We start from the raw sequence: 81,860 nt of genomic DNA on the forward strand, positions 1-81,860 counted from the left end.
TGGCATATTCATCAAGGCGAATCTTTTGCCAATTTTCTCCCGATTGATTCAGCCAGATTTTCCGATTTTTGGCGACGGCTCCTAGATACTTCAGTCGGCGAGATTCGAGTCCCTTTAAAAAATTTGTGTTGTTACCATAGCCGGCATCCATGAGGACGATTCCCGGTCGATACCCTCTCTTTAAACTCCGGTCAATTAATTCTAAGGCGATTTCGGGTTTCTTTTTGAAAGAGGGATCTTTCTTGCCTGAGGGTAAGGAACTGGCTGGCTGATAGATTTCTACATCCAGAGGCAAATTTTTTTTGCCATCATAGAGATGGGTCGTTACCGCCACGATTCCGTTGTCGAGCTTGCCGATTTCTCCGATGTACTGTCTTCCCACACCTGCGGTGAAGTTGCCGCTTTTTCGATGTCCTGTATCATCGAGCAGCAAGGCAAATCCCCGACCCACTCGGGTTTGATGGCAGGAGTCCACCACCTTTAAACGACGTTCGTTAATACGCTTCTCCTCCCAAGGGGATTCCGTTATAAAATGATGTAAGCGGTTGTAAACCACTCCCACCGAGTCGTTTGCCATCTGAGTTATGTTTTTTCGCTGGCTTTCCCCGAGTAATCCTCCCAAATAGTGTCTAAACCCCTTTTTTTGTGCTTGGGTTTTGAAGTCGGGGTCGAAACGCTTGCACCACTTCTCAAAGCAGGGTGGCATAGCGGCTGGGGTGGTCTCTCTCATGGGGACACTCTCCACCTTAAATCCTTGTCAGTCAAGGGTTTTGCTTTTATTTTACCTTTTTTACCGTTTAAGTCCCGTTAGAAGAACTTATCCCTCCCGACAGGCGGTATTCTCGCCGAACCGCCAGAACTTTGGCTGGACCGGTGCGTAGCACTATCGAGTACAGAAGCTTGTATCCGATGAATTTACATTTTTACAGATTCAGGCGCGATCGCCCCGAACGCGCGATCGTTCGATGAGTTTCGTCGCAATTTCCACTTTCGCGTTGAGAATCGGTTCCGACAGCGCAGAATCGCTCGCACTGTGGAGAATATCCATCGCCATTCCCACGTCGTTAATCCGTTCCAAGGCTTCTGAATAGCGAGTGGCTTGCTGGTTCGTCATGCGGTAAATCACCATAAACGTCGCGCCGATAAAATTGGTCACGATTCCAGCGATGACGCCGACAAAACCGATGGACTGGCGATCGATCGCGTTCGAGGACGGTGCTTCGTGTTCTAGCTGCGATGCGATCGTCGATACCGCCGCCGTTCCCTCCTCTCTAGACGGCGTGTCGATGGAGGGAGCGAACGTCGAAGCCGAACTAGAAACCGAGGGTGCGTTAGAACTTTGGAGTAACCCAATCCCCAAGGATACGATGATAATTGCAAAGCTCAAAACCATCACAGAAACGCTAATTCTAAAAATAATTTGGCTTTCTGAAAAATTACGCTGGTAGTATTTCTCTAAATTCGCATTAGCAATATTCCAACTGTAATTTTTGACCTTCGCTTGAGCGGCTTCAAAGCGTTCTTCTGCCTGTTTCAATCGTTCGGCTTGTTCGGTCGTCCATCGATCGATGAGAAGATACGCCCCAGCTACGATCAGATCGGCAGTCGCAACGACCAAACAGACAAAAAACCAGGTTTCCCAACGAATTAAATTATCGTCGATCGCTCGAATTCGAGTTTTGCGATCGCTGACACTGGTTTCAACGAGGCTGTAAGCTGTATTTTCGTGAACGTATGTAATATATTCCGGTGTGTTTTTTCGTGCGAGTTCTTCGCGAAAGTTCGGGCTATTTTTTTGCGTCGGATCGACATCTAGAAACAAGATCAAAATATGATGGTTCTCTTGTTTTTTAAATTCTGTCGTAAACGGACGAAACGTATTGTTCAATAAATCTTGACGTTGCAGCTTATGTCGCTCGATCCGTTCGGTGAGTTCGCGATATCTCGTTTCCCCAGGATTGCGGATTTTATCGCGTTCGGCTTGTGCGTCGCGAAGTTGTCGTTCGATCGCGTCCCAATCCTTACGAATCTGTCGCAGCGATAACAGCATTTCTTCAAGTTCTAAGCGATCGGAGAGGTCGGTGCGTTGGTTGGATTGATACCAATGCATCGATTGACAAGCCGCTAACCCTATCCCCGTCGCCAGCAGGACGATCGCCCAAATCGCCCAAAACCAATTTTTTGAAGATTTTTCAGATTTCTCAACCACGACGTTCGATCGCCTAACACGACTCAACTCAAGCGATACTGCGGCGTTTTCGCGCTTCTTTATACGACGTTCCCACGTTTTGCAAGCCCGCTTCGATCATCTGGCGTTCTAGTAGTGCAAAAAAGCGATGGCGATCGCCCCCTCGCACCACAGCTTGATTGTGAGCCTCCGCTAACGTAACCGGGTAGCCGTATCCTTTATATACCTGTCCTAACATCAAACTCAGTGCTGAGTCGAAGAGATCCCGATCGCCAGCAACCCAAGCGGGAACGTCGATACGGGCGATTTCCGTCCCCACGTGAACGTAACAAAAATAAACAGTCTGACGGTCTCCGTACAGGTTCAAAATCGGATTCGAGGACTTCCACAAACAGCCCCGTTCCCCCGGTTGGAGTCGCGTCGCCCAAAAGACCGTATCCCGCAATGGTTCGGCTACCTGACACGGCGATCGCTTCAACACCACTTCTCCTTCTTCCGGGGCTACGTAAGGACAGTGTGTCGAACAGTTGGGTTCGTCGTAAGGACAGGCTTGAAACCGCAAAAAGTGCAACGCTTCGCTACTGCGGGAGGCGCTGAGATACCCCAGCAGCGGAACCCCAGCCAACTGAAGGCGATTCCAAGCCTCTAAAATCGGTGGAAGAATGCGATCGATCGCTTCGTTGGGTAAACTGTCCAAAAACCAGTAAATCAGCGAACCGTCGACCATCGCCAACATGGGCGGTTTGCGCTGTTGGAGGCGCACGCTGACGGCTAACTCCGCCAGTTCCGTGGCTTCGGCGACCGTACGGCGATATCCCATCCACTCTTCCGTGCGAATTCCCCACTGGCGGGAAACGTAGAGATCTTCGGGACGATAGAACACTTCGGGAATGCTATCGAGGAGAGGTTGGCGGTTTTGACCGTAATGTAACGCCACCCGTCCGATGTTGAGGAGGTAGCAATAGGCGATTTCGTGTTGGTTGGGGGCGATTTGCGAACCGTCGGTGGCGATGACGGTGTGGGCTTTCGGCGGTGCTTTTAGTAAAACACGGGTATCGAGAGGTTCGACGGGAGTGGCGGCGGAAAACCAAATGCGATCGCTCCATCGTGTTTGGGCTTCGACGAGGGCGTCTTGATGCTGACAGGCTTGTAAGAACAAAGTCTCAGCCCGTTCCATACGTTTTCGCGCGGCGGTGGCTTCCTCCTGCAAGTGTTCGATCGTTCCCGCTAACAGTTGACTGACTTTGTTGAGATCTAGCACGACGAACTCTCCCTGTGACCTTCGGTGCGGGAAGTCGCCCCAACGGATACGCCCTCTCGATCGTGGGGAATTTCCCTGTGCTGCTTAGCTTAGCGCAGGGGAGTTACGATCGTGTATCGCGTTGCTCTTTCCGGTCGTCTTATTGGAGACATCTGCACGAGCGATCGCCGATAAAATTGCAGAGTACGGTCTGCAAGGCGAGTTCATCTCTTCGCGGCGTGACTGGCACCCCCTTCCGTATCCTGCAATCGATCGCCCGTTTCCGTCACGCAACGTCTCAAAATACCTGAAAAGCGTTCCTGCAATCGTGATGAAATCAGCTCTGACGTGCGATCGCTCCGACGGCTGAATTGATGGAATCCAGGGAGAGGGTGGCTCGAGCGGCAAGAGCAACCGTAGCCGCCTTCCCTGGAAGCAGGATTGACCCAACAAGTCCGTATTTTAACGGAAGTCAGACGCAAACGATTGTATTTTTTGTTACATTTTGTTGTTTTTTATTGAGAAAATACGGAAAATTTATGGAAACTCGATCGCCGATCTACGTATCACTCTGAAAGAGTCAGCACTCGCTGGAGTCGTATAAGTTGAAGGAAAACGCGATCGCTGCCGCGAAGCGGAGATTTGACTTGCTGACGGTTCTCGATCGCGAAATTCCCAATTCGGCGAGCTTCAAAAAACGGACAAACTTTCGTCAAAACTTGTAAATTTCCAAAAAACTTTACGGCTGGATTTCTGGGGTTTTAAGTTGTGCGAATACATCGATTAAGCGATCGAGGTGATGACGTTCGTGAGTCGCCATTAGCGTAATTCTCAAGCGACTGGTGGGAACGGTGGGAGGACGCACCGCCGAAACGAATATTCCGGCTTGGCGAAAGATGTTTCCGAGTGCGAGGACGGTGGCGGCGTCTTTGACGCGAACGCAGACGATCGGCGAATTCGACGGGAGCAGTTGGAAGTCAGGAGGAAGGATTTCCGTCAAACGACGTTTGAGATAACTGACGTTGTCCCACAACTTCGCCCGTCGTTGTGGTTCCGTTTGCACGATTTCGATCGCTTTTAACGCTGCTGCGGTATCCGCCGGAGACAGTCCCGTCGTGTAAATCCAAGTGGGGGCGCGATTGCGGAGAAACTCCACGAGACTCGACGATCCGGCCACGTACCCACCGAGGCTTCCCAAGGCTTTACTGAGGGTTCCCATTTGAATTAAGGGGCGATCGCGACAGCCGAAAGACTCGACACAACCCGACCCGCGATCTCCAAATACTCCGGTTCCGTGGGCTTCGTCCACCATCACCATACACTCGAAGCGATCGCCGAGATCGAGCAGTTCGGCAAGTTGACAAATATCGCCGTCCATGCTAAAGACGCTATCCGTCAGGAGCAGACCACGGCGATAGCGCGATCGATGCTGTTGTAACTGAGCCGTTAAAGCGTCGAGGTCGTTGTGGGGGTAGTCGAAGACCGTCGCCCCAGAGAGAATCGCCCCATTTTTGAGACTCGAATGGTTGTAGGCGTCGGCGAAAATGACATCGCGGCGATCGACTAAAGCCGCGATCGTTCCTAAATTGGCTAAATAGCCCGAACTGAACGCAACCGCATCTTCGGTTTGTTTGAACTTGGCGATCGCCCGTTCGAGTTGGCGATGTAACGGTCGGTGTCCGCTGAGTAACCGCGATCCGCTACTTCCGGTTCCGTAGGTTTTCGTGGCTTCGACAGCGGCGGCGACTAGGCGATCGTCTCCAGCCAATCCCAGATAATCGTTACTCGCAAAATTGACGAAACGTCGCCCCTCGAATTGGATTTCCGCCCCCGGTCGTCCGTCAATTTCGACGGAGCTTCGATACCAGTTCGCTTTACGTATCGCTTTGAGAGAGTTGTCGATCCAACGATAAACCACGGGTTAATTGAGAGGGGAAGAGAGGGAGAGGGGGAGAGGGGGAGAGAGGGAGAGGGGGAGAGAGGGAGAGAGGGAGAGAGGGAGAGAGGGAGAGAGGGAGAGGGGGAGAGAGGGAGAAACTATTAACTGTTCCCTGTTCCCTGTTCCCTGTTCCCTGTCTTCACTGGTGACTGGTGACTGGTGACTGGTGACTGGTGACTGGTGACTGGTGACTGAAACACTGTTCACTGTTCACTGTTCACTGTTCTCACCCCATCATCTATTTCTGAAACTCGAGAAATCCAGGCGGCCAAACTCTCGGAGGCGGTACAGCGTCCGGTTCCGTAACAGGCTCGTTTTCGCCAGGCCAAGACGGGAAGATGACCGACAAAGGTGTCGAGGGAATTGTCTAAGTCTTCGTAACGCTTCCAGTTTCCAGACATTCGCCAACCGACGCGATCGCAAAATTCACTGTAGTTTTCGCCGCTTTCTGCCCAAATCTGTCCCTGGACGATCGCCCCGAAACGACCTTCGCTGTACGCGTACCACAAATTGTCGATCGTGTCAATATCGGTTTGAGGAAACGCGGCGATATCTTCGAGACGCAACCAACCTTCGAGGTCTCGTTGGGCGATCGCGAGAACGATCTCCCACGTCCAGAGGTCGGCTTCTTTCCAGCGGTGACGTTCTAAGAGGGCGGCGAGCGGTCGATAATCGACCCCGACATCCGAAGCCAGAGATATTCCGTCGTCGCCAGGAGTGAGCCAGTCTTCGAGACGAGACAGGGTGCGATCGATCTTGGGGAAATCGACATCGGCGACAGTTTGAATCAGCCAATCGAGTTGCTGGGCGAGATGCGATCGCTCTTGTCCGGCGAGGTCGAGTCGCGTTTCGAGGGGCGATCGCTGTCGTTCCCACATGGCTTTCGCCCATGCTAAATGAGTTGGCTGACGTCGCAAGGCTTCGAGGGAGGTGGGGGTTACGTCCCACCCGCAGACATCGCAGCACGCGACACCCTCTTCGTAAGGCGTTTGACAGATGGGACAGACCAACGACATAGAAACTTACCGTCTGAGGCGATCGCTCGACGGTTAAAACTCGTCGTCTTCGTAACTGTCTACCATGCTCGTATCGCGGTCTTGCTTCGAGCCGAGGAGTTCTAGGCGATCGACGCGAATTACAGGCTTCGAGCGATCGGCCCCCGTATTGCGATCTTGCCAGCGATCGAATTTCAGCGATCCTTTCACGCCGATGAGACTGCCTTTGCGGACGTAGTTGATGGCGACTTCTGCCGTTTTACCCCATAACTCCAAATTAAACCAATCGGGTTTGTCGCTGTTGCGGCTTCTGCGATCGACCGCGAGGGGAAAATTACAGACGACACTTCCCGACTCGAAATAACGAGAATCGGGATCGGCTCCGACGCGACCCACCAGCGTTACGACATTGAGACTCATAAGATTTAAATTTCGCGTGAGTTGAACGATACGTCAACTTCGATTATGACCCATTCGATCGCCGTCTGGCAAAGCTTTTGTAAATCGAACGGCGATCGAGAGATTTGACCGAGACACTAGACGGATCGAACAAAACGATATAGAATCCACCTCGGTAATCGTAAACTATTGCGATCGAATCGTAAACTAGAGCGTATTCGAGCTGGGAGGACGTAGGCGCGCGTGGGAATTTTAAGTCGCTTTTCACTCTCTAGAGACATGGGAATCGACCTGGGGACGGCAAACACCCTGGTCTATGTCTCTGGTAAAGGAATTGTCCTTCAAGAGCCGTCGGTCGTGGCGATCGACCAAGACGACAAACTCCCCTTAGCTGTGGGAGAGGAGGCCAAACAGATGCTCGGGCGCACGCCCGGCAACGTCGTCGCCCTGCGTCCGTTACGCGACGGTGTCATTGCCGATTTTGACACCGCCGAACTGATGCTCAAACACTTCATCAAACAAGTCCACGAAGGCCGTACCGGACTGGTCGCCCCTCGCATCGTCATCGGAATTCCGAGCGGTGTGACCGGCGTAGAACGTCGTGCCGTCATGGACGCAGCTATCCAAGCCGGAGCGAGGGACGTGCGCCTGATCGACGAACCCATCGCGGCAGCGATCGGTGCCGGATTGCCCGTGGCCGAGCCGACGGGGAACATGATCGTCGATATCGGCGGTGGAACCACTGAAGTCGCCGTTCTCAGCTTGCAAGGGATCGTATTGAGCGAGTCCGTGCGCGTTGCCGGAGACGAACTGAGCGACTCGATCGTGCAGTACATGAAAAAAGTTCACAACCTCGTCATCGGAGAACGGACGGCTGAAGAAATCAAAATTCAAGTGGGATCGGCCTATCCCACCGACGAAGACGATGTCGTGATGGACGTGCGAGGCTTGCACCTGCTATCCGGTTTACCGCGTACCGTCACCATCAAAGGCCCCGAAATTCGCGAAAGTATGTCCGAGCCGCTGTCGGTGATCGTCGAAGCCGTCAAACGAACCCTCGAACGGACGCCGCCAGAACTGGCCGCCGACATTATCGATCGCGGCATTATGCTCGCCGGAGGCGGTGCCTTGCTTAAAGGACTCGACACCCTCATCGGTCACGAAACGGGAATCGTCACCCACGTTGCAGCAGACCCCTTAAGCTGTGTGGTTCTGGGAACCGGACGAGTACTAGAAAACTTCAAGCAGCTCGAGCGGGTCTTCCGAGGTCGCTCTCGCACCATGTAAGAGAGTAGGAGAAATAACCTTTGTTCGTCTTGCGTCGTTGGTGGGAACGATACGGTACGTTGGCACTTGTCGCGGCGGCGTCCCTGGGCGTGGCGGTGGCCTTCAAACACACAGATGGCGCCGTGGTTTTCGAGCTGTACCAACGCATCTCTCGCCCCTTTCAAGCCGATCCCGATCGGCAACACGAACTGGTCAACGCCAGAATTCGGGAATTGCAGCAGCGGTTGGCCGAAGTGGAGCAAGAAAACCAGCGTCTCCAAGACCTGCTCGATTACAAACCCCAAAGTACGGGAGAGCCGATTTTCGCCCCCGTTGTCGGACGCAGTGCCGATCGCTGGTGGCAACACGCCTTGTTAGGTCGAGGTCGCCAAGACGGAATCGAAATCGACCACGTCGTGATGGCGTCGGGGGGGTTAGTCGGCCGAGTTATTAGCGTCACCGACAGTTCCAGTCGTATCCTGCTGGTTAGCGATGCCAGCTCTCGCGTGGGGGTGACGGTGACGCGATCGCGGGCGATGGGCGTCCTGCGAGGGAAAGGCTCGAACACTGCCGTCTTGGAGTTTTTCGAGAAATTGCCCGACGTGCGCGAAGGCGACGCGATCGCCACATCGACCTACAGTCAGCGGTTTCCCTCAAAAGTGCCAGTCGGAACCGTCGTGTCTGTCAATCTCAACGCCAGTCCTGCCCCTCAAGCAGAAATCGAACTGTCAGCCCCCTTAGCGGCACTCGAATGGGTCGTGGTCTATCCCGAACCGTCGAAGCCTCTTCCAGAAGGCACTGCCGAGCCGATCGAAGACGACGTTGAAGAAGTCGAACTCGTCGATTGAGAGATGGGTGTGAGACACTGTTGAGAGAGAGACTGTCGTAATGCAACACTGCGTTTCCTCCTAAATGGCAAACACGCGATCGATTCTGGGTTGGCACGCCTTCTCGCGCAGAGCATTAAACTGGGCGGTTACGATCGCCTCGGTAGTGTTGTGTCTGTTGTTGCTCCCGACGCGGTTTCCCGGAATGGAACTGTTTGGCATCGCCCCCAACTGGTTGTTGATTTGGGTCGTCGCTTGGAGCATCAAGCGATCGATGTGGGAAGGGGCTGTAGCTGGCGTCGTATTGGGGTTGTTGCAAGACGGCATGACGGCGGACGTACCGACACGGGCGATAAGTTTGGCCGTAGTGGGAATGCTCACCGCTCGGTTACAAAAACAGCGTTACATTCAAGAAGATTTTATTTCTGTGGCGTTGATCGTCTTCGGAATGTCGGTTTTATCCGATACGATAACTGCCGTTCAATTTAGTTGGTACAGCCTGCGACGGCCCGACAATTCAGTATTTTTTACCATCGAAGAAATTTGGGATTACTATCAGCAAGTTGCCCTTGCCTCGGCAGTATTGAGTAGTTTGTGGGGACCCGTTTTATATTATCCCCTCAACCATTGGTGGGAACGGCAACGAGAGCGATCTTGAGAAAAGGTAAGACAGACGAGGGAAAAAAAGAGCAAGAGACGAGAACCGGACGACGGGAAGTCTTCTCAGTTTCGATCGCGTTAAGATCGAGGCGATCGCCCCTCACGCCTCGGAGAAATTGAGTATGGTTTCCCCAACTGAACCTCAAACCAAAACACCAACAAAACCTATCATCTACCCCGACAGCGACGGCAAACCCATGGCCGACAATACCCTTCAATTTCGCTGGATCGTCACCATCAAAGAAAATCTCGAACTGATTTTCGCCGACAATCCCGAGGTTTTCGTCGCCGGAGATTTACTCTGGTATCCCGTAGAAGGAAACAACAAATTGCGCGTCGCTCCCGATGTCATGGTGGCGTTCGGACGCCCCAAAGGAGAGCGAGGCTCTTACAAACAATGGTGTGAAAACGACATTGCGCCGCAAGTGGTGTTTGAAATTCTTTCCCCCGGAAACACCCTCAAAGAGATGACGCGCAAAGAACATTTTTACGATAATTTCGGCGTTGAAGAGTATTACATTTACGATCCTGATAAAAACGAATTCATGGGTTTAATTCGGGGGGAATCTCGCCTGGAAATCATCGAAGACCTTGACGGATGGACGAGTCCGCGTTTGGGAATTCGTTTCGAGTTGGGTGAAGACGAGTTAACCTTGTATCGTCCTGACGGCTCCGAGTTTGAGAGTTTGCAGCAAATTCAGGCGCGTTTGAATGCAGTGCAAGCCGAACGAGATGCGGTGCAAGCGAAAGCCGATCGCCTTGCCGAAAAATTGCGAGAGTTAGGGGTCGATCCCGACGAACTGTAGGAGCGATCGCCGTTGCCCACAAAACCCGACTCGTCAAATTTTCCCCTTTTCACAAGACCGTTGCCCGATACTTCGATAAAATTTGGCTGGTTCGCCATTTAGAGAAAAAATCGTTATGGATGTACGGGCAGCAGTGGCATGGGAGGCGGGAAAGCCTCTGAGCATCGAAACCGTTCAACTCGAAGGGCCCAAAGCCGGAGAGGTGATGGTGGAAATCAAAGCAACCGGCGTCTGTCACACGGACGCCTACACCCTCTCGGGAGCCGATCCCGAAGGCTTGTTTCCCGCCATTCTCGGCCACGAAGGGGCGGGGGTTGTGGTAGAAGTGGGGCCGGAGGTGAAAAGCCTGAAACCGGGCGATCGCGTCATTCCCCTCTACACCCCAGAATGTCGTGAGTGTAAGTTCTGTCTCAGCGGCAAAACCAACCTCTGCCAAGCTATTCGCAGCACCCAAGGCAAGGGCGTAATGCCCGACGGAACCAGCCGTTTTTCCCTAAACGGCAAAAAAATCCATCACTACATGGGAACCTCTACCTTCGCCAATTTCACCGTGTTACCGGAAATCGCCGTGGCGAAAATTCGCGACGATGCGCCGTTCGAGAAAGCCTGTTTGATTGGCTGCGGCGTCACCACTGGCGTCGGGGCTGTCATCAACACCGCCAAAGTCGAACCGGGTTCCAACGTGGTGGTTTTCGGACTCGGCGGAATCGGCTTGAACGTGATTCAAGGGGCGCGAATGGTGGGCGCCGACAAGATTATCGGCGTCGATCTCAACCCGGACAAACGTGTCCTCGCCGAACAATTTGGCATGACGCATTTCGTCAATCCCAAGGAAGTTGACGACGTGGTGGCGCATATTATCGAACTCACTGACGGCGGTGCCGATTACAGCTTCGAGTGCATCGGAAACGTCAACGTGATGCGTCAGGCGTTGGAATGCTGTCACAAAGGCTGGGGCGAATCGATTATTATCGGCGTCGCGGGTGCGGGACAGGAAATCAGTACCCGTCCGTTCCAGTTGGTGACGGGGCGCGTTTGGCGAGGGACGGCGTTCGGTGGGGCAAAAGGCCGCCGCGACGTGCCGAAAATCGTCGATTGGTACATGGACGGGAAAATCGATATCGATAGTCTGGTGACGAACGTAGTCCCCCTCGAACGGATTAACGAGGCGTTCGATTTGATGCACGAGGGGAAAGCGATTCGGACGGTGGTTACGTTCCCGTAGGTTTGCTTCGTTGCGTTACGGCGGAAGCGATCTCGCTCGATCCGAAACCATTTCGCCACCGTAACGCACCCTTGTATGTTGGCAGCGTACATTGTCGGTGCGTGACGAGTTCTCGGTTTCACGATTTACACCCGATTTTTCAAGTCACGCACCCTACCGAAAACCCGATTTTTTAACCTTATGTCCTTAACGCTCAGAAGCCAAAGTCGTTGTTTTGACGGAACGACGCAGTTTTACAGCCATCTTTCTGCAACTTGTAACGCCGAAATGCGCTTTTCGGTGTATCTACCGCCGCAAGCAGACACCGAACGGGTTCCGGTTCTCTACTGGCTGTCGGGACTCACCTGTACGGAGGAAAATTTTATTACCAAAGCGGGAGCGCAACGGTATGCGGCGGAATACGGCTTGATGTTAGTCGCACCGGATACCAGTCCTCGGAATTTGGGGCTACCGGGTGAGGATGAAGATTGGGATTTCGGTTCTGGGGCGGGGTTCTACGTGGATGCAACTCAGAAACCCTGGAGCCGACACTATCGGATGTACAGCTACGTCACCGAGGAACTCCCGGCGTTGGTGGCGGAATCGTTTCCGGTGGATACTTCCCGTCAGAGTGTGTTCGGCCATTCGATGGGCGGTCACGGGGCGCTCGTCTGTGCGCTTCGCAATCCCTCGCGATATCAGTCGGTGTCGGCGTTTGCGCCTATTGCAGCCCCGACGCGCTGTCCTTGGGGCGAAAAGGCATTTCGCGGCTATCTGGGCGAAAATCGGCAGGATTGGAAGCTGTACGATGCCAGCGAGTTGGTGGGATCGTCTGGTTGGAACCGTCCGATTTTAATCGACCAAGGAGAGGCGGATTCGTTTTTGAGTCAGGGTCAGTTGTTACCGGAAGTGTTCGAGGACGTCTGTAAAGCTGCGGGGGTCGAGGTGCAGTTGCGCCGTCAGGCGGGATACGACCACAGTTATTATTTCATGGCGACGTTTATGGAAGACCACGTGCGCTATCACGCCGCCGCGTTGGGACGATGAGGCGTAGGGTGCGTGACTTGAAAAAATCGGGTGTCGATCGTGAGACCGAACGATCTCTCACGCACTGCTAATGTACACCGCCCACATACCGACTCATCATCCCCTCATCCCTGTTTTGCGGGAATGGCTTGCATTACCATCGAAGGCAGACCTTCTCGATCGCCGTTTCCCGAACTGACGAAAATCTCATGCTGAAATACGCTTACTTTCCCGGTTGTGTCGCTCAAGGGGCTTGTCGCGAACTGTACGACTCTACGGCGGCGTTAACCCAAGCCCTCAATATCGAATTGGTGGAACTCAAACGGGCGGCTTGTTGCGGTTCCGGTACGTTTAAGGAGGAGTCGCAACTGCTCGAAGATGCAGTCAACGCCCGGAATATCGCCTTGGCGGAGGAGTTGAATTTGCCGCTGTTGACTCATTGCAGTACCTGCCAAGGGGTCATCGGACGAGTCGACGATCGCCTCAAAGACGCGCAAACCAACGACCCTCACTATCTCGAGAACGTCAACGACATCCTCGCCAAAGAACATTGTTCCCCTTACCGAGGCGCAACGGAAGTCAAACATCTGTTGTGGGCGTTGGTGGCGGATTTCGGCTTGGAAAAGCTGCAAGAGCGGGTAACGCGGAAGCTCAGTGGGTTGAAATGTGCGGCGTTTTACGGCTGTTACCTGCTGCGGGCGCAAACGCAACTGGCTTACGACGATCCTTACAATCCACGATCGCTCGAAAACGTCTTTCAAGTGCTGGGGGCGACGCCAGTAGAATACCCTGGACGCACTCAATGCTGTGGCTGGCCCCTCTCGAGTTATGCGACTCAACAAGCCTTTGAGATGGCGGGAACCCATTTACAGGCGGCGATCGATGCGGGGGCAGATTGCATGGTGACGCCCTGTCCCCTCTGTCATCTGAATCTCGACTCGCGACAACCGGACGTGGAAGGGGCGATCGGGCGTACCCTAGGATTGCCCGTGTTGCACCTGCCGCAACTGGTGGCGTTAGCATTGGGGATTCCGCCGAAACAACTGGGACTCGATCGCCATTGCATCTCAACTCGTCCCGTTTTAGATAAGCTCGGTTTATAGCTCAGTTCAGCGATTCTCAACCGACTTCCGAAATGTCAACTTTGTTAAAGTTTTGCAGCATTTTGTCAGAGGAGTCGGGACGACAAGCTACACTAAGCCTTAATCCGTGTCGGTATTGGGCGTTTTCGTCCGCCGCACTTCTGCAATATCAAAACCATTCGTTGAGAATCCATTTGGAGTTTTCGATCGATGTCTCATACGGTAAAAATCTATGACACCTGCATCGGATGCACCCAGTGCGTCCGGGCTTGTCCCCTAGACGTGCTGGAAATGGTGCCTTGGGACGGTTGCAAAGCCGGACAAATTGCATCCTCTCCTCGCACGGAAGACTGCATCGGCTGCAAACGTTGCGAAACGGCTTGCCCGACAGACTTCTTGAGCGTCCGCGTGTACCTCGGTGCCGAGACGACTCGCAGTATGGGGCTGGCATACTAACGATCTGAATATTTCTCTAAATTGAAGATCGACTGAGAAAGGGAGGTGGAAACACGTCCCTTTTTCAGCAAATAGCGATCGGTGTTGTCCGTCAAATCCACGTCCGACCTCACACTCGTCCCAACCGCATCACAGCAGTTTGAAACAGGATGGGTCACGGTAGAATCGACCCGAACCCCGAGATTAGAGAAGCAATTTTACAAAAGCTTTACCGAAGCCGATCGATTCCTTATTGTTTCTTTACCCAAACGCCTCCCACGCCTCCTAGGTTGGAAGAAGGCGGCAGTCGCACGACTCGAGCTGACTCTGCTATCGCCATCGCGACGCCGCCTCGATACTTTTCAACCTCACGAAAGGTTATGTCTCAACTCGTTTCTTTTTTGATTCAGCCACTCGATCGCTGGCTCGCATCCCTCGATGTAGAAAACCCAGGCATTGCGCGGGCGATCGTGCGGTTGATTCCAGCTCGATGTCCCTTCGAGCGAGATGTCGTGTGGTTCGGGCGATCGCTGTTCCGTATTCCCCCTCTGTGCAAGCTCAACCCCCTCTACGATCGCTTTGTGGAACTGCGGTTTCGCGCCCTTTGCTACCTCGTCGATACCGTCGGTGACTACGAACTGAGTAACAGTTAACTCGAGGAGGTGACAGCGTTAGAAAACAGCACGTCTTCGAGCTGTTTCACGGTTTTTTCGAGATCGTCGTTGACGACTCTTACGTCGAACTCCTCCGAGGCGGCGATCTCTTTTTTCGCGCGTTCTAACCGACGTTCGATGGCCGCTACGTCGTCCTGATTTCGACCTCGCAAGCGATTTTCCAATTCCTCAAACGACGGCGGTAAAACAAAAATCAATAGGGCGTCTGGAAAATGACGGCGAATCTGTCGCGCCCCTTCTAACTCGATTTCCAAAATTACCCATTTCCCCTGGGCGATTTGACGTTCGACAGACGCCCGAGGCGTTCCGTAGTAATTTCCGGCGAACTCTGCCCATTCGAGGAGTTCGCCGTTTTCAATACTGGCGACGAAGCGATCGCGACTGAGAAATTCGTAATCTCGTCCGTCGATCTCGCCAGGGCGGGGATCTCGCGTCGTCGCCGAAATCGATATATAAAGTTCTGGGTGGCGTTGGCGCAGTAACTGCAACAGCGTCCCTTTACCGACACCACTCGGCCCTGTCAGTACAATTAACCTTCCGTTTTGCACGATCGTTTGTCTTCAACTAGCACAACGGAGAGAGCGATCGCCACTGCAACCGATCTCCCCTTTGAATAACCCATACGCCATGCCGTTACGCTTGTCCATCTTTGTGGAACACAAATCGATTCGCCACCGTTTCCGGTTGAATCGCCGACAGGATGACATGGCTCGAATCAGTTACGATAACCGCTCGGGTTCGCCGACCGTACGTTGCATCGATTAACTGACCTCGTTCGCGGGCATCCGTAATGATACGCTTAATAGGAGCGGACTCCGGACTGACGATGGCGACAACGCGGTTAGCTGAAACAATGTTTCCAAAACCGATGTTGATAAGCTGAATGTCCATGATGAATCCTTGACTGACTGGTGTGAGGAACTGAGTGAAAAGACGATCTACCTCTCAATGTTAGATAGAATCCAAAATTTTGGCTGACTCTGGGCAAATTTCTGGAAAATCGCACGACTCGGCTGCCCCGAACCAAAGTCGCCAACGGAGTCCCTGTCGAGATTTCAGCAAATTCTTTCCCGTGCAACCCGTCGATTTCACCACTGTTGTCGCCATTTGTGCCGATTTGCGTTCCCGTTGGCTTCCCGCTCGTTTAGAGCAGGTGTACCAACGCGATCGCACCCGTATCGCCCTCGCACTTCGCACCCTGGAACGGCGAGGCTGGTTGCGGCTGTGTTGGCATCCGCAAGCGGCACATCTCTCTATGGCCTCGCCTCCTCCAAAAGATCCCGATACGTTTACCTTTAGCGACCAACTGCGCCACCAACTGAAAGGGTTGGCACTCGTGGCGATCGAACCGCTGGCCCCCTGGGAACGGGCTTTAGACTTTCAGTTCGCCCGTCGCCCCGGCGATCCAGTCTGCTGGCATCTCTACGTGGAGATTATGGGCAAGTATAGCAACGTCGTGCTGGCCAATGCCGACAACCTCGTTGTGACTGCCGCCCATCAAGTCACTGCCAAACAGTCGAGCGTTCGCCCCATCCTCACCGGACAGCCTTACGAACCGCCTCCAGCCCTCACCAGTGCCGTTCCCAGCTTAGAAGAACCGTTCGATCGCTGGAGAGAGCGAATTTCCCTAGTTCCCAACTCGCTTCGCCGTAACCTCCTCAAAACCTATCGCGGCCTCAGTTCTGCCCTCGTCCGCACCCTCGCCGCCACTGCCAATCTCGACGCCGAGCGCAACACCGATCGCTTCAGCGACGACGACTGGCACAATTTATATGAGGTTTGGCAAAAGTGGCTGATTTGCTTGGAAAAAGAGCAATTCCAACCGGGTTGGACGGAAAACGGCTATACGGTGTTGGGATGGGACGCGATCGAACCCGTCGAAGATATCCAAGTTCTCGTCGATACCTACTACAGCGATCGCCTCAACCGACAAAGTTTCCAACAACTGCACCACCAACTCACGCAAAAGGTCAGCAACGCCCTGGCGAAGCTCCAAGTCAAACGCCAAACCTTTCTCGATAAGTTACAGCAATCTGGCAACGCCGACCTGTTTCGCCAACAGGCGGATTTACTCATGGCGCACCTGTACGAGTGGAAACCGGGAATGAAGGCGATCTTCCTGGCGGACTTCGAGACTGGGGAACCTGTAAAACTGACCCTCGATCCCGAAAAAAATGCCGTACAGAACGCTCAATCGCTCTACAAGCGTCATCAAAAGCTCCGCAGGGCAAAAGAAGCCGTTAAGCCGTTACTCGCCGAAACAGAGTCAGAAATCCACTATCTGCAACAAGTCGATTCCGCCCTCTCGCAACTCGACGACTACCGCCACCCCGGAGATTTAATCGCTCTCGAAGAGATTCGCGACGAACTCGTCGAACAGAACTATCTTTCACTTCCCCAACATCGCAGTCGCAACACCGACGGAGAAGACAACTTCTACCACTACCGCACACCCAACGGTTTTGAAGTTCTCGTCGGACGCAACAACCGCCAAAACGACTTACTCTCGTTTCGCATTGCGGGGGATTACGATCTCTGGTTTCACACCCAAGAAATCCCCGGAAGTCACGTTTTACTTCGTCTCGATCCCGGCGCAGTTCCCGACGAAACAGATTTGCAGTTTACCGCCAACCTCGCCGCCTATTACAGTCGCGCCAGAGAAAGCGACGCCGCACCCGTTATCTACGCCGAACCGAAGTTTGTTTATAAGCCCAAAGGTGCGAAACCGGGAATGGCGATTTACAAACACGAAACGGTGATTTGGGGAAATCCCGGCGAAGTTGAGGAGATGAGTTGATGAGTTGATGAGTTGAGGGGATGGGGAGAGCGGAATCAGGTTCAGTAGAATTGGTACAAGGCGCGATCGCGAGAAGAACTCATGGCGACATCCTCCTCAGTCACGACTCGACACTACAGTCTTGCTGAATATCGCGAACTCGAGGCGATCGCCGAACGACGCCACGAATATCGAGATGGGGAAATCGTCGAAATGCCGGGAGGTTCCGTTAATCACAGCCGTCTCGTCGGTTCTCTTTACCGCATCTTTGAAGAGAGGCTCGAATCGACCCAGTACGAACCGTTTAACAGCGATTTGCGGCTTTGGATTCCCGCTGTCAATCGCGGCACTTATCCCGATTTGATGGTGGTCGATCGCGAACCCCTCCTCAACGACGATCGGACTGACGAAATTCTCAATCCCCGACTCATCGCCGAAGTGCTGTCTCCCTCCACCGCCGATCGCGATCGCGGCTCGAAATTTACCACTTATCGAACCATTCCCAGTTTTCGCGAATACCTACTCGTCAGCCAAAACGAACCTCTCATCGAACACTACTGGCAAACGGACGATCGCCGTTGGCATCTCGAAGACATACGGGGACTCGATACGGCGATCGAACTGCAACACCTCCCCCTCAGCATTTCTCTTCAACAGCTTTACCGTCGCGTTAGCTTCCCGTAAAGAACGAACGTGAGAAAACGAGGATCGCGTTGTCCCATCACACCGCCAAAAACTGCTGAATTACGTCCCGACTCAACTCGCTAGTCTCTCCCGAGGCGACGATTCCCCCTTTTTGCATGGCGGGTGTCAACGTTAGGTGGCACTTACCGCTGAGCTGCTCGTTCGTTCAGTTTTTCCGACATGGGATTTTGATAGAATTGTGATTGCGGTTGAGCCTTCTGCGAGGGATGATGCGGTCACTTCAACAACTGACAGAAGAAATACTCTCCTTACCGAGTGCATCGAGAGCGCTTCTTGCAGACAAGTTAATCGAAAGTTTGGAGTCCGACACTGACCCAACGATTCAAGCCGCTTGGGTAACTGAAGCCAAACGCCGGAGAGATGACGTGCGAAATGGGTCTGTTCGACCCATTTCAGGCGAAGATGCCCTAGAGCAAGTCAGACGATCGATCGAGCCATGAGGTATGTATTCCATCCTGAAGCGCTCAATGAATACGCTGAGGCAGCTCAATACTACACAGAGCAGCGAGTTGAAGTGGCTCAAGCATTCATCAACGCGATTGAGGATACAGTCGATCGGATTAGGGAATCTCCAACCCACTATGCCGCGATCGAGGAAGATGTTCGGCGGTGCATGGCGCGTAGATTTCCCTATGGTGTTCTCTACACAATTGAGCCGGACTACATCCTAATTTTGGCAGTCATGCATTGCAGTCGTGAGCCTGGGTATTGGAAAAGTCGCAAGTAAACGAGGATCGCGTTGTCCCATCACACCGCCAAAAACTGCTCGATCGCGTCCCGACTCAACTCACTGGTGTCTCCCGAGGCGACGATTCCCCCTTTCTGCATCGCGTAATAGCGATCGGCTTGGCGAATAAAATGTAAAGGTTTCTCAATAACTAGAAGGTAGGCACGCACTTCTGGCGCTCCTAAGTCTCTGGGTAGTATTTGTTGAGAAAAAGGATCGAGTTTTGGATATACTGGGTGCAAGGTTGCACGGTTTGGCGGCTGAGGTGCCGGAAGCGAGCGGTCTGGAACGGGCGATCGAGGAGTTTGGATAGTTGCGGTGTTTCCATCGCTCCAGCTACGGTAAAAGTCCCCAATATGGAGTTTTATCCGGCAACTGCGGTCTAACATCCATAATACTGGAGTTAGACCGCAAGTGCTTGACAACGCGCTGCCAAGGGGAGTTATCATATACTGGCGGTCTAATATATATTAGAACTTACGCACTTCAGTGCCGAACGCCCTAAATGTAGGGGTCGGTGGGTACTGTCCAACCTACATAAGGTGTAAATGCGTAAGCCGAGATATAGTTAGGCTGCTTCAACTCTTGGTGCGGATAGTGCATTAAAGTTGCTGGAAGCGGACTTGAGTTTTCTATTGCCTACAGGCAGATTACACAGTAGGCTTTACCGGATTGCTAGAATTGACTATGAATCCTGAGCGCTCAAGAGGACTTGCTAACTGTAAGGAAATATGAAGAGAAGATTTGTAGATCCCTTTTTCCCCAACCGACCTGTTGACGATCCATTAAGATTTGCAGGAAGACGGGAGCAAGTTGAAGAGGTTATTGATGCCTTATTTCAAATTCTAAATAGCAACCCAAAGCATTCCATAATTACTGGAGATCGAGGTATAGGTAAGAGTTCCCTATTGCTCCAAACAAAACTTCTTGCGAGTGGGGATAATCGTTTAGCTGAGAGACTCAAATTAGATCTAGGTGTAGAAAGCTATAAGTTTGCCACTGTTTGGCATGATTGTGACAAAGAACAAAACGTTCAAGGGCTAATTAATGGACTAACAAAAGAATTTGAATCTAAACTACATGGTTTTTTGGGCAACTTCAACTTCAAGTTGAATGTTTTAAAAACTCTTGAAGTTTCCAATAAAGATAGTAGCCTTGAGTGTATTTCTGAAATCGTGAATGCTTTCGTTGGTGATATAAAAAAGGCGCACGATCGTCTGAGCGAGAAAGGATATAACGGCATAATATTTTTTATTGATGAATTAGATCGCGTAGATCCCAGTTCAGGGGTCGCATCATTCTTCAAGTTAGCAAGTGAGCGAATGGCTAGGGAAAATTATAAAAATGTAGCGTTTATTGCCGCAGGTATTTCAGGAGCAATTCAGAAATTAGGGGTCTTCGGAGTTTGTGGTTATAAATGTATAGCATGATACAAAAAATCGAAGATTCGAGAGCCAAAACCCTTGAAATCTCGTGAAGTTAGTTTTTCTGTCACCCTAAACTCCGAAGAGCCAAATTAGAGGAAGAACACGCATCTGTTCTTCGCACATTTCGTGATATTCCAATTCCAAAATGGGAAGCCTCAGAAGGTGAGGAAATTTTAAAGGGCGGATTCCAAAAAGTTGGAGCCACTTATGATGAACAAGTTTGTGAGCGTGCTTACAAACTCTCTGCTGGTTTTCCGGAGCCACTTCATCTATTAGGTAGTGAAATTCTATCTGTAGATGACGACGATTATCTAGATCTAAAGGATCTTGAAGCAGCAAGACAAAAAGTGGTTAAGGATGTTCGCAAGAATAAATTCGAGAGCTTGTTAAAGTTAGCAGGTTCAGGAAAGTACCAATTTATTCTTGAGGCTATGGCTGAGCATAATGGACCCAATGTACCCCTAAGCTTTATTAGCGATAAGATAGGGTTGGCGCAGAATCAGTACAGTATTAACATGTCTACTCTTGTAGATCGAGGTATCATCAACAGGCTTGATAAGGGAGTTTATGGCTTTGTCGATCCTTTATTGAAGGAGTATATAAGGGAATTTGGAATCATCTCAGTTTCTACTGTTGAACAGGATTAGCTATCCCTCTTTTGTCAAACTGGGGTGATTTCCTGTTAGAAAAAGATCCTGAATCTCCTAACGTGCTTGAACTTGGGAGATTGTATTAGCTAAAAGTCTACAATCTGTAGAATTCAAGTCGAAATATTTATCAAACTCTCTCCTCGAAAAGCATTAAACGGTTGCGATCGAATTTTTATTCTGAGAATAACAAAATAGGGATATTGCAATCCTAAATCAGCTAAAAAATATCAAAAGGCTAAACCCCACGTAGTCCAGGCTGACCGCCTGGGATTATTTCCACGAGTCAAATAGGATTGCTATAGTAGACCTAGTCTCATCAGGTTAGGTGGGTCGCCAAGAGGAGCAAAAATGACTGAAACAGCGGAAAGACTGAAGCTTGAGCTTTCTCAACTCTCGGTTAAAGATCGTGCAGAGCTTGCTTACTTCCTAATTCACTCGTTGGATGAGGAGGTCGATTATGACGTAGAGAGTGCTTGGGATATTGAGTTAACGCGACGGATGCAAGAAATTAATGAAGGAACGGCTTCCGGTAAACCATTTAAGCAAGTATTTACCGAATTGAGAGAAAAATACTCGTGAAGCCTGTCATTATTCACAGTGAAGCGATCGAGGAGCTAGATGGGGCAGTTGCCTACTACGAAGATCGAAAGGTAGGTTTGGGACTCGATTTTCTGGCTGAAGTCGAACAAGCTCTCGGCAAAATTCAACAAAATCCAAATTTAGGAGCAGTCTACAAAGTTACAGGGTTACATCGATATGTAATTCAACGGTTTCCTTTTCTAATTTTTTACGCAGAATTTGAAGAGTGTATCTGGGTCGTTGCGATCGCACACGGAAAGCGTAGACCTGATTACTGGAGACAACGACAGATAGAGTAGTACCGAGTGCAAGCTAACAACCCCAATGCAGCGGACGGTTGAATTCCTCATTCTGTCGCTTTCCAACCGACTCGTTTCTGGAGGAGTTTTCGTTTCCCGATTTGATGGTGGTCGATGGCGAACCCCTCCTCAACGACGATCGGACTGACGAAATTCTCAATCCCCGACTCGTCGCCGAAGTGCTGTCTCCCTCCACCGCCGATCGCGATCGCGGCTCGAAATTTACCACTTATCGAACCATTCCCAGTTTTCGCGAATACCTACTCGTCAGCCAAAACGAACCTCTCATCGAACACTACTGGCAAACGGACGATCGCCGTTGGCATCTCGAAGACCTGAGAGGGTGACAAGGTAGACGGAAGCCAGACGGGACAATTGTTTGAGAGAATAGAGGAGTCCCAAAAAAGAGGGTGGCGTTTGCGGCCACCCCAACAAAAAAATGCTACCGACATTCTACCAAGATTTTCTGCGCATCCATCTCAATGAGAAGCAAATTGGGATCTTAAAGTGGCTGGTCTGGATACTGCAAATGCATCGGCAAGTCAAATTATCGACGTTAGCGCAGTTCTTTCCTCAACCGATAAAATACGACAGTCGCGTCACCAGCTTGCAACGATTTCTGAAGTTGCCTCAGTTGAGTGCCAAGTTGTTATGGTTTCCCCTTATCAAGAGGTGGCTGAAAGCTGAATATCGCGGCAACCACCTCAATCGGGAACAGCGACGAGCGCGTCCTCAACTCACCTTAAAGTCTCGAAAATATTTGGTGGTCGTCCTTGACCGAACTCAATGGAGAGACCGGAATTTGTTCATGGTGTCTCTAATTTGGGGGACTCATGCTTTACCGGTCTATTGGGAGTTATTACCCCAATTAGGCAGCAGTTCCTTGAGGCAACAGCAAAAAATATTAGCGCCGGTATTGAAGCTATTAAAACCTTATCCAGTGGTGGTAGTAGGCGACCGAGAATTTCAGAGTGCTAAACTGGCAGACTGGCTCAGGAAGCGAGGTGCGGACGCTGTATTGCGACAGAAGAAAAGTACCTATGTGGCGGATGCCAAGACTCGATGCCAAGCCTTAAAACACCGAGGCTTTCAACCGGGACAGTATCACTTCTTTGAAAACGTTAATGTCAACAAAGAAGAACCAGTTCGCGCTCTTAATCTCGGCGTTTATTGGAAACGTCGTTATCGAGGGAAAGGAGGGAAAGAACCTTGGTTATTGCTGACCACTCTCTCAGATGCTCAATTAGTTCGCCAAATTTACAGAGCGCGTTGGGGCATTGAAATGATGTTCCGAGACTGCAAAAGTGGCGGCTACAATCTTGAGTCAACTCGAGTCAGTCCTCCGCGACTTTTGGCGCTCATTTTGCTCATGACTTTAGCCTATTGGTTAGCAACTCGTTCGGGTCAGCGTCTCCTTGAATCTCACGTCCAATCCTATTTAGGTCGTTCAGACCTGACCCCTCAAGGTTTTCCTCATCATAGTGTTTTTTCCCTCGGATTATCCGGTTATGCTTGGAGTCAATCCCTGCTGCTCTGGAGAGATTGGATGTTGGCGCTCATGGCGTTGAAGCCTCACAAATCTCTCCATTTTCAACGAGGGCTAGAGGCTCTATCCCTTGTGAGGCAGGGGGTCTAGCTATGTTGTCACCCTCTCAGCTCGAAGACATACGGGGACTCGATACGGCGATCGAACTGCAACACCTCCCCGTCAGCATTTCTCTTCAACAGCTTTATCGTCGCATTAGCTTCCCGTAAAGAACGAACGTGAGAAAACGAGAATCGCGTTGTCCCATCACACCGCCAAAAACTGCTGAATTACGTCCCGACTCAACTCGCTAGTCTCTCCCGAGGCGACGATTCCCCCTTTCTGCATGGCGTAGTAGCGATCGGCTTGGCGGACGAAATGTAAATGTTGTTCCACTAACAACACCGAAATCCCCGTTTCTTCAATAATCCGACGCACCGCCGCTTCAATTTCCAAAATAATCGACGGTTGAATTCCCTCCGTCGGTTCGTCTAACACCAACAGTTTCGGTTCCCCCATCAACGCTCGAGCGATCGCCAACTGCTGTTGCTGTCCGCCACTCAAATCGCCCCCCATACGCCCCAACATGGTTTTCAGAACCGGAAACAACTCGAAAATCGACTCGGGAATCGTGGCGTTGCGTCGTTTCCCCGGACGAGCTTCTAACCCCAGTAACAGGTTTTCCTTCACCGTCACACGGGGAATGATTTCTCGCCCTTGGGGAACGTAGCCAATTCCCAACCTCGCCCGTTTGTCGGGGGAGAGAGTGTTAATGGGAGAGTCCATCAGTTCGATCGCCCCCGTTCTCGGTTTCAGCAACCCTACAATGGTCTTCAATAGTGTGGTTTTTCCCACGCCGTTTCGACCGATGAGACAGACCATTTGTCCACAAGGAACGCTCAAATCTACATTTCGCAAAATGTGACTTTCGCCGTAGTACACGTTTAATCCCGACACGCGCAACATCAAGTCAGATGCTGTGACGGGGGGATCGATAGTTGCGTTCGTCATGCTGCTTCTTCCTCTTGCTCTCCCAAATACACTTCAATCACGCGGGGGTCGTTCTGCACCTCGTCCATATTCCCTTCGCACAACAGCGATCCTTGGTGTAATACGCTGACAGTACGAGCGATTTGTCGGACGAATTCCATATCGTGTTCGATGACGACGATCGAATGACTCTGTGCTAACGCCAATAGGAGATTTCCCACGTTTTCCGTTTCTTCGTCCGTCAGTCCGGCTACCGGTTCGTCTACTAACAGCAAATCCGGCGATTGTGCGACTAACATTCCAATTTCTAACCGTTGCTTTTCTCCGTGAGAGAGTAACGCCGCCTGTAATTCCGCTTTCGCTGTCAAACCGATCGTTTCGAGAAGTCCGTTGACGGTGCGGCGATCGCTCTTTGTGGGTTTCCCCAGTAAGGTACGAAATACCCCTTTTTGGCGGTTGCTGGCGAGATCGAGGTTTTCTCGAACGGTCAAGTTGAGATAGACGCGAGGGGTTTGAAACTTGCGTCCGATTCCCATACGGGCGATTTGATGTTCGTTGTACGGCCGCAAATTTTGTCCTTGGAAATACACCTTTCCTTCGGTGGGTTTGACTTTTCCCGTAATCACGTCCAGAAAGGTGGTTTTTCCCGCTCCGTTGGGACCGATAACGACCCGCAACTCGCCGACGTTCATACTGAAATTGAGGTCGTTGAGGGCTTTGAACCCGTCAAAACTGACAGTGAGATTGTCGATTTCTAGAATTTTTTCGGTGGTTTGTTCTGACATCGATTCAGTGGCTCGATACGAACGTTAACATTATCAAATGCAACAGAAGTTTGTTGAGGTGTCAGGTTTAGTCCTTCAACCCAATTTACGATTTTTTAACGCTCGAGTTCTTCCCGTTCTTGTTGAATTTCTGGGTCTTGTTCGAGAGCCGGATACGTAATGAGTTGTTCTTGTAAACCGAGGAGCGATCGCAACTTGGGAATTCCCCAATCTCGCGCCCAGCCGAAAATTCCGTTAGGAAGAACCGTCACCACCAACAGGAATAACGCCCCTTGGAAAAACAACCAAACTTCTGGAAACTGTTCGCTGAGAAAAGTTTGTCCTAACCGCACTAACAGCGTTCCAATAATGGCACCGATGAGGGTCGCGCGACCGCCTACCGCCACCCAAATTACCATTTCGATCGAAAAGGCCACTTCCATTGCACTAGGGGTAATAATGCCCGTTTGCACGGTGTACAATGCCCCCGCAACACCCGCGATCGCTCCCGAAATCGCAAAGACCAAAACCTTGTATCCCGTGGGGTCGTATCCCGTAAAGCGAACCCGAGTTTCGTCGTCGCGAATCGCCACGAGCAACCGTCCGAACCGTCCCGTCGTCAACCAGCGACAGAGGAAATATACCAATAGCAACCCCAACAAAGATATTTCGTAGAACGCCAATTGTGCGCCCTCCGACCCGACTAAAACGCCAAAAATGGTTTCCGTGTCGGTTTTGAGTCCGTTCGTGCCGTTAATGAGCTTTTGTTGACCGTTGAAAAAGTTAAAAAAGACCAGCAACGCCGCTTGCGTCAAAATCGAAAAATAGACCCCTTTAATGCGGTTGCGAAAGACGAGGTAGCCCAGCAATCCCGCCACGATCGCGGGAATTACGAAAATAGCAACGATCGTCAAGGGAAACGAGTAAAAGGGCGTCCAAAACCAAGGCAGTTCCGTTACTCCGTACAACGTAAAAAATTCAGGAATTTGTCCCTCGGGCAGTTGTAGTTTTAAGTGCATCGCCAGAGCGTAGCCGCCGAGGGCGAAGAAAATACCGTGTCCCAAACTCAACAGCCCAGTATATCCCCAAATTAAATCGAGTCCCAACGCCACGATCGAGAGTGCGACAAACCGCCCTAAAAGTTTGAGTCGAAAAGCTGAGAGTAAGGCGGGCATGACGATCGCAAAGACTAACGCCAAACCGATGGCGATCGCGAGTTCGATAATCTGTTGCTTTTTCTGTTGTTGTCGCTTGGCAAAATTGCCGACTTCCGCATTCATTGTAAATACCTAGACAGCCTGGGTTTTATATTCTGAACTATTGCTTGCGATCGAGATCGACAAAACAAGACGCTTTTCCCGAACTTCCTTAAAGTTCTGCGGTACGTCCTTTTTGTGGAAAAATTCCCGATGGTTTCACCTGTAAGAACGCAATAATCAATGCAAACACCATAACTTTTGCCATACTCGTCGCGGCAAAAAACGTAAAGAAATCCGTCAAAGGTTGCAACGCATCACTATTAGAAAACATCAATGCCAAAGTTCCAGAGCCGATTAAATACGTCACGATTCCGATCGCTAACGCGGCGATAACCGTTCCGAACAAATTCCCCACACCTCCAACGACCACCACCATAAACACATCGACGATGTAATTTTGTCCCGTATTCGGACCGACCGATCCCAACAAGGTAATGGCACATCCTGCAATTCCCGCCAAGCCAGAACCGATCGCAAACGTCAACGCATCTACGGTATCGGTTGGAATTCCCAAACAAGCACTCATTTCGCGGTTTTGCGTGACGGCGCGGATTCGCAAACCCCAGATCGATCGATTCAAAAACCAGTAAATCCCCAGCAAACAAAGCACCGTTAAAACGATGATAAAAATCCGCGAATAGGGAAGTTGATAAATCCCCACGGAAAACCCACCCCGCAACCAAGCCGGGGGCGTTACGTCTACGTTTCGGGCGCTAAACCAGGGTTTTGTCAGGACTTCTACGCCAGTTTTCGATACCAACACCCCCGCCACCGCAGAAATCGCCAACGAAAGCGGAAGTAAAGCGGAAATTGCAGCGGTACGAATGCGCTCCCAATCGGTGCGTTTGCTGAGAAACCAGAGCCCGCCAAAAAACAACAGACAAAACAGGACAATTCCCAGAACTAATACACCGTTGACGCTGCGGACGAACTGACGCAAAATTAGACTGATTCCCCAGGTTGCGAGGAGAGTTTCTAGGGGGCGTCCGTAAAGGAAGCGAATGACGCCTCGCTCGAGGATCAGTCCTGCGATCGCCGACACGATAAACGCGACGGGAAGTGCCACGAAAATATAAAGGTTAAGCGCACCGTCGCCAAATCCTTGAAAGATGTTTTGAACGACGAAAGTTGCATAAGCCCCGAGCATCATTAATTCGCCGTGGGCTAAGTTAATAACACCCATCAAACCGAAGACGATCGCGAGTCCCAAGGCGGCGAGTAACAATACCGAACCAATACTGAAACCGTTAAAAATACCAACCGCAAGTTCTAGCATTTGCTGGTTAAAAGATTTACTTTACTCAAATCTTCAGTGCGCTCGAGCGGACACCCAAGGCACGCCCGAAGCAGAGCCTCGGGAACAACATTCCCAGGCGGTGCCTGGGAACGATGGTGCGACGGCGAATTGACCGACCCGAGAAGGCTCAAACGTCTTCAACCTTAAACCTTTCCCCTTTGCTGGGGTCAGACCAATCGCAGGCGTACCCCTTTGTTGCTGGAACATATTGATTCCACGCTTGCGGGGCAACCGGTTCGTCGGTGGACCAAACGATATCGAACAAGCCGTCATCGCGCACTTGACCGATACGAACCGTTTTCGAGAGGTGGTGGTTGGGGTTAACCGTCACCAACCCTTCGGGGGCTTGGAATTCTTGACCGATGGCCGCTTGACGGACGGCTTCGAGGTCGGTGGTTCCTGCTTGTTCGACCGCTTGCTTCCACAGGTACACCATGATGTACGCTGCTTCCATGGGATCGTTGGTCACGCGATCTTCGCCGTATTCGGCTTTGAAGGCTTGAACCCATTTTTCGTTTTCGGGAGTCTCGACGGTTTGGAAGTAGTTCCAAGAGGCGTAATGACCGATGAGGAACTCTTTCCCGATTTGTCGTACCTCTTCTTCGGCAATACTGACCGACATGACGGGGTATTTGTCCGGTGTCAAACCTGCCCCTTGCATTTGTTTGAAGAACGCGACGTTGCTGTCTCCGTTGAGGGTGTTGAAGATAATGCCGCCATCGGGCAGTGCTTGTTGAATTTTGGTAATAATCGGCGTGACTTCCGTACTTCCCAAGGGCAGATAATCTTCCCCGACGGTGTTGCCACCTTCGGCTTTCAGTTGTTCTTTAATGACGGTATTCGCCGTGCGGGGGAAAACATAGTCCGAGCCGACTAAGAAAAAGTCCGTTCCTTTATTATCGAGCAGCCATTGGACGGCAGGCTCGATCTGTTGGTTCGGCGCAGCTCCCGTATAAAAAATATTTTTCGAGCATTCTTGCCCTTCGTACTGCACGGGATACCATAACATATGGTCTTTCGACTCGAAAACGTCTTTGACCGCTTTGCGACTGGCAGACGTCCAACATCCGAAAACGACAGCGACTTGGTCTCGAACGATGAGTTTTGCGGCTTTTTCTGCAAATGTCGGCCAGTCTGAGGCTCCGTCTTCGACAACGGCTTCGATCTGTTTTCCGAGGACGCCGCCTGCCTCGTTAATTTCTTTAATTGCCAGTTTTTCGGCTTCGACCACGGTGGTTTCGCTAATTGCCATCGTGCCGCTGAGGGAGTGAAGAATGCCGACTTTAATCGTGTCGCCATTTTCGCCACCCGTTGCGCCGTCGCCGTTGCCGGTATCGGTTCCGGTTTCGGGGGGAGTGCTACAGGATTTTAACAGCAGGCTCGTTCCGAACGCTGCCGATCCGTATAGAAGAAATTTACGCCGACCTAACCCATTGCTCATAGTCAATTTTGTGAAAAAACTTAAATTCGCCAACCAGGGCAAAACGCTCGAAACGAGAGACTTTTTAATAGAAACTTAGGACGAGAAAAGACCCTCGGAACGTACCGAAAATCGGTAACGTTCGCGAGGTGCGATGTGGCATCATCTCAAGATCGAGCGCAGTAGGAAATTTCTGAAAAACGGTAACAAGAACGCCCTTTCGCTGATGTATCCTAGAGTAATTTAAAAGTAGTAATTGTAACGAGATATACAAAATATGCTTTGTCCGGTGGGGATAACGGGAAAGTGCGATCGCCGTTGCAAAAATCCCCCAGTCGCCCTCGATCGATTTCTGTCGCGCGATAGAGTTGTTGGCTCGATGGAATTGAGTAATGTAGCAGGTAAGCTGCGTGTCGAGACTTTCAAAACGTTTGAGGTGTTCTGCCTGCGAGCAGAACACCGCAACACGCACAATATTTAACGACGTAACGCACCGACTCCGACCCCAGGACACCCGACGCAACCATTACTATGAGTTCGACTGTTTCCCCTCAACCTCAAGATCGCCTTGCCCTATCTCAAACTGTCCGCGATAAAGCCAAAACCCTACGGATTACGGGTTGGGTCAGCTTTTGGCTGCAACTGTTCGCGACCTTTGCTATTGTCTTATCTCTGATTTTCGCCGTGACGGGTCGCGGTGTGGCGGAGGAGTCGAACCCCGGAATCGGCATGGGAATGTTTCTGGCCACCATCGGCGGCGTTGGGGCTGCGTTTTGCGTCGTGTTGTCGTTTCGCTTCGCCCGCGTGGGAAAACGACTACTCGATCCCCGCGTCGATCGCAATCCCAAAAGATCGAATACTGTGCGATCGCTGAAAATTGCAGCAGTTGTGGGGATCGTCGGGGCGATCGTCACACTCTTGGGATCGGGTGTAACTGCCAGCGTTTTGGTAGCCAAAACGATTTCTCAACCCCCCGGAACCACGCTAACACAAGCCAGTCACGCCGTCCGCGCCCTCGATGCCCTAGTCATGGTCGCTAACCTCAACGGGATCGCTGCCCACTTTATCGCCATGTTAGAAGCGTTCTGGCTCATCTACCGCATCGGTAACCCCGAAGATGTCGGCTTAACGTGAAGATCCGCCTTTCCCAATCCCAAAAACAACAAAGCCGCGAACAGTTGGGTTCGTGGCTCGCTGTTGATTGTAAAATACCCCCAGGGGAATTCGAATCCCCGTCGCCTCCGTGAAAGGGAGGTGTCCTAGGCCTCTAGACGATGGGGGCAGGTATTTGGGTAGCTCCTCGAGCCTTATTACCTTGCGGCTTTATTGCTCGAGCGTTTACCAATATAGCTGTGATTTCTCGAGCTGTCAAGTCCCCAAACCCAATTTTTTCAGAATTCACCAAGCAGGCGAAACCCGAACGCAACAAAGCAGCGAAGCCAACTGTCCGCTGCTCGCTGTTGATTGTAAAATACCCCCAGGGGAATTCGAATCCCCGTCGCCTCCGTGAAAGGGAGGTGTCCTAGGCCTCTAGACGATGGGGGCAGGTATTTTGTTTGGCGTCGGCAAATCTCGCTCGGGCGATTTCGCTTGAGCCTTTACTAAATTAACTAATATATTTGGAGCTGTCAAGTCCTCAAACCCAAATTTTTTCTAGAATTTTGAAGAAAGAGGGTTAAGTAGTTTGACAATAGCTGGCCAGGACTTGAATACAGCGATCGATCGCGCCCAAGGGAGCAATCTCGAAACCGTGGGTGTTTTGGGTGGGGAAGCCCAAACAGGCAGCTCGAGCAACGTGACCGAACTTCATGGCGATCGATCCGTCGCTGCCAAAGCCGCGAATCACCGCCTGTTGTAGCGGAACGTTCACCTCTTGCGCCGCCGCCCGCAATCGTGCGTTCAACCATTCATCGTAAACGCCGTATCCGTCTTGAGACAACAACACCGGCACTTCCTCATCTTCGATGGGATATTCCGGGGCGAGAGGGCAAACTTCTAAGGCGATGAGGGCGTCGAGGCGGTTACGGTTGGTGAAGTACAATGCTCCGATCGCTCCGACTTCTTCTTTCGCTGACGCCACCAAATACACCGTCATCAGCGGGTTTTTCACCCGTTCGGCTAACGCCAGCAAAATGGCAACGGATGCTTTGTTATCGAGGGTATAACTGGTGATGTAGTCGTCGATGCGAAAGGGACGTTTGCGGTGTTTTCCGACAACGACACGGGTTCCGGGGCGCACCCCTACTAAATCGAGATGTTCGCGCGATCGCTTGGTTTCGATCCAGGCGTCTTCCCAATTCAACGCGAACTCGCTTTGCAACGCCTTTTGGGGGGAATTGTGGGAAACGTGACGGGAACCGAAGCTGAGGATTCCCGGTATCGTGGCGCGATCGCCGAGGAGATCGACGACGCCTTCTCCATACACCCAGGGAAACGAACCGCCCAACGGACGGACGTTGACGCGTCCATCGGGTTCGATATCGTTGACGATCGCCCCGATTTCGTCTTTATGGCCGGTAATGGCGATCGCGCGATCGGGATTTTTCCCCGGAATCTTCGCGATGACGTTTTCCGCCTCGTCTTTCCAAACTTCGACGCCACAAGCTGCGAAGCGATCGAGCAACAGGCGATCGATCTCCCGTTCGTCACCGCTAGGGGAATGACACATCACCAAATCTTCAATCGTCTGACACAGTTCCTCAAACGCCAACTGAACCTCCTTGATCGCTAATTTACGCTAATGGGTCATTCTCCCATCTTTCGGTTGGGGGCGGTGCGTGACGCGGGAAGTCCATTCCCCTAACTTCGACACCATTGTTTCCCTGCGTCACGACACCCTACGCTCCTCATCTCCTCAGCTTGCGTTACGATCGACGTAACGTCGCAAACCTACGGAATTATGGCTACGACCCGAGAAATCGAAACCCTCGCCGCCGAAATCGCCGATAAAATCTATATCGACGTGGCCAAATGGCATCTTTACCTCGGTGACGCGCACTTACATATCCCCCTCGCCGAACGGTTTTATCCGATGTTGGAAAACGACGATCTCAGCGACGCCAACGTCCAAACGGTGTTGCAAAATATCTCGGTTCCCCTCGGTGGCGGACGCACGGAAGTTTCGCTGCTGGACTTGCTGCCTGCAACGTGTCAAAGTCAGTTGGTGGAGCTGTTAGAGGATTACCAAAAGGAAAATCTCTAGACAGTACGCTCGAATCACTTTTACACGATAGGCGAAATGCAAGTTCGACAAATTTTCGTTCATCCGGTTAAGGGATTGTCGCCCCAGTCGATCGCCCAGGCGGAATTACGAGAAAATTGGGGAATGGTGGGCGATCGCGCCTTTGGGTTAATGTTTGTCGATACGGGTAAAGAACCGGGAAGACTCGCCCCGTGGCAACAAAAAAAGCATTTCGCCGTTCAAAACGACTGGCCGCAGTTAGCCGCCTTATGCTGTCACTACGATTTCGACAGCCAAACCTTAACAGTGAAACGAAACCAGGAGGTTTTGCTGTCGGCGAAGACGAATGACGAGGGCGATCGCGATCGCATCGGCGCATTTTTCACCGAATACCTGCAAACCTTCACCCCCAGTTCCGCCGCCAGACATCCCCAAAAAGCTTCGATTTGCTTCGTCGGAACGGCGACGGGAGAAACCCAATATCGCGATCGCGAACCGGGACAAATTTCGATAATTTCCCAAGCCACCTTCGACGCGATCGCCCAAGCCGTCGGCGTCGAGGCCATCGATCCTCGGCGATTCCGCCCCAACTTCGTCGTCGAGGGAATTGCCGCCTGGGACGAATTCAACTGGATAGGGCGTCGCGTACAGTTAGGAAGCGTCCTCGTCGAAATCACCGCCCCCATCGGACGCTGTTTCAACATCAACGTCAACCCCGACACCGGAGAAGCCGATTTACCCCTATTGGCTCGACTTCCCCAACACTTCGGACACGCTCGTACCGGCGTCATCGCCAAAGTGTTAACCTCGGGAGCCGTCACCACCCACGACGAAATTTCTGTATACGGTGCGTAACGCGCGGATGACATGGGTTCGATAAACCTATGATGGGGGAGCTGTCAAAGGTGCGTAACGCGGGAACGAGATTGACCGGATGGCGGCCACAGGATTTCCCCCGCGTTACACACCCTTGTATGTTGGCAGCGTACATTGTCGGTGCGTGACGAGTTCTCGGTTTCACGATTTACACCCGATTTTTCAAGTCACGCACCCTACCGACTGGTGACTGTAAAAGACTGGTGACTGTAAAAGACTGGCGGCTGAAAAACCGACACCGTTTTGCCACAATTTTGATGTTTTCTGAGGGAAACTTCGGATATCGTCCTTTTTTAGATCGACACATGAAGCGAAAGACGTTACTTTCCTTGGCGTCCCTCTCTCTCTTGACTCCCAGTCTCGCACCCCGAGCCGTCGCCACACCCCCGCGAACTCCCGACATTGAAGAAACTTGCGAATTACTGGTGGTTGGTGGTGGGTTATCCGGTTCCGCCGCCGCTTACGAAGCTCTCCTCGACGGAAAAACCGTTTGCATGACGGAAATTACCGATTGGGTGGGGGGACAGATTTCCGCTCAAGGAACCTCTGCTCTCGACGAACGTGCCACGCAACGGAGTTTGCTGTACTATCCTCGAGGGTATCTGGCGTTACGAACTGCCATTGAAGATCGTTACAACCTTCTCAATCCGGGGGCTTGTTGGGTCAGCGAGTCCTGTTTCATGCCCTACGACGGTCACGAGTTGCTGTTTGAAATCCTCGAAGATGCCGAAGATGCCGGAGATGGGACGCTGAAATGGTTTCCCAATACGGTAGTCAAAGATTTGGAGTATAACGCTGAAGGTAACATTATTTCTGCGGCGATCGCCATTCAACACCAACCCGTCCCCGACGCTCCCCCGATTAATACGTTTCCCCTGTCTGCAACCATCGAAGACGCCTATCGTTACGAAGATTCCGATCGCTTCGAGAAGGCGATCGTTCGGTTTGTCCCGCAACCGTTAGACAAAGACGAACCGCCGCGAACTTCCCCCAACTGGTACGTCATCGACGCCACAGAAACCGGAGAACTCATCGGCTTAGCGGACGTTCCCTATCGCGTGGGAATCGATCCCCGCTCCTATCTCGAACCCTCTTCTTCGAGCGAAACCGGCGATCCCTACTGTACCCAAGGTTTCACCTACACCTTCGCGATGGAGGCGACGGAGGAACCCCAAAACCACGAAATGCCGGAATTTTACCCCCAGTACGAACCCTATTACAGCTACGAACTCGATCGCCTGGCGGACTTCACCCTGGTTTACACCTATCGCCGCATCCACAGCATGAAGCCGAAGGAAGACTTACCGGGGAACGTGCGAGAATACCCGATTTATCCCGGCGACATCTCCATGCAAAACTGGACTTGGGGGAACGACTATCGCCCCGGAACCGCCGAGGACAACTTGATTTACACCCGCAACCAACTCGCGGAAACCGGACAACTCGAACCCGGCGGATGGCTGGGGGGACTGCGAACGGAGACACTGCGGCGAGGTGAAGAAAATGCGATCGGTTACTTTTATTGGTTGGTTCGCGGAACCACCGATTCCCAATTAGGAGACGGCGTCAAAGAACCCCACCCCAACCACCGCTACCTCAGTGGGTTCGACTCGCCGATGGGAACCGCTCACGGTTTGTCGAAGTATCCTTATATGCGGGAAGGACGGCGGATTGTGGGTCGTCCCGACTGGACGCATCGCGACGGGTTTACCGTGTGGGAAGTGGACATTTCCCAAGCGGATTTTCGTGAGGATTTCTACCGCATTAATTTACTTCCCGAGGAATTTCGCCAATTGTGGGCGGTGTTATCGGGGTTAGAGGCGACGGCGGTAGCTACACGGGAGATTCCGCCAGAAGAAGCCGAACGGCGAATGCGATCGACCCTGTTTCCCGATACGGTGGGAATCGGACATTATGCGATCGACTTTCACCCTTGCATGGCGTTGAGTCCCCCAGAAGCCCCTGGAAATTACGAGCGTCCGGGGGAACGGCGAGGTGCAGGACGGGCGTTTCCGTTTCAAATTCCCCTGCGATCGACCATTCCGCAGAAGTTAGACAACCTTTTAGTCGCCGGAAAAAGCATCGCCACGAGTCACATTGCAGCGGCGGCGTACCGAGTTCATTCGTTTGAATGGTCGGCTGGGGCTGCGGTGGGAACCACAGCGGCCTTTGCGTTAGAAAACGACATTGCACCTTACGAGTTGGTGGACGATTTGCCTTATCCCGAACCGCAGTTAGAGGCGTTGCAACGACGGTTGACGGATAATGGAAATCCGGTCGTGTTCCCCAATACGTCGATTTTTAACAATACTTGGGATAACTGGGATTAGTTGTCAGATTTGTAACCTTCTCCCCAATCTCTTTCTAGATAAGAGGTTGGGGAGATATGACGGTTAACGATAATGTGAAAAGCAGCGTCATACTAATTCTATTGCATTATGAATTTCCGCAAGTTATAATTGAAGATTAACAGCAAAAAATATGATTTAAGTTTTATGAAAATTCAAAATCTCAAAATCACTAACTTTAGAGGCATCCGCGAGCTAGACTTGGATTTTAGCGATCGCGATTTAGTTGTCTTGGTCGGCGTAAACGGAGTTGGTAAATCGAGTATCTTAGACATTTCTAGAATCCTTTTATCTTATTTGGCTGAGCTATTAGGAAAATGGCGTTACTATGTCGAAACATTTAAATACTATGAAGAAACAAAAGAAAGTCTAATGAAAAATAATTTTCATATAGCTAATATACTGATGTTTAGAAATCAAAAAAAACTTGAATTAACTTCAAAAGAATTACCACAAGTAAGAAATGAAGATATAACGATAAGCGCAGAAGAATCATCGATTAGTATTTCTGTGGTTTTCATTTATGAATCTCAAAAGAAAAACATTTTTTGGAAAGTAAAAAATAACAAAAAGAATGAAATTAATGTGCCTGAATATCTTGAATATATATATCATGATTTATCTAAAAATAACTTGAATTTTAGCGAAGATAATCTTCCTGTATTAATTTATTATTCAGTCAATCGAGCGATTCCAAATTCTTTGCTCGATCGCCCAGAAGACTCTGAATCTTTTCTCAGTCAAGTCTATCATCAAGCTTTGACGGGAACTAACGTAGGATTTAAACACTTTTTTCAATGGTTTAGAATTTTAGAAGACATTGAAAACGAAGAAATTCGCGACAATCCAGAACATCGAGATAAAAAACTCGAAGCAGTTCGTTCGGCAATTTACGATTTAGTTCCAGAATTTTCTAACTTAAGAGTACGTCGATCGCCTTTACGGATGACCGTCAACAAAAATAACGAAGAATTAGAAATAAATCAACTATCCGACGGCGAAAAGTGCCTAATTGCAATGGTAGGAGATATCGCACGTCGGTTAGCCATTGCAAATTCAAATCTAGCAAATCCACTCGAGGGAACAGGAGTCGTCTTAATCGACGAAATCGAACTTCACTTACATCCTCAGTGGCAAAAAGATGTCATTCCTTCACTTCGGCGAACCTTCCCAAACTGTCAGTTTATCGTAACGACACATTCGCCGCAAGTTGTGAGTCAAGTTAAACCAGAAAACGTCTATATTTTAGAAAAGAAAGAAGATAACATCGTGGTCAGCCATCCCGAACTCTCCTATGGTCGAGAGATCGGTCAAATCGTTGAAGACGTGATGGGAGGCGTTGCCAGACCCTCTGAAGTTCGAGACGAACTGATGCAGCTTTTTCAACTGATTGAAGAGGGGAATTTAGACGCTGCACGTCAACTTCACGAACAAATATCAGATAAAATAGGAGCGGACGATCCGCAATTAATTAAAGCCAGTGCGTCAATTCGTCGTCGGGAGATTTTGAATCGGTGAAGTATATCCGCAAAGGAACTGAACCCAAGCGGTTTGAGGAGTGGAAACAGGAAGAAAACGAAGATTGGAAACCGTCGTATGACGACAACTTCCAAAATCCAGAAAAGCAAGAAGTTCACGAAGCACTTTTAAAAGAACAGGGTTATATTTGCTGTTACTGCGAACGACGGATCGATCGCTCTTCGAGTCACATCGAACATTTGATTCCACGAAATCAACGTTACGATTTAGCGTTAGCCTATGACAACCTGTTCGCATCGTGTCAGGGAGAAAGTGAAACGCCACCTCCCAAACCCGTTCACTGCGGACATAAGAAAGCGGAATGGTATGATGAAACGTTGATGGTGTCGCCGTTACAGGAAGATTGCGAGACCTTTTTTCGCTACACGGAAGACGGACAAATTTTAGCATCCCGCGATGTTGAAAAAAACAAAGCCGCAACAACCACAATAGACAAACTCGGACTCGATATTCCCAAGTTGCGGCGAATGCGTCAAGCCGCGATCGAGGGATTTTTAGGAAATATCGATCGTCTGTTACTTGAAGAAATCGAAACGTTATTGAATGGGCTATCTCAATCAAAGCCAGATCAATTTCAAGAGTTTTGTAGTGCGATCGCCTACGTTTTAAAACAGTATTATTAATAGAACATTAGCTCTCGAAAGTGATTCGATAAAAATAACGAGTTTAGAGCAAAATGTTTGACCCTAAACTCGTGTGAGAATGTAGAAACAACGATCGCCCTAAATTGCCATAAAGCTTCCCGAGTCGATCGCGTCGAGACTGACCCCCTCGAGGGTAGCCAACAACTCGTCAGCCAAAGAGATCGTCACGTCATTACCCTGCTGAACGATCGCCAACTGCTCGAAAGTTATACCATCGAACAATCCCAAGCGATCGCCACCACTAAAGTCGGCAATGGTATCGCTGTCGTAACCGACGCGCAAGACGAAAACATCGTCACCTTCTCCTCCCATGAGGATATCGTTTCCGAGATCGCCCCAGAGCAGATCGCCACCGGAACCGCCAATTAAGGTATCGTTATCTCGACCGCCCCAGAGGACATCGTTTCCGTCGTTTCCTTGCAGGAGGTCGTCCCCTTGGTTCCCTGCCAGCAAATCGTTTCCGGCATTTCCCTCAATGAAATCGTTGCCGAGATCTCCACGAACGATATCGTTTCCGTCACCGCCGCGAACGCTGTCGTCGTCTTTCCCCGCTACGAGCAAATCGTCGCCAGCTCCACCCTCGAGGATATCTTTACCTTGATTTCCAGTTAGCGTATCGTTTCCATCGCCGCCATAGAGGTTGTCGTTCCCGGCTAAACCGACGATGAGATCGTTGCCGTTATAGGCTGAAATGGTTTCTCCATCGTCGCTTCCCGTGAGTACGTCGTCCGTATCGCTTCCGTCGAGAACGCGATCGGTGGGGTTGGGAGAGGGGAAGGTGCGATCGCTGACATCTCCAGAAGAACCAGAAGAAGCATCGGAATTGGCATCGTCTGTAACGGGAGACGGAGATGGCGAAGGCGATGGCTCGTCAGTTGGTGTTGCGGCTGTCACTGTAATGGCAACAGTGTCGGTGTCTGAGAGAGAACCGTCGCTGGCGGTTATCTCTGCACTAGCGTCTCCGGTAAAGTCCGTCGCTGGCGTAAATTCCAGCGTCGATAACGCGGCGTTGAGGTCGCTGAGACTTCCCGAGAACGTCACCACTGCATCGTCGGTTCCGTCGCCGTCTGAGAAACTGAGTCCCGTGGTTTCGGTGAGAGTTAACGTACCGTTGTTGGCCGTCAGGGTCACGTCTAAGTCGTCGCCATCGGCATCGAACACTGAGATCCCAGATAGATTGAGAGCGGTATTGACGGACGTTTCTAAAGAATTGCTCGAAACCGTGTTTTCCGGCGCAACATTAGATGCAGAGGGAGGAACTGGAACCGCTCCCGTACCTTGAATGGCGAAGTCGTAGGGGTTCTCGTCGCTGTCATCGTTGGCAATGCTGAGCGTGGCAGTGCGAAGTCCTTCTTCGGAGGGGTCGAAGGTGACTTGGAAGGTCGTACTTTCCGAGGCGGCCAGAGAGGCGGCGGGAAGCAGAGTTACGCTGAAGTCAGAAGCATTAAGGCCGCCGAGACTGACGAGGGGGGAACCACTGAGGGTTAAGGGGGTGTTCCCGAGATTTTCTACCGTGAAAGTACGCACGACCGTTCCGCCAGAAACGTCGGTGCTGCCAAAATCGGTAAGATCGGCTGCATCGGGGGTCGTGCTGCCGTCAGTGATGACTGTGCCGTTTCCTGTAATTTCGATTTCGGGTTGTTCAAATTCAAAGGCTCCGATATCGCGAACGAATCCAGCGGCGACTCCCCGTTGGTCGTGGGAGGTGGCATCGGTTCCCGAGCCATCGATGGCAGGACTCCCCGGTACGAGTGCGTGAGTGAGCGTCTCGCCGCCGTTATCGGCTAAGGTCGCGTCGAGAACGTCGCTCAGGCTGAGTCCGCTGGTATCGAGGACGAGATCCGATCCCGAGCCAATGCTACCGGAACCGTTGCCGGTGGTGGTTCCGAGGATGTTGTTGTGGTTACCGTTGATGTTGTTTCCTGCTACGTCGGGGGCTTCACCACCTCGATCGATATTGCCAGCGATAATGCTGTTGCGGACGGTAAACGGATCGCCGTTACTGAAGATGCCGCCTCCGTCTCCCTGCCCGTTGGCATCGGCATCAGCAATGTTATTAGTAATAGTCGTATTTTCGATGAGGCCACCATGCCAGCTCCGAATGCCGCCACCGTCGTAATTATCTGAATTGCCCGAGATTGTTGAGTTACTGATATTAATGGCTTGACGACTGAAGATACCACCACCATGGTTGTTAGAAATGGTGGAATAGTTAAGGTTGATATATCCATAACTGGAAATGCCACCACCGTCATAGCCAGAATTTCCTGAAACAGTCGAATGGGTAAGGGTAACGTAGTCTCCAGCAATACCACCGCCGTTAGAGCTAGAGTTACCCAGAACTGTTGAATGAGTAAGAATAACATCTCGTCCAACAATTCCACCACCATCGTTGTAGCTAGAATTTCTCGAAATTGTGGAGTTGCTGAGATCGATATCTCCCCCACTAATACCACCACCACTGAGAAAGGCAAAATTCTCTAAAATCTCAGAGTTGGTGAGAGTGACATCACCTTGCCACGTGTAAATCCCACCACCATGATTGCGGGCGGAATTGTCTGAGATTGTGGAATTTGCAACGGTGATAATCCCACTGTTCAGCGGACTCCCATTGTCCTGTTGCCAAACACCACCGCCGTGGTCGTCACTCGAATTACCTGAGATTGTGGAATCGTTTAGGGTGATAGTTCCTCCGCTCGCAATACCTCCACCGTTGCCATAGCTAAAGTTATCCGAAACTGTCGAGTTGTCATTGAGGGTGACACTTCCCAAACTCTTAATTCCGCCACCACCCTCACCATCAAATCCACTGGAGTTATTGGAGATAGTAGAGTTAGTCAGGCTCACAGATCCTTGACTGTAAATGCCACCGACCCACGAGCCAGAATGCCCTGAGACTGTTGAATGGCTGAGGGTGACGTCGCTACTACTCCAAATCCCACCACCGCTTGAGTTGCTGTAGCTATGTGAGACAACCGAATCAGTTAGGTCAATTTCTCCATAGCTTCCAATCCCGCCGATACGATCGCTGATATTGTTCGAGACTTGGGAGTTGTCGCTGAGGCTAACTTTCCAATTGCCCCAAATTCCACCGAATTCCTGGCTGGAATTCCCTGAAATTGTGGAGTTCGTGAGGCGGACCTCTTTCAAGCTGTAAAGGCCACCTCCCTGTTGGCTGGAATTATCTGAGACGGTAGAGTCAGTGAGGGTGATGTTTTCCTGGCTGTACAGTCCGCCGCCCCGGTAATTGCTCGAATTGCCCGAAACTGTGGAGTTATTTGTTAGGTCGATCGCTCCCCGACTGTAAATCCCTCCTCCTTTATCTTGATTCAATCTCGGGTCTTGCTTGTCAATGGAATTTCCGGAGACTGTGGAGTTATTGAGAGTGACCTTTCCACCACTGTAAATACCACCACCACTAAGCTTGCTAGAATTTCCGGAGACTGTAGAGTTGTTGGTTAAGCTGATATCTCCAACATGACTGAAAATGCCCCCACCAGCACCGTCGTAGCTTATATTTCCTGAAATCTCCGAATTGCTGAGATTAGTACGTCCCAAGCTATTATAAATGCCACCACCATTGCCATAGCCAACGTTGTCGGAAACCCTGGAGTCGTTGAGAGTGACATCATCCCACTGACTGTAAATACCGCTACCGTCGTAGTAGTTGGTATTACTCGAGACTGTGGAGTTGTCAAGCAAAGTGATATTTCCGCGACCGTGAATACCCCCACCTTGACCGTAATAGCTGACATTGTCTGAGACGCTGGAGTTGGTGAGAGTAATATTGTCTTCACTGTAAACTCCACCACCGCTGGAGTCAGCGACATTGTCCGAGACGATCGAGTCGATTAGGTTAAGCTCTCCAGAGCTGTAAATACCTGCACCCCTCTCAGAACCTATCGTTTTTCCTCCCGTTATCGTCAGACCTTCTATGGTCAAAGGCTTGTAGTATGGGCTGTTGATGACGCGCGATTTGCCATCAGCATCGATCGCCAGGTTCGCCGCTCCCGGCCCGACGATCGCCAATCCTTCGGTAATCTCTAGTTCTGTACCATTGAGGGTGATGGTTCCCGTCAACCCAGGTTCAAACCGGATTTCGTCAAATCCGTTTCCCCATTCCGAACCATCGATCGATGTATCCGTGTTGGCCGCTTCGATCGCCTCCCGTAGCGTTACCAATCCATCAGTGGTGGTATTGTCGTCGAGCGAATCCACGAAGATAGTCGCCATGTCCTAAGTCCCTTTGGATAATACATATTTCCTGGGATTTCGATTTACTACAACTGGCTTTCAAACAATTCAGAGATTACTCTGCTGGGTCTTTAGTCATTATAAAGATAGTTCGCGCAAAATTACTCTTGTTTTTATCACAAATCTTTAAGAAAATTTCAAAGAGATCGATGTTTTTCGGAGTATTTTCATTCTATGAAAAACTACATAAAATCTGATATTAAAATTTTAAATTCTATGTTAAATTACGCACGACAGTCCAAAATATCACTCTCTCAAACTCATTCCAATTATGAACAAACTCCGCTTGAATCTCGGCTGTGGCTCGAAGCTGTTGTCTGGCTATATCAACGTTGACAAGTTTGGTACACCGGATCTGCACTTCGATCTCGAAACCTTTCCCTGGCCTTGGATAGACGACAGTGTTATCGAAATTCAATTGGTTCACGTCCTCGAACATTTAGGGCAACAAACGGACGTTTATCTCAAAATTATTCAGGAAATGTATCGTGTCTGTGCTGATGGTGCGACGATTAGAATAGTCGTTCCTCATCACCGTCACGATAACTTCGTTCGCGACCCCACTCACGTCAGAGTTATTACACCGATGGGATTGATGATGTTCTCTCGTCGTCTCAATCAAGAATGGCAAGCACAAGGGCGATCGAATACACCACTGGCACTCTATCTCAACGTCGATTTCGAGCTAGTGAAGACGAATTTTGTCGCCAGTCAGCTATGGCGCGATCGCTACCCCGATCGCGTTTCAGATTTACACCTACTTTTACGAGAAAGCGCACTTTATAACAATCTCATCGAAGAAGTGGACATGACTTTAAAAGTTATTAAATCTTAGATTTAAACCCGGTTTTTTTGAGAACGCTGTCCTAAAATAGTGAAATCACTGACAAGTTTCACAAACAAGCACGACGAACATGGTAGCGAATTCATCTCCTAACTCACCTGAAACCGAACCGATGCGAAGCGTTCACACTGCGAATTTTCACGAACTTTTAAGACAGTTGGAAATTTCGCTAGTCGTCTCGACGTATCAAGCGGGAAAACTCATCGTTGTCCGAGCCGATGGCGACTCGATCAATACCCATTTTAAAATGTTTAATAAGCCAATGGGATTGGCCGCCGATCGCGAAAAAATAGCCATCGGAGCAGCCTTTCAAATCTGGGAGTTGCGGAACGTTCCCGCCGTTACTCAAAAACTCGATTTTCCCGACAAACACGACGCCTGTTATTTACCGAGAAACATACGTGTGACTGGGGATATCGACATTCACGAAATGGCGTATCTCGACGACGAACTCTGGTTTGTCAATACGCGATTTTCTTGTTTGTGTACCCTCGATCGCTCTCATAGTTTCGTTCCCCGCTGGAAGCCGCCGTTTATTACTGCTTACGATTTGCGCGATCGCTGCCATCTTAACGGTTTAGGAATTCGCGAAAACCGTCCGAAATACGTGACGGCGTTAGGAGAGACGGATACACCGAACGGTTGGCGAGAACGTAAAGCCGACGGCGGTATTTTAATGGACATTGAAAGTAACGAATTTATTGCTCGTCGGTTATCGATGCCCCATTCTCCCCGTTGGTATCGAGGGAAGTTGTGGGTACTCGAATCGGGGAACGGTAGTTTAGCGACGGTCGATCTAGACACTGGAAAAATTACCACAGTTGCCGAACTTCCTGGCTTTACTCGAGGAATCGATTTTTATGAAAATCTCGCATTTATTGGATTGTCTCAAGTCCGAGAAACGGCAGTTTTTAGCGGTATTCCCATCACCGAACGGTTGAAAGAGCGCATTTGTGGGGTTTGGGTGGTGAATATTGACACCGGACAAACGGTTGCGTTTTTAAGGTTTGAAGACGCCGTTCAAGAAATTTTTGCCATTCAAGTTTTACCCGGAATTCTGTTCCCTGAAGTCATCGACTGGGATACAGAGTTAATGGCAGGATCTTATGTTTTACCCGATGAAGCGTTGGCGGAAGTCGTTTCGCTTTCGACTGAGGAAATAGATCGTGAAATTCATACAACTCAAACAACTGAGAACGCCGATCGCACGCCACACTCTGACGTTCTCGATCGCTTCGAGTTGGGAAATCGCTGTTACCATCAAGGACAACTCGATCGCGCGATCGCCGAATATCAATGCTGTTTGCAACTCGACCCTAACTTTATCTTAGCTCGCTACAATTTAGGGGTAGCCTTGGGAGATCTCGAACGTTGGGACGACGCGATCGCACAACTCAAACAGGTTATCGATCGCGAGCCGAAATCCGCACAGGCTTACAATCAACTCGGATTGAGTTATAGCCGCATCGCCTCTTGGCAAAACGCGATCGACTGTTACGATCGCGCAGTGTCTCTCGAACCCAATTTTGCTCAAGCACATTTTAATTTAGGCATGACACTGTTGCAAGTTGGGAATTTTCAACGAGGATTTACTGAATGCGAGTGGCGTTGGAAAACAGGAGAATTCACGCCGTTTGAATGTCCTCACCCCAAATGGAACGGCGAGGATATTTCTGACAAAACTTTACTCGTTCATACCGAACAAGGTGCAGGCGATGCGATTCAATTTATTCGCTTTCTTCCCCAAGTCAAACAGAAATGTCAGCGATTGCTGCTGTGTTGTCCGCAACATTTAGAAAAACTTTTTTCGCAACTTCTTGAAGTTGACGAAATTTTATTACCCGGAACGATTCCTCTCTCGGCTTTTGATACCTATATTCCCTTGATGAGCTTACCTTACGCGCTCGGTACGACAATTGAAACAATTCCCGATCGCGTTCCCTACCTCCATTCCAACTCATCTCATTTTTCACTTCCCAATCGAACATCAAACCGTCCTAAAATTGGGTTTGTTTGGGGAGGAAGTCCGACGCATAAAAACGATCGCAACCGTTCTTGTCCTTTGGAATACTTTATTCCGATTTTAGAACGATCTAACGTTGAGTTTTATAGCTTGCAGAAAGGCGATCGCACCCAGGATTTATCCCAGTTACCGAATTCAGTTTCCGTAGAAGATTTGAGTTCTCAACTGCACGATTTTACCGATACTGCCGCCGCGATCGCACAGTTAGATTTAGTAATTTCTGTCGATACCTCTGTGGCTCATCTGGCTGGAGCGATGGGAAAGCCAGTGTGGACGTTACTATGCTACCGTTGCGATTGGCGATGGATGTGCGATCGTGAAGATACGCCGTGGTATCCGACGATGCGTTTGTTCCGTCAGTCTCGATCGGGTGATTGGAAAAGTCTGTGCGATCGCGTCTGCTTGGCGTTAGAACAAGAGTTCTAGGAAATTTTTAGAACTGAATTTTACGGAATTTCTGGGTAATTTTTAGAGTGCGATCGAAGCGAATTACCCTCGAGAGACTGTACGACAATTACAAAAATTGCTTGGGATTCCAAGGCGTATTAGAGCGATATCCAACGATTACCGTATCGATCGATTCAGATTCTCTCTTTTTGAAACTCCGAGAGCGTTTTTTTTCGTTGCTATGATAATCAATATATCCTTTCTGATACCAATTGGAAATACCCGTCGGTAGATCCGATCTCAACGCTCCTCTAAAATTTATCGGGAAGATTCGATCGATCCACTGTTTCGCCAAGCTTTGACTGAGAGGTTCCTCAATATTTTTATTATAGATGATTGCCGCATAGGGCGATTCTGGCTCTTCTCGCTTAGGAAAAAGTAAAAACAAATCTATTTCTGGTAAATCGCCAATTAGCTCGACATAGCCTTGCTTTGCACCTTCAGGATGTAGATAATGATAGTAATAGGCTAAATGCCAAGATGCCAATCGTACCACTTCAGACTCGTTAGCATATCCTAACTCAACTAATAACGGTTGAAGTTCGGGAATTTTGTAATTGCGATCGGTTGCAGCAAACAAAGCTAACTCGAGACGTCCCATATTAATGAGGCGACGAATCGCATTGGCATTATCACTAAACCGTTCGTGAGCGTCAAAGGCTAAGTTACAAGGAAAATAGGGGAGATAAGGTTCAGGTTCGGGAGAATTTTCGAGGATATCTAACAACCATTCATTCGGATCTAAACGATTGCTGATATAGTCTTCAAAATTCCTATCTATCCAGGAAATGATGCTCCAGAACGCACCAGCAATTCCCGGACGCTCGATTTCTTTTCGGCGCATCGTATCCATCATTTCTTCAAAGGGAGGAAGTCCTGAAAAGAAGTCTGAATTGTATTTATTTTTCTCTCGATCGCTAAAATACCGATAGCCATTTTCTAATTTCAAGAAGTTGCTATAAAATTTAGCGATTTGATGAGCCGCACAAGCGCGAATATTAAGATGGTCTCGATCGAGTAGTTCTAATAACGTCTCTCCAACTGTTGACCACGGCAAATCGTAAATATCAAAAAATATTTTTGCAGCGAAGATATCTTCTTGAGTGAGTGTTTCACAGAGTTCGGTTTGAGTTAATCGATCGAGCCAGTCTAAAATTAAATGATGATACGGTTCGTCTTTGGCAAGAAACCTAAGTCTAGAACAAAAGTCTGTAAAAACATTAGGAAAACGTCGAGCTTGAGCTTCAATGACGTCAAAAATTGGTTGCAAACGCACTTGAGTCGCTCGAGGTTTGTACTCGTCACACTCTGAGATTTGGGAACGTTCCATTTCTAAGGCTTGAACGAGACGATCGATCGCACGCTTCCAAATTTGATAATTTTCAGAATTGAGTAAATCGATGAGTGTTGAAAAAATCGTATCCCACTCATCGACGCGATAGGGAAAATCTAGGGGAATCTCTAAAAAATCGAGCGGTTCTTTAGTCCAATAGGGAGAAAAGGCTTCGGGAGTTAAAAGCCGATCTCGATAGATGTCCAAATTTTCGTCTTTTTGGGGTAAATAATTTTCGTCTCGATTCACGATATTTCAATCTTTTTAGATTGTGGTTTATCAGTTTTTCAAGCGTAACTAACTTAGCGAGATCGGACGACCTCAGTATTTCACAATCGATTCAGAAATTCGGAAGCTCGATCGAGTCTCATCACGCTCCTTGAAAATAGGTGCGTTTTACCTTTGTTAATTTACCAGAAACCGGGTATTTTCAAGGAATTGGAAGTCTGAAACTCACCGCTCTAAAATCCACCCGATTTCTCAACGGGCAATTTTTTTCAGATTTGAGATGCACCCTTAAATATTGTATGAGTTCCCAAACCTATCCAGTCTTATTATAACTATTTAACATCCCCAATGACTGAAGAAAATCTTACAACAACCCTAAAAATCGCCTGAGATTCCAAGGTGTATCAGAACGATATCCAATGATGACATTATCGACAAATTTCGGTTTGTTTTCTTCTTTTTCCCAAGGATAGATGGTTTCGGTAGTATGGTAATCAATATATCCCTTCTCATACCAATGAGAATCATAGATGGGGACATCTTTTCGTCTCGATCCCCGAAAATCTTCTGGAAAAATGCGATCGACCCACATTTTAATAATGTGGCTCATCTGGCTGGAGCGATGGGAAAGCCAGTGTGGATGTTGCTATGTCACCGTTGCGATTGGCGATGGATGTGCGATCGCGAAGATACACCCTGGTATCCGACGATGCGTCTGTTCCGTCAGTCTCGATCGGGAGATTGGAAAAGTCTGTGCGATCGCGTCTCGTTGGCGTTACAACAAAGATTTAAAACAAGATTTAAAACCCCCTAACAAATCTTCGCCAGCCGTTCGGTCGCCACCTTATCCGCCCCTGGAGCTGTCCAATGTCCCGTAGCCGCATCGCGATCGATCTCGTAAGCAATCACACCGTAATTGCGTCCGTAGCCCCAGTTGACTAACAGCCAATCGTTCAAGCGCAAACCGATCCCCCGGCTTTGCTGCGATCGACTGCTCGACAACTGATAGACATCGCCTGCTTTACCAATGGCGAGAGTGTTCGTGTAGGGCATTCGGTTGTCGGAGTAAGCCCCCGCCACCTGATACAACCCTTCGAGTTCTCCCGGCGTTCCTCCCGTGGCGCGTTCCCAGCCAACTTGACCGAGAGACTGCGGCGTCGTCCAACGGCCTTCGAGAGTTCCATCAGCATTGATGCGGTACAACACCACACAATAGGAGGAATCGACACCCCACCCCGTAAATAAAAAGTTGTCTTCGACAAATCCCAATCCAGCAAAATGATAGCGATCGGTAAGCCAAATGACTTGATAAAGGCGATCGAGGGGATAAATTTTAACCGTTCCAGTGTAAGACTGGCCGCGCAAGGTCGTCGCGTCCTCGATCGTCCAAGTCCCTTCGGGATTGACTGACATTTTAAAACTTTGCAATTTTAAGGTTTCGTACTTTGGGCGTGGAAATTCGGGCGTTGTCCCGATCGCGCGATCGCCCCGTTTGCAACGCACGACCGAGTGTCGAGGAAGGAAAACCCGAAGTGTCGTCCTTCCCCGTCAGCCGTTATCCAAACACGCGGTCTAACACCGTTTGCGGTGTGATATCCGCCATGCGACCTGTCGTCGATTGAATTCCCACCGCGCGATCGCTCTCCGGAGGAAGCAGCTTGTGCGGGTCAGTCGGCCCGAAAAGGGCGTACGTGTAAGTTTTCACCGCCACCGCCAAGTGCATCGGGGCGCTATCCGTACACAACATTAGCGTCGCACCGGCGATCGTCGCTGCCAACTTGCCAACATCGGGCGGAGCGATCGTTTTCAGCCCGCTGGTGGCTTGCATCAGCGATCTCACGAACTCGTCGTCTTCGGGGCCGCGTGCCACGACGATGGGGAGGTTGGGTTGGCGTTGCTGCAACCCGCGAATCACCTCCACCCAATTCTCTACGGGGTAGATTTTATCGAGTCCCTTCGCTTGCGCCAGTTGACTCGAACCGCCGTGAAGCAAAATATAGCCGCTTTCAGCCACGCCGAGACGCTGCTGTTCGGCCTCAGCCCACTCCAAATCGTCCTTTAGGAGCGTCACCGAAAGGTCGGGACAGGGGGCTTCGATGCCGAATCCGCGTACCAAATCGTGATACATATCGGCGGCGTACTGTTCGCCTTTGAGGGGAACAGAATTCGTTAAAAACGGGCTTCCCGATCCTTCATAGCCGACGCGGGTGGGAATCCCCGTCAGCCACAGGAACAGTCCTACCGCCCACCGCCGCCCTAACGATAAGGCTCCATCGAATTCGCGATCGCGCACCACCCCGAGGAGGTTGCCCCAGTCGGCGGGGCCGTTGCGATCTTTGAAATCGAAAGGAATAACGGTTAAAGAACCATCGTGAAAATACTTGTTGGCACGGTATGCCCCCATCGATCGCGGTTCGGCGACAACGCCGAGTTCGCAATCGGGATAGGAACGCTTGAGTTGTTCGAGAGTCGGGAAAAATAGCAGTTGGTCGCCAATTCCCCCAGGAACGAGGGCGAGGATTTCTTTCATAGGGATTCCGCTTGTCCGTTCGCGTTGGTGTCTCCGTGAGGGAGCATCGCGCTTCTCAATCCAGACTTTATCGTATGTTGAACCTACCCGTGTCGTCTAGGGAAGAGGAGCAGGGGAGCAAGGGAGAGCTGACAAGGCTATGATTGTAAGAGAGAGAGAAAGAGCCGACAAAGAGAAAGCCGTAGACTCGTTTAGGAGAAGCCATGAAATACAACTCAGCTTACCTCAAACAGTGGTCGCAAGAAGTCAGTCGTCATTTTCCGAATCTTTCCTTGCCACAAGTATCAGGGCTAGCCACCTGGAGCTTTGGCATGATGATGAGTCGCTCTTCAAGTCTGACTCAAGTGTCAGAGTGTATTGCCCAAGTCAACGGGGAAAAATTCACCAACGTACGTCAAAGACTACAACAGTGGTACAAAGAAAAACGCCAAGCTTACGGTCGTAAATATGCTGAGCTAGATGTAGCCAGTTGTTTCGCGCCGCTGCTGAAGTGGGTCTTAGAGCTATTAGGAGAGAGCGACGACCTGTTCCTGGCCTTAGATGCGACCCATATCGGTCAAAAATTTATCGTCTTGTCACTCAACGTACTCTATCGCGGCAGTGGCATTCCCGTGGCCTGGAAAATCGTGAAAGCTTCCCAGAAACACCCCTGGAAGCCCCTGTGGCAAGACTTGCTCCGTCGCTTGAGCGGAGTGGTTCCCGAGTCGGTCAGGGTTTGGGTTTTGGCCGATCGAGGACTCTATGCTTGTTGGCTGTATGAGGAAATTGTGGCTCTGGGATGGCATCCTTTGTTACGTATTAACTCACAAGGCTATTACCAAGTGCGCTCGGGGGAAACTCTCGCCGACTGGCAACCTCTCGAGCAAGTGGTTCGAGTTGGTGAGAGTTTTAGTCAACCGGTACGCTGCTTTCGCCAAAATCCTCTCGATTGTACCCTGTTAGCCCGATGGGACGAGGATTACAAAGACCCTTGGCTGTTGCTGAGTGACGCCTCACCTCAATCGGCTTCGGCTGCCTTTTATGGCTTTCGCTCTTGGACTGAAGCGGCTTATCGCGATCTCAAGAGCGATGGCTTTAATTGGCAACGCACCCGTTTGACTCATCCTCACCGGGCTGAGTGTCTTTGGCTGGCCATGTCTGTGGCTTTACTTTGGCTCATCACCGAAGGGGCTTGTCGGGAAGACTCCCAAAAGCCTTCGACTTCCCCTCGGACTGACTCTGACTCGACCGGTCTGGCCGCCGCGACCCTCAGACCGAGAACTCTTTCTTGTTGGCGCCTTGGCTGTATCTCTTTTGTCGTCCGCCTCTTTCAAGGACTTCCCTTGAGTTGGGGACGCCACCGTACTTCTCCCTATCCTGGGGCTTCTTTGGCTTTCGATACCTCCTAAGTAAAAGTCATAGCCTTATCAGGCAAGGGAGAGGGGGAGAGGGGGAGAGGGGGAGAAACTGTCAACTCTCAACTGTCCTCACTGTTGGCTGTTCGCTGTTCGCTGTTTGCGGTAGAAGGTGACTCGACGACACGGGCGATCGCGCTGGAATCGGTTCGTAACAGCGTCGTCAGTCGCTCCAGTAGTTTTTCTAACTTTCCTTCTTCGAGCAAGCCTTCGATTAACGTCAACCCGCTCGTCGAAAGCATCAACTTCGTCACGTCTTGCGAGATATTGCCGTTGCTGTCGTTTCCGCCGCCGGGGAACGCGTAAATCTTCGCATCTCCCAAAATACCCGGTTGCGGTGCCAAGGATTTTACGATTTCCGGCAGTTGCTCGATGAGTTGCGGCGCGATTTCGGCGATGAGTTGGGCGTTACGGTTGGCATCGCTGAGGGCGTTTTCGGCGACAATCCGAGCTTCGATTCCGGCGGCTTCGGCGAGGGCTTTATCCCGTTCGGCGTCGGCGAGGGTGCGAATGGATTCGGCTTCTAAATCTGCGGCTTGACGGGCGATTTCGGCTTGGCGGCGGCGACGAAATACATCGATTTCCACCACGTTGTTTTCAGCGATGCGCTGTTTCTCAGCTTCCTGTTCGGCGAGAATGGCTGATAACCGCTGTTCCCGTTCGGCGCGTTCGAGGGCGGAGGCGGTTTCCACGGCGGCTTCGGCTTTGGCGCGAATCGCGTCGGCGGCGAGGCGTTCTTGGGTTTTTTGGGCGATCGCGATCGCCGCTTCTTGTTTGGCCAGTTCCGAGAGTTCTTCAGCTTCGGCGACGGCGACTTGCGCTTTCAATCGATTGGAATCGATGGTTTTCTGGCGATCGATCTCCGCCATTTCAGCTTCCCGTTTCTGCAACGCCTGAGCGACTTTGAATTTCTTCTGTTGTTCTTCGATCGCAATTTCAGACTCGATTTGCCGCTCTTGTAACCCTTGGGCTTTCGCGATTTCTTCTTCTTCGACTGCTCGAGCTTGCAAAATCTTATTTCGCTGTTCGTTAGCAGCTTCTTTATCTTTGGCTTCTTGAATTTCGCGAGCGCGTTTGGCTCTTAACGATTCAATTTCGAGTTGTTGTTCGAGTTGAGAACTTTCTCGTTCTTTTTCAATTTCTAATTCTTGCTTTCGGGCTTCTAACTCTCGTTGTTCGATCGTCAGCTCGGTTTGCAGTTGAAACTCGCGTCGTTCCTGTTGGGTTCGCAATTCGACTTCTTCTTTTTGCTTGATCGATCGCTGGATCGTCTCGGTTCTCAACCGCACGCCTTGAGCGTCGAAGAAATTGTTCGTGTCGTACGTATCGCTTTCTTCAATCTCAGAAATTGCAATGTTGTTGAGCGTCAATCCAACTTTTTTCAAATCCTGTTGAATTAAATTTAAAACCTCATCTGCAAAGCCCAATTTATCCGAGTCTATTTCAGCGAGGGTTTTTCGTTTTGCAGAAGCGCGAATGGCATCGTCAGCCCGTTTTTCTAGAGCTTCTTTAATATCTGCCGGAGAAATTTTCCCGTCTCTCGACAACCGAGCGGCCGCAGTTTTAACATCTTGTTCGTCGTGGTTTACACAGACATAAAACGTCACTCGCATATTGGCTCGCAAATAGTCTTGCGTCCGTACTGCCAAGTTTCCCGTGCGTTCGACATCGATATTAATTTCCCGCATCGGAACTCGAGTCAGTTCGTGAAAACCGGGAAGAACGATGCAACCGCCGTAAAGAATGACCGTATTTTTCTTGGCAAGGAAGCCCCCCGTTCTCACAAAGGCTTCGTTGTTCGGTGTGATTTGATAAACGCGGGTATACGCCCAAAATCCCAACAGTAGTAAAGCAATAATGACGACGATACCGATCGCAGTTCCGCCGAGAATGAAGGTTCCGCTTCCGAGTTGTGCTAAAACCAGCACGTCCTCGGAGTCTTCAACTGAATCTTTAACGAGCGATCGCCCGAGCGATCGAGCGAGTTCTAAGCGTTTATCTGGTGTAAGTCGTTCGAGAGGGGATCCGAGAGGAGATCGCTCAGTCCGTTTTAAGGCTTCCGTTTCTCGATGGCGAACGGCGACGAGGGCGGGAGGCGATTGGGCGATCGCGTTTATCGGTACGGCTTTGGCCGGATTAAAGGATAACGCTTGCAGTAAAGTCAACCAGTACAACATGACAGTAATTGATAGTTGATAATTGACAATTGACAATTGATAACGAAGACCTTTTTCCTCCTCATTTCCTCATCTCCCCTTTTACAGTGAACAGTGTTTCAGTCGCCAGTCGCCAGTCACCAGTCCCCAGTCGCCAGTCACCAGTCACCAGTCACCAGTCACCAGTGGGAACAGTTGACAGTTTTTCCCCCTCTCCCCCTCTCCCTTTCTCCCCCTCTCCCCCTCTCCCCCTCACGTCCCCAGCCAGCGATCGCGATCGATAGAATTGTTGGCGATGACAATAAAAATCGGCGGTTGGTGTTCGATGACGATGACAGAATCGCCTCGTTGGGGGACGACTCGAGCGTCTTCGGGAACGACGGCGTTAATGGTGACGAGGTTTTTGGCGGGATCGATCGCGTCCACTTGTCCGACTTTGTCCTGTCCGAACCGAGGAATTTGACTGGAACTGACAGTTCCGAAACAGCCGACGAGTCGATCGCTGCTGGCGTCTTCGCTAAAAGAGGCGAAAAACAACCGTCCGAGGGGACGGGCGATCGCACCGCCGAGTAAGACACTGACGATTCCCGTAGCGATAAAAATCAGCGTATCGAGGGGCGATTTGGGCAGGTTGAGGGCGACGTTGACGATCCAACCGAGAAGTCCCCACAGGCTGAGATCCGCAGCAAGCAACAACATCAGCGGAACGCGGCCGATTCCCAACCAGCCGAGAACGGGGACGATAAAATCGCCGTCGTCGTCGAGGTCTTCTTCTCCGCCGATGGAAATGGCGATGACAAACAGGAGAATACCCGCGACGAGAAAAATCCAGTACGGTAAGTTAGCCAGGTCGAACACGATCGCGTCTGGAGAATGCTATCCCACAGAATAGTCGCTCTAGAATAGAAACGTGGGACAACGGTAACAAAGATTTAATTTATGCAGCTTCAACGACTCGGACACGTGGCGATTTGTGTCAACGATATTGAGAAAGCCGCTGCGTTCTACCAACACTTGGGCATGGAACTGGCTTGGAAAGATTCGGACTGGGCGTATTTGAAGGCAGGAAAGGACGGATTATCCCTGTTGAGTCCGAATTACGAACAAGCAGGCCCCCATTTCGGCTTCGTGTTCGACGATCGCTCGAGCGTCGATACCGCTTACGAACGACTTAAGGAAGAAGGCGTTCGCGTGAGTGAGATCCACGAACATCGCGACGGAACGGCATCGTTTTACCAAAAATTTGGGTCTAAAGCCTCGCCCCCTTCGACTTGGCTCACTTCGACAAGCTCACTTCGACAAGCTCAGTGCAAGCAGTGCGAGCAGGGCAAGCCTTCGACTTAGCTCACTTCGACAAGCTCACTTCGACAAGCTCACTTCGACAAGCTCAGTGCAAGCAGTGCAAGCAGTGCGAGCAGGGCAAGCCTTGCAGGGCGACTTTGCTATGATGTCAGAGAACTGGAACGGTATTTAACCAGTCTAAAAACCGAGCCTCTAATCGAGGCATCCGAACCTTGAAAACTAGAGTTAGCGGGTTCTGTTCGGGAAAGCTCGAACAGGTAAAAGCTCTAAGCAACACGGACATCTCACGCTGGCGAACTCGGTTCGCCACCCCTGTCCTCAAGTACAGAAAGTCAATTTTTCAGTAGATTATAAGGTACGGTAGGGCATACCGAAACCTCCTCTGTAATGGGGAAAACGTCTGGGGAGATAAACCCCTCTGGTACTTATTGGCAACAATGGGTAGTAAGGGTTGTCGCCGAACCAGAAATCTAGAACTGTGAGGTCTGGAGAATCCCCACGCCTTCAGGCTGGGGAGTATGTCAAGCACGCGATCCCGACGGAAACTGGTTTGAATATCTGTACGAACCGGCGTAAAACGGCTGTACGTTGAAAAAATAAGCTTTTCTCGACTGCAATCTGGCTGTTGCGTAGAACCCCAGCGTCTTAGAGATGCCGGGGTTCTAATTCCTGTTTGCAAATGTTGTCGAGCGTCGTCCGAGCGAAAAACATTGACAAATTGACGATCTTGTGTTAAGAAAAAATGTGAGATGCACCCTTATGCGAGTATTCGAGAGTTTGCTAATCGACAACTCGCAAAACACCGCGTTTGAGTTCTTCAAAAACGTGGTTGATGAGATTTTGTTCTTCGAGTGTCAGGCTAGATTTAGATAGCAAACTCGCCATAAACACCTGCTGGTCAGCCCGAGTAATCCGATGCGACTCGAAGATCCGGTCGGCGATTTCGCGAACCGTTCGATCGCAGGTTTGTGCTTGAACGTAAGACATAGTCGGTAGCCACCCCAAATTGACTACTTTTGGTATCGACTTTATCTTATCGGATTTTTTTAAACGTGCGTGCGATCGCCAGCTAAAGCGACTGCGATCGTCTTCACAAAAAAATGCGATCGCGATCGCAAGTCTCCCCAAAGGCTCTTCGTCTCTGGCTTTCAGAAAGTCTCAAAACGAATTGCACGATTTTTTGCAACCGTAAAAACACGCAATTCAAAATAAAAACAACAGACCAATTGTCCGTATCTTTCGATGTTTTTTTCAATAAAAATACGGAATTCCGAGTACCTTTTCCTCAAACAAAGCCCCCTTCAATAGAGAAGGAGGCTCGATCGCAAGCTGGAGAACAAAGATAGAACCGTCAATCCAGAGATCGTTTCAGAAGGCGTTTACACGAAAATACTGCCAGACGCCTCAGCAATCTCGAACGGCGTCACCCCTTGCACCACACCCACATACTGACCGCTGGCGATAACTTTCAACGCGGTCGATGCCGTGGCCGCTCCCGCATCGATCGCAACATCGACCGCCTCGAGAGCGATATCGGCAAAGCCGACGCCGTCCAACTGGATTTTGTCCGCTTCTGCCACGCTGAAATCGGTAATCACGTCCGCTTCAGCAGCCGTCGCCGTTGCCGTACTGTTGGTCAGAATAAAGGTATCGGAGTTCGTACCGCCGGTGAGGAAATCGCGACCGAGATCTCCCGATAGGGTATCTTGTCCGGCACCGCCGATGAGTACGTCGTCGTCCGCGCCACCGTTGAGCAGGTCGTTCCCGTCTCCCCCGTTGACGATATCGTTTCCTCGGTTGCCGTTGAGGATGTCGTCACCGGCTTCACCGTTGAGTTCGTCTGCATCCGCACCACCGACCGCCACATCATCGCCATCACCCATATTAAAGGTGTCGTTCCCTTGGTTTCCAACGATCGGAACGTCGTTGGCTGCCGTTCCCGTAAACGTATCGTTCCCACCAAAGGCGACCACCCAACGGGCGTTATTGAAGTCCGTCGAACCGTCAGGGAGAATTGCGGGAGTGAGATCGGTGAAAATCGGCGGCGTTCCTAAGCTTGGCGGAGCGTTCAAGTCGATGGTGTCGTCACCGACTGACAGTCCGATCAGGTCGAATTGGTTCGTCGGAGCCGTCGGATCGGGGTTTTGGGCGCTGCCTTGTTCGCCCATGTTAAAACTGGCGTATTCTGCCGCATTTGATGCCGTCGGGGGCAGCGGAGCCGGTTGTGTCGGCGTATTGATTTGAGCCAAACCCGCCCCTTGAGACGGACTGAGTTCGGCCGCTTTAACCCCCGTCGGTGCGGTGAGAACGAGGGTGTAGTTGCGGGTATCCTGTTCTCCGAGGGGCGTATTGCTAAAGACCCGCACGCGATATTCTGTGTTCGCCGCCAACGCTTCGGTGGCGCTGACACCAACCCCCGCAACGTCATCGGTAATGACACCGTTCGTCATGTCGATGATTTGTAAGCGGGGGGTGAAGCCAGAACCCGACGAGACCTGTGCGGTGAGCGTTTCGCCTGCCAAGGTCGTGGCGACGCGGTACTCGTCTGCTAAAGAATAGGTACCCGGAGACGGTAGTGCGAGAAAGTCTCCATCGGTCAGTTGACCGTTGAGAGACAGGGTATTTCCCGACTGGGGCGCGCCGGTGATGGAGTTGGTTAAAGACGAGAGGGTGACGTTCCCGGCATCGACTAAGGCTTGTATTTTGTAATCGATGGGAAAGACGGGAGCGGCTTCGTTCGTCGTGAGGATGACGCGATATTCCGTTTGACCCGAAATTAATGCAGTCGTCGACGTGGCTGGATTGCCTTCGTTAAAGCTTCCTGCCAGTTGCGTTCCGTCTTCGGGGTTGGCGGCCACGAGTGCCACGTCCGTTGCGCCAGTTGGCGTTAAGGTCAGCGTTAAGTTTGCGGTGGGTTGGTCGACCGTGAGTAAGTATTCGTCAAAGCGCGTGACGGCGTTGTTCGTCGTCCCGATATCGCCCGACATGAAAATCAGATCGTTGGCGTTGAGTTGACCGGATAGGGTTGTGTTATTAGCCATGTTTACAAAGTTCCTAAAATCGAAAAAAGGAAAGGCTGCTATTGAAATAGACGATCGCGCGAGAAATTAGTTCCAAAACTCGCGATCGAGACGGTTTTGGGTCGCTCGAAATCGAGATGTATTCGATCTTCATCTCGTTCGGTCTATCCTCGGGAAAGTTTTTTGCAATCGGGTCGGTGAGGTCGCGCTAAAGCCTTCGGACGGATGTGTTTGCGATCGCACTGTCTGAATGTGGTTCTCGAGGCGTTGTTGCAGCAGTCGGACGCGATCGCGCTGCGGTTCGAGGTGGGGAGTCGCCCGACCGTTCGCGAGATTGCCATTGGGTTCGCTGCGATCGCTCGCCCTCAACTCGATACGTTTATATCGATACAAGATACAGCTTTTAAACAGTTAAGATCGTCTGCCTTTGCGAGTTTGTCTGTCTCGGCGCGATCGATTTTCGAGCGTTTGCTCGAAATACATCCGATCTGTATCGATTGGCATCTGTTTCCTAATAAAAAAACGACAAAAAAATACTTTTTGATTTCAATAAATGCAAATATATTTTATGAGTTTATTAAATTTATTAAGAATTTTAAAATTTTTTTGTATCGATATTTTTAACACTAAAAAATATGAAAAATCACTAATAAATATTTTTAAAATTTCCAAAAAATGCCGATCTCAAAACCTGTTTACAACAAACGATCGCAGCATTTTATATTATCTCGCCTTTAAAAAAATCAAATAGCGAGTCGAGCCATTGTCTCTTATCTTTCCGTGCGATCGCCTCGATTTCGCACTGCGAGAGACGCCGGACTGAGCTGTTCGTACTGCTCGAACGGTTGATGAATCCAAGGATTATCTCGAAGGTATTCGACGTAATAATCCGGTGCGATGTTTCCACCAGCTTTGTACCACAACACCGCCGTTCGCATCTCTTCGATCTCGTCGCCATAGCGATCGCACAACCACGCCAACACCGCTTTCAACGATTCCCCCGAATCCACCAAATCGTCTACCACTAAAACACGCCGTCCGAGAGGAGTCGAACTCATCGTCAAATGAGGGGCGATCGAAACCCGACCGCGTTCTCGTCCGTCCGCACCGCCGTAAGACGACGTAGCCAGAATCGCCAACGGACAGTCGAACAGGCGTGAGAGGATATCGCCGACGCGCAAGCCACCCCGCGCCACACAAAGGATGCGATCGAACCTCCAACCAGATTCGTACAGGTTTACCGCCAAACGTTCGACGAGCTGGTGGTATTCTGCCCAAGACACGAAAAGATCCGACATAGCTCCTTGCTTAGAAACAGATTTTTTACAAACCGATAGTACGAACTGCCGATTCTCTCGGTGGGATGTCAACCTAGCTTAGCATCGTCGTTTGTCGTCGAAAAACGAAGAAACCGGGCTTCTTCAAAAAACCCGGTTTCCATTAAATCGAAGCGGTCAAACCCACCTATTTGGTTTCAGAGAACTCCGCATCGATGACATCGTCGCCGCCGTCATCGGAGGAGGAGTCCGAAGGCGCTTCATCGCCGGGGGCTGCACCCGCCGCAGCACCGTCACCACCAGCTTGCTGGTACAGGTTGGTGCTGACCGCGTACAGGGCTTGTTGCAGCTCTTCCGTCTTCGCTTTCATCGCCTCGTCGTCGTCTTGGCTGACGGCTTCCTTGAGTTCCTTAATCAAACCTTCGATTTTGGACTTATCGTCGGCCGGAACTTTGTCGCCAAGTTCGTTGATTTGCTTCTCAGCTTGATACGCCAGCGTATCGGCTTGGTTTTTCAACTCGATGCGTTCGCGGCGTTTCTGGTCTTCTTCCGCGTTGGCTTCGGCGTCTTTCACCATGCGATCGACTTCCGTATCGGAGAGAGTCGAAGCACCCGTGATGCTGATAGACTGCTCTTTACCCGATCCTTTGTCCTTCGCGGTAACGTTCAAGATACCGTTGGCGTCGATATCGAAGGTAACTTCGATTTGAGGGACACCACGAGGCGCGGGAGGAATTCCGTCGAGGCGGAACGTTCCGAGGCTCTTGTTGTCCGAGGCCATTTCCCGTTCCCCTTGCAGGACGTGGATTTCCACATTGGTTTGACCGTCCACCGCCGTCGAGAAGGTTTCCGATTTCTTCGTGGGAATCGTGGTGTTGCGGGGAATCAGTTTGGTCATCACGCCGCCGAGGGTTTCGACCCCCAGAGACAGCGGCGTCACGTCCAGCAGCAGAATGTCTTTGACTTCTCCGGCGAGGACGCCACCTTGAATCGCCGCACCTACTGCAACCACTTCATCGGGGTTGACGCTTTGGTTCGGAGCTTTTCCGAGAACGTCTTCTACGAGTTTCTGCACGGCGGGAATCCGAGTCGAACCCCCAACCAAGACCACTTCGTCGATGCTCTCTTTGCTGAGTTTTGCGTCTTTGAGGGCGTTTTCGACCGGGATGCGACAGCGATCGATCAAGTTGGCGCAGATTTCCTCGAACTTGGCCCGCGTCAGCGTCATATCGACGTGCTTGGGTCCGTCTTGCGTCGCCGTAATAAACGGTAAGTTGATGTCGGCTTGGGTGACGCTAGAGAGTTCGATTTTGGCTTTTTCGGCCGCTTCCGTCAGACGTTGCAGAGCTTGTTTGTCTTTGCGGAGGTCGATTCCTTCAGCTTTTTGGAATTCTGCGGCGATGTAATCGACGATTTGTTTGTCGAAGTCGTCACCGCCGAGGTGAGTGTCGCCGGAGGTGGCCATCACCTCGAACACGCCGTCACCGACTTCGAGGATGGACACGTCGAAGGTTCCGCCGCCGAGGTCGAAGACGAGAATGGTTTCGTTACTCTTCTTATCGAGTCCGTAAGCCAGAGATGCGGCGGTGGGTTCGTTGATGATCCGCAGCACTTCCAGTCCGGCGATTTTTCCGGCGTCTTTCGTAGCTTGACGCTGGGAGTCGTTGAAGTAAGCCGGAACGGTAATGACGGCTTGGGTGACGGTTTCGCCGAGGTATTTGCTGGCGTCTTCGGCGAGTTTCCGCAGCACTTGCGCCGAAATTTCTTCGGGGGCGAATTGTTTCTCGGCTTGCGGACAGTCGAGTTTGACGTTCCCGTTAATGTTGAGAACTTTGTAGGTAACTTCGCTAGTTTCGTGGGTCACTTCGTCGTGACGGCGTCCGATGAACCGTTTGACCGAATAGAAGGTGTTGGTCGGGTTCATCACGGCTTGGCGTTTGGCGATCTGACCGACCAGGCGATCGCCGTTTTTCGCGTAAGCTACAACGGAGGGCGTGGTTCGGAAGCCTTCTGCGTTGGCGATGACGGTGGGTTTACCCCCTTCCATCACTGCGACGCAGGAGTTGGTCGTTCCGAGGTCAATTCCAACGACTTTGGCCATGGGTGTATCCTGTGTGTCTCTACAACTTAAATAAATGGGGTGTCGAAGCTTTTCGCGAGTCGATCGCGACCGCCGATCTCATGCGATCGATTGCAAGCCCTCAGAGGCGTCAGTTTCTCGCTCGACAAGCGCCTGTGCGAGCAAACTCTCTCTAATCGCATTTCTTTACTTTTCTATACTGACGGCGGGGGCGCTTCCCTTGAAGGCGTGTTTCCCGAACCTGTGTGAGGACGGTTTGTCATAGAACCGCCTCGATCGCGGTTGAGGTGACGGCGGGTTTGGAGAGGGGTCGTTTAGCCGTCCGACCACAAATCCTGCGAAAGTTCGGCGTCCTCTGGCGTTGTTGCGGCTGGGGACGGGGTGGGGCGATCGCTCTGACTCGGACGAAGATCGGATAAACTCACCTTCACGTTTTGAGATGGCGGGACTTTGGGCAGGGTAACGCTTAAAAGCCCGTCTCGCAAGTGGGCGGTGGCGCGGTGGGGAAGCACTTCGACGGGAAGGTCGATACTGCGCCTGTGCGATCGCGCGTGGAGTTCTGTGTAGACGCGATGTCCGTTCCGCAGTTCTCGACGGGGCTGTTGCAGGTTTCCGTAGGTTACGGTCGCCGAGAGGGTGACGCGGTTTTTCGTTACTTCCAGGTCGAGATCTTGCGGTTCGACGCCGGGAAGGAGCGATCGCAGTTCTAAGGTCGAGTCGGTTTCGCAAACTTCGACGGGAATCGAAACCGAAGGACGTAACGGGGATAGGCGATCGAATTGGGGTTGAGGGCGGACGAGAAGTCGAGCGTTCATCGGAAGCAAGCGGTTACGGTTTTGCAGTTGAGGATGTTTTCGTGTCTTTCTGTTTCTTATCCTAAAAAGCTCCAACCGCGCTTGCATTGGGGCAAACCGTATCCGGGTCGGTGGTATTTTCGCGATGGCGAAAACCGAACGTCGTCGCGATTTCTTTCAAAAACGGTTTTAAGGGGATTCGGTGTCGAACTCGAATTCAGAGCGGCGATCGCGTATTTTTCGATAACACTGAGGTGGCGTCACCGGAAGCGGTTCGAGACAAAAAAACGTCGCGCGACCTTCAGCTTGCAACAGCAACATCACGTCGGTTTCCGGGTCGTAGCGATCGACCGCTTCCAAAATCGGAACGCTGTTAAAATGATTTTGCAACAAAACGGTATCCGGTGCCGTCAACCAGGCGTTTAAAAAGGGCGCCAAACGACGCCGCGCAATAAACGACACCTCAAACGTCGCCCCCGTAGATGTGAGTTTCGGGCTGTCAGTACTGCACACCAACAGCCCCCGTCCCGAGGTTAAATACCCCAGCCAAGCGTTGTAACCGAGAACAGTTACGTTACGCTCGATAAAGGTTTGTTGCCAATTGGTTGAAGCCATAAAAAAGAGATGAGGAGAGAAGGGGTAGGGTGCGTGACGCGGCTGAAAAATGTCAAGTTTGACCGTCAAATGAGATTTTCCGCATCACGCACCGACTCACCATCACATCATCCGGTCATTCCTCACCCGGTCACCGCGATTTACCGTTAGAAGCCGTTTCGATGTCCCGACGCAGTTCCAACGCCGCACTGACCATATTGCGCGTAGCGGCGACGGTTTCGGGCCAACCGCGCGTTTTCAGACCGCAATCGGGATTGACCCAAATGCGATCGCTCGGTAAATGCTGACTGCACTTGCGAATGCTCTCTTTAAAAGTGTCCTCAGAGGGAACGGCGGGTGCGTGAACGTCGTAAACCCCCGGCCCCACCTGTCGGGGATAACCTGCATCTGTCAGTTGCATCAGCGTCTCGTTGTTACTGCGGCTGTCTTCAATCGAAATCACGTCGGCGTCCAAGCGATCGATCGCCTCCATAATGTCGCCGAACTCCGAATAGCACATATGCGTGTGAACCTGAGTTTCTGGCTTGGCGACGCCGACACTCAACCGGAACGCATCGACAGCCCAACTGAGATAGTCGTTCCACCGCTCTTGTTTGAGCGGTAAACCTTCCCGTAAAGCGGGTTCGTCCACTTGAACGAATTTTGCGCCAGCCGCTTCTAAATCGGCCACTTCCTCGCGAATCGCCAACGCCAGTTGAAACGCCTGTTCTTTGCGAGAAATATCGGTACGGGGGTACGACCAGTTCAACATCGTCACCGGGCCGGTTAACATTCCTTTGACCGGTTTGTCCGTGAGAGACTGCGCCACTTGAAACTCGCGGACGGTCATTGCTTGGGGACGCAGGATGTCGCTGTAGATAATCGGCGGACGCACGTAGCGGCTTCCGTAGCTTTGTACCCAACCGTGACGGGTGAAGGCGTAGCCGTCGAGTTGTTGTCCGAAGTATTCCACCATGTCGGAACGCTCGAACTCGCCGTGAACCAAAACGTCCATTCCCATTCCGTCTTGGACGCCGATGCAGTAGGCGATGTGGAGATCGATCTGCTGTTGGTATTCTGACGGAGTCAGTTCGCCCCGTTTGTAGCGGGCCCGCAGTTTTCGCACCGCTTGGGTTTGGGGATAAGAGCCGATGGTGGTGGTGGGGAACGCCGGAAGTTTCACCTGTTGGGAAACGCGATCGCTGTAGGGTTGCGATCGCTCGAAATCTGAAACTTTCAGCGATTCGATGCGCTGTCGAACTTCGGGTTTGGCGGGATCGAACAGACGGAACGCCACCCAGTCTTTTTCAATGCGATCGAGTCGGGAGTTGAGGCTGCGATTCTCCAGGGTTTGACCGAGAACGGCCACTTCTTCGAGTTTTTGTTCGGCGAAACTCAAAACGTTTCGCAAGGGGTCGGGAAGTTGGGTTTCGTGGCTGGCGTCGTAGGGAACGAATTGCAAGGACGCCGACGGTTGAACGCACAAGTTGCGGGTGACGGTTTGCAACTGGCGTAGCAAGGTGGTTGCAGCTTCGGGACGGATACGCCAGACGTTCCGAGCGTCCACCAAACCGACGCCGAGGCGTTTGTCGCTGGGGAATCCGTGGGTTTTGACCAATTCCAGGGTTCGACCTCGGGTAAAGTCCAAGGCGATCGCGGATACGGGAAGTTGCACCACCCAGGGATAGGTTTCTCCGAGGTCGTCGAAGTAGGTGACGAGGTGCAGGGGAATTCCCACTTGAGAGAGTTCGCCGTATGCGGTTTCAAAGGCGGTTTGCAACTCCGGGGCGTCGCTGAAGACTAAGGCGGGTTCGTGGAGTTGAACTTCTGCGATTTCGAGTTCGTTCAGTTGGGTCAGCAGTTGTTGGTAGAGGGGGAGCAGTTGGGACAGAATACTGTCAAATTCGACTCCGTCGAGGCGACTCAGGCGTAACAGCGTCACCGGACCGAGAACGATGGGAACGGTGCGTTCTCCCAAGATGGATTTGGCGCGACGAACGGTATCGAGAAAGTCGTCAAAGTTAGCGGTCGGGGTTAAGTCCGGCGTGATTTCGGGGACGAGATAGTGATAGTTGGTATCGAACCACTTCGTCATTTCTAAAGCGGCAATTTTGCCTTTTCCGCGTGCCATGGCGAAGTAGCGATCGCGTCCTTCTAGGGATCGAAATCGTTGGGGAACGAGTCCGAAACGAATCACCCAGTCGAGAACGCGATCGTACAGCGTGGCATCGCCGACGCCAATGCCTTCAATATCTGCCTCGAGCTGTGTTTTCCAATCCCGAACTTGTAAGGTCTCGAACGTGGCGAGAAGCTCAGCTTCGGATATGTTTCCTTTCCAAAAACTCTCGAGCGATTTTTTGAGTTCTCGTTTTTGTCCGATGCAGGGATAACCTAATGTCGTTGTCAGCATAATTTGCAAAGAATTGTTGATAATGGTTGACAAACTCACTTTGGAGTTTTTTGAGAATTGAGATAATAGGGGTGATGCAGTACGATCGCTGTGTTATCGAACTATTTCGAGCTTTTAAATTTGTTTCGATCTAAAGTGCGATCGCTTGTGTTCAAAGGAGAAAGCACCCGTTATCGATGCTGAATTGCCAACGAAGCATTTTCCAATTTCGGGCAATACAACTTCTATAAGGAGGTAGTGCAGTCCTGAAAATACGATCGCCCAAAGGATTTCTCGAACGAAAATTTCGTTGAGAACGTCGAGAGTCAGAAAATCGAGCTTCATTTCACCATTCACGAGCATCAGGAAGGCTTGAAAAAAGAGAAATCCACTGAAAAAACTCGTCCAAATACCTAAATAGCGATCGCGAATTTTACAATTTTCTGACGGAGCAATCCACAGAGAAAATCCAGCGATCGCGAGTCCGGTCAATCCCGCGACACCTCCCCAAATCCACCACTCTAGATCGATCGAACTTTGGCGAAACAAAACGTCGTAAAAACGATCGATCGCCCACAATCCAACGAGACTCGAAACAACCGTTTTTAACGGAAGCGTTCGACTGGCGATCGCAGAAAATGCAACGATAGGAACGTGAGGCGATACGAGACAACTCAAACTCGCCACCGTAACGAGTAAACTCAGCCACCAGGAACAACAGGTTTCTCGTTGAGAACTACAGTTTTGAGAAACCGTTTTTTGAAGGGTTTTCAAAATTTCAGATTCGTAAGTTACGACGATCGGTTGATCGTCTTCTTGAGTGGGATACGTCATCGCAAAATTTTCCTCTCTTGCACGAAGGCACGAAAATGTCAAGAGCGATCTGATACGTTTAGAACAGCCAAAAACGCACGTTTGAGATCGCAACAAATACCCGAGCGTTTAAAGGTATTTGCTCTGAAAAATCTCTCGATTTAGATACCGTTCGATTTCGTAGAACGACCCCTCAGCACCTCCCTTCAGTAAGGGAAAGATGGGTGGGTTTCCGATCGCAAAAGTGAGATGAACCCCTCGATTTACCGTTAAAAAAGCATCCGAAAAGCGCGATCGCTCGCAAAAAAACCGCTCGAATTTCTAACTCAAAAATTCCAGCGATCGCGAAATCGCGAACAGCACCCAACCGAAGAAAACGGCAGGCGATCGAATTGCCAAAACGACGCGAGTATTAGATCGAACTCACAAAACTCGGAACTTTTTTCAGTCGAACTCAGGACGATGCGATCGGTAGCGGATCGCCGAGATCGGGGGGACGATAGAGACGGTTTGAAAAGGCTAAAACTGCCATCATCTGTACCTCGCAGACGAACGTATTGACTTGGCGAACTTGGTCGGCGGGCATTCTGACTCAGAGATCGATCGACCTCTTCACAGCTGCGGGACAGCGTCGGATTTTCACCGAACTTTCCCCCTTGCATCTAACGGCTGATCCCCGTTAGAACCGAACGGATACATAATAGCACGTTCGATCGCTCGTGGCTTAATATAAGTTGAAATGTCATCTCGATCGCGCTGTTTTTTCTATCCTTAAAGTTCTTTGGAACTCCGAACTCTCGAACCGGATACTGTCGATCTCTGGTGTGTGGCGTTAGACGCCGAGAACTTCCCCAACGATCGCACCTGGGACATTCTGTCGGAAACAGAACGAGAACGAGCGTCTCGGTATCGTTTCGCTCGCGATCGCCGTCGGTTCGTCCTGGCTCGCAGTGCGTTACGCTGGCTTCTCGGCGACTATCTCGATATCCCCCCGCAAACCATACAGTTCGAGTACGGCGATCGGGGAAAACCCTTTTTAAACGGAACGCCGTTAGCCTTCAACGTCTCTCACTCTGAGGATTTGGCGTTAATCGCCGTCACGTGGAATCGAGCGATCGGTGTCGATCTCGAATACAAACGCCAAATTGACAGTACCGCTTTAGCCGAGCGATTTTTCAGTCCTCGAGAGGTGGCGGCGTTAAACGAAATTGCAGAACACCAACGCGACGACGCTTTTTTCAACTACTGGACGTGCAAAGAAGCTTATCTCAAAGCCACGGGAGAAGGGTTAGCGGGGTTGAGTCGCGTAGAAGTGACTTTGACGCCTTCACCAGTGTTGTGGACTGATTCAGAACGAACGTGGACGTTGAAACCGTTGCAACTTCGCTCGGATTATGCAGCGGCGTTAGTCGTAGACGGAGAGATCGCAGAAATCCGACGGCGAGAGTGCGATCGATGGTGAACCGTTACGCGATCGCTCGTACCGCCACTTCCAAACCCCGCCACACCTTCGCGAGAACGTCGAGATCTAGAAAATCGAGATCCAAAAAATCGAGATCCAAGGATTGGGATATGTTAAGTTAACAGAGTTTGTCTGAGAATGCCGCCGCGACCCACGCAACGACAATGACTGATTCAGAAACCTTGTACGATCTACTCCTCGACCTCGACAACCGAGGCTACAAGGCATACAAAGACATTCAAGGACAGTACGAATTTCCCAACTTCACCCTCATTATCGACTACGTTCAAGGCGATCCCTTCGCGTCGCCGAGTAAGCTGCGGGTACGTGTTCCCCAATCCGTGGCGAAATTTCCCGCCGAACTCTACAACACGCCGTCGCGACAGGTGGCGTTGCGGGACTACCTCACCCGACAGTTCGACTCGGCTTGTCACCGCGTCAGCCAACACCGAGGAACGGGGAAAAGTGGCACCATCGCTGTCTGTCGGATGGGACAGGAAGTCCTCGATCGCACCTCGGCTTATATTAACGACGACTGGCTCGAACTGCGGTTTGTCGTGGGACTTCCGGCCCGAGGACGGCGCATCCTAGGACGACAGGCGGCGTATATGCTCTGTGAAGACGTTCCCGAATCGATCGATCGCGCCTTAGTCTACGCCAATCTCGACGCGGCGGACGTTCGCCGTCACGTGGAAACTGTCGAAGATGCAGACTGGCTGCGATCGCAACTCTCCGAGAGGGATTTAGTTTCCTTCGTCGCCGACGGCGCGATCTTACCCCGTCGCAGCGGCGTCGACGATCGACCGTTGCAAAAAAACGCCGTTCCCTTCGAGTCCCCAGACTCGCTACGGGTGACGTTCGATCGACCCAACGGCGGCGAAATCTCGGGAATGGGAATTTCTAAAGGCGTCACGCTCGTCGTCGGCGGCGGCTATCACGGAAAATCGACCCTGCTGCGAGCGATCGAACTGGGAGTTTACAACCACATCCCCGACGACGGACGGGAATTTGTCGTCACCGATCCCACAGCGGTTAAAATTCGCGCCGAAGACGGTCGTTACGTGGCGGGAGTAGACATCTCGCCGTTTATTAACAATCTCCCTCAAAACCGGCCGACGACTTCGTTTTCGACGGAAAACGCCAGTGGAAGTACGTCTCAGGCGGCGAATATCGTCGAGGCGTTGGAAGTCGGCGCTAAACTGTTACTGATCGACGAAGATACCTCGGCGACGAACTTTACGATTCGCGATCGCCGAATGCAGCAGTTAATCGCTAAAGAGAAAGAACCGATTACGCCGTTTATCGATCGCGTCCGCCAACTTCTCGAAGAACGGGAGGTTTCGACAATTTTAGTGATGGGAGGAAGCGGCGATTACTTCGACGTGGCCGATACCGCGATCGCGATGACAGAATTTCTCCCCAGCGACGTGACCGAAGAAGTCCGTCAAATCGCCGCCGAATTCGCCACCGGACGCCAACCTGAAGGCGGCGAGGTGTTTGGAGAGGTGCGATCGCGCGCGATCGATCCCGAGAGCATCGATCCCAGTCGTGGAAAGCGATCGGTGAAATGGCAAGCTCGCGACATCGACGAAATCGTCTTCGGAACGGAGAACATCGACCTCTCGGCGGTTCAGCAACTCGTCGATACGGGACAGTTGAGAGCGATCGCCGAAGCGATGGTATATCTCAAACAAGAATACGCCGACGGCCGCCGAACCTTAACCGAACTCCTCGATTTAATCTTCTCCGACATAGAAAACCGAGGTTTAGAAGTCTTATCGCCGTTCCCCCAAGGCGATCTCGCCGAGTTTCGCCGCTTCGAGTTCGCCGCCGCCTTAAATCGTCTGAGAACCCTTCAGACACGGTAGCGTTTGGAGCAAGGGAGAGGGGGAGAGGGGGAGAAGGGGAGAGGGGGAGAGCTGATAAGGCTATGACTTTTACTTAGGAGGTATCGAAAGCCAAAGAAGCCCCAGGATAGGGAGAAGTACGGTGGCGTCCCCAACTCAAGGGAAGTCCTTGAAAGAGGCGGACGACAAAAGAGATACAGCCAAGGCGCCAACAAGAAAGAGTTCTCGGTCTGAGGGTCGCGGCGGCCAGACCGGTCGAGTCAGAGTCAGTCCGAGGGGAAGTCGAAGGCTTTTGGGAGTCTTCCCGACAAGCCCCTTCGGTGATGAGCCAAAGTAAAGCCACAGACATGGCCAGCCAAAGACACTCAGCCCGGTGAGGATGAGTCAAACGGGTGCGTTGCCAATTAAAGCCATCGCTCTTGAGATCGCGATAAGCCGCTTCAGTCCAAGAGCGAAAGCCATAAAAGGCAGCCGAAGCCGATTGAGGTGAGGCGTCACTCAGCAACAGCCAAGGGTCTTTGTAATCCTCGTCCCATCGGGCTAACAGGGTACAATCGAGAGGATTTTGGCGAAAGCAGCGTACCGGTTGACTAAAACTCTCACCAACTCGAACCACTTGCTCGAGAGGTTGCCAGTCGGCGAGAGTTTCCCCCGAGCGCACTTGGTAATAGCCTTGTGAGTTAATACGTAACAAAGGATGCCATCCCAGAGCCACAATTTCCTCATACAGCCAACAAGCATAGAGTCCTCGATCGGCCAAAACCCAAACCCTGACCGACTCGGGAACCACTCCGCTCAAGCGACGGAGCAAGTCTTGCCACAGGGGCTTCCAGGGGTGTTTCTGGGAAGCTTTCACGATTTTCCAGGCCACGGGAATGCCACTGCCGCGATAGAGTACGTTGAGTGACAAGACGATAAATTTTTGACCGATATGGGTCGCATCTAAGGCCAGGAACAGGTCGTCGCTCTCTCCTAATAGCTCTAAGACCCACTTCAGCAGCGGCGCGAAACAACTGGCTACATCTAGCTCAGCATATTTACGACCGTAAGCTTGGCGTTTTTCTTTGTACCACTGTTGTAGTCTTTGACGTACGTTGGTGAATTTTTCCCCGTTGACTTGGGCAATACACTCTGACACTTGAGTCAGACTTGAAGAGCGACTCATCATCATGCCAAAGCTCCAGGTGGCTAGCCCTGATACTTGTGGCAAGGAAAGATTCGGAAAATGACGACTGACTTCTTGCGACCACTGTTTGAGGTAAGCTGAGTTGTATTTCATGGCTTCTCCTAAACGAGTCTACGGCTTTCTCTTTGTCGGCTCTTTCTCTCTCTCTTACAATCATAGCCTTGTCAGGAGGGGGAGAGGGGGAGAAGGGGAGAGGGGGAGAAACTGTCAACTGTCTCCACTGTTCACTGCTCACTGTTCACTGCTCACTGTAAAAGGCTGGCGACTGGCGACTGAAACACTGTTCTCCGTTCCCTCTTCCCTATCAACTATCAACCCTTTCCCAATCGTTCCGAAAGATAGTTTGCGGCGGCTTCCGCCATAGAAATCGAGTCTTCGTACATCATACGAGTCGGCCCTAGGAGACTGACGCTTCCGACGGGATGGGAACCGCGACGATAGGTAGCAGACACCAGGGTACAGGTGCGAATGGGTTCGAGGGGATTTTCCGAACCGATACGGACGTTGACTCGTTTTCGGGTGGTGGTGGAGTCCGCTGGCTCGAACACGAGGGGAAATAGCTGTTCCGGTTCGTCTTCGAGGAGGTGCATCAACGGCTGAACCTGTTGCAGTTCGGCAAATTCTGGCAATCTCAAAACGTCGGCGATACCGCTGATGGCGATGGGAACCACCGTCGGGGTTTGCAGCCGCCGCACTAAATCGGAAAAGAGGGTTTTCAGGCTGTCGGCGTAACGTTGAAATTCGCGATCGAGTTCTCCCCAATCGAGATCGGCCAGATCTGCAATCGGCCGTCCCCGTAACTGCGCGTTGAGGAAGTTCGAGAGGATTTGCAGTTCGCGATCGAGCAGTTCGGAGTCAGGATAGCTGTTGTCTTCGTCCTGTTGCAGCGTCACCAACGTCGATTGGGTTTCGTAAACGTCCGTCACCGCAATCAGCATGATTTGACCCGGATCGACTTGAATCAGTTGTAGGTGTCGCAATTGCGCGATTTGAGATTGCGGTAACGTAATTAAGGCGATGTAACCGCTCAATTTCGAGAGAATCTGAGCCGCACCGCGCAGCAACGCTTCGAGACTCCAATTATCCCATTGCAACTGCTGTCCGAGTAATTTTTCCGTGCGTTCGGCTCGACGCTCCGACGGCTGCATCAGGCGATCGACGTACACGCGATATCCTGAATCCGATGGAACTCGTCCGGCGGAGGTGTGCGGTTGATACAACAATCCGGCTTTTTCGAGCAATCCCATACCCGAGCGAATGGTCGCCGAACTGACGCTGAGGTTGTATTCCTCTGCCAACGCCTTCGAGCCGACGGGTTCGGCCGTAGCGACGTAGTGGCGAACAGTTGCCCAGAGAATATGTTGTTGTCGCGCAGTTAACTCCACTGGCCCAAACATCGAGGTCAAATTGTCGTTTTTCACAACGGTTGGTTAGACGGCGTGCGATCGCAGATTAGGGAAGTTCGATCGATTCGATCTCTTGACGGCATATGGTTCTTAACATGATAAACCGAGAAATTCGGCGATGGCAGTTCAGGGCGAACGATTAGCAACGACCGAATTTTAGAGACCCTTGTGGTGTCTGCCGGCAAAAATTTAATTAAATTTTTATAATCTCAGTGAAGATCTGTAAAGACTCGGTGAAAACGATCGCTGACGGTGTGAGGAAAATGTAGGGTTGGCTCACCAGTCACCAGTCACCAGTCACCAGTCACCAGTCACCAGTCACCAGTCACCAGTCACCAGTAGGGAGATGGGGAGGTTTCAGATCGTCCCCTCATCTGGTCATCCCATCATCCCCTCATCCCATCATCGATCGACGATCTCCTTTTGTTCTTTGTACAATTGCTTGAACTTACGCTGCTGGACGCTGTGATCCACGATGGGGGCGGGATAGCCGCAGGCTTCGCGATCGAGCGGTGAAATTTTTCCCGTCACCAAATCCGCCGTATCCAGCGACGATAACTCGGGCAACCACTGACGAATATACTCCGCCTCGCGATCGTATTTTTTCGTCTGCGTGTAGGGGTTGAACACCCGCATCGGTTTCGGGTCCATCCCACTGGAGGCACTCCACTGCCAACCGCCGTTATTGGACGAGAGATCCCCGTCGATCAAATGCTGCATGAAGTACTTCTCGCCCCACCGCCAATCGATTATCAAATCTTTCGTCAGAAAACTGGCGACGATCATGCGACAGCGATTGTGCATCCAACCGGTTTCGTTGAGTTGGCGCATGGCAGCATCGACGATCGGATATCCCGTGCGTCCGTCACACCAAGCTTGAAAGCGTTCTTCGTCGTTGTCCCAAGGGAAATCTTGCCAGGGCTTGCGGTACGGCCCCTCTGCCAGTTCGGGGAAAAAGTACATGACCGTTTGATAGAACTCGCGCCATGCTAATTCTTGCTGCCAAGTCTCGACGTTGTCTCGAGCTTCGTCGCTGCGGGCTTCTTCCCAAACGGCGGCGGCGGCAGCCCAGACGCGGCGAATGCCGATCGCGCCGAATTTCAAGGCGGGACTGAGGCGGGACGTTCCGTCGGAAAAAGGATAGTCCCGTTGTTCTCCATAGTCGAGGAGGGCGCGATCGATGAAGTCTTCTAATTGTTCTAAGGCGGCGTCTTCTCCCGGTTCTAGAATTAACGGCCCGTCCCAGTGAAAGCCGAGTTCTTCGGCGGTGGGAAGGTCGATCGCCCCGAGTTTGCGCGTGAGGTGGCGTTCGTCTTCCGTCAACCCCAGCAAGTTTCGTGGCGTCTGAACGGGTTGGGGTTTCGGTTGGCGACTCCAGTTTTTCCAGTAGGGGGTATAAACGGTGTAGGGTTTGACGACACCCGACGATCCGGTCAACACCTCTCCAGGCGGGTGAAGCAGTAGATCCCAAAAGGTCGATGCTTCGATTCCCCTGTCTTTCAAGGCTTCGGTTACGGTGCGATCGCGTTCCTTGGCGTAAGGTTCGACATCTCGGTTCCAGTAAATGGCGGTGGCGTTGAGACGCTCGGCTAGTTCGGGCAAAATCTCGACTGGACGGCCACGAAACACCAGTAATTCGCTCCCAACGAGTTCGTAGGATTGTTGTAGCTCTTTCAGGCAGCCGATTAGGTAACTAACGCGAACGGAAGCGATATCGTCGCGCTCTAAAATCTCCGGATCGAGGCAAAATACTCCCACGATCTTGGCACTGCGATCGAAGGCTCGAGCTAAGCCGATATTATCCGAGATGCGTAGGTCTCGGCGATGCCAAAATAAAATCAAATCGCTCATATTAACTGAATTGAATATGTTAAAAAAATTGAGACGGTATCCCCTGTAACAATCAACTTCGCACGACCGTTTAAATATTTATTGTACCATTTATCTATCGAGAAATTATCCGTATTTTTACGCACAGACGATCGAGGAATCTACATAAGGCATCGCGAAATTTGCGGCATTTTCAAGTCTCTTTCTCGATTACATCCGTATTTTTACGCAGAAAATCGTACAAAAACAAAGCCCCAGCAAATCTGAGGCGTTATAGCAATTTAATGAAAAAAAACGATAACCACAGCAAAAATGCAACCTTAAGAACCCACAGAGCGCGTCAAAAACGGTTTGGCTAAGAAAAAGCTCGAAATCGATTTTGCATCGACTGGTTCTCCTTCCAAAATCGCTTTTTCGAGTTCTTCCGGCGCCATCAAAACCACCTCTATATCTTCATCTTCATCTCGATCGGGGCACACCTCTAACTTTTCTAAGCCCAACGCTAAAAAAGCATAAATAATCTCGTCTGAATATCCTGGTGCGAGGATAAATTGACCCAACTTTTGCCAAGTTGTCGCACGATATCCCGTTTCTTCTTCAATTTCTCGTTGAATGGTCTGTTTGGGATCTTCGTTCGGTTCGACCGTTCCAGCGGGAAACTCCCAAATCCGACGGCACACGGCAAAACGGTACTGACGAACTAAGACTAACTTGCCGTCTGTCGTGACGGGAACTGCGAGCGCCCCACCGGGATGGCGAACGCATTCCCAATCTCCTTCAGCACCGTTCGGAAGGCGCAAGCGATTGACCTCGAAATTAAATTTACGGCCGGAAAAAAAGAGACGTTGTTGGAGAATTTGCGGAAGTTCTTGACCGAGAGACATGAAAACCCCATTTTTACGGTACGAATTGTCACCTTATAACAGGCGCACGTCGGAACAGTCTACCGCTTTCAGTAAATCTGTGACAGACTGACCCGATACCGGATCGAGCCAATGGGGGGCAACGTCTGCTAGAGGAACCAAGACGAACGCGCGATCGCGGAAACGGGGGTGAGGGAGTTGCAACTTCGGCGTGTCTGTCACGCGATCGCCGTAAAAAATCAAATCTAAATCCAAGGTACGCGGTCCCCAGCGTTGGCGACGAACGCGATCGAACTGCACCTCGATTTTCAACAGTACGTCGAGGAGTTCTTCAGGAGACAGCGTCACCTCGGCCACGACGCAACCGTTGAGATACTCCGGTTGAGGTGGTCCGACGGGTTTCGTTCGATACCAAGGCGATCGCACCACTTCCGCAATCTGGGAATGTCCGAACAATCGGGTTAAAGCACCCGTCAAAATCCCCAACGAATCACCTAAATTACTGCCGAGTGCGATCGCCGCTCGCTCTGCCATGAACGCCTAAAAATCCTTTTGACTCATCCTTTCACTGCACCAGCAGTCAACCCTTGAACGATTTTACGCTGGAAGAACAACACTAACACCACCAACGGCACCGTTCCCAACACCGTCGCCGCTGCGATCGTGCCGTATGGAATCTCGAAAATCGACGCTCCCCCCAATTGCGCTGCTGCCACCGGCAGCGTTTTCATCTCTTCGACGGTGATAAACGTCAGTGCGAAAATAAACTCGTTCCACGAAAAAATAAACGTCAAAATTCCCGTCGTCACTAATGCTGGCAACGTCATCGGTAAGACGATTTTTAATAACATTCCCACCGTTCCGTACCCGTCTACTTTTGCCGAATCTTCCAAATCTTTCGGAAGTTGCTGAAAGAAACTTCGCATCACGAGGATCGTCAGCGGTAAATTAATCGCCGTATACGGGACGATCAACGCCAAATAATTATTTCCCAAATTTAGAGCTTTGACCAGTTCCAGCAATCCCAAGAACAACAAAATATAGGGAAATAGCGTAACAATTAAAACTCCCGTCAAAATCAATTGACGCCCTGGAATTTTCAGCCGAGCCAAGGCATACGCTGCCGGTGCGCCGAAGCCCAAACAGAGCAATGTCGATGTAAACGCCACAAACGCGCTGTTGAAGATATAGCGTAAAAACGGCCGTCTCGCGAACAATTCAATATAGTGATTGAGGGTTAATTGGTCGAAAGACGGAAAGTAAACGTTAGGAATTGCGACGATCGCCTCGTTCGTTTTTACCGACGTTAAAAACTGCCACAAAATCGGCCCCAAACTAAACGCGACCACCAGAAAAACCGAAACTGGTAAAATCAGAACTTTCCAAGAAAAGCCGCTCGTTTTTTTAGAAGATTGCGTTAAAGTCATCTCAAATCCTCTGTCTTCTCTGTGTCTGGTGTGGTGCAGAAAGTTCCTAAATATCCACCCCTGCCGACTTGCGAACCTTCTCCAACAAATAGAACGTAAACGCCACCACCGCGATCAGAATTAAAAACGTTACCACCACCAACGCCGCACCGTAGCCGAAGTCGAGATAGCGGCGCACCGTACTGTAAATATAGAGCGAGACCATTTCCGTCGCCCCGGCCGGGCCGCCCCCCGTCATCACCTGAATCAAGTCGAAGACGCCAAAGGACTGGGCGAAGCGAAACAGAGACGCGATGAGGATTTGCGGCATCAACAACGGGAGCGTAATTTGACGGAAACTCTGCCAGGGGGTCGCCCCTTCGATCGCATGGGCTTCGTAGAGATCTTGAGGGATCGACTGCAACCCCGCCAACAGCAAGATACTGACGAACGAGGTGGTTTTCCACACGTCCGCCACAATCACCGACACCATGGCCAGGGTAGGATTTCCCAACCAATTAATCCCCGTGTCGATGAGTCCCAACCGCATCAAAATATCGTTGAGAACCCCGTATCGATCGTTAAAAATCCACGTCCACGCCAAAGCCATGATGGCCGTGGGGAGCGCCCAGGGGATAATGGCGATGGTGCGAACTGTGCCGCGACCGCGAAACGAGCGATCGAGAACCAAGGCGATCGCCATACCGAACACGAGTTCTAACACCAACGCCACGACCGTAAAAATCGTGGTGTTGACGATGCTGTTCCAAAACGCCCCGTCTCCCCAAATTCGGGCGTAGTTACTCAAACCGCTAAAGACGGCTTCGAGTTCCGTTCCCAAATTTTGCGTAAACAAACTCAGCCAAAACGCCCGTCCGATAGGATAGGCGTAGACGAGGAGGAGAATTAACAACGCTGGCGTGACGAGAACCCATCCCGTCAAGCGCTGTCTGTCTCGGATGTTGCTTCCACTCATAAAAACCTGTCCTCGAGTAATCGCTGGCGATCGACCTTTAGCACTTTACGGTTTAACGTCCTAACAAGCGTCGCGTTTCTTCAGCCGCTTTTCGCATCGCCTCTTCAGGACTCAGGCGATCGGTCAGTGCCGAGCTGAGGTATCGTTGCAGGATGTCCGACGCTTGGGCATATTGGGCGATGGGCGGACGCAATACCGACTTTTCCTGTACTTCTAATAGTTGGGGATAGTGAGCGTATTTAGCCACGATATCGGGATCGGTAAACAGCGATCGCCGACTCGGAACGTATCCCGTTTCTAGAACGAACTGTTTTTGCGAAGCTCTGCTGGTGATAAACTCGATAACCCGCCAAGCCTCTTCTGGGTGTTGGGTGGTGTTCACCATTCCCAAACCCCAACCCCCCTGACACGCACCGCTACCGTGTCCGGCTTGATGAATCATCGGTTTAATAGCAATTTTGCCCGCAACCGGGGAATCGTCCGCGTTCGCCAGCGTCCAGACGTAGGGCCAGTTTCGCATGAAGGCCACTTTCCCGTTTTGGAAAAAGCGTCGGGCTTCCTCTTCCTGGTAGGTAGTAACGCCGGGAGGTGAAATGCCGTTTTCGAGGGTGTTCGTCAGAAAATCGACCGCCGCGATCGCCTCGGGCGCATCGAGTCCCACATCTTGAGTCTCGGGATCGATCCAAAATCCGCCAAAGCCTTCGAGGATTTCGACGAACATGGCCGACAAGCCTTCGTATTGTTTTCCCTGCCAGACATAGCCCCACTCCACTCGGTCGTTTTCCATCAAGGCTTGGGAAATGCGGTTTAAATCCTCGACCGTTTCGGGTGGCTCGAATCCTTCCGCTTCGAGGAGATCGGTGCGATAGTACAGCATTCCGGCATCGGAGCGAAAGGGAATGCGATACAGTTTGTCGTTATAGCGGCCGCCGTTAACGTCTCCGTCGATAAATTCAGAGAGTTCTTCGTCCGAGATGCGATCGCTCAAATCCGTCAACCAACCCGCAGCGGCGAATTTTGGCGTCCATACGATGTCCATGTAAACCAAATCGTAAGGAGAATCGCCCAGCAAAAACGAAGACGTGTAAAGATCTTCAACCAAATTGCTGGCGTTGGGGCCTTCGACAATATGTAAATCGATGTCGGGATTCTGTTCCTCGAACTCCTCCACGATCGATTGCCACTGAGCCGCTTCTAACGCCTGCATCAATACGTTAACTTTAACCGGTCGTTGGCTAAAGGCGAGATTGTGGATTCCCAGAACGAGAACCAACGCGATCGCAGCAACCGCCAGATAAAATCCACCGTTGCTTCGCAAAAAATTCCAAAATCGAGATAGCGATCGAACAGTCATTGATATCGTTTTTCGCGAACGACATTGCCCATCTTATGCTGTTGTTTTAGCAATCTTCGCAGCAATGCCTTGTGCTTGCTTGCCCTCTAGTGTCTCATCATCTTCCCATCTCGTCATCTGACGATGGCAGGTGAGGAGATGTATCGCGATGAAAAGTAATGCTGCTTTTGCGTTCGACCTCTTATCTTTTTGCACACCGTCATCGTTAGAATGCAGCACTACCGACAAGGGATTCGCCCTCAATTTGAGTCCTCAATGCTGACGGAGAAACGTAGTCTGAGTGCGATCGCTCTGCTCGCAAACTCCTGATTCGAGAGAATTGCCCTCGAAATGGCGGCATAGAATGGAGGAGATACTCGATATCGTATAGCCTTGGAGACTGGAGCGGTTCCTGATGGAGAATCGTAACAAACTGCTGGCTGAACTTCAGAACTGGGTTAAAACGAGTGATGGACGATCGCTGGTCGTTCACTTTGTCGAGCAGTATGTCGAGCAGCGTGGAAAGTACAACGTCAACATCGGCGAGGGGTCTGGAGTCTCAATTGGGGATACGCTCGATCGCCTCGACACGAGCGTGTTGGTCGAAATTCGGGATTTGCTGCGATTGCAGCTTCCGCCTCCGCCTCTAGACATCAACTGGCCGGAAGTCAGTCGAACGCTGCTAGAAGAACGGTTTCAGCTCACCACGAACCTGATGACTCGAGGTGAGGATATTGCTTACCAAATCGAGCAGGTCTATGTACCGCTGGGATTGGTGGAACGGAAGAAAGTGCCTCGCCGCAAAGAGGACGTACCTCCAGAACAGGGGTCAGAACTCTATCGGGAAGGTGGGAAAAAAGAGCGATCGCCTCGCGATCCTAAGCTAAAGCAGGAAGAGGGAAAAGAGCGATCGCCTCGCGAATCTGAGCAGGAACAGGAAGTCGAGATTACGAAACGATACGAACACGAAGAATTTCTGAAACAAGTTTTACAACAAGGACAGAGTCCCAAGAGTCAGGGGAAGCGGCTTGCGATTATTGGCGAACCGGGAGCGGGAAAGACAACTCTACTTCAGCAGATTTCCCGGTGGGTATCGACCCAATTTCCAGACTCGATCGCGATCTGGGTTTCCCTGACAGAGTTGCAAGGCGACACGCTGGAAACCTACTTGGAAAACCGATGGCTGCAACGGGTGATTCGTGAAGCAGGCGGAGCGGACGTTTCTCCAGCCGACAAACAACACTTTGCGGCTCAGTTCGAGCGGGGACGGGTCTGGCTGCTGCTGGACGGCTTGGATGAGATGCAGGTGTCTGGCAACCCGTTAAGTGAAATTCAACGTCAAATGCAAGAGGGAGGATGGTTGCAACAGGCTAAAATTCTCCTGACCTGTCGGTTGAATTTGTGGGACGGCGATCGCAATGCGTTAACTGGCTTCGATACCTATCGAACTTTGGAGTTTTCCTACCCGGAGCAGGTGGAGCAGTTTGTCGAACGATGGTTTTCGCCACGGGGGAAAGCCGATTTGGGTCAAGCGCTGTGTGCTGCACTGAAAGAACCGGGAAGGGAACGCATTCGCGATCTGGTGAAGAATCCCTTGCGGTTGACTTTGCTGTGTTTCAGTTGGTATTTGCAGCAGGGACAGTTGCCGGAAACCCAGGCAGAGTTATACGAACGGTTTGTGAATCGTATTTATGAATGGAAGCAGGAGCAGTTTCCGACGACACCGGAGCAACGGAAGCAATTGAATCGAGCCTTAGCAGAACTTTCTCGAGATGCGATCGATGACGTAGGAGGTCAGCAGACTCGGTTTCGACTGCGTGAGAGGTTTGTGAAACGTTATCTGGATCGATCGCTGCCAGAAGAGCGCAAAACGCTATTCGATCTGGCAATGGAAATTGGTTGGCTGAATAAAGTTGGAGTGGATGCAGACGACCCAGAGCAAGCGGTGTATGCTTTCTACCACACGACTTTTGAAGAGTATTTTGCTGCTTTAGGCATCGGTGATCGGCACTTTTTCCTAAATCATATCCCCAAAAATCCATTCAAAACAGGAGCAAGCTATCGAATTTTTGAGCCGCAGTGGAAGCAAGTTTTTTTGCTGTGGTTAGGGCGTAAAGATATAGGTAAGTTTTCAAAAGATGCGTTGATTCACGCAATGGTGACGTTTAAGGATGGGTGTAAAGGCTTTTATAGCGATCGCGCCTTTTTGTTAGCTGCGGAGGGGATTTCTGAGTTCAAAAAGTACACCCATTCGGATAATGTCATGAATCAGCTCATGCAATGGGCGTATGGTAGTTATAATTTTTTACAACAAGCTTGGGATAATTTTTTTGATGCAGGTAGGGTAGAATACCGAAAAAAAGCTGCAAAAGCTGTTCTTAGTAATACAGATTTTCAAATGGCAACACGGGAGTTAATTCGACTGCTGGCTACTGCTCAGAATCAATATACTCGTAAATGGGCAGTCTTTAACTTAAGTGAAATTAGTCCAGATCGTGACACAGAAATTAGATTGCTTATACCTTTGCTAAACTCAGCCAAGAATAAATTTACTCGCAGGGAAGTTACTACACGCTTAGGTCAAATCGAGCCAAACAACAAAATGGCAATTGATGCACTTTTCAGATTACTAGACACCTCTCACGATCGAGACATCTGCCAAGAAGCCATTAAGAGCTTGGGGCAAATTGGCAGGAATAACAAAATGGTAATTGATGCACTGACTAAATTGCTCGTAACCTCTCGCGATCGAGATATCTGTAAGGAAGCCGCTAAGAGCTTAGGTCAAATCGATGCTGCTAAGAGCTTGGGTCAAATCGGTAGGGACAACGAGATGGCAATTCAGGAACTTGTACGACTGTTAGATTCTACTTGTAGTGAAACCATCCGCTGGGAATCCGCTAAGAAGTTGGGTCAAATCGGTAGGGACAACGAGATGGCAATTCGGGAACTTGTACGGCTTTTAAGTTCTACTCGGAACGAAGCTATCCGTAGATGTGCCACTTATAGCTTAAGCCAAATCGGTAAGGACAACGAGATGGCAATTCAGGAACTTGTGCAGCTACTAGACACTACCCAGAATGAATTTACCCGCTGGAGCGCAGCTTATAGCTTAGGCCAGATCGGTAAGGACAACGAGATGGCAATTCAGGAACTTGTGCAGCTGCTAGACACTACCCAGAATGAATTTACCCGTTGGAGTGCTGCTTATAGCTTAGGCCAAATTGGGAGGGATAACGAGATAGCAATTCGGTTAGATACTACCCAGAATGAATTCACCCGCTGGAGCGCAGCTTATGGCTTAGGTCAAATTATTAGGGTAGATGAAATTTTAATTTGGGAACCGACACGTCTGTTAATAACCACTCAGGATGAATATATTCGAGAGAAATCTGCCACGCTTTTAAGTGAAATTAGCAGGGGAGATAAGACCTTAATTCAGTCACTGGTATGGCTATTAACGACCACTCAGGATAAATATATTCGTAGGAGATCTGTCACGTTTTTGGGTGCAGTCAGCAGGGACAATGCAACGGCTGTTGAGGCACTAGCCCGGTTACTAGATACCTCGGGTGATGAAGACACCCGTTGGAAGGCAGCCGAGAGTTTGGGACGCATCGGTGCGGGGAACGAGACGGCCATCGGGGCGCTGGTGCGGCTCGTCGAGACCTCTCGCGATGCCTGGGCCCGCGGGGAAGCAGCCAAGAGTTTGGGACGCATCGGTGCGGGGAACGAGACGGCCATCGGGGCGCTGGTGCGACTGGTAGAGACCTCTCGCGCCTCTACCCTTCGAACAGCAGCCGAGAGTTTGGGACGCATCGGTGCGGGGAACGAGACGGTCATCGGGGCGCTGGTGCGGCTCGTCGAGACCGCTCGGGACGAATACACCCGCCGGGAGGCAGCCGAGAGGTTGGGTCAAATCGACCCCGGAAACGAGATGGCGATCGCGGCGCTGGCGCGACTGGTCGAGACCTCTCGCGATGCCTCTACCCTTCGAACAGCAGCCGAGAGTTTGGGACGCATCGGTGCGGGGAACGAGACGGTCATCGGGGCGCTGGTGCGGCTCGTCGAGACCGCTCGGGACGAATACACCCGCCGGGAGGCAGCCGAGAGGTTGGGTCAAATCGACCCCGGAAACGAGATGGCGATCGCGGCGCTGGCGCGACTGGTCGAGACCTCTCGCGATGCCTCTACCCTTCGAACAGCAGCCGAGAGTTTGGGACGCATCGGTGCGGGGAACGAGACGGCCATCGGGGCGCTGGTGCGGCTCGTCGAGACCGCTCGGGACGAATACACCCGCCGGGAGGCAGCCGAGAGTTTGGGTCA

General features: G+C 51.0%; 74 protein-coding genes, 2 tRNA genes, 2 pseudogenes and 1 riboswitch. Of the genes and pseudogenes, 34 read left to right on the forward strand and 44 right to left on the reverse strand.

The genetic code is table 11. The features are described 5' to 3' along the window. From GEI7105_RS29820 to GEI7105_RS0109560, 3 genes are all read right to left on the reverse strand, one after another. The coding region (locus tag GEI7105_RS29820; RefSeq protein WP_035492893.1) for an IS701 family transposase at positions 1–730 on the reverse strand (730 nt) is incomplete at its 3' end. Between the two features lie 201 nt (positions 731–931). Continuing rightward, positions 932–2,209 (reverse strand): TRADD-N-associated membrane domain-containing protein, encoded by a 1,278-nt coding sequence (locus GEI7105_RS33315; protein ID WP_017660255.1) that lies wholly within the window; start codon positions 2,207–2,209, stop codon positions 932–934. A 28-nt stretch (positions 2,210–2,237) separates the two neighbouring features. Then, positions 2,238–3,449 carry a DNA double-strand break repair nuclease NurA gene (locus GEI7105_RS0109560; RefSeq protein ID WP_017660256.1) on the reverse strand — a complete coding sequence of 404 codons (1,212 nt, stop codon included), beginning with the start codon at positions 3,447–3,449 and terminating at the stop codon, positions 2,238–2,240. Positions 3,450–3,591: 142 nt separating this feature from the next. Here GEI7105_RS0109560 and GEI7105_RS0109565 point away from each other — a divergent pair, with 142 nt between their 5' ends. Continuing rightward, positions 3,592–3,798: a hypothetical protein gene (locus tag GEI7105_RS0109565; protein WP_144053736.1), complete on the forward strand. Its 207-nt coding sequence runs from the start codon at positions 3,592–3,594 to the stop codon at positions 3,796–3,798. Between the two features lie 369 nt (positions 3,799–4,167). Here GEI7105_RS0109565 and bioF read toward each other — a convergent pair whose 3' ends face one another. The 3 genes from bioF to GEI7105_RS0109585 all read right to left on the reverse strand — a co-directional run bounded on the left by bioF (position 4,168) and on the right by GEI7105_RS0109585 (position 6,782). Next, positions 4,168–5,346 (reverse strand): 8-amino-7-oxononanoate synthase, encoded by a 1,179-nt coding sequence (gene bioF, locus GEI7105_RS0109575; RefSeq protein WP_017660259.1) that lies wholly within the window; start codon positions 5,344–5,346, stop codon positions 4,168–4,170. Between the two features lie 224 nt (positions 5,347–5,570). Beyond that, complete coding sequence (locus tag GEI7105_RS0109580) at positions 5,571–6,383, reverse strand: GUN4 domain-containing protein (RefSeq protein WP_017660260.1); 813 nt, start codon at positions 6,381–6,383, stop codon at positions 5,571–5,573. A gap of 33 nt (positions 6,384–6,416) precedes the next feature. Then, on the reverse strand, positions 6,417–6,782 hold the full coding sequence (locus tag GEI7105_RS0109585) for a single-stranded DNA-binding protein (protein WP_017660261.1): 366 nt from the start codon (positions 6,780–6,782) through the stop codon (positions 6,417–6,419). A 258-nt stretch (positions 6,783–7,040) separates the two neighbouring features. Here GEI7105_RS0109585 and GEI7105_RS0109590 point away from each other — a divergent pair, with 258 nt between their 5' ends. The 9 genes from GEI7105_RS0109590 (at position 7,041) to GEI7105_RS0109625 (ending at position 14,720) form a co-directional block, all read left to right on the forward strand. Further along, positions 7,041–8,048 (forward strand): rod shape-determining protein, encoded by a 1,008-nt coding sequence (locus GEI7105_RS0109590; protein ID WP_017660262.1) that lies wholly within the window; start codon positions 7,041–7,043, stop codon positions 8,046–8,048. Positions 8,049–8,068: 20 nt separating this feature from the next. After that, positions 8,069–8,875, forward strand: a complete 807-nt coding sequence (gene mreC / locus GEI7105_RS0109595) for a rod shape-determining protein MreC (protein WP_017660263.1) — start codon at positions 8,069–8,071, stop codon at positions 8,873–8,875. A gap of 64 nt (positions 8,876–8,939) precedes the next feature. After that, positions 8,940–9,512 (forward strand): rod shape-determining protein MreD, encoded by a 573-nt coding sequence (mreD, locus tag GEI7105_RS0109600; protein WP_017660264.1) that lies wholly within the window; start codon positions 8,940–8,942, stop codon positions 9,510–9,512. A gap of 124 nt (positions 9,513–9,636) precedes the next feature. Further along, positions 9,637–10,320: a Uma2 family endonuclease gene (locus GEI7105_RS0109605; protein ID WP_017660265.1), complete on the forward strand. Its 684-nt coding sequence runs from the start codon at positions 9,637–9,639 to the stop codon at positions 10,318–10,320. Between the two features lie 115 nt (positions 10,321–10,435). Next, positions 10,436–11,545: an S-(hydroxymethyl)glutathione dehydrogenase/class III alcohol dehydrogenase gene (locus GEI7105_RS0109610; protein WP_017660266.1), complete on the forward strand. Its 1,110-nt coding sequence runs from the start codon at positions 10,436–10,438 to the stop codon at positions 11,543–11,545. Positions 11,546–11,725: 180 nt separating this feature from the next. After that, the gene (fghA, locus tag GEI7105_RS0109615; RefSeq protein WP_017660267.1) at positions 11,726–12,571 is read left to right on the forward strand and encodes an S-formylglutathione hydrolase; all 846 of its coding nucleotides are present in this window, start codon (positions 11,726–11,728) and stop codon (positions 12,569–12,571) included. A gap of 188 nt (positions 12,572–12,759) precedes the next feature. Then, complete coding sequence (locus GEI7105_RS0109620; RefSeq protein ID WP_017660268.1) at positions 12,760–13,653, forward strand: CoB--CoM heterodisulfide reductase iron-sulfur subunit B family protein; 894 nt, start codon at positions 12,760–12,762, stop codon at positions 13,651–13,653. 189 nt (positions 13,654–13,842) lie between these two features. Continuing rightward, complete coding sequence (psaC, locus tag GEI7105_RS34680) at positions 13,843–14,088, forward strand: photosystem I iron-sulfur center protein PsaC (protein WP_071591997.1); 246 nt, start codon at positions 13,843–13,845, stop codon at positions 14,086–14,088. Positions 14,089–14,447: 359 nt separating this feature from the next. Then, the gene (locus GEI7105_RS0109625) at positions 14,448–14,720 is read left to right on the forward strand and encodes a Mo-dependent nitrogenase C-terminal domain-containing protein (protein ID WP_083862439.1); all 273 of its coding nucleotides are present in this window, start codon (positions 14,448–14,450) and stop codon (positions 14,718–14,720) included. On the opposite strand, the gene gmk is transcribed toward GEI7105_RS0109625, so the two are convergent. After that, positions 14,717–15,289, reverse strand: a complete 573-nt coding sequence (gmk, locus tag GEI7105_RS0109630) for a guanylate kinase (RefSeq protein WP_017660270.1) — start codon at positions 15,287–15,289, stop codon at positions 14,717–14,719. The two genes, GEI7105_RS0109625 and gmk, sit on opposite strands and share 4 nt — an antisense overlap. An 85-nt stretch (positions 15,290–15,374) precedes the next feature. Beyond that, complete coding sequence (gene remA, locus GEI7105_RS0109635) at positions 15,375–15,632, reverse strand: extracellular matrix/biofilm regulator RemA (RefSeq protein WP_017660271.1); 258 nt, start codon at positions 15,630–15,632, stop codon at positions 15,375–15,377. 181 nt (positions 15,633–15,813) lie between these two features. Here remA and GEI7105_RS0109640 point away from each other — a divergent pair, with 181 nt between their 5' ends. Next, on the forward strand, positions 15,814–17,538 hold the full coding sequence (locus GEI7105_RS0109640) for an Rqc2 family fibronectin-binding protein (protein ID WP_026097548.1): 1,725 nt from the start codon (positions 15,814–15,816) through the stop codon (positions 17,536–17,538). Positions 17,539–17,619: 81 nt separating this feature from the next. After that, positions 17,620–18,201 carry a Uma2 family endonuclease gene (locus tag GEI7105_RS0109645; protein WP_017660273.1) on the forward strand — a complete coding sequence of 194 codons (582 nt, stop codon included), beginning with the start codon at positions 17,620–17,622 and terminating at the stop codon, positions 18,199–18,201. A 37-nt stretch (positions 18,202–18,238) separates the two neighbouring features. Here GEI7105_RS0109645 and GEI7105_RS37025 read toward each other — a convergent pair. Further along, positions 18,239–18,322 (reverse strand): annotated as a pseudogene (locus tag GEI7105_RS37025) (ABC transporter ATP-binding protein); the annotation flags it as partial. Between the two features lie 109 nt (positions 18,323–18,431). Here GEI7105_RS37025 and GEI7105_RS34685 point away from each other — a divergent pair. Beyond that, entirely contained in the window at positions 18,432–18,662 is a 231-nt protein-coding gene (locus tag GEI7105_RS34685) for an addiction module protein (RefSeq protein WP_071592060.1), read from the forward strand. After that, positions 18,659–18,949, forward strand: coding sequence for a type II toxin-antitoxin system RelE/ParE family toxin (locus tag GEI7105_RS0109655; protein WP_017660274.1), 291 nt, complete (start codon positions 18,659–18,661; stop codon positions 18,947–18,949). The genes GEI7105_RS34685 and GEI7105_RS0109655 overlap by 4 nt, the downstream gene beginning before the upstream one ends. Before the next feature lie 20 nt (positions 18,950–18,969). Here the strand turns inward: GEI7105_RS0109655 and GEI7105_RS34690 are convergent. Beyond that, positions 18,970–19,095: pseudogene (locus tag GEI7105_RS34690) on the reverse strand (ABC transporter ATP-binding protein); the annotation flags it as partial. 585 nt (positions 19,096–19,680) lie between these two features. Here GEI7105_RS34690 and GEI7105_RS29830 point away from each other — a divergent pair. From GEI7105_RS29830 to GEI7105_RS0109690, 6 genes are all read left to right on the forward strand, one after another. Beyond that, the gene (locus GEI7105_RS29830) at positions 19,681–20,379 is read left to right on the forward strand and encodes an ATP-binding protein (RefSeq protein ID WP_017660276.1); all 699 of its coding nucleotides are present in this window, start codon (positions 19,681–19,683) and stop codon (positions 20,377–20,379) included. A gap of 380 nt (positions 20,380–20,759) precedes the next feature. Next, entirely contained in the window at positions 20,760–21,023 is a 264-nt protein-coding gene (locus tag GEI7105_RS33320; RefSeq protein WP_218959066.1) for a DUF8462 domain-containing protein, read from the forward strand. 351 nt (positions 21,024–21,374) lie between these two features. Next, complete coding sequence (locus GEI7105_RS0109675; RefSeq protein WP_017660278.1) at positions 21,375–21,605, forward strand: addiction module protein; 231 nt, start codon at positions 21,375–21,377, stop codon at positions 21,603–21,605. Then, positions 21,602–21,904 carry a type II toxin-antitoxin system RelE/ParE family toxin gene (locus tag GEI7105_RS0109680; protein ID WP_017660279.1) on the forward strand — a complete coding sequence of 101 codons (303 nt, stop codon included), beginning with the start codon at positions 21,602–21,604 and terminating at the stop codon, positions 21,902–21,904. Before GEI7105_RS0109675 ends, GEI7105_RS0109680 begins: the two co-directional genes overlap by 4 nt. A gap of 38 nt (positions 21,905–21,942) precedes the next feature. Further along, positions 21,943–22,251 carry a Uma2 family endonuclease gene (locus tag GEI7105_RS29840; RefSeq protein WP_245555395.1) on the forward strand — a complete coding sequence of 103 codons (309 nt, stop codon included), beginning with the start codon at positions 21,943–21,945 and terminating at the stop codon, positions 22,249–22,251. Between the two features lie 92 nt (positions 22,252–22,343). Continuing rightward, positions 22,344–23,540 carry an IS4 family transposase gene (locus GEI7105_RS0109690; RefSeq protein WP_017660281.1) on the forward strand — a complete coding sequence of 399 codons (1,197 nt, stop codon included), beginning with the start codon at positions 22,344–22,346 and terminating at the stop codon, positions 23,538–23,540. 156 nt (positions 23,541–23,696) lie between these two features. Here the strand turns inward: GEI7105_RS0109690 and urtE are convergent, their stop codons facing one another. The 5 genes from urtE to urtA form a co-directional block, all read right to left on the reverse strand. Next, a complete protein-coding gene (urtE, locus tag GEI7105_RS0109700) occupies positions 23,697–24,395 on the reverse strand; it encodes an urea ABC transporter ATP-binding subunit UrtE (RefSeq protein WP_017660283.1) in 699 nt (232 codons plus the stop codon). Between the two features lie 41 nt (positions 24,396–24,436). Next, the gene (gene urtD, locus GEI7105_RS0109705) at positions 24,437–25,204 is read right to left on the reverse strand and encodes an urea ABC transporter ATP-binding protein UrtD (RefSeq protein WP_017660284.1); all 768 of its coding nucleotides are present in this window, start codon (positions 25,202–25,204) and stop codon (positions 24,437–24,439) included. A gap of 95 nt (positions 25,205–25,299) precedes the next feature. Next, the gene (gene urtC, locus GEI7105_RS0109710; RefSeq protein WP_017660285.1) at positions 25,300–26,463 is read right to left on the reverse strand and encodes an urea ABC transporter permease subunit UrtC; all 1,164 of its coding nucleotides are present in this window, start codon (positions 26,461–26,463) and stop codon (positions 25,300–25,302) included. A gap of 88 nt (positions 26,464–26,551) precedes the next feature. After that, positions 26,552–27,718 (reverse strand): ABC transporter permease subunit, encoded by a 1,167-nt coding sequence (locus GEI7105_RS0109715; RefSeq protein ID WP_017660286.1) that lies wholly within the window; start codon positions 27,716–27,718, stop codon positions 26,552–26,554. A 148-nt stretch (positions 27,719–27,866) separates the two neighbouring features. Continuing rightward, complete coding sequence (gene urtA, locus GEI7105_RS0109720) at positions 27,867–29,180, reverse strand: urea ABC transporter substrate-binding protein (protein WP_017660287.1); 1,314 nt, start codon at positions 29,178–29,180, stop codon at positions 27,867–27,869. Between the two features lie 510 nt (positions 29,181–29,690). Between urtA and GEI7105_RS0109725 the strand changes: the two genes are divergently transcribed. Next, entirely contained in the window at positions 29,691–30,293 is a 603-nt protein-coding gene (locus GEI7105_RS0109725; protein ID WP_017660288.1) for a DUF3611 family protein, read from the forward strand. Positions 30,294–30,368: 75 nt separating this feature from the next. On the opposite strand, the gene GEI7105_RS0109730 is transcribed toward GEI7105_RS0109725, so the two are convergent. The 3 genes from GEI7105_RS0109730 to GEI7105_RS0109740 all read right to left on the reverse strand — a co-directional run bounded on the left by GEI7105_RS0109730 (position 30,369) and on the right by GEI7105_RS0109740 (position 31,827). Then, positions 30,369–30,441: transfer RNA gene (locus GEI7105_RS0109730), tRNA-Glu, on the reverse strand. Positions 30,442–30,631: 190 nt separating this feature from the next. Next, positions 30,632–30,704, reverse strand: a tRNA-Glu gene (locus tag GEI7105_RS0109735). A 130-nt stretch (positions 30,705–30,834) separates the two neighbouring features. Next, positions 30,835–31,827 carry a M42 family metallopeptidase gene (locus tag GEI7105_RS0109740; RefSeq protein ID WP_017660289.1) on the reverse strand — a complete coding sequence of 331 codons (993 nt, stop codon included), beginning with the start codon at positions 31,825–31,827 and terminating at the stop codon, positions 30,835–30,837. A gap of 231 nt (positions 31,828–32,058) precedes the next feature. Here GEI7105_RS0109740 and GEI7105_RS0109745 point away from each other — a divergent pair, with 231 nt between their 5' ends. The 5 genes from GEI7105_RS0109745 (at position 32,059) to GEI7105_RS0109765 (ending at position 37,726) form a co-directional block, all read left to right on the forward strand. Continuing rightward, positions 32,059–32,361 (forward strand): DUF3181 family protein, encoded by a 303-nt coding sequence (locus tag GEI7105_RS0109745; protein WP_017660290.1) that lies wholly within the window; start codon positions 32,059–32,061, stop codon positions 32,359–32,361. Between the two features lie 36 nt (positions 32,362–32,397). Next, positions 32,398–33,195 carry an MOSC domain-containing protein gene (locus GEI7105_RS0109750; RefSeq protein WP_017660291.1) on the forward strand — a complete coding sequence of 266 codons (798 nt, stop codon included), beginning with the start codon at positions 32,398–32,400 and terminating at the stop codon, positions 33,193–33,195. A 278-nt stretch (positions 33,196–33,473) separates the two neighbouring features. Next, positions 33,474–35,546 (forward strand): FAD-dependent oxidoreductase, encoded by a 2,073-nt coding sequence (locus GEI7105_RS0109755; protein WP_017660292.1) that lies wholly within the window; start codon positions 33,474–33,476, stop codon positions 35,544–35,546. 129 nt (positions 35,547–35,675) lie between these two features. Further along, the gene (locus GEI7105_RS34695) at positions 35,676–37,082 is read left to right on the forward strand and encodes an AAA family ATPase (RefSeq protein ID WP_245555396.1); all 1,407 of its coding nucleotides are present in this window, start codon (positions 35,676–35,678) and stop codon (positions 37,080–37,082) included. Then, positions 37,079–37,726 carry a retron system putative HNH endonuclease gene (locus GEI7105_RS0109765; protein ID WP_017660294.1) on the forward strand — a complete coding sequence of 216 codons (648 nt, stop codon included), beginning with the start codon at positions 37,079–37,081 and terminating at the stop codon, positions 37,724–37,726. Before GEI7105_RS34695 ends, GEI7105_RS0109765 begins: the two co-directional genes overlap by 4 nt. Positions 37,727–37,825: 99 nt before the next feature. Here the strand turns inward: GEI7105_RS0109765 and GEI7105_RS0109770 are convergent, their stop codons facing one another. Next, positions 37,826–41,980 carry a beta strand repeat-containing protein gene (locus GEI7105_RS0109770; protein ID WP_026097553.1) on the reverse strand — a complete coding sequence of 1,385 codons (4,155 nt, stop codon included), beginning with the start codon at positions 41,978–41,980 and terminating at the stop codon, positions 37,826–37,828. A gap of 292 nt (positions 41,981–42,272) precedes the next feature. Here GEI7105_RS0109770 and GEI7105_RS0109775 point away from each other — a divergent pair, with 292 nt between their 5' ends. Next, entirely contained in the window at positions 42,273–42,836 is a 564-nt protein-coding gene (locus GEI7105_RS0109775) for a class I SAM-dependent methyltransferase (RefSeq protein WP_017660295.1), read from the forward strand. A 79-nt stretch (positions 42,837–42,915) separates the two neighbouring features. Next, a complete protein-coding gene (locus GEI7105_RS0109780) occupies positions 42,916–45,294 on the forward strand; it encodes a TIGR03032 family protein (RefSeq protein ID WP_026097554.1) in 2,379 nt (792 codons plus the stop codon). Between the two features lie 88 nt (positions 45,295–45,382). Here the strand turns inward: GEI7105_RS0109780 and GEI7105_RS0109785 are convergent, their stop codons facing one another. Continuing rightward, complete coding sequence (locus GEI7105_RS0109785; RefSeq protein WP_144053738.1) at positions 45,383–46,645, reverse strand: hypothetical protein; 1,263 nt, start codon at positions 46,643–46,645, stop codon at positions 45,383–45,385. A 595-nt stretch (positions 46,646–47,240) separates the two neighbouring features. After that, on the reverse strand, positions 47,241–47,468 hold the full coding sequence (locus GEI7105_RS39010; RefSeq protein WP_017660298.1) for a hypothetical protein: 228 nt from the start codon (positions 47,466–47,468) through the stop codon (positions 47,241–47,243). A gap of 9 nt (positions 47,469–47,477) precedes the next feature. Here GEI7105_RS39010 and GEI7105_RS39235 point away from each other — a divergent pair, with 9 nt between their 5' ends. After that, on the forward strand, positions 47,478–47,690 hold the full coding sequence (locus GEI7105_RS39235) for a hypothetical protein (RefSeq protein ID WP_202804394.1): 213 nt from the start codon (positions 47,478–47,480) through the stop codon (positions 47,688–47,690). Here the strand turns inward: GEI7105_RS39235 and GEI7105_RS0109800 are convergent. Both GEI7105_RS0109800 and GEI7105_RS0109805 read right to left on the reverse strand, forming a co-directional pair. Further along, entirely contained in the window at positions 47,687–48,289 is a 603-nt protein-coding gene (locus tag GEI7105_RS0109800) for a hypothetical protein (protein WP_144053739.1), read from the reverse strand. The genes GEI7105_RS39235 and GEI7105_RS0109800 overlap by 4 nt on opposite strands. A gap of 142 nt (positions 48,290–48,431) precedes the next feature. Continuing rightward, entirely contained in the window at positions 48,432–49,406 is a 975-nt protein-coding gene (locus GEI7105_RS0109805) for a glycosyltransferase family 9 protein (protein WP_017660301.1), read from the reverse strand. Positions 49,407–49,609: 203 nt separating this feature from the next. On the opposite strand from GEI7105_RS0109805, the gene GEI7105_RS29845 reads away from it, so the two are divergent. Continuing rightward, positions 49,610–50,794, forward strand: a complete 1,185-nt coding sequence (locus GEI7105_RS29845; protein ID WP_071591958.1) for a transposase — start codon at positions 49,610–49,612, stop codon at positions 50,792–50,794. Positions 50,795–50,862: 68 nt separating this feature from the next. On the opposite strand, the gene GEI7105_RS29850 is transcribed toward GEI7105_RS29845, so the two are convergent. Then, complete coding sequence (locus GEI7105_RS29850) at positions 50,863–52,977, reverse strand: flotillin family protein (protein WP_017660302.1); 2,115 nt, start codon at positions 52,975–52,977, stop codon at positions 50,863–50,865. 231 nt (positions 52,978–53,208) lie between these two features. Continuing rightward, positions 53,209–53,814 (reverse strand): OB-fold-containig protein, encoded by a 606-nt coding sequence (locus GEI7105_RS0109820; RefSeq protein WP_017660303.1) that lies wholly within the window; start codon positions 53,812–53,814, stop codon positions 53,209–53,211. A gap of 81 nt (positions 53,815–53,895) precedes the next feature. Here GEI7105_RS0109820 and GEI7105_RS29855 point away from each other — a divergent pair, with 81 nt between their 5' ends. Continuing rightward, positions 53,896–54,300, forward strand: coding sequence for a VOC family protein (locus tag GEI7105_RS29855; RefSeq protein ID WP_017660304.1), 405 nt, complete (start codon positions 53,896–53,898; stop codon positions 54,298–54,300). Between the two features lie 738 nt (positions 54,301–55,038). Here the strand turns inward: GEI7105_RS29855 and GEI7105_RS0109830 are convergent. The 10 genes from GEI7105_RS0109830 to GEI7105_RS40425 all read right to left on the reverse strand — a co-directional run bounded on the left by GEI7105_RS0109830 (position 55,039) and on the right by GEI7105_RS40425 (position 65,811). Then, complete coding sequence (locus GEI7105_RS0109830; RefSeq protein ID WP_017660305.1) at positions 55,039–55,245, reverse strand: hypothetical protein; 207 nt, start codon at positions 55,243–55,245, stop codon at positions 55,039–55,041. Between the two features lie 392 nt (positions 55,246–55,637). Further along, entirely contained in the window at positions 55,638–57,299 is a 1,662-nt protein-coding gene (locus GEI7105_RS33330) for a calcium-binding protein (protein WP_017660306.1), read from the reverse strand. Between the two features lie 129 nt (positions 57,300–57,428). Then, positions 57,429–57,671: a hypothetical protein gene (locus GEI7105_RS37040; RefSeq protein WP_144053740.1), complete on the reverse strand. Its 243-nt coding sequence runs from the start codon at positions 57,669–57,671 to the stop codon at positions 57,429–57,431. A gap of 377 nt (positions 57,672–58,048) precedes the next feature. After that, on the reverse strand, positions 58,049–58,576 hold the full coding sequence (locus GEI7105_RS0109850; protein WP_017660309.1) for a phosphoribosyltransferase: 528 nt from the start codon (positions 58,574–58,576) through the stop codon (positions 58,049–58,051). 166 nt (positions 58,577–58,742) lie between these two features. After that, a complete protein-coding gene (gene dnaK / locus GEI7105_RS0109855; RefSeq protein WP_017660310.1) occupies positions 58,743–60,656 on the reverse strand; it encodes a molecular chaperone DnaK in 1,914 nt (637 codons plus the stop codon). 293 nt (positions 60,657–60,949) lie between these two features. Beyond that, positions 60,950–61,450, reverse strand: coding sequence for an Hsp20/alpha crystallin family protein (locus tag GEI7105_RS0109865; protein ID WP_017660312.1), 501 nt, complete (start codon positions 61,448–61,450; stop codon positions 60,950–60,952). Positions 61,451–61,618: 168 nt separating this feature from the next. Beyond that, complete coding sequence (locus tag GEI7105_RS0109875) at positions 61,619–62,044, reverse strand: hypothetical protein (protein WP_035492903.1); 426 nt, start codon at positions 62,042–62,044, stop codon at positions 61,619–61,621. 130 nt (positions 62,045–62,174) lie between these two features. After that, positions 62,175–64,433 carry a 5-methyltetrahydropteroyltriglutamate--homocysteine S-methyltransferase gene (gene metE / locus GEI7105_RS0109880; RefSeq protein WP_035492904.1) on the reverse strand — a complete coding sequence of 753 codons (2,259 nt, stop codon included), beginning with the start codon at positions 64,431–64,433 and terminating at the stop codon, positions 62,175–62,177. A 114-nt stretch (positions 64,434–64,547) separates the two neighbouring features. Then, the gene (locus GEI7105_RS0109885; protein WP_017660316.1) at positions 64,548–65,246 is read right to left on the reverse strand and encodes a hypothetical protein; all 699 of its coding nucleotides are present in this window, start codon (positions 65,244–65,246) and stop codon (positions 64,548–64,550) included. 433 nt (positions 65,247–65,679) lie between these two features. Next, positions 65,680–65,811 carry a hypothetical protein gene (locus GEI7105_RS40425; protein ID WP_281166982.1) on the reverse strand — a complete coding sequence of 44 codons (132 nt, stop codon included), beginning with the start codon at positions 65,809–65,811 and terminating at the stop codon, positions 65,680–65,682. Continuing rightward, positions 65,786–65,930: riboswitch (cobalamin riboswitch) on the reverse strand. (Overlaps the previous gene by 26 nt.) A gap of 76 nt (positions 65,931–66,006) precedes the next feature. Between GEI7105_RS40425 and GEI7105_RS29865 the strand changes: the two genes are divergently transcribed. Together GEI7105_RS29865 and GEI7105_RS0109905 are read left to right on the forward strand one after the other, a co-directional pair. Beyond that, complete coding sequence (locus GEI7105_RS29865; RefSeq protein WP_017660318.1) at positions 66,007–66,687, forward strand: 4'-phosphopantetheinyl transferase family protein; 681 nt, start codon at positions 66,007–66,009, stop codon at positions 66,685–66,687. A 164-nt stretch (positions 66,688–66,851) separates the two neighbouring features. Further along, the gene (locus GEI7105_RS0109905) at positions 66,852–68,555 is read left to right on the forward strand and encodes an ABC-ATPase domain-containing protein (protein WP_017660320.1); all 1,704 of its coding nucleotides are present in this window, start codon (positions 66,852–66,854) and stop codon (positions 68,553–68,555) included. A gap of 73 nt (positions 68,556–68,628) precedes the next feature. Here GEI7105_RS0109905 and GEI7105_RS0109910 read toward each other — a convergent pair whose 3' ends face one another. The 9 genes from GEI7105_RS0109910 to GEI7105_RS0109950 form a co-directional block, all read right to left on the reverse strand. Next, on the reverse strand, positions 68,629–69,813 hold the full coding sequence (locus GEI7105_RS0109910; RefSeq protein ID WP_071591958.1) for a transposase: 1,185 nt from the start codon (positions 69,811–69,813) through the stop codon (positions 68,629–68,631). A gap of 218 nt (positions 69,814–70,031) precedes the next feature. Beyond that, a complete protein-coding gene (gene hrcA, locus GEI7105_RS0109915; protein ID WP_026097557.1) occupies positions 70,032–71,117 on the reverse strand; it encodes a heat-inducible transcriptional repressor HrcA in 1,086 nt (361 codons plus the stop codon). 411 nt (positions 71,118–71,528) lie between these two features. Next, positions 71,529–72,977: an FAD-binding domain-containing protein gene (locus GEI7105_RS0109920; RefSeq protein WP_017660322.1), complete on the reverse strand. Its 1,449-nt coding sequence runs from the start codon at positions 72,975–72,977 to the stop codon at positions 71,529–71,531. A 299-nt stretch (positions 72,978–73,276) separates the two neighbouring features. Next, positions 73,277–73,840: an NUDIX hydrolase gene (locus GEI7105_RS0109925; protein ID WP_017660323.1), complete on the reverse strand. Its 564-nt coding sequence runs from the start codon at positions 73,838–73,840 to the stop codon at positions 73,277–73,279. 33 nt (positions 73,841–73,873) lie between these two features. Further along, on the reverse strand, positions 73,874–74,353 hold the full coding sequence (gene folK, locus GEI7105_RS0109930) for a 2-amino-4-hydroxy-6-hydroxymethyldihydropteridine diphosphokinase (protein WP_017660324.1): 480 nt from the start codon (positions 74,351–74,353) through the stop codon (positions 73,874–73,876). 23 nt (positions 74,354–74,376) lie between these two features. Further along, positions 74,377–75,246 (reverse strand): carbohydrate ABC transporter permease, encoded by an 870-nt coding sequence (locus GEI7105_RS0109935; RefSeq protein ID WP_017660325.1) that lies wholly within the window; start codon positions 75,244–75,246, stop codon positions 74,377–74,379. A gap of 46 nt (positions 75,247–75,292) precedes the next feature. Then, positions 75,293–76,201, reverse strand: a complete 909-nt coding sequence (locus tag GEI7105_RS0109940; RefSeq protein WP_017660326.1) for a carbohydrate ABC transporter permease — start codon at positions 76,199–76,201, stop codon at positions 75,293–75,295. 52 nt (positions 76,202–76,253) lie between these two features. Further along, positions 76,254–77,555, reverse strand: coding sequence for an ABC transporter substrate-binding protein (locus GEI7105_RS0109945; RefSeq protein WP_017660327.1), 1,302 nt, complete (start codon positions 77,553–77,555; stop codon positions 76,254–76,256). A 33-nt stretch (positions 77,556–77,588) separates the two neighbouring features. Further along, the gene (locus GEI7105_RS0109950; RefSeq protein WP_017660328.1) at positions 77,589–77,774 is read right to left on the reverse strand and encodes a hypothetical protein; all 186 of its coding nucleotides are present in this window, start codon (positions 77,772–77,774) and stop codon (positions 77,589–77,591) included. Positions 77,775–77,949: 175 nt separating this feature from the next. Between GEI7105_RS0109950 and GEI7105_RS29870 the strand changes: the two genes are divergently transcribed. Then, the coding region (locus tag GEI7105_RS29870) for a HEAT repeat domain-containing protein (RefSeq protein ID WP_051044132.1) at positions 77,950–81,860 on the forward strand (3,911 nt) is incomplete at its 3' end.

Source organism: Baaleninema simplex PCC 7105 (assembly GCF_000332355.1).
Classification (GTDB): Bacteria; Cyanobacteriota; Cyanobacteriia; order Cyanobacteriales; family Geitlerinemataceae; genus Baaleninema; species Baaleninema simplex.

Bases quoted from the DNA above. Each gene is read 5' to 3' on its own strand.
- GEI7105_RS0109580 (WP_017660260.1), bottom strand. From the start codon at position 6,383: ATGTCGTTGGTCTGTCCCATCTGTCAAACGCCTTACGAAGAGGGTGTC.
- GEI7105_RS0109585 (WP_017660261.1), bottom strand. From the start codon at position 6,782: ATGAGTCTCAATGTCGTAACGCTGGTGGGTCGCGTCGGAGCCGATCCC.
- GEI7105_RS0109590 (WP_017660262.1), top strand. From the start codon at position 7,041: ATGGGAATCGACCTGGGGACGGCAAACACCCTGGTCTATGTCTCTGGT.
- mreD (WP_017660264.1), top strand. From the start codon at position 8,940: ATGGCAAACACGCGATCGATTCTGGGTTGGCACGCCTTCTCGCGCAGA.
- GEI7105_RS0109605 (WP_017660265.1), top strand. From the start codon at position 9,637: ATGGTTTCCCCAACTGAACCTCAAACCAAAACACCAACAAAACCTATC.
- GEI7105_RS0109610 (WP_017660266.1), top strand. From the start codon at position 10,436: ATGGATGTACGGGCAGCAGTGGCATGGGAGGCGGGAAAGCCTCTGAGC.
- fghA (WP_017660267.1), top strand. From the start codon at position 11,726: ATGTCCTTAACGCTCAGAAGCCAAAGTCGTTGTTTTGACGGAACGACG.
- GEI7105_RS0109620 (WP_017660268.1), top strand. From the start codon at position 12,760: ATGCTGAAATACGCTTACTTTCCCGGTTGTGTCGCTCAAGGGGCTTGT.
- psaC (WP_071591997.1), top strand. From the start codon at position 13,843: ATGTCTCATACGGTAAAAATCTATGACACCTGCATCGGATGCACCCAG.
- GEI7105_RS0109625 (WP_083862439.1), top strand. From the start codon at position 14,448: ATGTCTCAACTCGTTTCTTTTTTGATTCAGCCACTCGATCGCTGGCTC.
- remA (WP_017660271.1), bottom strand. From the start codon at position 15,632: ATGGACATTCAGCTTATCAACATCGGTTTTGGAAACATTGTTTCAGCT.
- GEI7105_RS0109645 (WP_017660273.1), top strand. From the start codon at position 17,620: ATGGCGACATCCTCCTCAGTCACGACTCGACACTACAGTCTTGCTGAA.
- GEI7105_RS34685 (WP_071592060.1), top strand. From the start codon at position 18,432: ATGCGGTCACTTCAACAACTGACAGAAGAAATACTCTCCTTACCGAGT.
- GEI7105_RS0109655 (WP_017660274.1), top strand. From the start codon at position 18,659: ATGAGGTATGTATTCCATCCTGAAGCGCTCAATGAATACGCTGAGGCA.
- GEI7105_RS29830 (WP_017660276.1), top strand. From the start codon at position 19,681: ATGAAGAGAAGATTTGTAGATCCCTTTTTCCCCAACCGACCTGTTGAC.
- GEI7105_RS0109675 (WP_017660278.1), top strand. From the start codon at position 21,375: ATGACTGAAACAGCGGAAAGACTGAAGCTTGAGCTTTCTCAACTCTCG.
- GEI7105_RS0109690 (WP_017660281.1), top strand. From the start codon at position 22,344: ATGCTACCGACATTCTACCAAGATTTTCTGCGCATCCATCTCAATGAG.
- urtE (WP_017660283.1), bottom strand. From the start codon at position 24,395: ATGTTGCGCGTGTCGGGATTAAACGTGTACTACGGCGAAAGTCACATT.
- urtD (WP_017660284.1), bottom strand. From the start codon at position 25,204: ATGTCAGAACAAACCACCGAAAAAATTCTAGAAATCGACAATCTCACT.
- urtC (WP_017660285.1), bottom strand. From the start codon at position 26,463: ATGAATGCGGAAGTCGGCAATTTTGCCAAGCGACAACAACAGAAAAAG.
- GEI7105_RS0109715 (WP_017660286.1), bottom strand. From the start codon at position 27,718: ATGCTAGAACTTGCGGTTGGTATTTTTAACGGTTTCAGTATTGGTTCG.
- urtA (WP_017660287.1), bottom strand. From the start codon at position 29,180: ATGAGCAATGGGTTAGGTCGGCGTAAATTTCTTCTATACGGATCGGCA.
- GEI7105_RS0109725 (WP_017660288.1), top strand. From the start codon at position 29,691: ATGAGTTCGACTGTTTCCCCTCAACCTCAAGATCGCCTTGCCCTATCT.
- GEI7105_RS0109740 (WP_017660289.1), bottom strand. From the start codon at position 31,827: ATGTGTCATTCCCCTAGCGGTGACGAACGGGAGATCGATCGCCTGTTG.
- GEI7105_RS0109745 (WP_017660290.1), top strand. From the start codon at position 32,059: ATGGCTACGACCCGAGAAATCGAAACCCTCGCCGCCGAAATCGCCGAT.
- GEI7105_RS0109750 (WP_017660291.1), top strand. From the start codon at position 32,398: ATGCAAGTTCGACAAATTTTCGTTCATCCGGTTAAGGGATTGTCGCCC.
- GEI7105_RS0109755 (WP_017660292.1), top strand. From the start codon at position 33,474: ATGTTTTCTGAGGGAAACTTCGGATATCGTCCTTTTTTAGATCGACAC.
- GEI7105_RS0109770 (WP_026097553.1), bottom strand. From the start codon at position 41,980: ATGGCGACTATCTTCGTGGATTCGCTCGACGACAATACCACCACTGAT.
- GEI7105_RS0109775 (WP_017660295.1), top strand. From the start codon at position 42,273: ATGAACAAACTCCGCTTGAATCTCGGCTGTGGCTCGAAGCTGTTGTCT.
- GEI7105_RS0109780 (WP_026097554.1), top strand. From the start codon at position 42,916: ATGGTAGCGAATTCATCTCCTAACTCACCTGAAACCGAACCGATGCGA.
- GEI7105_RS0109785 (WP_144053738.1), bottom strand. From the start codon at position 46,645: ATGGAACGTTCCCAAATCTCAGAGTGTGACGAGTACAAACCTCGAGCG.
- GEI7105_RS39010 (WP_017660298.1), bottom strand. From the start codon at position 47,468: ATGTGGGTCGATCGCATTTTTCCAGAAGATTTTCGGGGATCGAGACGA.
- GEI7105_RS0109800 (WP_144053739.1), bottom strand. From the start codon at position 48,289: ATGTCAGTCAATCCCGAAGGGACTTGGACGATCGAGGACGCGACGACC.
- GEI7105_RS0109805 (WP_017660301.1), bottom strand. From the start codon at position 49,406: ATGAAAGAAATCCTCGCCCTCGTTCCTGGGGGAATTGGCGACCAACTG.
- GEI7105_RS29845 (WP_071591958.1), top strand. From the start codon at position 49,610: ATGAAATACAACTCAGCTTACCTCAAACAGTGGTCGCAAGAAGTCAGT.
- GEI7105_RS29850 (WP_017660302.1), bottom strand. From the start codon at position 52,977: ATGTTGTACTGGTTGACTTTACTGCAAGCGTTATCCTTTAATCCGGCC.
- GEI7105_RS29855 (WP_017660304.1), top strand. From the start codon at position 53,896: ATGCAGCTTCAACGACTCGGACACGTGGCGATTTGTGTCAACGATATT.
- GEI7105_RS0109830 (WP_017660305.1), bottom strand. From the start codon at position 55,245: ATGTCTTACGTTCAAGCACAAACCTGCGATCGAACGGTTCGCGAAATC.
- GEI7105_RS33330 (WP_017660306.1), bottom strand. From the start codon at position 57,299: ATGGCTAATAACACAACCCTATCCGGTCAACTCAACGCCAACGATCTG.
- GEI7105_RS0109850 (WP_017660309.1), bottom strand. From the start codon at position 58,576: ATGTCGGATCTTTTCGTGTCTTGGGCAGAATACCACCAGCTCGTCGAA.
- dnaK (WP_017660310.1), bottom strand. From the start codon at position 60,656: ATGGCCAAAGTCGTTGGAATTGACCTCGGAACGACCAACTCCTGCGTC.
- GEI7105_RS0109865 (WP_017660312.1), bottom strand. From the start codon at position 61,450: ATGAACGCTCGACTTCTCGTCCGCCCTCAACCCCAATTCGATCGCCTA.
- GEI7105_RS0109875 (WP_035492903.1), bottom strand. From the start codon at position 62,044: ATGGCTTCAACCAATTGGCAACAAACCTTTATCGAGCGTAACGTAACT.
- metE (WP_035492904.1), bottom strand. From the start codon at position 64,433: ATGCTGACAACGACATTAGGTTATCCCTGCATCGGACAAAAACGAGAA.
- GEI7105_RS0109885 (WP_017660316.1), bottom strand. From the start codon at position 65,246: ATGACGTATCCCACTCAAGAAGACGATCAACCGATCGTCGTAACTTAC.
- GEI7105_RS40425 (WP_281166982.1), bottom strand. From the start codon at position 65,811: ATGCCCGCCGACCAAGTTCGCCAAGTCAATACGTTCGTCTGCGAGGTA.
- GEI7105_RS0109905 (WP_017660320.1), top strand. From the start codon at position 66,852: ATGACTGATTCAGAAACCTTGTACGATCTACTCCTCGACCTCGACAAC.
- GEI7105_RS0109910 (WP_071591958.1), bottom strand. From the start codon at position 69,813: ATGAAATACAACTCAGCTTACCTCAAACAGTGGTCGCAAGAAGTCAGT.
- hrcA (WP_026097557.1), bottom strand. From the start codon at position 71,117: ATGTTTGGGCCAGTGGAGTTAACTGCGCGACAACAACATATTCTCTGG.
- GEI7105_RS0109920 (WP_017660322.1), bottom strand. From the start codon at position 72,977: ATGAGCGATTTGATTTTATTTTGGCATCGCCGAGACCTACGCATCTCG.
- GEI7105_RS0109925 (WP_017660323.1), bottom strand. From the start codon at position 73,840: ATGTCTCTCGGTCAAGAACTTCCGCAAATTCTCCAACAACGTCTCTTT.
- folK (WP_017660324.1), bottom strand. From the start codon at position 74,353: ATGGCAGAGCGAGCGGCGATCGCACTCGGCAGTAATTTAGGTGATTCG.
- GEI7105_RS0109935 (WP_017660325.1), bottom strand. From the start codon at position 75,246: ATGACTTTAACGCAATCTTCTAAAAAAACGAGCGGCTTTTCTTGGAAA.
- GEI7105_RS0109940 (WP_017660326.1), bottom strand. From the start codon at position 76,201: ATGAGTGGAAGCAACATCCGAGACAGACAGCGCTTGACGGGATGGGTT.
- GEI7105_RS0109945 (WP_017660327.1), bottom strand. From the start codon at position 77,555: ATGACTGTTCGATCGCTATCTCGATTTTGGAATTTTTTGCGAAGCAAC.